Source organism: Actinomadura harenae, from assembly GCF_003696215.1.
GTDB classification, from domain to species: domain Bacteria; phylum Actinomycetota; class Actinomycetes; order Streptosporangiales; family Streptosporangiaceae; genus Spirillospora; species Spirillospora harenae.
This window is the reverse complement of record NZ_RFFG01000018.1, coordinates 1-113,100: the sequence shown is the minus strand read 5'-3', so window position 1 is coordinate 113,100 and position 113,100 is coordinate 1. Positions and strand designations below refer to the sequence as shown.

The 113,100-nt window shown below is 72.1% G+C and carries 107 protein-coding genes; 45 read left to right on the top strand and 62 right to left on the bottom strand.

Annotated features, from left to right (window positions below; all coding sequences use genetic code 11):
- Positions 1–477 precede the first annotated feature (477 nt).
- The 4 genes from EBO15_RS13025 to EBO15_RS13010 form a co-directional block, all read right to left on the bottom strand.
- On the bottom strand, positions 478–705 hold the full coding sequence (locus tag EBO15_RS13025) for a DUF4287 domain-containing protein (protein ID WP_122194611.1): 228 nt from the start codon (positions 703–705) through the stop codon (positions 478–480).
- A gap of 219 nt (positions 706–924) precedes the next feature.
- Positions 925–2,145, bottom strand: a complete 1,221-nt coding sequence (locus EBO15_RS13020; RefSeq protein WP_122194610.1) for an acetyl-CoA C-acetyltransferase — start codon at positions 2,143–2,145, stop codon at positions 925–927.
- Between the two features lie 307 nt (positions 2,146–2,452).
- Entirely contained in the window at positions 2,453–3,754 is a 1,302-nt protein-coding gene (locus EBO15_RS13015) for an outer membrane protein assembly factor BamB family protein (protein ID WP_233616154.1), read from the bottom strand.
- A gap of 155 nt (positions 3,755–3,909) precedes the next feature.
- Positions 3,910–4,920: an SGNH/GDSL hydrolase family protein gene (locus tag EBO15_RS13010; RefSeq protein ID WP_122194608.1), complete on the bottom strand. Its 1,011-nt coding sequence runs from the start codon at positions 4,918–4,920 to the stop codon at positions 3,910–3,912.
- 185 nt (positions 4,921–5,105) lie between these two features.
- Between EBO15_RS13010 and EBO15_RS13005 the strand changes: the two genes are divergently transcribed.
- The gene (locus EBO15_RS13005; protein WP_122194607.1) at positions 5,106–6,488 is read left to right on the top strand and encodes a cystathionine beta-synthase; all 1,383 of its coding nucleotides are present in this window, start codon (positions 5,106–5,108) and stop codon (positions 6,486–6,488) included.
- A 354-nt stretch (positions 6,489–6,842) separates the two neighbouring features.
- Here the strand turns inward: EBO15_RS13005 and EBO15_RS13000 are convergent, their stop codons facing one another.
- Positions 6,843–9,011, bottom strand: coding sequence for an MMPL family transporter (locus EBO15_RS13000; protein WP_122194606.1), 2,169 nt, complete (start codon positions 9,009–9,011; stop codon positions 6,843–6,845).
- A 161-nt stretch (positions 9,012–9,172) separates the two neighbouring features.
- On the opposite strand from EBO15_RS13000, the gene EBO15_RS12995 reads away from it, so the two are divergent.
- Positions 9,173–10,339: a cystathionine gamma-synthase gene (locus EBO15_RS12995; RefSeq protein WP_122194605.1), complete on the top strand. Its 1,167-nt coding sequence runs from the start codon at positions 9,173–9,175 to the stop codon at positions 10,337–10,339.
- A gap of 134 nt (positions 10,340–10,473) precedes the next feature.
- Complete coding sequence (locus tag EBO15_RS12990; RefSeq protein WP_233616153.1) at positions 10,474–11,592, top strand: alpha/beta hydrolase; 1,119 nt, start codon at positions 10,474–10,476, stop codon at positions 11,590–11,592.
- Positions 11,593–11,704: 112 nt separating this feature from the next.
- Here the strand turns inward: EBO15_RS12990 and EBO15_RS12985 are convergent, their stop codons facing one another.
- From EBO15_RS12985 to EBO15_RS12970, 4 genes are all read right to left on the bottom strand, one after another.
- A complete protein-coding gene (locus tag EBO15_RS12985; RefSeq protein ID WP_122194604.1) occupies positions 11,705–12,253 on the bottom strand; it encodes a hypothetical protein in 549 nt (182 codons plus the stop codon).
- A gap of 118 nt (positions 12,254–12,371) precedes the next feature.
- Positions 12,372–12,704 (bottom strand): hypothetical protein, encoded by a 333-nt coding sequence (locus EBO15_RS44170; RefSeq protein WP_158628211.1) that lies wholly within the window; start codon positions 12,702–12,704, stop codon positions 12,372–12,374.
- 307 nt (positions 12,705–13,011) lie between these two features.
- Entirely contained in the window at positions 13,012–14,991 is a 1,980-nt protein-coding gene (locus EBO15_RS12975) for a vWA domain-containing protein (RefSeq protein ID WP_122194603.1), read from the bottom strand.
- 29 nt (positions 14,992–15,020) lie between these two features.
- Positions 15,021–16,409, bottom strand: a complete 1,389-nt coding sequence (locus EBO15_RS12970; protein WP_122194602.1) for a sigma 54-interacting transcriptional regulator — start codon at positions 16,407–16,409, stop codon at positions 15,021–15,023.
- 245 nt (positions 16,410–16,654) lie between these two features.
- Between EBO15_RS12970 and EBO15_RS12965 the strand changes: the two genes are divergently transcribed.
- The 3 genes from EBO15_RS12965 (at position 16,655) to ilvA (ending at position 20,244) form a co-directional block, all read left to right on the top strand.
- Positions 16,655–17,821, top strand: coding sequence for an FIST signal transduction protein (locus tag EBO15_RS12965; protein ID WP_122194601.1), 1,167 nt, complete (start codon positions 16,655–16,657; stop codon positions 17,819–17,821).
- The gene (locus EBO15_RS12960; RefSeq protein WP_325051903.1) at positions 17,818–18,882 is read left to right on the top strand and encodes an ROK family protein; all 1,065 of its coding nucleotides are present in this window, start codon (positions 17,818–17,820) and stop codon (positions 18,880–18,882) included. The genes EBO15_RS12965 and EBO15_RS12960 overlap by 4 nt, the downstream gene beginning before the upstream one ends.
- Positions 18,883–19,029: 147 nt before the next feature.
- Positions 19,030–20,244, top strand: coding sequence for a threonine ammonia-lyase (gene ilvA, locus EBO15_RS12955; RefSeq protein WP_199744505.1), 1,215 nt, complete (start codon positions 19,030–19,032; stop codon positions 20,242–20,244).
- 21 nt (positions 20,245–20,265) lie between these two features.
- Here ilvA and EBO15_RS12950 read toward each other — a convergent pair whose 3' ends face one another.
- From EBO15_RS12950 to hppD, 9 genes are all read right to left on the bottom strand, one after another.
- Entirely contained in the window at positions 20,266–21,042 is a 777-nt protein-coding gene (locus EBO15_RS12950; protein ID WP_199744504.1) for an ABC transporter permease, read from the bottom strand.
- Positions 21,039–22,028, bottom strand: coding sequence for an ATP-binding cassette domain-containing protein (locus EBO15_RS12945; protein ID WP_233616152.1), 990 nt, complete (start codon positions 22,026–22,028; stop codon positions 21,039–21,041). Before EBO15_RS12945 ends, EBO15_RS12950 begins: the two co-directional genes overlap by 4 nt.
- A gap of 115 nt (positions 22,029–22,143) precedes the next feature.
- Positions 22,144–23,577, bottom strand: a complete 1,434-nt coding sequence (locus EBO15_RS12940) for a M1 family metallopeptidase (RefSeq protein WP_122194599.1) — start codon at positions 23,575–23,577, stop codon at positions 22,144–22,146.
- Positions 23,578–23,654: 77 nt separating this feature from the next.
- A complete protein-coding gene (locus EBO15_RS12935) occupies positions 23,655–25,187 on the bottom strand; it encodes a M1 family metallopeptidase (protein ID WP_233616151.1) in 1,533 nt (510 codons plus the stop codon).
- Positions 25,184–26,638, bottom strand: coding sequence for a M1 family metallopeptidase (locus EBO15_RS12930; RefSeq protein WP_233616150.1), 1,455 nt, complete (start codon positions 26,636–26,638; stop codon positions 25,184–25,186). The genes EBO15_RS12935 and EBO15_RS12930 overlap by 4 nt, the downstream gene beginning before the upstream one ends.
- A 159-nt stretch (positions 26,639–26,797) precedes the next feature.
- Positions 26,798–28,375, bottom strand: a complete 1,578-nt coding sequence (locus tag EBO15_RS12925) for a M1 family metallopeptidase (protein WP_233616149.1) — start codon at positions 28,373–28,375, stop codon at positions 26,798–26,800.
- Positions 28,376–28,582: 207 nt separating this feature from the next.
- Positions 28,583–29,413, bottom strand: a complete 831-nt coding sequence (locus EBO15_RS12920; RefSeq protein WP_122194596.1) for an RDD family protein — start codon at positions 29,411–29,413, stop codon at positions 28,583–28,585.
- A 93-nt stretch (positions 29,414–29,506) separates the two neighbouring features.
- A complete protein-coding gene (locus tag EBO15_RS45975) occupies positions 29,507–30,064 on the bottom strand; it encodes a DUF4190 domain-containing protein (RefSeq protein ID WP_122194595.1) in 558 nt (185 codons plus the stop codon).
- A 266-nt stretch (positions 30,065–30,330) separates the two neighbouring features.
- Positions 30,331–31,422, bottom strand: a complete 1,092-nt coding sequence (gene hppD / locus EBO15_RS12910) for a 4-hydroxyphenylpyruvate dioxygenase (RefSeq protein ID WP_199744503.1) — start codon at positions 31,420–31,422, stop codon at positions 30,331–30,333.
- A 116-nt stretch (positions 31,423–31,538) separates the two neighbouring features.
- Between hppD and EBO15_RS12905 the strand changes: the two genes are divergently transcribed.
- Positions 31,539–32,006 (top strand): Lrp/AsnC family transcriptional regulator, encoded by a 468-nt coding sequence (locus EBO15_RS12905; RefSeq protein WP_233616148.1) that lies wholly within the window; start codon positions 31,539–31,541, stop codon positions 32,004–32,006.
- 3 nt (positions 32,007–32,009) lie between these two features.
- Here the strand turns inward: EBO15_RS12905 and EBO15_RS12900 are convergent, their stop codons facing one another.
- From EBO15_RS12900 to EBO15_RS12890, 3 genes are all read right to left on the bottom strand, one after another.
- Complete coding sequence (locus EBO15_RS12900) at positions 32,010–32,657, bottom strand: response regulator transcription factor (protein WP_122194592.1); 648 nt, start codon at positions 32,655–32,657, stop codon at positions 32,010–32,012.
- Positions 32,645–33,883, bottom strand: coding sequence for a sensor histidine kinase (locus EBO15_RS12895; RefSeq protein WP_122194591.1), 1,239 nt, complete (start codon positions 33,881–33,883; stop codon positions 32,645–32,647). Before EBO15_RS12895 ends, EBO15_RS12900 begins: the two co-directional genes overlap by 13 nt.
- Positions 33,884–34,077: 194 nt before the next feature.
- Positions 34,078–34,473 (bottom strand): ATP-binding protein, encoded by a 396-nt coding sequence (locus EBO15_RS12890; RefSeq protein WP_158628210.1) that lies wholly within the window; start codon positions 34,471–34,473, stop codon positions 34,078–34,080.
- A gap of 127 nt (positions 34,474–34,600) precedes the next feature.
- Here EBO15_RS12890 and EBO15_RS12885 point away from each other — a divergent pair, with 127 nt between their 5' ends.
- Entirely contained in the window at positions 34,601–35,959 is a 1,359-nt protein-coding gene (locus tag EBO15_RS12885) for a helix-turn-helix domain-containing protein (RefSeq protein ID WP_122194589.1), read from the top strand.
- A gap of 98 nt (positions 35,960–36,057) precedes the next feature.
- On the opposite strand, the gene greA is transcribed toward EBO15_RS12885, so the two are convergent.
- On the bottom strand, positions 36,058–36,558 hold the full coding sequence (gene greA, locus EBO15_RS12880) for a transcription elongation factor GreA (protein ID WP_122194588.1): 501 nt from the start codon (positions 36,556–36,558) through the stop codon (positions 36,058–36,060).
- Between the two features lie 224 nt (positions 36,559–36,782).
- Positions 36,783–37,316 carry a DUF4307 domain-containing protein gene (locus EBO15_RS12875; RefSeq protein WP_122194587.1) on the bottom strand — a complete coding sequence of 178 codons (534 nt, stop codon included), beginning with the start codon at positions 37,314–37,316 and terminating at the stop codon, positions 36,783–36,785.
- A gap of 186 nt (positions 37,317–37,502) precedes the next feature.
- On the opposite strand from EBO15_RS12875, the gene mca reads away from it, so the two are divergent.
- Genes mca through EBO15_RS12860 form a run of 3 tightly spaced genes read left to right on the top strand, consistent with a single transcriptional unit; the run spans position 37,503 to position 39,950 of the window.
- On the top strand, positions 37,503–38,360 hold the full coding sequence (mca, locus tag EBO15_RS12870) for a mycothiol conjugate amidase Mca (RefSeq protein WP_122194625.1): 858 nt from the start codon (positions 37,503–37,505) through the stop codon (positions 38,358–38,360).
- The gene (locus EBO15_RS45230; RefSeq protein ID WP_199744502.1) at positions 38,360–38,680 is read left to right on the top strand and encodes a hypothetical protein; all 321 of its coding nucleotides are present in this window, start codon (positions 38,360–38,362) and stop codon (positions 38,678–38,680) included. The genes mca and EBO15_RS45230 overlap by 1 nt, the downstream gene beginning before the upstream one ends.
- A gap of 58 nt (positions 38,681–38,738) precedes the next feature.
- Positions 38,739–39,950, top strand: a complete 1,212-nt coding sequence (locus EBO15_RS12860; RefSeq protein ID WP_233616147.1) for a low temperature requirement protein A — start codon at positions 38,739–38,741, stop codon at positions 39,948–39,950.
- A gap of 50 nt (positions 39,951–40,000) precedes the next feature.
- Here the strand turns inward: EBO15_RS12860 and EBO15_RS12855 are convergent, their stop codons facing one another.
- Positions 40,001–40,474, bottom strand: a complete 474-nt coding sequence (locus EBO15_RS12855) for a pyridoxamine 5'-phosphate oxidase family protein (RefSeq protein WP_233616146.1) — start codon at positions 40,472–40,474, stop codon at positions 40,001–40,003.
- Positions 40,475–40,569: 95 nt separating this feature from the next.
- Here EBO15_RS12855 and EBO15_RS12850 point away from each other — a divergent pair, with 95 nt between their 5' ends.
- From EBO15_RS12850 to EBO15_RS12840, 3 genes are all read left to right on the top strand, one after another.
- A complete protein-coding gene (locus EBO15_RS12850; RefSeq protein WP_122194585.1) occupies positions 40,570–41,505 on the top strand; it encodes a ribonuclease Z in 936 nt (311 codons plus the stop codon).
- A 121-nt stretch (positions 41,506–41,626) separates the two neighbouring features.
- Entirely contained in the window at positions 41,627–42,454 is an 828-nt protein-coding gene (locus EBO15_RS12845; protein WP_122194584.1) for a glycoside hydrolase family 16 protein, read from the top strand.
- A gap of 28 nt (positions 42,455–42,482) precedes the next feature.
- Positions 42,483–43,841 carry a dihydrolipoyl dehydrogenase family protein gene (locus EBO15_RS12840; RefSeq protein WP_122194583.1) on the top strand — a complete coding sequence of 453 codons (1,359 nt, stop codon included), beginning with the start codon at positions 42,483–42,485 and terminating at the stop codon, positions 43,839–43,841.
- 5 nt (positions 43,842–43,846) lie between these two features.
- Here the strand turns inward: EBO15_RS12840 and EBO15_RS12835 are convergent, their stop codons facing one another.
- The 6 genes from EBO15_RS12835 to EBO15_RS12815 form a co-directional block, all read right to left on the bottom strand.
- The gene (locus EBO15_RS12835) at positions 43,847–44,563 is read right to left on the bottom strand and encodes a type I-E CRISPR-associated protein Cas6/Cse3/CasE (RefSeq protein ID WP_233616145.1); all 717 of its coding nucleotides are present in this window, start codon (positions 44,561–44,563) and stop codon (positions 43,847–43,849) included.
- Positions 44,564–44,586: 23 nt separating this feature from the next.
- On the bottom strand, positions 44,587–45,456 hold the full coding sequence (cas5e, locus tag EBO15_RS45970) for a type I-E CRISPR-associated protein Cas5/CasD (protein WP_233616144.1): 870 nt from the start codon (positions 45,454–45,456) through the stop codon (positions 44,587–44,589).
- Positions 45,453–46,784, bottom strand: a complete 1,332-nt coding sequence (locus EBO15_RS45965) for a type I-E CRISPR-associated protein Cas7/Cse4/CasC (RefSeq protein ID WP_233616143.1) — start codon at positions 46,782–46,784, stop codon at positions 45,453–45,455. The genes cas5e and EBO15_RS45965 overlap by 4 nt, the downstream gene beginning before the upstream one ends.
- Positions 46,781–47,332: a type I-E CRISPR-associated protein Cse2/CasB gene (casB, locus tag EBO15_RS12825; protein WP_122194581.1), complete on the bottom strand. Its 552-nt coding sequence runs from the start codon at positions 47,330–47,332 to the stop codon at positions 46,781–46,783. Before casB ends, EBO15_RS45965 begins: the two co-directional genes overlap by 4 nt.
- A complete protein-coding gene (locus EBO15_RS12820; RefSeq protein WP_122194580.1) occupies positions 47,329–48,930 on the bottom strand; it encodes a type I-E CRISPR-associated protein Cse1/CasA in 1,602 nt (533 codons plus the stop codon). Before EBO15_RS12820 ends, casB begins: the two co-directional genes overlap by 4 nt.
- Positions 48,931–49,126: 196 nt before the next feature.
- Positions 49,127–49,381, bottom strand: a complete 255-nt coding sequence (locus EBO15_RS12815) for a hypothetical protein (RefSeq protein WP_122194579.1) — start codon at positions 49,379–49,381, stop codon at positions 49,127–49,129.
- Between the two features lie 543 nt (positions 49,382–49,924).
- On the opposite strand from EBO15_RS12815, the gene EBO15_RS12810 reads away from it, so the two are divergent.
- Positions 49,925–53,023, top strand: coding sequence for a P-loop NTPase family protein (locus tag EBO15_RS12810; RefSeq protein WP_147481481.1), 3,099 nt, complete (start codon positions 49,925–49,927; stop codon positions 53,021–53,023).
- On the opposite strand, the gene EBO15_RS12805 is transcribed toward EBO15_RS12810, so the two are convergent.
- The gene (locus EBO15_RS12805; RefSeq protein WP_122194577.1) at positions 53,016–54,269 is read right to left on the bottom strand and encodes a COG4705 family protein; all 1,254 of its coding nucleotides are present in this window, start codon (positions 54,267–54,269) and stop codon (positions 53,016–53,018) included. The two genes, EBO15_RS12810 and EBO15_RS12805, sit on opposite strands and share 8 nt — an antisense overlap.
- Positions 54,270–54,351: 82 nt before the next feature.
- On the opposite strand from EBO15_RS12805, the gene EBO15_RS12800 reads away from it, so the two are divergent.
- The 4 genes from EBO15_RS12800 to EBO15_RS12785 all read left to right on the top strand — a co-directional run bounded on the left by EBO15_RS12800 (position 54,352) and on the right by EBO15_RS12785 (position 59,785).
- Positions 54,352–55,020 carry a response regulator transcription factor gene (locus tag EBO15_RS12800; RefSeq protein WP_122194576.1) on the top strand — a complete coding sequence of 223 codons (669 nt, stop codon included), beginning with the start codon at positions 54,352–54,354 and terminating at the stop codon, positions 55,018–55,020.
- A gap of 5 nt (positions 55,021–55,025) precedes the next feature.
- The gene (locus EBO15_RS12795; protein WP_122194575.1) at positions 55,026–56,360 is read left to right on the top strand and encodes a sensor histidine kinase; all 1,335 of its coding nucleotides are present in this window, start codon (positions 55,026–55,028) and stop codon (positions 56,358–56,360) included.
- 66 nt (positions 56,361–56,426) lie between these two features.
- A complete protein-coding gene (locus EBO15_RS12790) occupies positions 56,427–58,412 on the top strand; it encodes a thioredoxin domain-containing protein (RefSeq protein ID WP_122194574.1) in 1,986 nt (661 codons plus the stop codon).
- A gap of 197 nt (positions 58,413–58,609) precedes the next feature.
- Positions 58,610–59,785 carry a C40 family peptidase gene (locus EBO15_RS12785; RefSeq protein ID WP_122194573.1) on the top strand — a complete coding sequence of 392 codons (1,176 nt, stop codon included), beginning with the start codon at positions 58,610–58,612 and terminating at the stop codon, positions 59,783–59,785.
- Between the two features lie 56 nt (positions 59,786–59,841).
- Here EBO15_RS12785 and EBO15_RS12780 read toward each other — a convergent pair whose 3' ends face one another.
- Together EBO15_RS12780 and EBO15_RS12775 are read right to left on the bottom strand one after the other, a co-directional pair.
- Positions 59,842–60,480, bottom strand: coding sequence for an acyl-CoA-like ligand-binding transcription factor (locus tag EBO15_RS12780; RefSeq protein WP_158628209.1), 639 nt, complete (start codon positions 60,478–60,480; stop codon positions 59,842–59,844).
- A complete protein-coding gene (locus EBO15_RS12775; protein WP_233616142.1) occupies positions 60,461–61,972 on the bottom strand; it encodes an MFS transporter in 1,512 nt (503 codons plus the stop codon). Before EBO15_RS12775 ends, EBO15_RS12780 begins: the two co-directional genes overlap by 20 nt.
- Before the next feature lie 116 nt (positions 61,973–62,088).
- On the opposite strand from EBO15_RS12775, the gene EBO15_RS12770 reads away from it, so the two are divergent.
- The 7 genes from EBO15_RS12770 (at position 62,089) to EBO15_RS12740 (ending at position 69,208) form a co-directional block, all read left to right on the top strand.
- Complete coding sequence (locus EBO15_RS12770; protein WP_122194571.1) at positions 62,089–62,610, top strand: hypothetical protein; 522 nt, start codon at positions 62,089–62,091, stop codon at positions 62,608–62,610.
- A 118-nt stretch (positions 62,611–62,728) separates the two neighbouring features.
- On the top strand, positions 62,729–63,286 hold the full coding sequence (locus EBO15_RS12765) for a hypothetical protein (RefSeq protein ID WP_122194570.1): 558 nt from the start codon (positions 62,729–62,731) through the stop codon (positions 63,284–63,286).
- A gap of 156 nt (positions 63,287–63,442) precedes the next feature.
- Positions 63,443–64,204: an isoprenyl transferase gene (locus tag EBO15_RS12760; RefSeq protein ID WP_122194621.1), complete on the top strand. Its 762-nt coding sequence runs from the start codon at positions 63,443–63,445 to the stop codon at positions 64,202–64,204.
- A 135-nt stretch (positions 64,205–64,339) separates the two neighbouring features.
- Positions 64,340–65,854, top strand: coding sequence for a PhoH family protein (locus EBO15_RS12755; RefSeq protein ID WP_267898402.1), 1,515 nt, complete (start codon positions 64,340–64,342; stop codon positions 65,852–65,854).
- 470 nt (positions 65,855–66,324) lie between these two features.
- Complete coding sequence (locus tag EBO15_RS45960) at positions 66,325–67,494, top strand: aggregation-promoting factor C-terminal-like domain-containing protein (RefSeq protein WP_233616141.1); 1,170 nt, start codon at positions 66,325–66,327, stop codon at positions 67,492–67,494.
- Between the two features lie 418 nt (positions 67,495–67,912).
- On the top strand, positions 67,913–68,368 hold the full coding sequence (locus EBO15_RS47045) for an aggregation-promoting factor C-terminal-like domain-containing protein (protein ID WP_325051902.1): 456 nt from the start codon (positions 67,913–67,915) through the stop codon (positions 68,366–68,368).
- Positions 68,369–68,722: 354 nt separating this feature from the next.
- Complete coding sequence (locus tag EBO15_RS12740; protein WP_122194568.1) at positions 68,723–69,208, top strand: aggregation-promoting factor C-terminal-like domain-containing protein; 486 nt, start codon at positions 68,723–68,725, stop codon at positions 69,206–69,208.
- A gap of 15 nt (positions 69,209–69,223) precedes the next feature.
- Here EBO15_RS12740 and EBO15_RS12735 read toward each other — a convergent pair whose 3' ends face one another.
- Together EBO15_RS12735 and EBO15_RS12730 are read right to left on the bottom strand one after the other, a co-directional pair.
- A complete protein-coding gene (locus tag EBO15_RS12735) occupies positions 69,224–69,868 on the bottom strand; it encodes a response regulator (RefSeq protein WP_122194567.1) in 645 nt (214 codons plus the stop codon).
- On the bottom strand, positions 69,856–71,055 hold the full coding sequence (locus EBO15_RS12730) for a sensor histidine kinase (protein WP_122194566.1): 1,200 nt from the start codon (positions 71,053–71,055) through the stop codon (positions 69,856–69,858). Before EBO15_RS12730 ends, EBO15_RS12735 begins: the two co-directional genes overlap by 13 nt.
- A 124-nt stretch (positions 71,056–71,179) precedes the next feature.
- Here EBO15_RS12730 and EBO15_RS12725 point away from each other — a divergent pair, with 124 nt between their 5' ends.
- The 5 genes from EBO15_RS12725 (at position 71,180) to EBO15_RS12705 (ending at position 76,193) form a co-directional block, all read left to right on the top strand.
- On the top strand, positions 71,180–72,433 hold the full coding sequence (locus EBO15_RS12725; protein ID WP_199744500.1) for a serine hydrolase domain-containing protein: 1,254 nt from the start codon (positions 71,180–71,182) through the stop codon (positions 72,431–72,433).
- Positions 72,434–72,666: 233 nt separating this feature from the next.
- Positions 72,667–73,794, top strand: a complete 1,128-nt coding sequence (locus EBO15_RS12720; protein ID WP_122194565.1) for a methyltransferase domain-containing protein — start codon at positions 72,667–72,669, stop codon at positions 73,792–73,794.
- Between the two features lie 191 nt (positions 73,795–73,985).
- Positions 73,986–75,146 (top strand): helix-turn-helix domain-containing protein, encoded by a 1,161-nt coding sequence (locus tag EBO15_RS12715; protein ID WP_122194564.1) that lies wholly within the window; start codon positions 73,986–73,988, stop codon positions 75,144–75,146.
- Positions 75,147–75,231: 85 nt separating this feature from the next.
- On the top strand, positions 75,232–75,570 hold the full coding sequence (locus EBO15_RS12710) for a hypothetical protein (RefSeq protein ID WP_122194563.1): 339 nt from the start codon (positions 75,232–75,234) through the stop codon (positions 75,568–75,570).
- 113 nt (positions 75,571–75,683) lie between these two features.
- On the top strand, positions 75,684–76,193 hold the full coding sequence (locus EBO15_RS12705; RefSeq protein ID WP_122194562.1) for an ATP-binding protein: 510 nt from the start codon (positions 75,684–75,686) through the stop codon (positions 76,191–76,193).
- Here the strand turns inward: EBO15_RS12705 and EBO15_RS12700 are convergent.
- The 7 genes from EBO15_RS12700 to EBO15_RS12670 form a co-directional block, all read right to left on the bottom strand.
- Positions 76,131–76,502, bottom strand: a complete 372-nt coding sequence (locus EBO15_RS12700; protein ID WP_122194561.1) for a DUF4357 domain-containing protein — start codon at positions 76,500–76,502, stop codon at positions 76,131–76,133. The two genes, EBO15_RS12705 and EBO15_RS12700, sit on opposite strands and share 63 nt — an antisense overlap.
- A 72-nt stretch (positions 76,503–76,574) precedes the next feature.
- Positions 76,575–76,874, bottom strand: coding sequence for a hypothetical protein (locus EBO15_RS12695; RefSeq protein ID WP_147481480.1), 300 nt, complete (start codon positions 76,872–76,874; stop codon positions 76,575–76,577).
- Positions 76,875–76,964: 90 nt separating this feature from the next.
- On the bottom strand, positions 76,965–78,146 hold the full coding sequence (locus tag EBO15_RS12690) for a helix-turn-helix domain-containing protein (protein ID WP_122194559.1): 1,182 nt from the start codon (positions 78,144–78,146) through the stop codon (positions 76,965–76,967).
- A 185-nt stretch (positions 78,147–78,331) separates the two neighbouring features.
- Positions 78,332–79,723, bottom strand: coding sequence for a class II fumarate hydratase (locus EBO15_RS12685; protein ID WP_122194558.1), 1,392 nt, complete (start codon positions 79,721–79,723; stop codon positions 78,332–78,334).
- A 141-nt stretch (positions 79,724–79,864) separates the two neighbouring features.
- Complete coding sequence (locus EBO15_RS12680) at positions 79,865–81,163, bottom strand: serine/threonine-protein kinase (RefSeq protein ID WP_122194557.1); 1,299 nt, start codon at positions 81,161–81,163, stop codon at positions 79,865–79,867.
- Positions 81,164–81,582: 419 nt separating this feature from the next.
- Positions 81,583–83,226 (bottom strand): fumarate hydratase, encoded by a 1,644-nt coding sequence (locus EBO15_RS12675; protein ID WP_122194556.1) that lies wholly within the window; start codon positions 83,224–83,226, stop codon positions 81,583–81,585.
- Positions 83,227–83,261: 35 nt separating this feature from the next.
- Entirely contained in the window at positions 83,262–84,239 is a 978-nt protein-coding gene (locus tag EBO15_RS12670) for a DMT family transporter (RefSeq protein WP_122194555.1), read from the bottom strand.
- A 71-nt stretch (positions 84,240–84,310) separates the two neighbouring features.
- Between EBO15_RS12670 and pdxR the strand changes: the two genes are divergently transcribed.
- Positions 84,311–85,840 carry a MocR-like pyridoxine biosynthesis transcription factor PdxR gene (gene pdxR, locus EBO15_RS12665; protein ID WP_122194554.1) on the top strand — a complete coding sequence of 510 codons (1,530 nt, stop codon included), beginning with the start codon at positions 84,311–84,313 and terminating at the stop codon, positions 85,838–85,840.
- Between the two features lie 86 nt (positions 85,841–85,926).
- Positions 85,927–86,157, top strand: coding sequence for a hypothetical protein (locus tag EBO15_RS12660; RefSeq protein WP_122194553.1), 231 nt, complete (start codon positions 85,927–85,929; stop codon positions 86,155–86,157).
- A 123-nt stretch (positions 86,158–86,280) separates the two neighbouring features.
- Here EBO15_RS12660 and EBO15_RS12655 read toward each other — a convergent pair whose 3' ends face one another.
- On the bottom strand, positions 86,281–87,531 hold the full coding sequence (locus EBO15_RS12655; RefSeq protein WP_122194552.1) for an MFS transporter: 1,251 nt from the start codon (positions 87,529–87,531) through the stop codon (positions 86,281–86,283).
- A gap of 200 nt (positions 87,532–87,731) precedes the next feature.
- Between EBO15_RS12655 and EBO15_RS12650 the strand changes: the two genes are divergently transcribed.
- Positions 87,732–88,328, top strand: a complete 597-nt coding sequence (locus EBO15_RS12650; RefSeq protein WP_233616140.1) for a DUF1707 SHOCT-like domain-containing protein — start codon at positions 87,732–87,734, stop codon at positions 88,326–88,328.
- 2 nt (positions 88,329–88,330) lie between these two features.
- On the opposite strand, the gene EBO15_RS12645 is transcribed toward EBO15_RS12650, so the two are convergent.
- From EBO15_RS12645 to EBO15_RS12615, 7 genes are all read right to left on the bottom strand, one after another.
- The gene (locus EBO15_RS12645; RefSeq protein WP_199744499.1) at positions 88,331–89,740 is read right to left on the bottom strand and encodes an SMI1/KNR4 family protein; all 1,410 of its coding nucleotides are present in this window, start codon (positions 89,738–89,740) and stop codon (positions 88,331–88,333) included.
- Positions 89,741–89,759: 19 nt separating this feature from the next.
- Positions 89,760–90,380 carry a TetR family transcriptional regulator gene (locus EBO15_RS12640; protein ID WP_158628208.1) on the bottom strand — a complete coding sequence of 207 codons (621 nt, stop codon included), beginning with the start codon at positions 90,378–90,380 and terminating at the stop codon, positions 89,760–89,762.
- A 61-nt stretch (positions 90,381–90,441) separates the two neighbouring features.
- Positions 90,442–90,972 carry a hypothetical protein gene (locus tag EBO15_RS12635; RefSeq protein ID WP_199744498.1) on the bottom strand — a complete coding sequence of 177 codons (531 nt, stop codon included), beginning with the start codon at positions 90,970–90,972 and terminating at the stop codon, positions 90,442–90,444.
- Between the two features lie 158 nt (positions 90,973–91,130).
- On the bottom strand, positions 91,131–91,640 hold the full coding sequence (locus EBO15_RS12630) for a TetR/AcrR family transcriptional regulator (RefSeq protein ID WP_122194549.1): 510 nt from the start codon (positions 91,638–91,640) through the stop codon (positions 91,131–91,133).
- Positions 91,633–92,040, bottom strand: a complete 408-nt coding sequence (locus EBO15_RS12625; protein WP_122194548.1) for a DUF4260 family protein — start codon at positions 92,038–92,040, stop codon at positions 91,633–91,635. The genes EBO15_RS12630 and EBO15_RS12625 overlap by 8 nt, the downstream gene beginning before the upstream one ends.
- 49 nt (positions 92,041–92,089) lie before the next feature.
- Positions 92,090–92,515, bottom strand: a complete 426-nt coding sequence (locus EBO15_RS12620) for a hypothetical protein (protein WP_122194547.1) — start codon at positions 92,513–92,515, stop codon at positions 92,090–92,092.
- The gene (locus EBO15_RS12615; protein WP_122194546.1) at positions 92,515–92,796 is read right to left on the bottom strand and encodes a hypothetical protein; all 282 of its coding nucleotides are present in this window, start codon (positions 92,794–92,796) and stop codon (positions 92,515–92,517) included. Before EBO15_RS12615 ends, EBO15_RS12620 begins: the two co-directional genes overlap by 1 nt.
- A gap of 187 nt (positions 92,797–92,983) precedes the next feature.
- Here EBO15_RS12615 and EBO15_RS12610 point away from each other — a divergent pair, with 187 nt between their 5' ends.
- Positions 92,984–93,799, top strand: a complete 816-nt coding sequence (locus EBO15_RS12610; protein WP_122194545.1) for a helix-turn-helix domain-containing protein — start codon at positions 92,984–92,986, stop codon at positions 93,797–93,799.
- Positions 93,796–93,987 (top strand): DUF397 domain-containing protein, encoded by a 192-nt coding sequence (locus EBO15_RS12605; RefSeq protein WP_122194544.1) that lies wholly within the window; start codon positions 93,796–93,798, stop codon positions 93,985–93,987. The genes EBO15_RS12610 and EBO15_RS12605 overlap by 4 nt, the downstream gene beginning before the upstream one ends.
- Before the next feature lie 57 nt (positions 93,988–94,044).
- On the opposite strand, the gene EBO15_RS12600 is transcribed toward EBO15_RS12605, so the two are convergent.
- The 4 genes from EBO15_RS12600 to EBO15_RS12585 form a co-directional block, all read right to left on the bottom strand.
- Complete coding sequence (locus tag EBO15_RS12600; protein WP_122194543.1) at positions 94,045–95,703, bottom strand: carboxylesterase/lipase family protein; 1,659 nt, start codon at positions 95,701–95,703, stop codon at positions 94,045–94,047.
- Positions 95,704–95,792: 89 nt separating this feature from the next.
- Positions 95,793–96,236 (bottom strand): (R)-mandelonitrile lyase, encoded by a 444-nt coding sequence (locus tag EBO15_RS12595; RefSeq protein ID WP_199744497.1) that lies wholly within the window; start codon positions 96,234–96,236, stop codon positions 95,793–95,795.
- 166 nt (positions 96,237–96,402) lie between these two features.
- Positions 96,403–96,723, bottom strand: coding sequence for a hypothetical protein (locus EBO15_RS12590; protein ID WP_122194542.1), 321 nt, complete (start codon positions 96,721–96,723; stop codon positions 96,403–96,405).
- Between the two features lie 117 nt (positions 96,724–96,840).
- Complete coding sequence (locus EBO15_RS12585) at positions 96,841–98,148, bottom strand: aspartyl protease family protein (protein WP_199744496.1); 1,308 nt, start codon at positions 98,146–98,148, stop codon at positions 96,841–96,843.
- A gap of 188 nt (positions 98,149–98,336) precedes the next feature.
- Between EBO15_RS12585 and EBO15_RS12580 the strand changes: the two genes are divergently transcribed.
- The 3 genes from EBO15_RS12580 (at position 98,337) to EBO15_RS12570 (ending at position 100,497) form a co-directional block, all read left to right on the top strand.
- The gene (locus tag EBO15_RS12580; RefSeq protein ID WP_122194540.1) at positions 98,337–98,642 is read left to right on the top strand and encodes a hypothetical protein; all 306 of its coding nucleotides are present in this window, start codon (positions 98,337–98,339) and stop codon (positions 98,640–98,642) included.
- Positions 98,643–98,789: 147 nt separating this feature from the next.
- Positions 98,790–99,077, top strand: a complete 288-nt coding sequence (locus EBO15_RS12575) for a hypothetical protein (RefSeq protein ID WP_122194539.1) — start codon at positions 98,790–98,792, stop codon at positions 99,075–99,077.
- A 151-nt stretch (positions 99,078–99,228) separates the two neighbouring features.
- Complete coding sequence (locus tag EBO15_RS12570; RefSeq protein ID WP_122194538.1) at positions 99,229–100,497, top strand: DUF6348 family protein; 1,269 nt, start codon at positions 99,229–99,231, stop codon at positions 100,495–100,497.
- A 66-nt stretch (positions 100,498–100,563) separates the two neighbouring features.
- Here EBO15_RS12570 and glpX read toward each other — a convergent pair whose 3' ends face one another.
- Positions 100,564–101,598 carry a class II fructose-bisphosphatase gene (glpX, locus tag EBO15_RS12565; protein ID WP_122194537.1) on the bottom strand — a complete coding sequence of 345 codons (1,035 nt, stop codon included), beginning with the start codon at positions 101,596–101,598 and terminating at the stop codon, positions 100,564–100,566.
- Between the two features lie 140 nt (positions 101,599–101,738).
- Here glpX and EBO15_RS12560 point away from each other — a divergent pair, with 140 nt between their 5' ends.
- On the top strand, positions 101,739–102,365 hold the full coding sequence (locus EBO15_RS12560; RefSeq protein WP_122194536.1) for a TetR/AcrR family transcriptional regulator: 627 nt from the start codon (positions 101,739–101,741) through the stop codon (positions 102,363–102,365).
- 14 nt (positions 102,366–102,379) lie between these two features.
- Complete coding sequence (locus EBO15_RS12555; RefSeq protein ID WP_122194535.1) at positions 102,380–103,132, top strand: DUF4245 domain-containing protein; 753 nt, start codon at positions 102,380–102,382, stop codon at positions 103,130–103,132.
- Positions 103,133–103,147: 15 nt separating this feature from the next.
- Here EBO15_RS12555 and EBO15_RS12550 read toward each other — a convergent pair whose 3' ends face one another.
- The 3 genes from EBO15_RS12550 to xseA all read right to left on the bottom strand — a co-directional run bounded on the left by EBO15_RS12550 (position 103,148) and on the right by xseA (position 105,198).
- Complete coding sequence (locus tag EBO15_RS12550) at positions 103,148–103,390, bottom strand: exodeoxyribonuclease VII small subunit (RefSeq protein ID WP_122194534.1); 243 nt, start codon at positions 103,388–103,390, stop codon at positions 103,148–103,150.
- Between the two features lie 72 nt (positions 103,391–103,462).
- Positions 103,463–103,831, bottom strand: a complete 369-nt coding sequence (locus EBO15_RS12545; RefSeq protein ID WP_122194533.1) for a hypothetical protein — start codon at positions 103,829–103,831, stop codon at positions 103,463–103,465.
- Positions 103,832–103,983: 152 nt separating this feature from the next.
- Positions 103,984–105,198, bottom strand: coding sequence for an exodeoxyribonuclease VII large subunit (xseA, locus tag EBO15_RS12540; RefSeq protein ID WP_122194532.1), 1,215 nt, complete (start codon positions 105,196–105,198; stop codon positions 103,984–103,986).
- Between the two features lie 176 nt (positions 105,199–105,374).
- Here xseA and EBO15_RS12535 point away from each other — a divergent pair, with 176 nt between their 5' ends.
- Both EBO15_RS12535 and EBO15_RS12530 read left to right on the top strand, forming a co-directional pair.
- Positions 105,375–105,815, top strand: coding sequence for a MarR family winged helix-turn-helix transcriptional regulator (locus tag EBO15_RS12535; protein WP_122194531.1), 441 nt, complete (start codon positions 105,375–105,377; stop codon positions 105,813–105,815).
- 48 nt (positions 105,816–105,863) lie between these two features.
- Positions 105,864–107,087 carry an MFS transporter gene (locus EBO15_RS12530; protein WP_147481479.1) on the top strand — a complete coding sequence of 408 codons (1,224 nt, stop codon included), beginning with the start codon at positions 105,864–105,866 and terminating at the stop codon, positions 107,085–107,087.
- 240 nt (positions 107,088–107,327) lie between these two features.
- On the opposite strand, the gene EBO15_RS12525 is transcribed toward EBO15_RS12530, so the two are convergent.
- Positions 107,328–108,575: an MFS transporter gene (locus tag EBO15_RS12525; protein ID WP_122194529.1), complete on the bottom strand. Its 1,248-nt coding sequence runs from the start codon at positions 108,573–108,575 to the stop codon at positions 107,328–107,330.
- 56 nt (positions 108,576–108,631) lie between these two features.
- Between EBO15_RS12525 and EBO15_RS12520 the strand changes: the two genes are divergently transcribed.
- A complete protein-coding gene (locus EBO15_RS12520; RefSeq protein ID WP_122194528.1) occupies positions 108,632–109,594 on the top strand; it encodes an ArsR/SmtB family transcription factor in 963 nt (320 codons plus the stop codon).
- A 40-nt stretch (positions 109,595–109,634) separates the two neighbouring features.
- Here the strand turns inward: EBO15_RS12520 and EBO15_RS12515 are convergent, their stop codons facing one another.
- Entirely contained in the window at positions 109,635–110,897 is a 1,263-nt protein-coding gene (locus tag EBO15_RS12515) for an MFS transporter (protein WP_158628207.1), read from the bottom strand.
- 57 nt (positions 110,898–110,954) lie between these two features.
- Here EBO15_RS12515 and EBO15_RS12510 point away from each other — a divergent pair, with 57 nt between their 5' ends.
- Entirely contained in the window at positions 110,955–111,941 is a 987-nt protein-coding gene (locus EBO15_RS12510; RefSeq protein WP_122194526.1) for an ArsR/SmtB family transcription factor, read from the top strand.
- On the opposite strand, the gene EBO15_RS12505 is transcribed toward EBO15_RS12510, so the two are convergent.
- Positions 111,926–112,462, bottom strand: a complete 537-nt coding sequence (locus EBO15_RS12505; protein ID WP_147481478.1) for a DUF1345 domain-containing protein — start codon at positions 112,460–112,462, stop codon at positions 111,926–111,928. The two genes, EBO15_RS12510 and EBO15_RS12505, sit on opposite strands and share 16 nt — an antisense overlap.
- Before the next feature lie 144 nt (positions 112,463–112,606).
- On the bottom strand, positions 112,607–113,100 hold a 494-nt coding region (locus EBO15_RS44165; RefSeq protein WP_158628206.1), incomplete at its 5' end, for a hypothetical protein.

Below are 113,100 nucleotides of genomic sequence, written 5' to 3'. Positions count from 1 at the left end.
CTTCGGGGTGCGCGCGCGACACCGTCCGGCGTGGCCGGACGAACGCGTGGCCTCACCCATTCCCGGCTTTCCGTCGAAAAGACAGTTCAGCCCAGGAAACGAACGAACAGCCCCTCGCCGGAAGCGGAGACCGGTGAGGGGCTGCTCGTCTGCGGGAACTCGGCGCCACTGTCGCGCTCGCGTAGCGGCGCGATCGCGGGGGCTGTCCGGTGACGGGTTCCCGCGAAGTCGTTCCGTCGTGTGACCGTCACGTCGTCCGTGTCGCTGTCACGTTGTCCGGTGTCGCACGTTCCGGCGCCGTCCAGCACGGCGTCGCGCGTCCTGGCGTCGCCCGATCCGGCGTCGTAGGCCCTGACGTCGCGCGTCCTGACGTCGTGTTGCTCTGGTGCCGCGTGCTCTGGTCCGAAGTGTCCGGTGTGCGGGTATGTCGGGTGTGCGGGTGTCGGGTGTGCGGGTGTGTCGGGTGTGGCGTTCTGGTCAGTAGTGCCGCTCGCGCCGGATCCGCTCGTGCTCGCGGACGAGGGCGGCGGCGTAGCCGTGAGAGAGTCCGTGTTCCGCGGCGAGCCACGTCGAGCGTTCGTCGCAGCGCAGGAACGAGGGACCGTTCTCGATGGTGGTGAACCACTCGGGGATGTCACGTCCTGTGACCTGCGGGATGCGTGCGATGAGCTTGGTGTGCGTCTCCGGCGAGTGGTTCAGTGACATAGGCACCTCCATGTCGCGGGGCTCTTCAGCCGACTGTGCAACACCTGCCCGGATGTGACAACCCCCTAACGCGGACCTATCCATCACGTGACGTAGATCATTCGTAAAGTGCCGGACGCGGGTGAACACGCAGGTGGCCCGGGTTCTCAGAGAAAACCCGGGCCACGCTGGTTCGACGCTGAGTGGTCAAGCGGCCGGACGGGGCGTCCGGCCCGCGGGTCAGGACAGCCGCTCGATGACCATCGCCATGCCCTGGCCGCCGCCCACGCACATCGTCTCCAGGCCGAACTGCTTGTCGTGGAACTTCAGGCTGTTCAGCAGGGTGGAGGTGATGCGCGCGCCGGTCATGCCGAACGGGTGGCCGACCGCGATCGCGCCACCGTTGACGTTCAGCTTGTCGATGTCGATGCCGAGCTGCTCGGCGGACGGCAGCACCTGCGCCGCGAACGCCTCGTTGATCTCGACCAGGTCGATGTCGCCGATGCTCATCCCGGCCCTGGCCAGGGCCCGGGTGGACGCCTCGACCGGGCCGAGGCCCATGATCTCCGGCGACAGTCCGGACACGCCGGTCGACACGATCCGGGCGAGCGGGGTGATGCCGAGCTCGGCGGCCTTGGTGTCGCTCATCACGATCACGGCGGCGGCGCCGTCGTTCAGCGGGCAGCAGTTGCCCGCGGTGACCGTGCCGTCCGGGCGGAACACCGGCTTGAGCTGGGACACCTTCTCGTAGGTGGTCCCGGCGCGCGGGCCGTCGTCGGTGCTGACGACCGTGCCGTCCGGCAGCTCGACGGGGGTGATGTCCTGCGCCCAGAAGCCGTTGCCGGCGGCCTTCTCGGCGAGGTTCTGCGAGCGGACGCCGAACTCGTCCTGGGCCTCGCGCGTCACGCCGTACGCCTGCGCGACGTTCTCGGCGGTCTGGCCCATCGCGATGTAGACGTCCGGGAGGGCGCCGTTCTCGCGCGGGTCGGTCCACACCTCGGCGCCGCCCTCGGCGCGCTTGGCGGTGCGCGCCTCGGCGTCGGTGAACAGCGGGTTCTGCGTGTCGGGCAGGCCGTCCGAGCTGCCCTTGGCGAACCGCGACACCATCTCGACGCCCGCCGAGACGATCACGTCGGCCTCGCCGGCCTTGATCGCGTGCAGCGCCATCCGGGTGGTCTGGAGCGAGGACGAGCAGTACCGGGTGATCGTCGCGCCCGGCACGTTGTCCCAGCCGAGCAGCACCGACACGACGCGGCCCATGTTGTAGCCCTGCTCGCCGCCGGGCAGGCCGCAGCCGAGCAGCAGGTCGTCGATCTGGTCCGGGCCGAGCTGCGGGACCTTGGCCATGGCCGCCTGGACCATGCGCGCGGTGAGGTCGTCGGGGCGCAGGTCCTTCAGCGACCCCTTGAAGGCCCGTCCGATGGGGGAACGCGCGGTGGCGACGATGACTGCCTCGGGCATGCCGTGACTCCCTTTCTGCGGGACCTTCCGGTCCGGTCTCGTACCGGCCGGCGGTACCTGGGTTACTCGCCGGTCACCTCCGCAATCTAGCCTCTGCGTCCGGTGGCCGTACACGCCGGGTCCGCCGCCCGTCGGTACGCGGGTCGCCGTCCTCGGTACGCGGGTCCGCCGCCCGTCGGTACGCGGGTCGCCGTCCTCGGTACGCGGGTCGCCGTCCTCGGTACGCGGGTCCGCCGCCCGGCGGTACGCGCCGGGGCGGCCGCTGGTCGCGTCGGGAGCCGTGCGCGCCGCGTCCGCCGATTCGGCGTCAGGAGCCGTACATGCCGGGGGCGGTGCCCTGGGTGTCGCGCAGGGCGTGCAGGGTGCCGGACTCGTCGCGCCAGACGCGCCACCCGTCGTTCACGCCGGTGTACCAGCTCGGCGGCGGGCCGGGGTCGGTGAGCTTCTGGCCGCTGCCCAGGTCGTAGCCGCAGAGCGGGGCGATCGGGTAGAAGCCGGGCAGTCCCGTGATCTTCAGCGTGGACGGCCGGACCGCGCAGAACGACCAGGTGCGCAGCCCGCGCGCCTGGACCGGGGTGGCGTCGTTCAGCGCGACCGCGCGCCCCGGACGGTCCGGGGTGAGGAACCCGAGCCGGCTCAGGTCCGCCGGAAGCGACAGCGACCAGGGCGAACGCGGCGCGCGATCCGCCGGGACGCTCGCGGACGTCCGGCCGGTGGACGGATCGAGCCGCTCGAACCCGGCGTCCCCGCCGTCCGCCGCGACCGAACGCGTGATCAGCGCGACCGCCGGGCTGGCGCTCGGGTAGACGCGCAGCAGCCGCGGACGCCTCCAGACCGGGACGCCGTCGGCCGTCCGCACCGAGAAGAACCCGAACGAGGTGGGGGACTGGCCGCGTCCGCCCTGGTAGGGGCCGATGTAGCCGACGAGCGTGCCGCCGGCCGACCCGAACGCCCAGCCGCCGGAGAGGTTCACGTCGCCCCCGACGGCCTGCTCGACCGGGTACCGCCACAGCGTCCTGCCGGTGCGCAGGTCGTGGGCCTCCAGCGACGGATGCCTCGCCATGCGGAAGACGACCACGCGCGACGCGTCCGCCCACTCGACCTCGGCGAGCCCGTCCATGCGCCACAGCTCCCTGCCGTTCGCGGACGGGTCGAGCGCGACGAATCGGGCGTCCCTCCCGGACGTCCGCTCGGTGAGGCACAGCATCGGGCCGCACGCCTGCGGGCCGAACGTCGAGTGGACGTCCCGCGTCCAGAGCAGGACGCCGGTCCGGGCGTCCCGCGTGACGAGGACCGCGCCCCGGCCCTCCGGTTCGACGGCCGCGACGAAGCGTCCGGACACCGCCGGAGGCTGGACGCCCTGCTCCGGCGTCCGGCCGATCATCGTCGCGGGCCTGGCCCACAGCCGCTTGCCCCTGGCCAGGTCGAACGTGTCGGTCTCCAGCGCCCCGTCGGGACGGAGCGCCGTCACCGCCGCGATGCCGTCCCGGACCTCGGCCTTGCTGACCACGTCGAGTCCCGGCGCCGACCAGCCCCGCGAGGCCGCCGCGCCGGGCGTGCCGCCCCCGGAGCACCCGGCGAGCGCGGCGCACACCGCCGTGGCCCCCACCCAACGCGCCTTCCGCATCCCGCACGAGCCCATGGCGGCTCCTCACTCCCACACCGGATCGACCGACCAGTGCGGAAAGTAGCAGTGCGAACACGTACCGGAGGCGATTTCCCGAAATCCCCACGAACCCACGCCCACCACGGCGCGAGAAGAGGTCAGGCTGGATGGGGTTCGTGGTGCGCGGCAGGAGCGGACGGCGTGCGGCGGACGCGCCGCAGGAGGGTGGCCCAGCGCCCCCGGGGCCCCCGGTCGTGCCCGCCGACGCGGGCGCCGCTGACCTCGGTGCCCGGTGTCTCGGCGGCCTCGGCGGCGGCCAGGTAGACGGGCAGGACGCCTTCGCCGCGCCGCGCGTCCGGCAGCGACTCGTCGTCCGGTTCGAGGGCCAGGGCGGCGGCCATCGACGGCAGCATGGCCATCGCCGCGGCCGCGTAGCCGCGCGCGGACGGGTGGTACCGGTCCTCGCTGAACATCCCGGCCGGGTCGGCGGCGAACTCGCGTCCGAGCAGGTCACCGAGGGAGACCGACCGTCCGCCCCGCTCCACGACGGCGATCGTCTGGGCGGCGGCGAGCTGGCGGCTGGCGCGCCGCGCGAACCACTTCAGCGGCTGCATCAGCGGCTTGACCGAGCCGAGGTCCGGGCAGGTGCCGACCACGACCTCGCTGCCCCCCGCACGCAGCCGGTCGACCGCCTGCGCCAGGTACCGGACGGCGTCGGCGGACCGCACCCGCGAGGTCACGTCGTTCGCGCCGACCATGATCACGGCGATCTGCGGGGCGGCGGCCAGTGCCCGTTCGACCTGGTCCTCCAGGGCCTCCGAGCGCGCGCCGGACCGGGCGACGTTGACCATCAGGACGGGCGTCCCGGAGATCGAGGACAGGCCGTCCGCCAGCAGCGCGGCCGGGGTCTCGCCGGGGGAGTGGACGCCGAGCCCGGCGGCCGTCGAGTCGCCCAGCATCGCGAACGACAGGGGCTCGCCCGGCAGCCCGCCCCCGAACACGCCGTCCGCGCGGGGAGGGTCGCCGCTCGGCGTCGCGCCGATCATCCGGCGCGCGAGCCGGGCCTCGGCCGCCACCAGGCCGACCGTGATCCCGCCCAGCACGGTGATCCCGCCACCGCCGTAGGCCGCCGCAGCGGCGACGCGGCGGGCGGTGAACGCTCTCGGCATCGTCGTCACCCTCCGTCAGAGCAGGGCACTCGCCCCCGTAAGGTGGAGATGCCCGGCCACGTCGTTCTGAGCTACGGTCGGGAACCGGAATCTCTCCGAAACCGTATTCCCTCCTCTCCGGTAAACACTGCCGTGCTGGGATGTCATCCAGGTTTCGCTTCGTTGATCACGACAAGGATGTCGCGATGCAGGTGCATGACTCGCTCGTCGAGCTGATGGGCAACACGCCGCTCGTCCGGCTGCGCAACGTGACCCGTGGCGTCACCGCGCCGGACGGGCCGCAGGTGCTCGCCAAGGTCGAGTACTTCAACCCCGGCGGCTCGGTGAAGGACCGCATCGCGGTCCGGATGATCGACGCCGCGGAGGAGTCGGGACAGCTGAGGCCCGGCGGGACGATCGTGGAGCCGACCTCCGGGAACACCGGCGTCGGCCTCGCCATCGTCGCGCAGGAGCGCGGCTACCGCTGCGTCTTCGTGTGCCCGGACAAGGTCGCCAAGGACAAGATCGACGTCCTGCGCGCCTACGGCGCCGAGGTCGTGGTCTGCCCGACGGCCGTCTCGCCCGAGCACCCGGACTCCTACTACTCGGTGTCGGACCGCCTCGCCGCCGAGATCGAGGGGGCCTGGAAGCCGAACCAGTACACCAACCCGAACAACCCGCGGTCGCACTACGAGACGACCGGCCCGGAGATCTGGGCGCAGACCGAGGGGCGGATCACGCACTTCGTCGCGGGCATCGGCACCGGCGGGACGATCAGCGGCACCGGCCGCTACCTCAAGGAGATCTCCGGCGGGCGCGTCCAGATCGTCGGCGCCGACCCGGAGGGCTCGGTCTACTCCGGCGGGACGGGTCGTCCGTACCTCACCGAGGGCGTCGGCGAGGACATCTGGCCGGAGACCTACGACCGCGAGGTCTGCGACCGGGTCATCGCCGTGTCCGACAAGGACTCCTTCACCATGACCCGCCGCCTCGCCCGCGAGGACGCGCTGCTGGTCGGCGGCTCCTGCGGGATGGCGGTCGTCGCCGCCCTGCGCGTCGCCGAGGAGGCCCCGGACGACGCGGTCATCGTCGTCCTGCTCCCGGACGGCGGCCGCGGCTACCTCTCCAAGATCTTCAACGACGACTGGATGAGCAACTACGGCTTCCTGGCGACCCCGACCGAGGAGGCCACGGTCGGCGAGGTCCTGACCCGCAAGGGCGGCGCCCTCCCCGAGTTCGTGCACACCCACCCGCACGAGTCCGTCCAGACCGCCGTCGCGATCATGCGCGAGTACGAGGTGTCGCAGCTCCCCGTCATGAAGGAGGAGCCGCCGGTCATGGCCGCCGAGGTCATCGGCTCGGTCAGCGAGTCCGACCTGCTCGACCTGCTGATCCGCGACCGCGGTCGCCTCTCCGAGCCGGTCGAGTCGCACATGGCCGCGCCGCTGCCGACGATCGGCTCGGGCGAGCCGGTCACCAAGGCCGTCCCGATCCTGGAGAAGTCCGGCGCCGCCGTCGTCCTCGTGGACGGCAAGCCCAAGGGCCTCATCACCCGCCAGGACCTCATCGCCTTCCTGGCCGCCCACTGATCCGAGCCCCGGCCGCGCAGCCCTCCGCTGACGCTCCGGGCCGCACAGCGTGAAGACGGCCCTCCCCGCAAGGGGAGGGCCGTCCGCGTTTTCCCCGCACCCACCTCGCGAGGGGGCCGTCCGGCCTCCCGCACCCAGATCACGCAGACGCCGTAGCGGGAGGCGCGTGCGCTCTGCCCCCGGATAGCGGAGGCAGCGGCCCCGGACACGACAAGGCCCGGACACGACAAGGCCCCGGACACGACAAGGCCCCGGAAACCGTGGGGGGTTTCCGGGGCCTTGGTCTTCCCCGAGGTCGGGGCGCGCGCCGGGGGTGTGGGCGGCTTGGATGGTCCCGGCGCGCGTCCCGACGTTCTAGTAGCGGCTTCCCGTCGGGGCGTACGGGGCGTCCGCGTACGGGTCCTGCGGCGGCGGCGGGACGGCGCGCTTGGCGTCGGTGCGGCCGGGCCACCAGGCCTTGTGGCCGAGCAGGGCCGTGAGGGCCGGGACGAAGAACGCCGACATCACGAACGCCGAGAGCAGGATGCCGATCGCGACGCCGAACCCGATCTGGGCGGTCATCGACTGGGGCGACAGGACCAGGACACCGAAGGTGCCGGCCAGGATGACGCCCGCCGCCGCGACGGTCGGGCCCGCGTGCTGGATGCCGAGGGCCGCGCCGCGCCGCGGGTCGTGGCCCTCGCGGGCCTCCTCACGGAGCCGGGCGATCATCAGGATGTTGTAGTCGGTGCCGATCGCCAGCACGAACAGGTACAGGATGATCGGCAGCTGGAACATCAGGCCGGGCTTGTTCTCGATGTTCTGGAACAGCAGCACGCTCGCGCCCAGCGTCGCCGCGTAGCCGAGCAGCACCGCCCCGACCAGGTAGATCGGCGCGACCAGCGAGCGCAGCAGCAGCATCAGGATGATCCCGATGAGCGCGACCGCGACCGGCAGGATGACCGACAGGTCCCGGTTGTTGATCTTGTTGATGTCGGCGAAGACCGCGGTGGTGCCGCCGACCAGGACCTTGGTGCCGGACGGGGCCGCCTCGTGCGCGGCGTTCCGGAACGGGCCCTTGACGAGGCTGATGGCCTCGTTCGAGCTCGGGTTCTTGGTGAGCAGGACGTCGTATTTGGCGACGGTCTGGTCGCCGTTGAGCTGCGGCGGGCGCACCTCGCCGACGCCCGGCATGGTCTTCAGCTTGGCCTGGTAGGCCGTGAGGGCGGGCTTGTCCAGCGGCGAGGAGCTCTGGACGTAGACCTCGGTCGGGTTCAGGATGCCCGCGGGCAGGCCGGACCGCAGGTCCTTCATGGCCTTGGCGGACTCGGTGTTCTGCGGGGAGCTGCCCTCGAAGTCGTAGTCGGCCTTGAAGCCGAGCGCGGAGACGGCGAGCGCGATCAGGACGATGCCGGACGCGACCAGCGCGACCACCGGGCGGCGGCCGACGCCGTTGCCCAGCTTGGCCCACAGACCCGTGCGGGCCTGCTTCTTCCAGGACTTGGACGGCCAGAACACGGCCGTGCCGATCAGCGAGATGACCGCCGGGACGAGGGTCATGGACGTGACGAACATGACCGCGACCGCGATGGCCAGCTGCGGGCCGAGGCCGCCGAACGCCTTGAAGGAGGCCAGGAGCAGCACGAGGAAGGCGACGATGACGGCGCCCGCGGCGGACGCGATGGCCTCGCCGACCCGCTCGACCGCCGTGATCATGGCGGTCTTCTTGTCCTCGCCGAGCCGCAGCCGCTCGCGGTAGCGGAACAGCAGGAACAGGATGTAGTCGGTTCCGATGCCGTACAGGACGACGACGATGATCTCGTTGAAGCCCTTGTCGAAGTTCAGGTTGAACGCGTTGCCGACGATCGCGGTGACCGCGTTCGACACCGCCGACACCAGGCCGATCATGATGATCGGGAGCAGCGCCGCCAGCGGGGCGCGGAAGATGATGCCGAGCAGGATGACGATCAGCGCGATGGTGGCGATGCCGATCATCGCCATGGTGCTGCTGTCGGACTTCTCGTTGTCGACCTGGGACGCCAGGTCACCGGCCACGCCGTAGGACAGCGGGGAGCCGCGCAGCTGGGCGGTGGTCTCGGTGCGGATCTGCTTGACCGCCTCCATGCCCTGCTTGCGGATCTTCTGGTCGAAGTCGTTGCGCAGGGGGACGGCGATGACCTGGATCTTGCCGTTGGCCGAGGCGGGCATCGCCTGCGCCGCGGTCACACCCGGGATGTGCTTGGCCTGCACGTCCTGCGCGACCTGCTTGATCTTCGCGGTGTCCGCCGGCTGGAGCTTCCCGCCATCGGACCGCTTGAAGACGATCATGGCCGGCGTGGTCTTCTGGTCGTCCTTGTTGGCGAACGCCTTCTCGGCCAGCTTGGCAGCCTGGATCGACTCGTACTTGGTGGGCAGGAAGTCCTGTTGGTCGGACTTCGTCTTCAGGCTCGGGGCCAGGGCGATGAGCGCGCCGGCCACCACCAGCCAGGCGAGGATCGTCCACACGGGGTGTTTGACCACCACGCGCCCAAGACGTGCGAACATGCAGAATCCTTCGTAGAGGGGTTAGTGACCGGGGATCTACTCCATAACGGTAGGGATCTCGCGGGCCGGTTTGGTCACCCGGGGAGCCGAAATGAGGGCCCATACCTGGGGGGGATGGCCTCATCCTCTGGGAGGGGGGCGGGGTGGATAACCTCGTGCCTATGGACAACGAGGTTCCCCAGGGCAACGTCCCTGAGCAGGGGTTCGAGACGCTGGCGATCCACGCCGGCCAGGAGCCCGACCCGACCACGGGCGCGGTCGTTCCGCCGATCTACCAGGTCTCCACCTACAAGCAGGACGGCATCGGCGGGCTGCGCGGGGGGTACGAGTACTCCCGCTCCGCCAACCCCACCCGCACCGCGCTCGAGGAGTGCGTCGCGGCGATCGAGGCCGGGACGCGCGGCATGGCGTTCGCGTCGGGCCTGGCCGCCGAGGACACCATCCTGCGGACGCTGCTGCGCCCCGGTGACCACGTGGTCATCCCGAACGACGCCTACGGCGGCACCTACCGGCTGTTCGCCAAGGTCGCCGCGCCGTGGGGGATCTCCTACGACCCCGTCCCGCTCGGGGACGTCTCGGCGGTGCGGGCCGCGATCCGCCCGGAGACCAAGCTGGTGTGGGTCGAGACCCCGACCAACCCGCTGCTCGGCATCTCCGACATCGCCGCGCTCGCGGCCGTCGCGCACGACGCGGGCGCGCTGCTCGTGGTGGACAACACCTTCGCCTCGCCCTACCTCCAGCAGCCGCTGACGCTCGGCGCGGACATCGTCGTCCACTCGACGACCAAGTACGTCGGCGGGCACTCGGACGTCGTCGGCGGCGCGATCGCCGTCCGCGACGCCGAGCTCGGCGAGCGCCTCGCGTTCAACCAGAACTCGATGGGCGCCGTCGCCGGGCCGTTCGACTCCTGGCTGACGCTGCGCGGCATCAAGACCCTCGGCGTCCGGATGGACCGGCACTGCGACAACGCCGAGAAGGTCGTCGAGATGCTGACCTCGCACCGGGCCGTCAAGCAGGTGCTGTACCCGGGCCTCCCGGACCACCCCGGCCACGACGTCGCGGTCAAGCAGATGAAGCGGTTCGGCGGCATGGTCTCCTTCCGCGCCTGGTCGGAGGAGGAGGCCGTCCGGATCTGCGAGTCGACGAAGCTGTTCACCCTGGGCGAGTCCCTCGGCGGCGTCGAGTCGCTGATCGAGCACCCGGGCCGGATGACGCACGCGTCCGCCGCCGGGTCGCCGCTGGAGGTCCCGTCCGACCTCGTCCGGCTGTCGGTCGGCATCGAGGACGTCACCGACCTGCTCGCCGACCTGGAGCGCGCGCTCGGCTGACCCTTCTTCACCGCGAAGGCGCAGGTGGATCCCCGGCCCGCCCGGAAGGCGGGCCGGGGACCGGCCGCGCGGATGATCAACGTCGTATGATGTGCCCGGGTTCGCCCGGAAGCGGGTGCCCGGAAGGGGTTGGAGTGCGCAGAGTTCTGGTCGGCGGCGCGGCCTTCGCCGCGGCGTGCGTGTCCGCCGCGTCGATGCCCGGCATCGCGGACGCGACCCCGCTCCCCACCCCCGGAACGACCGTCGGGCCCGCGTCCCCGCCCACGTCCGGGCCACCGTCCGGGCCCACCGGGACGGACGACACGACCCCCTCGCAGTCGCCCGCGGACACGCCGTCCGACGCCCCGACGACCGGGACGACCTCGCCGACGACGACGCCGTCCGGCGCTTCCGGTGCGTCCGGCGCCGACCCGAGCGCCACGGTGACCGGCAAGGCCGTGATGGTCACGCCGAAGCTGCCCAAGTTCAAGACCTACGCCTACGGCAAGAACGCCGGCCAGCGCGTGGACGTCTACTGGCAGCCCGCGAACCCCAAGGACAAGAAGGCCAAGGCCCGTCCCGGCGTCTTCCTCCTGCACGGCGGCTACTGGCTGGAGGGCGACAAGGGCTCCTGGAAGTACATCGCCCGCCGCCTCACCGCGCAGGGCTTCACCGTTTTCGCCGCGAACTACCGGCTCGCGGGCGCCGCCCAGTGGCCCGCGCAGCGCGACGACGCGGTCGACGCCCTCGGCTTCGTCCGCAAGCACGCCAAGTACTTCAACCTCGACCCGAAGCGCGTCGCCGTGCTCGGGTCGTCCGCCGGGGGCCTGCTCGCCACCCAGCTCGGAACCCTGGACGACGGGGCCAAGCGGGTCCGCGGCGTCGCCGCGCTGTCCCCGGTGAACATGCCCTACCTGGCCTACCAGGACGGCGGCACCCCGGACGCGACCGCCTCCCAGCGCAAGCTGCGCGGCGCGGTCGACAAGCTCGTCGGCTGCGAGCCGGGCGCCGGCGCCACGTCCTGCTGGAACAGGCTGGACGACGCGAACTCCGCCACGCACGTCTCGCGCGGGGACGCGCCGATGCTGCTCTTCCACAGCGCCCGCGACTTCGTCCCGGCCACGCAGAGCACCGCCCTCGCGGGCGCGCTGCGGACGGCGGGCGTCCCGGTCACGGTCAGGACCGTCCCGGGGCGCATGCACGGCGGCGCGCTGCTCATCGACCCGACCGTCTACCCGACGCTGCTGGCCTGGCTGAAGGCCCGCACCGCCTGACGGATCCGCACCGCCTGACGGACCCGCACCGCCTGACGGACCCGCACACGCCGAAGGGGGCCGCGCTCGACGCGCGGCCCCCTTCGGCGTACAACGGGCGGGTGCGGACGGGTCAGTGCCACACCATCATGATCAGGATGACGATCCAGAGGAGCGCGATCACCCCGGAGAACGCGGCGATGCGCCCGCGCTCGACGGCGGCGACGTCCCCCTGGGCGCCGGACGCGCCGTCCTCACCCTTGTCCTTCTTCTTGGTCTTCTCCCCGGCCTCGTCCTTCGCCTGGGACGCGGCGTCGGGCGCGGCCGCGGAAGCGGCCTCGGCTCCGGCGGGCGTCCCGGCGGCGGCCTCCAGCAGGCGCAGGGCCTTGCGCTGGTCGCGTTCGACGATGAACAGCAGCAGGAGCGCCACGATGAACAGCGTCATGGACGCCGAGAGCCAGAACTTGGCGAACTTGCCCTCGGCGAGGAACAGCCCGAACAGGAACACGCCCAGCGACCCGAACGCGTAGATCGCCGTCGTCCGGTTCAGGTACCGGACGATCGTGATGTCCCGCTTGCGGATGTAGCGCGGCGTGGACATCGTCGCGGCCGTCAGCGGCCCGAGGGTGAAGATCGCGAAACCGATGTGCAGGATCAGCAGCAGGCGATCGGAACTCGACATGCCCCGACCCTAACCTGCGGGGATCCCGGAAACAGTGGAGGCCGCCCGGTGCGGGAGCACCGGGCGGCCGCCCGGCCGGGACGTCATCAGACGGAACCGGCCGAATGGGGCATCCCCGTTAGCGCGTGGACGGCAGCTCGTGCTCGTGCTCGTCGCCGCGCTTGTGCTCGTGGCCGTGCTCGTGCTCGAACTTGTGCTCGTGGTGCCTGCAGTGGCCCCCGTCCTTGATCGGCCCGCGCGGGCAGCCCCAGTGACCCCAGCCCTCGTGCTCGTGGCCCTCGTGGTGGCGGCCCTCGTGATGGCGGCCCTCGTGGTGGTGGTGGCCCATCATGTGGTGATGGTGGGTGGGCATCTCGTCGGCGAGCGCCGGCCCTGAGGCGAGCCCGAGAACGGCGGCTGCGCCGAATCCGGCGGCGATGACGCCGAAGAGCGGTCGTCGGTACGTCGTCACTATTTCCCTCCGATGGCACTCACAGTGCCGTAATGTTCACTCCGCGTTATGACTCCCCGGTGTGCTCGGCCCGTAACCCTGTTGCTCGGCAAAAGCGCATTAACCTCGGCGGACACTTCCCTCACCCGCGTCCCAGGCGCCGTTCGTGTCCCCCTATGTGACCGCTTTCCCCCCCAGGCCGCAGCCGTCACTCGTCACACGGAGTGATCGGAATGCGAGGGACGGGACGGCCTCCGGACGGCCGGGGACGGGCGGGGACGGGCGGGGACGGGCGGGGACGGTGCGGAAGGCGCGGAGAGGGCCGGGTCTAGCGGTTCCTGCCGCGGCGGACGCGCAGGTAGTCGCTGACGACGTACTCGCCCAGCCGCTCGGCGTCGGGCGCGAAGACCCGGCCGCCGTTGCGGCGGGCCACCTCGTCCACGAACGCGACCAGGCGGCGGTCGTCGGCGAGCATGAAGAAGTTCAGCGCGGCGCCGCGCCGGGTCATCTTGTCCACCTCGGCCGTGGTGAGGACGAGGGTGTCGGCGGACGGCGGGTAGTCGAACCAGGACCGGCCGTCCGAACGCAGATGGGCGGTCGGCTCACCGTCCGTCACCACCAGGACGATCGGCTCGAAGTCCGGATGCCGGTCCAGATGGCGTCCGGCGATCATCAGGGCGTGGTGCAGGTTGGTGCCCTGGACCATGTCCCAGTCCAGGCCCGCCATCTCGGTCGGGTGCAGCACGCGGGCGTAGTTGGAGAAGCCGATGATCTGGATGGCGTCCTGCGGGAACGAGCTGGTCACCAGGGTGTGCAGGGCCAGCGTGGTCTGCTTGGCGGCGGCCCAGGTGCCGCGCAGCACCATCGAGTAGGACAGGTCGACCAGCAGGCAGACGGCCGCGGCGCTGCGCCGCTCGGTCTCCTTGACCTCGAAGTCGTCCACGCTGAGCCGCACCCCGCGGCCCTCCCCGGACCCGGCCGGGCGCATCGCGGACCGCCGGACGGCGTTGGAGACCGTCCGGACGACGTCGATCGGCTGCTCGTCCCCGAACCGCCACTCGCGCGTCGAGCCGGTCAGCTCGCCCGCCTGGCCCGCGTCGCGCTGGTCGTGGTCGCCGGCCCGGCCCGCCGTGAGCCGCGAGAACACCCGGCGCAGCGCCGTCTCGCCGAGCCGCCGGACGGCCTTCGGCGTCAGTTCGAGCTCGCCCCGGCGGCGCTGCAGGTAGCCCTGCCGTTCGAGTTCGGCCTCCAGGCGGCGCAGCGCGGCGAGGTCGTCGACGGCGGACCGGCCGAGCGCGCGCCGGACGGCCTCCTCGTCGATGTCGTCCAGCCGCGCGCCGGGATAGTCCTGCCCGAGCGTCGCCTCCAACTCGGCCAGGTCGGCGAGCTCGGCGAGCGCGCCGGTCGCGTCGCCCATGCCGAGCGGCTCGTCCCCGGTCATCTGCTCGGGCGTGCCCCAGGCCAGGTCGGGACGGCGCACGCGCAGCGACTCCGTCAGCCGCGTCATCTCCAGCGACAGCCCCGCGTCCCGCATGACCTGGTCCATCAGCCCGGACAACTCGGCGCGCTGCTCGGGCGTCAGGGACGCCATGAGCCGGTCCATCGCGGCGGCGCGCCGGGCCAGCGAGTCGACCAGTTCGTCCAGGTCGGCCGGGTTCTCCGGGAAGAACTCGCCGTACTCCTCCATGAACCGGTCGAAGTCCTCCTGGGTGTGCTCGCCGCGCGCGTCCTTGTCGAGCATGCCGTTGAGCGCGGCCATCATGTCCCGGACGCGTTCCATGGCGGCCGGGTCCTGGTTCGCGAGGGCCTGCCGCATGCCCTCGAACCGGGAGTCCAGGATCTCGCTGCGCAGCAGGTCCTTCAGCTGCTGGAACGTCCGGCGGGCCGCGTCCGAGCGCCACTGGTAGTCCGACAGCCGCCGGACGGCCTGGGCCGTGTCGGACGGCAGCGCGTCCAGCTCCGCCTCGCGCAGGCGCGCGTCGTCGGACGGATCCGGGAACAGCTCCGCCCGCTCCTGCCCGATCGCCGTGTCGAGCAGCGCGCGGACCTGCTCCAGCGTGCCGTCCACGCGGCCGCGCCCCCGCAGCTCACGGCGCCGCTCGCGGACCTCGCGGAGCAGATCGTCCAGCCCGCGCCGGTTCCGGGCGTCGTTCGGCAGGCCGCGGCGGAGCAGCTCGCGGAGGGCGTCGCCCGGCCGGGTGCCCTCCAGCACCGAGTCGCCGAGCGCGTCCAGCGCCTCCCGGACGTCGTAGGGCGGGGCGAGCGGGTCCGGGCCCTCGTGGTACGCCCCGTACCGGTAACGACTCATGCCAACCTCAAAGGGTCACAGGCGGTGTCTCACAGCGAATAGGTGCCGGTGTCGTCCTTCGACAGGCGCCGGGTCAGGAACAGCCCCTCCAACGCGAACTCCAGCGCGGCCGCGGCCTGGCCGGGGGACTCCCCGGACATGCCGAGCCGCTCGACGATCTTCGCCAGGCCGGGCACCGGGCCGGTGCGGCGCAGCAGCTCCCCGGCCGCCACCAGCTCGCCCGACTCGACGGTCTCGCCCGAGTCGAACTTGTCGAGCAGGCCGGACAGGTCGGCCCCGCCGAGCGTCCGCCGGAACGTCTCGGCGGTCGCGCGGCGCAGCAGGTGCTCCAGCACCTCCTGCTCGCGGCCCTCCTCGCTGACCTCGAACTCGACCTTGCCCATCAGCGTCGGGACGACGGCGGGCAGGTCGCAGACGCGGGCGACCGCGCGCTCCTCCCCGGTGAGGGCGCCGCGCCGGACCGCCCCGGCGGCGACCGTCTCGGCCCCGGCCAGCGCGAACCGCGCCGACACGCCGGACCGCGCGTCCACCGCCGTCGACTCCCGGACGAGCCGGGTGAACCGGGCGACGATCTCCAGCAGGTGCTCCGGGACCTCGACGCCCGCGCCGAGCTCCGCCTCCTGGCGCACCAGGTCCAGCTCGTCGGACAGCTCGATCGGGTAGTGGGTGCGGATCTCCGCGCCGAACCGGTCCTTCAGCGGCGTGATGATGCGGCCGCGGTTGGTGTAGTCCTCGGGGTTGGCGGACGCGACGAGCAGCACGTCCAGGGGCAGCCGCAGCGCGTAGCCGCGGATCTGGACGTCCCGCTCCTCCAGGACGTTCAGCAGCGACACCTGGATGCGCTCGGCCAGGTCGGGCAGCTCGTTCACGGCGAACACGCCCCGGTTGGTGCGCGGGACGAGGCCGAAGTGGACGGTCTCGGGGTCGCCCAGCGTCCGGCCCTCGGCGACCTTCACCGGGTCGACGTCGCCGATCAGGTCGCCGACGGACGTGTCGGGGGTGGCGAGCTTCTCGCCGTACCGCTCGTCCCGGTGCAGCCAGGCGACCGGGAGCGCGTCGTCCAGCTCGCTGGCCAGGCGGCGGCACCGCACGCACACGGGCGCGTACGGATGATCGTTGATCTCGCAGCCGGCGACGACGGGGGTCCACTCGTCCAGCAGCCCGGCGATCGTGCGGATCAGCCGGGTCTTGCCCTGGCCCCGCTCGCCCAGCAGCACCAGGTCGTGCCCCGCCAGCAGGGCGCGTTCCAGATGCGGCAGGACGGTGTCGTCGAAGCCGACGATCCCCGGGAACCTCGGCCGCCCGGATCTCAGCCGGTCGAGCAGGTTCCGGTGGATCTCTTCCTTCACGGTCTCGTACTGGTGGCCGCTGGTGCGCAGCTCGCCCAGGGTGCTCTCGCGAGGTGTGGATGCACGCACGCGACCGACCCTACGTCGCCGTGGCCCGTCCGGAACCCCTTGTCGCCAGACCGCCCGGATCCCGGATGCCGCCCCCGCCCGAAACCCGCCCGCCGGGACGGCCCGGACCTGCCCGCCGGACGATCCGGACCCTGCCCGCCGGACGGTCCGGACCCTGAGTGGTTATCCACAGGCGGGCCGGAGTTCGCGTCACACCGGGTGGAGCGGGGAGACTGGAAGGTGACCATAGGAATGAGGGGGGACCGATGGCCCGATTCGGTGACGGGCTGGCGTTCGGCCCGGACCTGACCGAGGCGGCCGAGACCGCCGTCCGGCAGGCCCGCGCGGAGCTGTCCGCCGCACCCGACCTGGTCTGCGTCTTCGTCTCCGGCGGAGAACCGGACGAGATCGAGTCCGCCGCCCGCCGCGCGTACGAGACCGCGGGCGCGCGGGTCTTCCTCGGCTGCTCGGCGGCCGGGGTGATCGGCGCGGGCCGGGGCGTCGAGGGGCGGGGCGCGGTCAGCGCCTGGGCCGGGGTGCTGCCGGAGGCGCGGCTGACGCCGTTCCGCCTGGAGACGCTGAAGGCCGAGGACCGGCTGATCGTCGTCGGCATGCCCGAGAGCGGCGAGGACGACGTGGTGGGCGTCCTGCTCGCCGACCCCTTCACCTTCCCCGTCGACGCGTTCGTCGAGCGGTCCGGCGAGGCCATGCCGGGCCTGCCGCTGGTCGGGGGTCTCGCGGACGGCCCGGAGCGCGGCGCCACCCGGGTGTTCGTCAACGGCGAGGCGTTCGCCGAGGGCGCGGTCGGGGTCGTCCTCGGCGGGCCGGTGAACGCGGCGACCGTGGTCAGCCAGGGCGCGCGCCCGATCGGGCCGGACATGGTCGTCACGAAGGCCGACGAGAACGTCCTCTACGAGCTGGCGGGCGCGCCCGCGCTGTCGAAGCTGGAGGAGGTCGTGCTCGGGCTCTCGCCGGACGAGCAGGAGCTCGCCGGCCGCGGCCTGCTCATCGGCGTCGCCATGGACGAGTACGCCGACGAGCACGAGCAGGGCGACTTCCTCGTCCGGGGCGTCGTCGGCGCGGACGAGGACACCGGCGCCCTCGCGATCGGCGACGTGGTCGACATCGGCCGCACCGTCCGGTTCCAGGTCCGCGACGCGGAAGCGGCGGACGCCGACCTCGCCGAACTGCTCCACCGGTTCGACCTCGCGCCCGTCGAGGGCGCGCTGCTGTTCTCCTGCAACGGGCGCGGCCGGGCCATGTTCCCCGACTCCGACCACGACGCGCGGCTGCTGCACCGCGCGTTCGGCGGCACGGCGGGCGTCGGCGGGTTCTTCGCCGCCGGGGAGATCGGGCCGGTCGGCGGACGCAACCACGTGCACGGTTTCACCGCCTCCATCCTGGCCTTCGGACCTTTGGGAGACGCCCAGTGACCAGCACACTCGTCCCGCGTCCGACGGTGGAGACGGCCACGGTGGGCGACGCCTCGGGGGAGGTCCGCACGCCGGTGCCCGGGCCCGTCCCGGCCGCGTCGGCGCGGACGGCGCCGGTGGCGGACGCCGGCGCGCCCGTCCTCGCGATCGACATCGGCGGCACCAAGCTCGCCGCCGCCGTCGTCGAGCCGGGCGGGCGGATCGCCGTGTACGACCGCGTCCCGACGCCGAACAACCCGTCGATGGACGCCGAGGGCCTGTGGCGCACGCTCGCCGCGATGCTGGAGAAGCTGCTCGCCGAGGCGGGCGGGCCCCGCCCGGCCGGTGTCGGCGTCGGCTGCGGCGGCCCGATGACCTGGCCGGACGCGCGCGTCTCCCCGTTGAACATCCCCGCCTGGCGGGACTTCCCGCTCCGCGACCGGCTGCGCGAGACCTTCCCGGGGCTGCCCGTCCGCGTCCACAACGACGCGATCTGCCTGGCGATCGGGGAGCACTGGCGCGGCGCGGGCCGGGGCCGCGACAACATGCTCGGCATGGTCGTGTCGACCGGCGTCGGCGGCGGCCTCATCCTGAACGGGCACCTCATCGACGGTGCCAGCGGCAACGCCGGGCACATCGGCCACATCATCGTCGACCCGGACGGGCCGCCCTGCGGCTGCGGCGGCCGCGGCTGCCTCGAGGCCATCGCCCGCGGCCCCGGACTGGTGAACTGGGCCCGCGAGCAGGGCTGGCCGGGCGCGACGGGCGTCGACCTCGCGAGCGACGCCCGCCGGGGCCATCCCGTCGCCCAGGCCGCGATGCGCCGCGCGGGCCGGGCCCTCGGCCTCGCCATCGCGTCCGCCACCCACCTCTGCGATCTCGAGGTCGTGTCGATCGGCGGCGGCATCTCCCAGGCGGGCGCCCTCCTCTTCGAGCCCCTCGAGGAGACCCTCCGCACCTACGCGCGCATGGACTACGCCCGCAAGGTCAGCGTCGTCCCCGCCGCCCTGGGCCAGACCGCCGGCCTCGTCGGCGCCGCCGCCCTGGTCTTCGAAGCCGAACGCTACTGGTCCGCCGACTGATCCCACCGCCCCACGCCACCGCCCCACGCCACAGCCTCACGCGACAGCCCCACGAACCACCCGCCCCGCCCCGGTCGCGGGGGCGGGGCGAGAAGAATGATCACTCGGGGGTGCTGCGGCGGGTGGGACGCGTGGCAGGATGCGAGGGTGGTCTCCGTCCCGCTCGAAGCCGTCCAGGACGCGCGTGAGCTGCTCACCGCCGTCGCCGTGCCGACGCCGCTGATCCCGTCCCGCGCTCTGTCGGAGGCGATCGGCGGTCCGGTGCTCCTCAAGTGCGAGAACCTCCAGCGCACCGGGTCGTTCAAGATCCGCGGCGCGTACGTCCGCATCGCCCGGTTGTCCGAGGAGGAGCGGGCGCGCGGCGTCGTCGCGGCCAGCGCGGGCAACCACGCGCAGGGCGTCGCGCTCGCCGCGTCCATGCTCGGCGCGAAGGCCACGGTCTTCATGCCGGTGGGCGCTCCGCTGCCGAAGGTCGCCGCGACCCGCGGGTACGGCGCCGAGGTGGTGTTCCCCGGCCCGACCGTGGACGACTGCCTGGAGGCCGCGGCCGAGTACGCCGAAGAACGCGGCGCGGTCTTCATCCATCCGTTCGACCACGAGGACGTGGTCGCCGGGCAGGGCACGATCGGCCTGGAGATCCTGGAGCAGTGCCCGGACGTCCGGACGGTCGTCGGCGCGGTCGGCGGCGGCGGGCTGATGTCCGGCGTCGCGACGGCGATCAAGCAGGCGGCCGGCCATCCGGTCAAGATCGTCGGGGCGCAGGCCAAGCGCGCCGCCGCGTTCCCCGCGTCGCTGGCCGCCGGCCACCCGGTGCGGATCGACCTCCAGCCGACGATGGCCGACGGGATCTCCGTCGGACGCCCCGGAGACCTGACGTACGAGCTGGTCAGCGAGCTGCTCGACGCCGTCGTCACGGTGACCGAGGAGTCCATCTCGCAGGCCCTGCTGCTCTGCCTGGAGCGTGCCAAGCAGGTCGTCGAACCGGCGGGCGCGGCGGGCGTCGCGGCGCTGCTGGAGCACTCCTACGCCGTCCGGACGCCGGTCGTGGCGATCCTCTCGGGCGGCAACATCGACCCGCTGCTCATGGCGAAGGTGCTGCGGCACGGCCTCGCCGGGGCGGGTCGCTACCTCGTCGTCCGCTGCCGCCTGAAGGACCGTCCGGGCGCGCTCATGACGCTGCTCGGCGAGCTCGCCGGGTTCGGCGTCAACGTGCTGGACGTCGTCCACGAGCGCATCGCCGCCCGCCTCCCCGTCGAGGAGGCCGAGGTGCTGCTCCAGCTGGAGACGCGCGGCACCGAGCACAGCGAAGAGGTCACCCGCCGCCTCCGCGAACGCGGCTACACCCTCACGATCGGCACCTGACCCCCTCCACCGACGCGCGCGTCAGCGGGAGTTGGCGCGCTGGTACTGGCGGACGGCCAGGGCGCCGAAGACGACGACCATCCCGGCGCACCAGGCCAGCGCCTCCCAGACGGCCGGGAACGGATGGAACACGGGTGGGCCGATGAACAGGCCGCGCGTCGCGTTGACGATCTTGGTGACGGGGTTGACCTCGGCCCACGCGCGCAGCCAGCTCGGCATCGTCTCCAGCGGGACGAACGCGTTGCTGGTGAAGGTCAGCGGGAACAGCCAGACCATCCCGGCGATGTTCGCGGCCTCGGTGTTGCGGACGGAGAGCCCGATCCACGCGCCGATCGACCCGAACGCCAGGACGGTCGCCGCGAACATCCCGAACCCGCCGAGCGCGCCCCAGAACCCGCCGGTGAACCGGAACCCGACCAGCAGCCCGATCAGCACCATGACGACCGCGACGAACATGTTGCGGACCAGGTCCGAGCCCATCCGGCCGACCAGCACCGCCGAGCGGGCCATCGGCAGCGAGCGGAACCGGTCGATCAGGCCCTTCTGCATGTCGTCGGCGAGCCCGGTGGAGATCCCGGCGGTCGCGAACGTCATGGACTGGGCGAAGATTCCGACCATGAGGTACTGGACGGCGTCCACGCCGGGCGGCATCCGGAGCGCGCCGCCGAACACGTACCGGAACAGCAGGACGAACATCACCGGCTGGACCAGCGAGAAGAACATCAGCTCCGGGATGCGCGGGACCTGCCGCAGGTGCCGCTTGGTCATCTCCCAGCTGTCGGAGACCACGTAGCTCACGCCTCCACCACCGCCTCCGCCTCTGTCCCGGCCTCGGTCTCCGCCTCGGCCTTGTGCCCGGTGAGCGCGAGGAACACCTCGTCCAGCGTGGGACGGCGCAGCCCGACGTCGTGCGCCTCGATGCCGAGCCCGTCGAGCGCGTTCACGACGGCGACCAGGCTGCGCGTGCCCTCCCGGACGGGCGCGGACACCGTGCTCGTCTCCGTGTCGACCTCGGGCGTCTCGCCGGTGACCGCGAGGACGGCCTCGGTCGCCCTCGGCAGCAGCGCCGCGCTCGGCACGGTGAACTGCACCCGCTCGCCGCCGACCTGCGCCTTGAGCTGGTCGGACGTCCCGCGCGCGATCACCCGGCCGTGGTCGATGATGACGATGTCGTCGGCGAGCTCGTCGGCCTCCTCGAGGTACTGCGTGGTGAGCAGCAGCGTCGCGCCGTCCCGGACGAGGTCGCGGATGATCTCCCACATGCCCATCCGGCCGCGCGGGTCGAGGCCGGTGGTCGGCTCGTCCAGGAAGATGATCCTCGGCCGGACGACCAGCGCCGCGGCCAGGTCGAGGCGGCGGCGCATCCCGCCGGAGTAGGTCTTGGCGGGCCGGTCGGCCGCCTCGGTGAGGCGGAACCGCTCGAGCAGCTCGTCCGCGCGGGCGGCCGCCTCGCGTTTCGGCAGGTGGTAGAGGCGGCCGAACATGTCGAGGTTCTCGCGCCCGGTGAGGTACTCGTCCACGGCCGCGTACTGCCCGGACAGCCCCATGATGGTGCGCACGGCGTCCGGCTCGGCCACCACGTCGTGCCCGCCGACCAGCGCCCGCCCGCCGTCCGGCCGCAGCAGCGTGGTCAGCATCCGCACGGTGGTGGTCTTGCCCGCGCCGTTCGGCCCGAGCATGCCGAGCACCGTCCCCGCCGGGACGGCGAGGTCCACCCCGCTCACCGCGTGGACCTTCCCGAACCGCTTGACCAGCCCCTCGGCGACGATCACGTTCTCGGTCACGTTGCCCCCTAGGGGCAACATCATAGAGTGACTGCCAATAAGCGCAGCGTATTCAAAGTGGTGGCCGCGCCCCCGCGCGAACGCGCTACCGACCGCGCGGGGGCGATGCCGGGGCTTACTTCAACACAGGCTTGCCTTCGCTGTAGATCCAGTCGTGGGCCCACTTGGAGATGTTCTTGTGGGAGACCTGTCCGGCGAGCCGGACGAACGCGGCGGTGGAGCCGTTGCCCCCGCCGTAGGTGCTCTGCCAGGTGCGCAGGAGGCGGAAGAACGCCTTGTCGCCGATCTGTCCGCGCAGGACGTGGATGGCGGCGCCGGCGCGGTCGTAGACGAGGCCGTCGAAGATGTGGTCGCGTCCGGGGTTGGACACGACGCCCTTCCACAGGTCGTCGGTGGCCGGGGTCGAGTAGACGGCCTGGAAGCTCTTCTCGATCGGGGTCTTGTTGAACTTCTCCTGCCAGAGCCACTCGGAGTAGGTGGCGAAGCCCTCGTTCAGCCAGATGTCGGACCAGCGGTACGGGGCGACGCTGTCGCCGAACCACTGGTGGCCGAGCTCGTGGGCGAGCAGGTCGCCGGACGGGATGGAGCCGGGGTGCTTGTACAGGTCGTAGACCGGGCGGCCCTGGGTCTCCAGCGCGTAGCCGACCTTCCCGGCGACGGTGATGCCGCCGGTGGACGACCAGGGGTAGCGGCCGTAGATCGACGACTCCCAGTCGGTGATCTGGGCGGTCTGGGTGTTGAACTGGCGGGCCTTGTCCGCCGGGATCTTCATGTTGACGTCGGTGTAGGTCAGGTTCGGCCGTCCGGCCGCGGTCCTGCCCTTGACCTCGTTGTACTTGCCGATGGCGATCATCGCGAGCTCGCTCGCCATGGGCCGGTTCATGACCCAGCGGGTCGTGGTCCAGCCGCCGCGCGAGCGCTTGCCGACCAGGTCGCCGTTGGCGATGGTGGTCAGCCCGGACGGCGCGGTGAGGTTGAAGCCGTAGGTGGCCTTCTCGGTCGGGTGGTCGTCCACGGGGTAGACCGTGGCGGCGCCGATCGGCTGGTTCAGCATGAGTCCGCCGTCGGCGGTCGGGACCCATCCGGACACGCCGAGCGCCGGGTCGTCGATGGTCTGCGGGACGCCCGAGTAGGCGACGGTGACCGTGAACCGCTTGCCCTTGCGCAGGCCCTTCGGCGGCGTGATCACCAGTTCCTGGGTGCCTTGACGGGTGTAGGACGCCTTGCGGCCGTCCACCGTGAGGCGCTTGATGGTGAGGCCCTGGAAGTCCAGGTCGAACCGGGAGAGGTTCTGGGTCGCGCGCGCCTGGACGGACGTGACGGCGTCGATGCCCTTGGTCGCGGGGTCGTACTTCAGGCCGATCTCGTAGTGGGTCGGCTTGTAGCCGCCGTTGCCCATCTCGGGGAAGTAGGGGTCGCCCGCGCCGGCGGCGCCGGGGGTGAACCGGGGCGGCGCGGCGTCCGAGGGCAGCGCGGCCGCCAGGGTGGCGGCCAGCGCGAGGCCCGCGGTGACGGCGGTGGTCGTGAGCGCTCTGGGGACTCTGCTCATGCGCCTCATCCTTGCAAGGGGTATCGTCCGCCCCAGAATTTCCCCGCCGTCACCCCTGGATCAAGCGCGATTTGATCTCAAATTCTCGGTTTACCCGCCGTATAGAGCCAGGAGTGGAAGAGCGGGCCGAGCTTCCGGTGCCCGATCCGTTCGGCGAGCGCGGTGAACTGCGGCGTGCTGCCCGTCCGGTTCGCGCGTTCGCGCGGCCACGTCTTCAGGATCTTGAAGAAGGCGCGGTCGCCGACCGTCCGGCGGAGCATGTGGAGCGTCATCGCGCCGCGCGTGTAGACGGGGAAGTACGCGAACAGGCGGTCGCGTCCGGGGTCGCCGGTCTCGGTCTGCCAGGCGGGGTCGGACGCGGGGCGCCTGTACGCCGCGTCGAAGGACTGTGCCGCGGTCGGGCCGCCGTGCTGTTCCTGCCAGAGCCATTCGGCGTAGGTGGCGAAGCCCTCGTTGAGCCAGATGTCCTTCCAGCGGGCGAGGCTGATGCTGTCGCCGAACCACTGGTGCGCGAGTTCGTGGACGATCAGCAGCGGGGCGGCGTCGCCGTGGTAGACGGGCCGGTCCTGGGTCTCCAGCGAGTACCCGATCTGGACGTCGGACTCGACGCCGCCCGTCGAGTCGAACGGGAACCGGCCGAAGACCGAGCTCTCCCAGTCGGTGATGCGGGCGGTGTTGGCCTGGAGGCGGTCGGCCATGGCCGCGGTCCCGTCCTTCGCCTGGGGTTTCGTCTGGGGCTTCGCCCTGCCCTTGGCGCGGTCCGCGGCCTTGATCGTGGTCCTGACCCCGGGCGTGGGCGTGAGGGACGTTGCGACGGCGCTGATCGAGCGCACGCCCGCCGGCGTCCGGCCGTCGCGGACGAGGAACCGGCCGATCGCGACCATCGCCAGGTAGCTCGCCATCGGACGCGACGACGACCAGGTGAACGTGCTGCTCGCGCCCTTGTGGATCGTTCCATGGGGTTCGCCGTTCGCGACCACGCCGAGCCCCTTCGGGACCGTCACGTGGAACGCGTAGGTGGCCTTGTCGGACGGATGGGAGCTCAGCGGGAACCACGTCTCCGACCCGGTCGGCTGCGACAGCGTGATGACGCCGTCCCTGGTCGGGAGCCATCCGGTCTTGCCGAGGATCGGGTCCGTGAGGATGCGCGGCCTGCCCGAGTACCGGACGGCGACGGTGAACCGCGTCCCCTTGACGATCCCGGCGGGCGGTGTGATCACGAGCTCCTGGCCCTGCCGGGTGTAGGGCGCGGGACGGCCGTCCACCCGCAGGTCCGAGATGGTGTTGCCGACGAAGTCGAGGTCGAACCGGGACAGGTTCTGCGTCGCGGTCGCGGTGACGGTGGTCGTCGCGGCGATGCGCCGTCCCTTGGGCTTGTAGGCGAGGTCGATGTCGTAGTGGGAGGCGTTGAAACCGCCGTTCCCGGCCTCCGGGAAGTAGGGGTCCCCGGCGCCGGGCGCGCCGGGCGTGAACACGGGGCCGGGGATGGCGGCGGTCCGCGTGGGCGTCTCCACGCCCACGCCGATACCGGAGCCCGCGCCCGCCCCGGCCACCGGGGTGCACGCCATGATCGGGGACATCAGCAGCGCCGTGGCCGCCCGTTTGGTCACCACTTCTTCGGTTTGCCCTTCTGGTAGAGCCAGGCGTTGAACAACCCGTCCAGCTTCCGGCCGGAGATCCTCTCGGCCAGTGCGACGAAGTCGGCGGTGGTCACCGGCGCGGTGCGCCCGCGCTCCGCCCAGGTCTTCAGCAACCGGTCGAACCTCCCGTCGCCGATGCGCTCGCGCAGCGCCTCCACGCACATCGCGCCCCGGATGTACACCGAGAAGCCGAACAGGTCGCGGCGGGAGGGGGAGCCGGGCGGCGGCGCGAACACCGGGGACCCGCCGGGCTGCGTGTAGTACCGCTTGAAGGTCTTCTTCGTGGACTCCCCGCCGCCGCGCGCGGTCCACATCCACTCGGCGTAGGTCGCGAGGCCCTCGTTGAGCCAGATGTCCTTCCAGTCGCGCAGGCCGACACTGTCGCCGAACCACTGGTGCGCCATCTCGTGCACGACGAACACGTCGTCCGGCGCGAATCCGCCGTAGACCGGGCGCTCCTGGGTCTCCAGCGCGTAGTCGAGGCGCGGGCCGCCGATGACGCCGCCCGCCGTCGCGAACGGGTAGGGGCCGAACTTCTGGACGCCCCACCGGAGCGCCGCGACGGTCGTCCGTTCGAGCTTCTTCGCGGACGCGGCGAACTTCGGGGCGACGGCCGTGATGACCGGGACGTTCCCGGCCGTCGTCGTCCGGACGGCGAACCTCCCGATCGCGATCATCGCGAGGTAGCTCGCCATGGGGGAGGTCTCGGTCCAGTCGTAGGTCGTCGTCGCGCCCCTCCTCACGACCGCGCCCGGCGTCCCGTTCGCCACGACCCGCAGGCCGGACGGGACGGTGACGTGGAACGCGTACGTGGCCTTGTCGCGCGGATGGTCGTTGACGGGGAGCCAGGTGGGGGTGCCGTCCGGTTCGCCGAGCGCGACGGCGCCGTCCTTGGACGGGATCCAGCCGTAGGTGCCGAGCGCGCCGTCCTTGAGGGGGTGGGGGCGTCCCGCGTACCGGACGACCGCGGTGAACACGGCGTCCTTGGCGAGAGGCGTGGACGGCGTCACCACAAGCTCCTGGCCGCTCCGGGTGAACGTCGCGGCGCTTCCGTCCACGAGGACCGCGCTGACCTTCGGGCCGCGGAAGTCCAGGTCGAAGCGGGTGAGCGGCCGCGTCGCGGTCGCCGTGACGGTGACGGTCGCGTCCACCCGCCCGGACGCGTGGCCCGCGTACGCCAGCGCCGCGTCGTAGTGCGAGACGTCGTAGCCGCCGTTGCCCGCCTCAGGGAAGTAGGCGTCACCGAGGCCGGACGAACCGGGCGTGCCGCTCGTCCCGTCGCCCGCGTCCGGGGGGCCGGGCGCGCCCGCGAACAAGGCCGCCGCCGACGCCGCGGCCGTGGCCACCGAAACCCTGGCCACCGAGACCCTGGCCGGGGCGACCGGCCGCCACCGGGCCGTGCGTGCTCGTCGAGCGTTCACCCGCCCAGCCTGGACGGCGCGGCCCTTCCCGGCCCGCCGCTAGGCCGGGTCTTTGACCAGCCCTTGCCGCCCGTTCACCGCCGCCGGACGCTGCCCGGCGCGCCCGTCCGGCCCGGTCAAGGGCCTGCGGGCGCGTCAGTGGCCGCGTCAGCGGGCGGGTCAGCGGGCGGGGCGGCGCGGCCGGTAGAGCCAGGCGTCGAAGAACGGGCCGAGCTTGGCGCCCGAGACGCGCTCGGCGGTCGCGACGAACTCGGGGGTCGTGCCGTTCGAGCCGCGCTTCTCGGACGTCCAGGCCCGCAGGATCCTGAAGAACGCCGCGTCGCCGACCTTCGCGCGCAGCGCGTGCAGGGTCATCCCGCCCCGGTCGTACACTGCGCGTCCGAACAGGTCGGTGCGGCCCGGGTCGCCGATGCGGACGCCCCACAGATCGGAGCCGCCCTGCTGGTACAGCTGGTCGAAGTGCTGCTGGACGCTCGGACCGCCGCGACGCTGCCCCCACATCCACTCGGCGTACGTCGCGAAGCCCTCGTCGAGCCAGATGTCCTTCCAGCGCTCCACGCTGACGCTGTCGCCGAACCACTGGTGCGCGAGCTCGTGCGCCATGATCGTCTCGTCCGGGCCGAACGAGCCGTACACGGGCCGGGTCTGGGTCTCCAGCGCGAAGTCCACGTCCGCGTCGTCGATGATCGCGCCCGTGGACGAGAACGGGTACGGCCCGAACAGCTTCGCCCACGCGTCGGTGATCTGCGCGGTCTTGGCGGCGACGGCGTCCACGCCCGGACCGGGGACGGTCGGGTCGACGGCCGTGAGGTACGGGATGCCGCCGGGCGTCTTCCCGCGCCGCACGTCGAAGCGGCCGACGTCCACGGTGGCGAGGTAGGTCGCCATCGGTTGCGCCACGTGCCACGTCGTCGTGGTCATCGCCCGCTGCTTGTAGGCGATCGTCGAGACCGTCGGCTGAGGCGAGGACGGCGGCTGTCCCGGGCCCGGCTCGTTCCCCGGGCCGCCGCCGGGCGGCGGGCTGTCCGGGAGCGTCGGCGCGTCCGGTCCGCCCGGTTCGCCGCCACCGGAACCACCGGAACCACCGCCCTCGGAGCCGGGGACGGCGCCGGTCGGCTCGCCGTTCGCGATCGCGGTCAGCCCCTGCGGGACGGTGACCTGGATGTCGAACGTGGCCTTGTCGCTCGGATGGTCGTTGCTCGGGAACCAGGTGTGCGCGCCGCTCGGCTGGCACGCCACGAACACGCCGTCGCGCGTCCGGATCCAGCCGTACTTGCCGAGCACCTTGTCGCGGACGGGCTGCGGCGTCCCCGAGTACCGGACGCTCGTGACGAACCTCGCGCCCTTCTCCAGCGCCCTGGACGGCCGGACGACCAGCTCCGAGCCGTCCCGGCGGTACTGGGCGGGCGCGCCGTCCACCGTGATCCCGGCGACCGTGAGACCGGTCAGGTCGAGGTCGAACTCGGTGAGGCGCTGCGTCGCGAGGGCGGTGATCTCCGCCGTGCCGTCCAGCTGCCGGGCCTCGTTCTCCGGGACGATCGTCAGCTTCAGCCCGTAGTGCTGGACGTCGTAACCGGCGTTGCCGTCGCCGGGCGTGTACGGGTCGCCGATCGACGCGAGGCCGCTCGGAGCGCCCGAGGACGCCGGCCCCGGGCTGCCGCCGCCGCCCGTCCGGATCGAGACCGAGCAGCCCGCGACCAGCGCGAACGCCGCGAGGCCCGCGGCGCCGCGCAGCACCGGCGCGGGTCGTCCGGGCCTGACGGCGCGAGAGAACCGGACGAATCGGGGAGAGCGGGCGTCTTCTGGCACGAGGCCCAGCCTGCCCGTCCGGTGGCGGACGGGGCAACTCGCGCCTCTGCCCCGTCCCCACCCGGCCACCCTGTCCGCCCCGCCTGTCCACATCCGCACGTCCACTCCCGCGCGCCCGCGCGGGAGCGGCGGCGGTCAGCGGAAGCGGTACGGGTTGGACGCCTCCCGGTCGACCCGGACGACGACGGTCTTGGCGGCCTTGTCGTGCAGGGTCTGGCGGCGTTTGTCGCCGAGCAGCCAGACACTGTCGACGATCCCGCCGATGCAGCAGATGGCCCACGCCACGTACATGACGACGGCGCGCAGCAGCGCGGCGCCGTAGGTGATCGCGCCGCCGTCCTCCGCGCGGACGACCCGGGTTCCGACGGCCATCTTCCCGACCGTCTGCCCGTACTTGCCGTGCAGGAACGTGAAGTAGCCGAGGACGATCACCATGACCAGCAGGTTCGCGAGGAACCCGCCCACGTGCCAGGTGACCCTCTGGTTGCCGTTCGGGCCGGTGACCTCGGCGACCGTGCCGAACGGCAGCGTGATGAGCCAGCCGACGATCGCGAGGATGAGGTAGTCGATGAGGATGCCGCCGAGCCGCCGTCCGGGGCTCGCGAGCCCGGCCGCCGGGTCGGAGTAGCCGTCGAGCGGGCCGCCGTAGCTGGGCCGCGATCCGTACGGGTCCTGTCCCGGGCCGCCGTGGGGCTGCTGCCCCGGGCCGCCTCCGCCGTAGTGCTGCTGCCCGTAGGGCCGGCCTGAAGGCTGACCGCCGTACGGCTGCCCGCCGGCTCCGCCGCCGTAGGGCCCCGGGCCGGGGCCCTGTTCCTGGCCTCCGCCTCCGGGTTCCTGGCCTCCGCCTCCGGCCGGACCGCCGGGCGGTGGCTGCTGAGGCTGCGGCGGCTGCTGCGGCGGTTGTTGCGGGGGCTGCCAGGGCCGGTCGTCGTCGCCCGGCGGCGGATTGGTCGGCGGATGCGTCATGCCGTCAAGGTGTGCCGGACGGGACCGGGGCAAACGCCACCCCGCCGCCTCATGGAGCGAACTTTGCCCGCGCTTGCAGGAGTCGGTAAGCGGTCAGTAGGTCGTTCCGGATCCGGAGTGCTTGGCGGCGACCACGATGACGACGATCAGGTAGAGGATCCACCCGATCAGGCCGATGTATCCGAGGATGAGCCCGGCGATGCTCATGCCGCGTCCGCTCTCCCCGGACTGCTTGATGCGGCCGAGCGAGATGTGCCCGAACACGACCGCGAGGATCGCGGAGATGCCGCAGAACAGCCCGATGATTCCGGTGACGAGCGAGGCGATCGCCATGCCGTTGGTGCCCCCGGGCCCGGCGCCGCCGGGCGGCACGCCGTAGGGCCCGTACGGCTGCTGCTGCTGCCCGTACCCGGGTTGCGGCGGCTGCTGCTGTTGCTGCTGGTTCTGCCAGGAGTACGGATCGCCGTAGGCCTCGCCGTAGTGCTGCCCAGGCTGTCCCTGCCCCTGCTGCCCCTGACCGGGTTGCCCCTGGCCCTGGCCCTGGTGCTCGCCCCATCCCGGCTGGGACGGCCAGGGGCCGCCGTAGGGGCCCGGCCCCGGTGGCCTGTTCTCCGGTGGTTCGCCCGGCGGTTGTTGCGGCGGTTGCGTCATGACCTCAATCTCGGCTCGCGGACGCCTCCTCAAACCTGTCCCGCACGGCGCCGTCCCGGACGGGTGCGCGGGGACGGCCCGGCGGCCCGCCGGGGGGACGAGGAGTCGGCGGGGCGCCGGGCCGTGGGGTAGCGGTGGGCCGTCCGCGTGAACGGGACGGGTCGGGTGGACGCCGGTCCCACGCCGACGGCCCACCGCGTGCGCGGCGCGACGGGAGGGGACGCGCCGCGCCGGCCTGGGGCTGCGGATCTCCGCAACCCGCGCGGTCAGAGGTTGCCGCGGCGGGCCTGTTCGCGCTCGATGGCCTCGAACAGGGCCTTGAAGTTGCCCTTGCCGAAGCCGAGCGACCCGTGCCGTTCGATGAGCTCGAAGAACACCGTCGGACGGTCCTGGACGGGCTTGGTGAAGATCTGCAGCAGGTAGCCGTCCTCGTCGCGGTCGACGAGGATCTTCCGCTTCTGCAGCTCCTCGACCGGGACGCGGACGCTGCCGATGCGCGCGCGCAGCTCCGGGTCCTCGTAGTAGGAGTCCGGCGTCTCGAGGAACTCCAGGCCCGCGGCCGCCATCCGGTCGACCGAGGCGAGGATGTCGTTCGTGGCGAGCGCGATGTGCTGGACGCCCGGACCGCCGTAGAACTCCAGGTACTCCTCGATCTGGGACTTGCGGCGGCTCTCGGCGGGCTCGTTCAGCGGGAACTTGACCTTGCGCGACCCGTCCGCGACGACCTTGGACATCAGCGCCGAGTACTCGGTGGCGATGTCGTCGCCGACGAACTCGGCCATGTCGGTGAAGCCCATGACGCGGTGGTAGAAGTCGGCCCACTCGTCCATGCGCTCGACATTGCCGACGCAGTGGTCGATCGCCTGGAAGCACCGCTTCTCCGGCGGCGTGACGACCGGCTCGGCGGCCTCGAACCCGGGCAGGTAGGGGCCGTGGTAGTTGGACCGGTCGACCAGCGAGTGCCGCGTCTCGCCGTACGTCGCGATCGCCGCGACCGTCACCTTGCCGTGCTCGTCCGAAAGGACGTGCGGCTCCTCGAGTCCGCGCGCGCCCTTCGCGATCGCGTGCCGGTAGGCGGCCTCGGCGTCCGGGACCTCGATCGCGAGGTCGACCACGCCGTCGCCGTGCTCGGCGATGTGCCGTCCGATCCCGGTGCCGGCGCGCACCGGCCCGCGGAAGACGAACCGGGCCGAACCCGACTCGAGCACGTGGACGGCCTCGTCCGGATACCCCGTCTCCGGTCCCCGATAGGCGACCCGGCGCATTCCGAACGCGGTGGAGTAGTAGTGCGCGGCCTGCTTCGCGTTGCCGACGGCGAAGACGACCGCGTCCATGCCCTTGACCGGAAACTCGTCCATAGCGCCAATCTCGGTAGCCATCGCAGAATGCGCAAGGGTTGTCCGGAACACTGGGCAACCTGCATAGTGGAAGCGGGTGACCACCGCACAAACCGAGCAACCTGACGAGGCCAGACGTGATCGACGATCTAGACGGCCGCATCATCGAGCTGTTCACGGCCGAGCCCCGGGTGGGCGTCCTGGAGGCGTCCCGCCGCCTCGGCGTCGCGCGGGGCACCGTCCAGGCCCGCCTGGACCGGATGGCCCGCGACGGGGTGATCCGCGGCTTCGGCCCGGAGGTCGATCCGGCGGCCCTCGGCTACTCGGTGACGGCGTTCGTGACGCTCCAGCTCCGCCAGGTGGGCGGGCACGATCCGGTCGCGCGGGGCCTGGCCCGGATCCCCGAGGTCATCGAGGCGCACACGATCACCAGCCCCGGCGACATGCTCTGCCGCGTCGTGGCCCGTTCGAACGCCGACCTCCAGCGCGTCATCGACCTGATCGTCGCGACGCCGGGCGTCGAGCGCGCCGCGTCGGTCATCTCCCTCGCCAACCAGATCCCGGCGCGCACGCTCCCGCTGGTCAGGGCCATCACCCGCGACTGATCCTCAGGACCGGTCCAGGTACGCCAGGACGGCGAGGACGCGCCGGTTGCCGTTCTCGTCGTCGGTGATGCCGAGCTTGCCGAACATCGAGGTCGTGTACTTGCCGATCGCGCTGTCGCTGAGGAACAGGCGGCGGGCGATCGCCTGGTTCGACAGGCCCTCGGCCATCAGCGCGAGGACCTCGTGCTCGCGTTCGGTGAGCCGGTCCAGCCGCCGGTGGGACGGCCCGGAGGACAGCAGCTTGGCGATGACGGCCGGGTCCATCGCCGTGCCGCCCGCGGCGACGCGCTCCAGCGCCTCGACGAACTGGTCGGCGTCGAACATGCTCTCCTTGAGGAAGTAGCCGATGCCGCCCGCACCGTCGGCGAGGAGCTCGCGCGCGTAGAGCCGGTCGACGTGCTGGGACAGGATCAGGATCGGCAGGCCGGGGACCTCGCGGCGGGCGGCCAGGGCGGCCCGCAGGCCCTCGTCGGACTGGTCGGGCGGCATCCGGACGTCCACGACCGACACGTCCGGGCGGTGCTCCAGCAGGGCATCGAGGGTCTCGGGGCCGGTGGACGCGGTCGCGACGACCTCGTGCCCGTAGGCCTCGATGAGACGGATCATCCCGTCCCGCAGGAGGTAGAGGTCTTCGGCGATCAGGACTCGCATGGCACCGTCATTCTCGCGTGGGTCGGGCCGCCCTCGGGGCTGATGATCTCCAGGGTGCCGTCGAAGACGGCGAGGCGGCGGCGCAGCCCGTCCAGGCCGCCGCCCCGGGGCGCCCCGGCGCCGCCGCGTCCGTCGTCCTCGACGCCGACGACCAGGTGCGGGGCGTCCCAGACGATCGAGATCCGCGCCCGGTCCGCCCGCGCGTGCTTCACCGTGTTGGTGAGCAGCTCGGCGATCCCGAAGTACACGGCGGACTCGATCGGGGCGTCCAGCCGGGGCACGGCGCGGGCGCTCACGGTCACGTCGAGCGGCGTGTCCAGGGCCAGGGCGCGGACGGCGTCGACGAGGCCGCGCTCACTCAGCAGCGGCGGGCTGATCCCGTGGACCAGGTCGCGGATCTCGCTCAGGGACGTGGCGGCCCCGGCCCGCGCCTCCCGCATCAGCTCCCGGGCCTTCGCCGGATCGGTCTCCATGAGCTTCTCGGCGGTCGCGAGCGAGAGGCCGAGGGAGACGAGCCGCGCCTGCGCGCCGTCGTGCAGGTCCCGTTCGATGCGGCGGATCTCGGCGGCCTGCGCGACGGTCGTGTCCGCGCGCTGGGCCGTCAGCTCGTCCACCCGCCCCGCGAGCAGCATCGCGTGGGACGGCCCCAGGAACCGGACGGCGACCGGGGGCATGGCCCGCCACGCGTACGGCGCGGTCGCGACCGCCACGACCAGCCCGCCCAGTCCGAGCGGCACCGACGACCGGGCGAACCCGGCGACGGCCAGGCCGGCCCCGGCGAGCGGGACGGCGGCGACGAGCCCGGCGACCGCCGCGGCCCCGACGAACCGCAGGTCACGCCGCGTGGCCGGGTCCGCCCAGAGCATCCGCAGCCGCTGGTCCTCGGCGGCCTCCTTCCGGGACTTGGCGTAGGAGTGGCCGTTCCACCAGTAGCCGGTCGACATCCGCAGCACCGGCGCGGCCTCCCGGTACCCGCCGGGGATGACGGCGCCCGTCCAGCGCGCGACGAGCGTCCGGAAGAACCCGCACAGCGGGCGGGAGACCAGGAACGTTCCCACGGCCGAGAGGACGATCGGCGCCGTCCACGCCCAGGGGTTGCCGAACTCCCACATCCCGGCCGCGATCGCGATCCACACGGCGGGCACCGGCAGCCCGGCGGCCGCCACGACGGCCGCGCGGACGAACCCGGCGCGGGCGCCGCGGACCCACGACCCCAGTTGACCCATGACGCTTCCCTCGCTCCCCGTCCGCGAAACGGACTTTACGGTCTGGAGCACCCACTCTGCACCTGGCCGGACGCGGATCCCACCGTTCCGGACCTGGAGTGGGGCCAGGCCCACCCGTCCGTGCGCACAGCCCCACCCGGCCCTCCGGGCGCCGCCCCGGCCACGTCCCGGCGACGTCCCGGGCGACGTCCCGCCTACGTCCGCAGGACGGCGAAGACGGTCTTGCCGTCCGCCTCCCGCCGGACGCCGTACCGGGCGGCGAGGGCCGCGACGATCACCAGGCCCCGGCCGCCCGGATCGTCCGGGCCCGGTGACCTGCGATCGGGGACGGCGGGCGAGGAGTCCCGGACCTCCAGGGTGACCGAGCCCGGCGCGTCCACGGCGACGGTCAGCCGGAGGGTCGTCCCGCCCGCCGCCCTCACCGCGTTGGTCACCAGCTCGCACACGACGAGGCCCGCGTCCTCGACGAGGGGCGGGGGGAAGCCGCGGGCGCCGAGCACGTGTTCGGTGGACTTGCGGGCTATGCCGACCGCCGACGGGACGGCCGGGTAGTTCATCGACAGGAGGACCTGCCTCGCGTTCGTCGTCATGATCGCCATCGCCTGGTCCCGGGCGCGATGCGGGTGTGACGCTGTCAGAAAACCGTGACCGCCCGTGACGGGCAATGCGGCGAGGGTAGCCTCGAGTAGCCCCCGCGGTCCCGAAGGGACGTGCCCCATGCCCCGTCTCGACCTGGTCGCCCACCCCCTGGCCTACGTCCGCGAGCAGCGCGGCTGGACGCAGGCGCACGTCGCCTCGATCGTCGCCCGCGGCCGGAACATGGCCACCTGGAAACAGAAGGTCTACCGGTGGGAACGGCGCGGTGTCCGCCCGGAACCCGCCGCCCAGCACGCCCTGGCCGAGGCCCTCGGCGTCCCCGGCGGGCTCGTCGACGCCCACCCCTGGCCGGAGTGGCTGCTCTACTCGGAGGGCATGCCCGCCGCCCCGGACGGCACGCCCGTCTCGGCCGCCTGGTCCGCCGACCAGGCGCGGTCGACCCTGGCCGGGACGGTGTCCGCGCTCACCGACCGGCGCGGCTTCCTCATCCTCAGCGGGGCCGCGATCGGCGCGCTCGCCGCGGGCTGGACCGAACCGTGGCGGTTCGTCCCGCAGGAGAAGGTCGTCCGGACGCTGGGCGGCGGGCGCACCGACCACGAGCTGGTGTCGGCGATCGAGAAGCGGCTCGCCGACCTGTGGATCCTGGACGACCTGGTCGGCGGCGAGACCACCGCCCGGCTCGCGGTGAACGACCTGGAGCTGGTCACCGGCCTGCTGAACAACAGCTCCTACTCGCAGGCCGTGGAGCGGCGGCTGTTCCGGGTCGCCGGGGGCCTGTGCCGCCAGGCCGGCTGGGGCGCCTTCGACGGCGGACGGCCCGCGGCCGCCGAACGCTACTGGCACGCCGGGCTCCGCGCCGCCAAGGAGGCGCGGGACATCGACGGCGGCGTCTACATCCTGTCCAACATGGCGATGCAGCGGTTCTACGCGGGCGACGGCGCGGCGTCCCTCGCGCTGCTGGAGGCGTCCCGGGCGTCCCGCGGACGCCTCGGCCGGACGGTCCTGGCGATGCTCGACACCTGGCAGGTCCGCGCGCACGCGAAGCTGGGGCGGCGCGCCGAGGCGGCGCGGGCGCTCGCCCGGGCCGAGGCGCACTGGGAACGCCGCCGTCCCGAGGACGACCCCGCCTGGATCTACTGGATGCAGCGCCCGTCGTCCATGATCGAGACGAACCGCGCCCTGCTGGAGCTCGGACGGCCCGCCGAGGTGCCCCGGAACCTGTCGTCCTGGGTCGACCTCGACCGGGACGCCTACCCGCGCGACCACGCCCTCGCCCTGACCGTCGTCGCGGCGGCGCAGATCGGGATGGGCGAGGCGGACGCCGCGGTCGCCACCGGCCGCCGGGCGCTGCGCCTGCTGAGGTCCGTCGACTCCGGACGCGTCGGAGGCGAGCTGCGCCTCCTCCTCGACCGCCTCCCCGACGACCGCGCCACCCGCGACTTCCGCGACCAGATCACCGAAGAGGCCCGCCCCACCTGAACCGTCGCCCGCGCCCGCCCCACCCGAACCCCTCAGGACATGCGAACGCCCCGTCCTGGTGGGGACGGGGCGTTCGGGGTCTGTCCGGCCGGTGAGGCTCAGGCGGCGCCGTACGGGGTGGCGTCGAGGATCTCGACGCTCATGGACCGCCCGTTCGGCAGCGAGTAGGTGGCCTTCTCGCCGACCTTCTTGCCGTTGATCGCCGAGCCCAGGGGGCTGTTGGGGGAGTACACGTCGATCGGCACGCCGCTCTCCTCGCGGGACGCGAGCAGGAAGGTGACCTCCTCGTCGTCGCCCTCGAAGGAGATGGTGACGGTCATGCCGGGGCCGACCACGCCCTCCGAGCGCGGGGCCTCGCCGACCTGGGCGTTCTCGAGGATGTGCTTCAGCTGGAGGATGCGGCCCTCGATCTTGCCCTGCTCCTCCTTGGCCGCGTGGTAGCCGCCGTTCTCGCGCAGGTCACCCTCCTCCCGCGCCGCCTCGATCTTCTGAGCGATCTCGATGCGGCCCGGGCCCGACAGGTGGTCCAGCTCAGCCTTGAGCCGGTCGTACGCCTCCTGGGTGAGCCAGGTGACGTTGTCAGCGCGGGTCTCGGTCACGGGTACTCCTCATCCACATGTAGCGATCTCGCTCGCCCGGCGGGAGAGCGACACATCGACATGAAGTGCGGCCGGGTTAAACCTCTAGCCTATCCGGTGTGTGCGGTAAAGGTTCCCTGAAGCCGGGCCCCGCAATCTGCTACGCGGGTTTCGGCTTCGCCGGGTCCTGTTTAATCCGAGTATGTCCGACCTGCTCGGCGTTTCGCCCGGTCAGGCCGGTCGGATCAGGTCGTGTGGCAGTCGCGGATGCGCCCGCCGGTCGCCTTTCGCGGAGTCTCCAGGGTCTCCTGTGCGGTGACCTTGGCCGCCCCCTTGGGAACGGTGATCTCACGCTGGGCGAGCACGTTCAACTTGTCGTCATAGGCGTCCACCACGCACCGCACCTGTTCGTCCTTCGGCTTGCCGACGGCGTAGGTCACGACGGCGGCGTTGTCCCGGAGGTCGACGGCCCGGGTCTCCACGGCGAGTCCCGGAGTCTGCCCCACGTGCGCCATGATGATCGCCCAGCCCACTCCCATGACGGCCGTCGGGACGCCGATCACCACCCAGCCGAGCCAGCCCAGTCCGGGCCGGTCGCGGCGCCGCCGGAACGGCGAGGAGGACTCCTCCTCCTCCACCACGGCGGGGATCTGTTCCGTGGCCTCCGGGGAAGGCTCCGCCGCCGAGACGGCGCCCGTGCCGGGACCTGCGGCCGCTTCGGCCGAGGCCTCGGCGCCGGACGGCTCCGGCGCGGAGTCTGCTGGGACGCTGGCGCTCATGGCGGGGAATCTCCGTGCGGGGTGGCGGTGTTGTCAGGAACAATTCTCTTCGGTCCCGGGTGATGCTCCGCACCGGGTCCCGTCGAACCGCGCTGCGAGGGAGATCCCCAGGTGTCCGACCAGGTGTCCGAGCTCACCACCGGCCCGTCCGAGAAGGAAGGCCCCGCCGGGCCCCGGCTGAGGCTGATGGCCGTGCACGCCCACCCGGACGACGAGTCGAGCAAGGGCGCGGCCACGATGGCGCGCTACGTCGCCGACGGCGTCGAGGTGCTCGTCGTCACCTGCACCGGTGGCGAGCGCGGCTCCATCCTGAACCCGGCGATGGACCGCCCGGAGGTCAAGGAGAACATCGGCAAGGTCCGCAACGAGGAGATGGCGCGCGCCCGCGAGATCCTTGGCGTCGAGCAGCGCTGGCTCGGCTTCGTCGACTCCGGCTTCCCCGAGGGCGACCCGCTGCCGCCGCTGCCGGAGGGCTGCTTCGCCCTGGAGCCCCTGGAGACGGCCGCCGAGCCGCTGGTCAGGGCCGTCCGCGAGTTCCGCCCGCACGTGATCCTCACCTACGACGAGAACGGCGGCTACCCGCACCCGGACCACGTCAAGACCCACGAGGTGTCGGTGGAGGCGTTCGAGGCGGCGGGCGACCCGGACCGCTACCCGGGCGTCGGCGGCCAGCCGTGGCAGCCGCTCAAGCTCTACTACCACATGACCTTCAACACGGGCCGGATCCAGGCGCTGGACGAGGCCATGACCGCCGCCGGCCTCGAGTCCCCCTACGCCGACTGGCGCAAGCGGGCCGAGGAGCGCCCGGAGCAGTGGGAGGTCACGACCCGGATTTCGTGCGGCGAGCACTTCGAGACCCGGGACAAGGCGCTGCTCGCGCACGCCACCCAGATCGACCCCGACGGCTTCTGGTTCGCCGTCCCGCTGGACGTCCAGCGCGAGGCTTGGCCGACCGAGGACTACCATCTGGCTAGGTCCCTGGTCGACACGGAGTTGCCGGAGGACGATCTGTTCGCCGGTATCCGGGAGAAGGTGTCCGTCTGATGCTCGCCCTCGCCACCACCACCGCAGCCACGGTTCTCGCCGACAAGAACATGCCGTTGAACAACGACACGGTCACCCCCGGTTTCCTGGGATTCGGCGTGTTCGTGGCCCTCGGTGTGGTGCTGGTCTTCCTCGTCCGCTCGATGAACAAGCGGATGAAGGGGATCCAGGCCCCCAAGGAGGCCGACCTGAAGCAGCAGGATTGGGAGCGCGCCGAGGCCGCCAAGGCGGAGGCCGAGCTGGAGGCCAAGGCGGAGGCCAAGCTGGAGGTCAAGGCGTCTTCCGCGGAGGCCAAGGCGCCGGCCGACTCCGAGTCCTGATCGTCCCGTTCCGGTGAACGCGCCCTCCCCCCAGGCGCGCCCGGACGGTCCGGAGCCCGTGACGCGCGTGATGCGCGTCCGGGACGGCGGCCAGGGCGGCAGGGTCACCTTCTTCGAGCTGTTCTTCGACCTCGTCTTCGTCTTCGCGGTCACGCAGCTCTCGCACGGCCTGCTCCAGCACCTGACCTGGCGCGGCGGCTTCGAGACGCTGATCCTCCTGATGGCCGTCTGGTGGGCGTGGATGTACACCTGCTGGACGACCAACTGGTTCGATCCGGACCATCCGGCCGTCCGGATCATGCTGGTCGGCGTGATGGTCGCCGGGCTGCTGATGGCGGCGACGCTGCCCGGCGCGTTCGGCTCGCGCGGCATCTGGTTCGCCGTGATGTACGCCACGATCCAGGTCGGCCGGACGATCTTCGTGGCCTGGGCCACCCGGCGGCACTCGCTCGGCAACAACTTCCAGCGCGTCCTGACGTGGCTGTCGGCCGCGTCCCTGCTGTGGATCATCGGCGGCCTGGTGGACGACCCGTGGAAGCGCGCCCTGCTGTGGGTGGCCGCCATCGGGGTCGAGCAGCTCGCGCCGTGGTGCGGGTTCCTCGTGCCCGGCCTCGGCCGCTCGTCCACCACGGACTGGGACATCGACGGCGGGCACCTGGCCGAGCGCTGCCAGCTCTTCGTGATGATCGCGCTGGGCGAGTCGGTGCTGGTCACGGGCGCGACGCTCAGCGGCCTGGAGGTGGACGCGGCGCACGTCGCGGCGTTCGCCTCGGCATTCGTCGGCAGCGTCGCGCTGTGGTGGATCTACTTCGACCACACCGCCGAGGTCGCCTCCGAGCGGATCGCGGAGTCCGACGACCCCGGACGGCTCGGACGCTCGGCGTACACGTTCATGCACTTCCCGATGGTGGCGGGCATCATCGTCGGGGCGGTCGCGGACGAGATGGTCATCGCGCACCCGTCCGGGCACGTCTCCGGCGGCATGGTGGCGGTGGCGCTCGGCGGGCCGCTGCTGTTCGTCGCGGGGCACGCGCTGTTCAAGCGGGCGGTGTTCGGGACCCTCACGGTCGCGCGCGTCACCACGATCGTCCTGCTCGTCGCGCTGGTCCCGGTCGCGGGGCTGCTCACACCGCTCCTGCTGAGCCTCACGTCGACGCTGATCATCTCCGTGCTGGCCCTCTGGGACGTCCGCGCGTACCAGCGCACGCGGCGCGAGCGGGAGGCCGCCGCGCTCGTCCTCGCCGAGCCGGACGCCCCCGCCCGCGCCTGAGCCGCAGCGCCCTCCGCGCCCCCTGCGCCCCCTGCGCCCCCTGCGGGGGGTCAGGCCTTGCCGTGGTCCCAGCTGACGACGCGGTCGGGCTCCATCACGATGAGGACGCGCTTGGACATCGCCTGCTCCAGTCCGGCGGCGAGCCCGGGGTCGACCGGGGCGCCGACCTCCGGGACGGGCAGCCCGGCCATCCGGGACCCGACGACCGCGCCGATCTTCAGCAGGGGTTCGCGGTCCTCGATCACCAGGCCGCGTCCGTAGAGGGCGACGCCGCGCAGCTCGCCGTACTGGACGCCGTCCTCGACCAGGCACGTCATGACCGGGTCGCGGCGCAGGTTCAGCACCTTCTGGGACGCCCTGTAGGTGGTGAACGCGATCCGGCCGTCGAGCAGCGCGTAGAACATCGTGACCAGGTGCGGTTCGCCGCCCTGGCCGACGGTCGCGACCTGCACCTTGTGGCTCTCGCGGAGGAACGCCGCGACCTCGTCGGGGCTCATCCTGATCTTCTCGCGCTTGCTGGCCACGGGCGACCTCCCGGTCCTGGGGGCGGGCATGGGCGGAACGACCCGCCCAGAATAATCAAGCGGTTGTTTCGGACGATCACCGGCATCATGGTCGGGTGTCCGTACGTGAGCTCGTCGTCCTCGGCTCGTCCAGCGCCGTCCCGACCCGGCACCGCAACCACAACGGCTACCTGCTCCGCTGGGACGGGCAGGGCGTGCTGTTCGACCCCGGGGAGGGCACCCAGCGCCAGATGATCATGGCCGGGCTGGCCGCGAACGACATCACCTGGATGTGCCTGACCCACTTCCACGGCGACCACTGCCTGGGCGTGCCGGGCCTGGTCCAGCGGATCGCGCGCGACGGCGTGGCGCACCCCGTCCACGCGGTGTTCCCGGCGAGCGGCGCGCGGTACTGGGAGCGGCTGCGGCACGCGACCCCGCACCGCGAGAGCGACGTGATCGTCGAGACGCCCGTCGCGGGGGAGCGGGCCACGCTCGCGACCGGCGACCCGTTCACGCTGACCGCGCGCCTCCTGTCGCACCCGGTCGAGGCGTACGGGTACCGGCTGGAGGAGCCGGACGGCCTGACGATGCTGCCCGCGAGGCTCGCCGAACTCGGCGTCCGCGGGCCGCTGGTCCGCGGCCTCCAGGAGGACGGCCGCGTCACCACCCCGGACGGACGCGCCGTCACGCTGGAGGAGTGCTCGGTCCGGCGTCCGGGGCAGAAGGTCGCGTTCGTCATGGACACCCGGCTCTGCGACGGCGTCTACGAGCTCGCCGAGGGCGTGGACCTGCTGGTCATCGAGTCCACGTTCCTGGACGAGGAGGCCGCGCTCGCCGCCGACTACGGGCACCTCACGGCGGGTCAGGCGGGCGAGGTCGCCAAGCGCGCCGGGGTCGGGCGGCTCGTCCTGACCCACATCTCCGAGCGGTACCGGCCGTCCGACGAGCCGCGCTTCGTCGAGCAGGCCGCGCGGGTCTTCGACGGCGAGATCACGCTCGTCCACGACCTGGACCGCATCCCACTGCCGCCCCGCCGCGCCCCGCACTGAGCCGTCCGCCGAGCGGCCGACCGGGCAGGGGATTCAACGACGTTCGGCGGGCGAAAGCAAGAGAGCGGCAACAATCGGCATTTCTGCTGACTCGTCGCCCCGGGAACGATCTGATGGGCCCATGGGGATCTCCGTGACCGCCCGGGCCGGGGCGGCGGTTCTGCTCGTGGCGGGGCTCACCGCGGCGTGCTCGGGCTCCGGCTCGAACGATCACGTGCGGCCGCCCACCGCCGGGAGCGCCCCGGTGCCGAGCCCGGTGCCGAGTCCGGCGCCGACGACCGACCCGCCGACGCCGTCCATGTGGGGGAAGCCGGTCGTCCAGGACGGGTTCGACGGCGGCTCGGTCGACACGTCCAAATGGATCGTCTACAACAGCCCGAACGACCGCGTGAACCCGCGCACCCCGGCCGCGACCAAGGTGGACGCCGGGACGCTGCGGCTCACCGGCGGCATCTACGACGGCAGGGACCTCTCCGGCGGCATCGCCTCCCGGCTGACCCTCACGCACGGCCGCTGGGAGGTGCGGATGCGGGCGGAGAAGGGCGCCGGCTACTCGGCGGTCGCGCTGCTCTGGCCGAAGGTGTTCGGCGTCCCCGAGAAGGCCGAGATCGACTTCGCGGAGATGATCGACCCGACGAAGCAGAGCACCGACCAGTACGTCCACTACGGGCCGAACGACACGCAGAAGCACCACGTCCTGCGCGCCGACTTCACGCAGTGGCACGTGTTCGCGCTCGACTGGCTGCCGCACCGCCTCACCTTCTGGCTGGACGGCCGGAAGGTCTGGGACTACCAGGGCGACCTCACGCCCGAACGCTCCCAGATGGGGCTCGCCCTCCAGAACGACCAGGTCTGCGACCGGGGACCGGCGTTCTGCCGCAACGCGTCCACCCCGAAATGGGTGACCATGTACGTGGACTGGATCAAGATCTTCCGGGCCCCCGGTTGACCCGGCCCGGGTAGGGCAGGATGGCCGCATGAGCACATCGGTGGACGTCGTCGTGATCGGAACCGGCCCCGGCGGCGAGGACGCCGCCGGACGCCTCGCGGACGCGGGCCTGTCGGTCGTGGCCGTCGAGTCGCGGCTGGTCGGCGGCGAATGCCCGTTCTTCGCCTGCGTCCCGACGAAGATCATGGCGCGCGGTTCCGACCTGGTCGCCGAGGCCCGCCGCGCGGACGGGCGGGCCGCCGCCACGGCCGTCACGCCCGACTGGGCGCCGGTCGCCGCCCGCGTCGCCGACGAGGCCACCGCCCACTGGACCGACCAGTCTCACGTGGACCGGCTGACGGCGCGCGGCGTCCGCGTCGTCAAGGGACGCGGCCGGATCACCGCGCCCGGCGAGGTCACCGTCGACGGCGAGGTCTTCCGCGCGTCCCGCGGCGTCCTGCTGAACACCGGCACCAGCCCGACCGCGCCGCCGGTCGAGGGCCTCGCCGACCTGCCGTACTGGACGAACCGGGACATCGTGAAGGCGACCACCGCGCCCGCGTCGATGCTCGTGCTCGGCGGCGGCGTGGTCGGCGCCGAACTCGCGCAGATCTTCGCCCGCTTCGGCACCCACGTCACGATCGTGGAGGTCGCGGACCGGCTCCTCGCGCTCGACGAGCCCGAGTCGTCCGCGCTGGTCGAGCGGGTCTTCGCCGCCGACGGCATCACCGTCCGGACGAGCGCGAAGGTGACGTCGGCGTCCTACGACGGCACGGCGTTCACCCTGTCCCTGCCGGACGGCGACCTCACCGCGGAACGCCTGCTCGTCGCGGCGGGCCGCCGTCCCAACCTCCGCGACCTCGGCCTCGAGCACTACGGCGTCGACGAGACCGCCCGCGCCGTCCCCGTCGACGACCACCTGCGCGCCGCCGACGGCCTCTGGGCGATCGGCGACATCACCGGCAAAGGCGCCTTCACCCACATGTCGATGTACCAGTCCGCGATCGCCGTCCGCTCGATCCTCGGCGAGGACGGCCCGCCGGCGACGTATCACGCCGTCCCGCGCGTCACGTTCACCGACCCGGAGATCGGCGCGGTCGGCCTCACCGAGGCGCAGGCCCGCGAGCAGGGGCTCCGCGTCCGCGTCGGCACCACGAGGATCGCCGACTCGACCCGCGGCTGGATCCACGGCTCCCCGGGCAACGAGGGCTACATCAAGCTCGTCGAGGACGCCGACCGGGGCGTCCTCGTCGGCGCGACCGCCGCCGGTCCTTACGGCGGCGAGGTCCTCGGCGCGCTCGTCACCGCCGTCCACGCCCGCGTCCCCACCGACACCCTCCGCACGATGATCTACGCCTACCCGACCTTCCACCGGGCCATCGAGTCCGCCCTCGCCGACCTCGCCTGACCCGGTCAGCGGGTCAGGACGAGCCCGCAGCTGTACGCGCGCGCGTGGCCCACACCGTCGGAGAGCGCGGTCACGAACGCCGCGGGGTCGGTGACGGCCAGGGACCCGCGCAGCTCGGCGCGGGCGACCTTCAGCCCCTTGTGAGCGGCGGAGCTGGACACCGTGGGCAGCATGCGCACGGCGATGCACTCGGGAGCGGCGGCGCCGCCGGTGTCGCCGCCCGCGCCGTCACCGTCGCCGAATCGGCGCGCACACCACTTCCTGACGCCGTCGGGATGGGTGTGCGCCACGCGCCGTCCGCGAAGTCGCCGCCCGTCCGGGCCGGGCCTCGCCTTGCTGTACGTGGGGTTCACGACCGAGCGGAAGGCGACGGTGTCGCCGACACGGAACGTGCGGTCGACGGTGATGAGCTCGGGCTCCTCCCGCAGGACGCCCTTGGGCAGCCGCCCCCAGTCCGCCGCCACCCTGGACTGTACGACGAGGACCACGGCGGCCTCCCTGAGGTTCAGCGTCCAGGCCGACAGGACGCCCATCTGCGCGCGGGCGTCCGAGCTGCCGTCCTCGACCCACCCCTGAAAGCCGCTCATCACGGTGCGGTGCATCTCCTGCGCGTCGACCAGGGATTTCGTGACGAAGGGGTGGCGCGCGTCCAGCGTCAGCACCGAGTGCAGCGCCACGAACCGGGCGCTCGCCGCCGTGCCGGGCCGGGGTGGATCACTCACGGGATCGTGCCGGGGTGGATTGCTCACGGGATGATGCCCTTCCATTCGGCCGCGTCCGGGGCGAGCGTGATCCTGCGGGCGATCTCCCAGCGCGTGGTGTGTTCGGGGCCCATGGCGCCGAAGGCCACCGGCTGGTCGTGCACTGGCCGCGAGCCGTGCTCGGAAGGCGGGACCTGGAACCAGGCCCAGACCCGGTTCTCCGGGGGGTCGGTCTCGTCCGGGCCGGGGAGCAGGCGGTGCCCGCGGAAGACCGTGTCCAGGTCGCCGGGGAACGTGCCCAGGGAGAGGGTCCCGGACGGCGGACAGGACTTGCGTCCCAGCCACAGCAGGTGCCGCGGGTGCTCCAGCGCCCAGCCGACCGACGCCAGGAAGTCCTCGTCCTCGTGCTGGAGACCGACCAGGAAGCACGCGTCGGCGAGGTACCAGCGCTCGGTGATGAGGGCCGCGCGGGACACCTCGCGGGACACGTGCACCCCGGACACGGGGTCGGCGGAGATCCTCTTGGGCGCGCCGTACCAGTCCGCGAGCGTGTGATGCCCGAACCGGTCGCCGGTGGCCGCGTCGAGCCCGTCCTGGACGGCCGCGGCCCGCCGATGGTCCAGGATCAGGTCACGAGGACGCAGGGGAAAGGTCCCCGCCCCCACCGTGTGGAAGTCACGGACGGGCACGCCGGGACGGTCCGCCCGCACCCCGAACACGGCACGCGCCAGCTCTCCCAGCACCGTCGACTCGGTCGCCTCCATGGAACGCGGCAGGCCCAGCGCCGCCGCGCACATGCCGATCACCCCCGACTTGGTGGGGCGGCTGTGCGAGTCCCGGCGGGCGGAGAAGCGGCTGGCCACACCCCACGACTGAAGGGGCCCCGCCAGCCGGATGAGCAGGACGGACGTCACGACGTCAGTCCCTCGACGGTGTCCACGCGCCGCGCGTCCGGCGGGCACAGGTCGTCGAGAAGCGCGTCGACCTGCGGGTCGTAGGTGAGCAGGCGGGACGCGCCGATGCCGGGACGGCGCTTCCCGACGAACGCGTGGTGCCGGAGCAGCCGCCTCACCCCCGCCGCCCCGGCCGGCCCCTCGCCGCCCTTGTCCTCGGGGCCCTCGTCGACGGGCTTCTGGAACGCGGCCGCGTAGTTGTACGGGCGCTCGCCCTCGAAGGCCAGGACGAGCGCGGGCAGCGACCCCGTGGAGGCCGTCGAGTTCTTCTTCGCCTCGGGGAACGCCTCGACGAACGCGGTGACGAACTCCCGCTCCGCCGCGACGGCGACCTCGTCCGCCTCCGCCTCGGACATCCCCGCCGCCCGGAGGTTCGTCCTCAGCCGCCTTCGGTCGAGGACGGCGTGCCGGTAGAAGGTGCCCGAGATCAGCGACTGGTAGCCCGTCATCCCGGCGCCCGCGTCGTCCGCGGCGTCCAGGAAGTCCAGCGCGTTCCTCTTCCGCTGGAGCTTGGCGTCGTCCGCGGCGGCGAAGAAGTCGTCCACGGTCTCGGCCTCCTGGATCGTGAACGCGTGCGCGCTCTGGACCGCGCCGTCCACGTTGGGGGAGTCGGCGATCTCCGCGAGGAACCGGCCGTAGAGCGCGATGTCGATCGCGTCGCGCGGAGCCAGCGCCGTGAGCACCGCGGCCCGCGACTCCTTCGGCAGGGGCGGCAGGTCCTTCCTGCCCTTCTCGCCGTCCTCGGAGGGCTCCTCGGACGCCTTTCGCGCGCCCCGCTTCGGCTTCGCGGTGGCGGCCTGGGCGGCGACGTACGCGTCCCGCCAGGGCCGCAGCTCCCCGGCGCGGGCCGCGATGTGCGCGGCGATCCGCTCGTCGGTGTCGGTGGGGGCGAAGAGCAGCACCTTGGTGAGGTTCGCGACGGTCGGCTTCGACGGATCGCCGAACTTCAGCCCCACCGCCTCCAGGACGGCCCGCGCCGTGACCACCGCCTCGTCCCGCTCCCAGCCGTGCGAGGTCTCCAGGACCCGGGCCGTCAGCAGCGCCCACTCCCGGGTGCGCTGCCCCATCGTGTGCCCGGCCAGCGGCCCGACCCCCGCGTTCGCGCGGTCGCGAGCATGGGTCCGCTCGGCGCGCCGCCGGGCCTGACTGGTGATCATGTGCCGTTCGCATCCGCCGTAGACGATGGTCTTCGGGGCCCCGTTCTCGTCCCGGACCGGGAGGACGGCCGCCAGCGTCTCCAGCAGGTGGAGGGAGAGGAACTGCGCCCGTGGGGCTGAGGTCTCGGTCACGTGCTGCTGCCCTTCTGGCCGCTGGTCGGAGACTGGCTCCGCGGTTCGTGGAAGTCGACCGCCCACCGGTAGGCGACACGGGCCCTCCGGTCGTTCCACCGGTCGAGGTCGACGGCGAGTTCGGTCCAGGACGGCGGCCGCTGCTCACAAGCGCGGAGCCGCGCGACGCCGTGCTGAAGGTGACGCCAGGGGACGCGCCGGCTGGACACGATCCGGTCGACCAGCCGCGTCGCGCCCGGGTCCTCGGGGCCACGCGCCGCCGGACGTCCGATCCTGCGCGCCGCCTCGCCGAAACTGCCGTGGCCGCGCGTGGGGGTGCCCACGCCCCGGTGGTACACGGCGAACAGGAAGGCGACCTGCTCGAACACCTCGCGCTTGTCCTGGTCCGCGGCGAACCACCCGGCCTGATACCTGGTGCTGCTGCTTGCGGTGACGCGCCGGAGCTGCGCGAGATCGCCGTACCGCCGGTCGAACACCAGCGTCATCAGCCAGGCCGTCAGCCGTGCGGCGTCCGACTCCACGGTCTCCTGTCCGTTTGGGCCGGTCATGCGTCTCCGTTCGGGACGACGCCCAGGTCGTCCGGTGCCTTGGGGCCGGTGAGGAACCTCGTGAATCCGCGATGCGCCGCCGCCCGCGCGCGCAGCCCCTGGCCGTTCCTCGGCAGCGAGTCCAGGCACTTGTCCAGGAGCTCGCGCGCCGACTCCACGAGCCACAGCGTGTACCCCGGCATGCAGTCGTCGACCTTCGCTCCGTCGGCCACATCGGCGAGCAGCGTGTGGAAGGGCTGCTCGGTGGCCTTCCACTGCATCCCGCGCGCGTCGAAACGGGCGATCTGCGCCTTCTTGTCGGCCGGTTTGGGGTTCGGGAACATGACCGCCCACGCCTTGAACGCCGCATGGTCCAGGGCCCGGGCGATGTGCTCCGCCACCCTGGACCCCCGCAGCGACGCCGCGTACAGCGCCGGAGCCTGACCCGGCGCGAACGGGAACACACTGGCGACCCAGCCGATGGGGGAGGACTTGTTGGCGACGAGGCCGACCGCGAGCAGATCGAAGGGACGCCGTGCCGTCCCCTCCTCCTTGGGCAGCTGCGCGAGCCGCTCGTAAAGGCCGCCCGACCTGGACTCGACCGCCGCGTACAGGGCATGCGCCTCACGCCACAGGTCACGCGTCGGTGAGGGCCACAGCGGCTTGGACACTCCGTCGCGCGTCTCCGACCTCACCGCGTCCTGGAGGTGCTTCTCGTCGTCCAGGTCGAGCAGCTCACCGGCGCCGATCAGGACCCGGTCGACGACGGCCCGGTCACCGGAGAGCCCGGCCTTCGGCCGCAGCAGCACCGAACGTCCCAGGTAGCTGTGCAGATCCGCGTACCCCTCGACCGGACGGGGCTTCGGTCGCGCCTCGAAACCGCGCCGCCCGATCGGCCCCTCGGTCCACGTCAGGTTGAGGACCCGCGGGTCCTCGGCGGTCGGCGTCAGGTTCAGCCGCAGGGTCTGCCCCAGCGTTCGCCCGAGCGCGAGGACCCGGACGCGTCCGCCGAGCCGTCCGGCCGAGAGATTGGTGATGGCCGGGCCCAGGGTCTCCTTCCCCGACACCCGCGCCCGACCGGGCACCCCGAAAACGTGCTGCGTCAGCACGGCCCGATACGCCTTGGCCGCGGGAAGCGGATCGGGATGCTCCAGATGATGATGATCGGCGAACTGGTTGTAATCCCCGGCCCGCTCGATCACCAACTGAGCCGGCCCCGTCCCATGCCCCTCAAGAAACTCACCGAGCAGCGCATTCTGCGAGAGCGGCCGAGTGGCCGAGAACAAATTCCAGTCTTCATCGAGCTGTTCCTCCAACCAGGAGGCCACCTCGCCCAACGGGCGCTCCTCCCGAACCCACCGCCGCCACTCCTCGTCCGACACGGGGTAGGTGCCCGAGGCATAACACAGGGCCAGCAGGAACTCGATGACGGCGACTTTCTCCCCGGGAGTCTCCCCGTCCACGTCCGCCAACGCATCAGCACCCGAGAACAACTCCGTAAGCCGCCGCTCGACCACCCGTCCGTCCAACACAAAAGCGCGAACGAACAAGTTCCTCCGGGGATCCCAACGCGGTACTACCTCGCCCCCACCGGAGGCCGATTCATCAGTCGGCTGCATGACAGCGAACCTTCCATTGCTCCACGGCCACCTCGCATCGAAGAGAGGGCCAACCCCGCTGTGGGCGGGGACAATGTTGCACGGGCCCGTCAAGGGGTCTTTCTACGGGGACATTCCTGCTCATACAGGAGTCGTGGGGTGATGCGAAGACTTCCACAGTGCAGTCGGGTTCGTCCGGAGATTGATGAAGACTGCTTCAAAAGGTCTTTCTACCTTCCGGCTTGGAAGCGCGCGACGTGGGGTTTCTGCTTTTCGGACGACGAAAATGCTGGTCGCGGTCGGGACCTCGGCGCACCAGGAGCGCCAGGGTCGCCCGTGCGTCGCGGCGGCGGGCCGGGGAGCGGGAGGCGACCGAGACCAATGCGACGCTGAACATCGTCACGGCGTAGGTGAGCCCTGTCGCGGCGGCCAGGATCGTGGCGTTCGTCAGCAGGGCGGGCAGTACGGACATGATGGGGGCTCCTCCCGGACGAGCCGACCGAACGTTCGTGGTCGACGACTGCACCGGTTGTCTCGTGTCCGGCAGGTTTCCGGCGAGGTCGGATCTCTGGTTCGGTCGTGTTGCCGCTGGCCAGGGGCAGGAAAGAAAATTCCGCGGACTGACGTGAGGGCGGGTGAAATGAGCGTGGGGGATGAGCCGGGCTCGCAAAGGGAGGCCCGGGAGAGTTTCGCGGTCGCACTGAGGTCACTTCGCGACCAGGCGACGAACATCCGAGGCCGCCCCCTCACGAGTACGGAGATCTGCAAGAGGGCGGGTGCGAGCAGGACGAGATTCAGCGAGTGGGTAAGCGGGAGGGAGACGCCGACGTCGGACGAGTCGTGGCAGGTGGCCCGGAACGCGATCAAGGTCATGGAGCGACACCTCCGGAAGTCGGTGCGTACGCCACAGCAGTGGGACGACCTCTGGAAGGCAGCTCGGGAGGAGGCTGAGAGGAACAGGGGAGGTAAGCCGCGTAAATCCGGCCATTCGGCTCCTCGCCTGTACCGGCCTCATTTGGCTGAGAAGTGCAGACCTCAGGAGCTGAAAGGGCGACAGGCCGACCTCGACCAGCTGCACGAGCTGGTCGGCAGTGGCTCGGGCTACCTGTCGCTGGTGGCGCCGCCCGGGGCGGGAAAGACCGCGCTGCTCGCCACTTTCGCCGCGGACTTCGCGTTGCCGAACACCGACCTTGTCGCCTACTTCGTCACCCAGTTCAGGAGCGACTCGGCTCGGGACTTCCTCGCGACCATGTGCGCCGAACTGAGTAAATATGTGAGGAAGAAGCCGCCTGCCGCTCGGGATGCCGCCGTCGCTCTTCTCGAGCTGTATAAGGCGGCTGCTGCGAAGAGCGTGGATAATCACAGAAATCTACTGATATTGATCGACGGGCTGGACGGTGATGTCGGGCCCTCCTCAGATGACGTGAGTATTGCCTCGCTGCTCCCGCCAAGGCCGTACGCGGGGCTGGTCGTTCTGGTCAGTCATCGGTGGCATCCGCCCCTGCCGGACGACGTCCTGCCGGACCATCCCTTGCGGAAGGCTGTTCCGATCGCGGGGTTTCGGCCGTCGCTCGAGGCGGCGACCCTGCGCGCTGTGGCTCGACGCGACCTCACCGCGTTGCTTGCTGACGGGGGTTCCTGGAAGCAGGAGATCGTGGGCTTTCTGGCGGTGGCCAACGGCGCTCTCACAAAGAACGACCTGGTCAAGCTGGTCCGGACCGGTGGGCATACCGAAATGACGATCCCTCACGATCTGGATCTTCTGCTGCACAGCGTTGCCAGCCGGGGGCTCTGCCCTGCGGAGTTGGAACCCGACGCGTTCGTCCTGGCGTACAGGGATCTGTACCGAGCGGCCTTGGGCGCGCTGGACGAGGACACGCGCTCGGCGCTCCTCCAGCGCATCCATGGGTGGGCCGATGGGTATCGGGAGGCGGGATGGCCTGCTGATTCGCCTGGGTATCTGCTTCACGGCTATCTGGATCCCCTGCCGTGGACCGGTGGCGGCGAGCGGCGTGTCGCGTTCGCGCTCGACCATCGTCGGCTGCTGAGGCTTGCGGACCGAGGGCGGGCCGATCTTGCGCTCGCCTCGTTGGACGAGGTCGCGCAGATGGTGCCGACGCCTGTCGTCCTGGCGTCGGCGGCGGCGTCGAGGTCGCTGCTGGAGGCGCGGAGCCGGCCCGTTCCGCGCGCGGTGTTGCGGGCGTTGTGCCTGGTCGGGGATGTGGAGAGGGCACGATCGCTGGCCTTGAGGACGGATGATCCGGCTTCCAAGGCGGTCCGGCTCGCTGAAGTGGTCCGAGTGCTCTCGTCCCTGGGGACGGAGGGGGAGGCGAAGGAGCTCGCGCGTGAGGCGGCGGTGTGGGCCGAAAGGGCGGAACGGGAGCCCGGTTCGACATCCGGCGCGGCCGAATGGGACACCTGGGCGATCGTCCCGCGGACGGCCGTCGTCCTGGCCGAGGTGGGACTGGCCGACGACGCGATTCGCCTGCTGAGCGGCGTGGACCTCTGCCGTCCGGAGAACGTCGAACCGGCGGCAAGGGCAGCGGGCCTGCTTCGCGGATCCGACCCCGCCTTCGCGGAGCGGGTGTCGAGGGCCCTATTCGACGAGGCGGAGCGTCAGGAGGTGGACGCTCCGGTTTTCGCAGTTCAGATCTGGGCGTCCCTGACCGAGCACGATCCGGGACGACGCGACGAGTGCCTGCGGAGGATGAAGGAGCTCTCCGAAGGGCTGGTGGCGGATTCCTCCGGTCTCGTCGCGGTCGACTGCTGTGCCATGACCGCTTCTGCGCTGGCCAAGGCAACGGGGGACGACATCCAGGGATCGGAGACCTGGCCTCAGGCCCGTGAACTGGAGAAGGTCGCGAGGGACGGGGCGCGGCAGGCCCTGGGCACCGCGCGGGACGACAGGCTCGGTGACTCGCTGGCTCTGTTGGTGCAGGCGCGCCTTGACCTCGGCCTGCTACGTGCTGAGACCCACGACATGCTCGCTGGGTTTCCAGCGGAGGTCACGGCGCGGGCCGCGTCACTGCTCGACGCCGAGGCGGAGGACGTTGGTGAAGCAGAAGAGGCGTCTCTGCTGTGCGAGGTTCAGCATTCGTCCAGTCTTGGTAACGGTCCGCAGCTCAGGCGGCGTCTCGATGAGCACATGAAGGCCGTCGCCGAGGGGGAGGCGCAGGTCGCTTGGCTTCCCTTCCTTGCTGAAGCGCTCGTGCGTGCTGGCGAGGACGCGGACGCCCGGCTTGCCTCATTGACGACCGGACGGACTGACCCGCTGCTGCATGTGCGCGTGCTGGGGGCGGCGACCAGGGCGTATGCCGAGGGGCGGCGTTCTGGCGAGGCAGTGCGGTGTGCGGTGGAGGCGGTGGCGGTCGCTGAGAGGGCGGGGGCGGCGCGGACGCCGGAGATGCGGGCCCTGGTCGCTCAGGCGTTCGCACATGGAGGCGAGGGTGAACGAGCGGCGCAGTGGGCCCGTCCGGCCTCGGGGGCGCGGCCGTTCGGGAAGGCCGGGATTCCCTATCGGCGGGCCGCTCTGGCCGTTCGGGCAGGGCTCGATCCGGCGGGGTTCGTGGCGCGGGTCGTGGCCGACGGCCTGCCGGGGGTCGGGATGACGGCGTCCGGGGGCGAGCTGTTCGAGGCATTCCGGTGTCTTGCCGCCGGGATGCGGGTGGAGGCGCGCGTTGCGTCCCTGCGGACGGCGGCAGGGGCCCGGCTCGCCACCGAGCCCCTGCTGGCCACCGGCCTCGCACTGCTGCAGGCCGCGCGCGGTGAGGAAAAGGACGCTCGCAGCCTTGTCGATGAGGTTCCGGATCCTGCCGCCAGAGGCATCGCGCAGGCGACGGTCGCCGGATATCTGTCAGGTGTCCCCGCGTACCTCGACGTCGCCGCAGGTGAGGACGGTTGGACTCTGTCGGTGCTCCGCGTCCTCGCGCATCACACGCGTCCAGGGGAAGCCACGGGGACGGCCCACGCCGCCGAACTGATCGCCGGGGCCCTGGGCACCGGCGGCTGGTACTGGGCACTTCCGGCGCTGGCGCGAACCGATCCGGACGTGGTGCACGCGGTCGCCGAGGTGCTCGACCGCCACCGGCGGATCGGGGCGCCGTCGCTCACTTGAGTGAGGTGAGGAGGGCGTTGAGGGCGTGGATCTCGGCGGCCTTGTCCGGCTTCGGGGCGCGTAGTGCCTTGAGGACGTGGTCGATCTCGCCGTCGAGGAAGGTCCAGGCCTTCGGGTTCTTGCGCTGGAGCTTGGCCTGGTCGTCGTCCCAGGCGGTCTCGAGGGCGGTGACCCGGGTGGTCGCGGCCGCCTGGTGGCCCGCGTTGAGCTTGGCCAGGGTGTCGGCTGTGATCTTGCGGAACCTGGCGATGTCGGCGGGAGGGAACGAGGACGTGGCCTGCTTCGGGGTGAGAGGGGCGGACGAGGGGGCGGGTCCGTCCTCCTCGGAGGCCACGGCCGCGTGCGGCCGCTGGTGCGCCCAGACCAGGAGCGCCGTGGCGGCGATCGCCACGAGGGCGTAGTAGCCGAGCATGATCCGCTCGCGCGCCGGGTCCGCCGCCCGTGCGGTCTGGTTCGGGCCGCGGGTCTCGATGACGTCGCTGCGGCTGCGGGCGAGGTAGAGGACGGTGGCGAGGATCGCGGCCAGGAAGATCACGCTGGTCATCGCGGTGCCGAGGCCCAGGCCGCCGTCGCCGCCGGGCGAGGCGAGCCAGTCGCCGAGGTTGGCGCCGAGCGGGCGGGTGAGGATGTAGGCCAGCCAGAAGGAGAGCACCACGTTCGCGCCGAGGCGCCACGCGAGCACGATGGCCGCGATGAGTCCGAGCGGGAGGAGCACGGAGACGCCGGGGGCCCAGCCCGTCAGCTCCAGGGTCCAGTCGCCGGTCGCGGTGCCGAGGGCGAAGGTGACCAGGACGGCGAGCCAGTAGAAGAGCTCGCGGGAGCGGGTGACGATGCTGTGGATCGACAGGGTCCGCTCGCGGGCGTACCAGATCCCGAAGACGACGGCGAGGACGCCGGCGAACACGCTGCTGCTCACCGCGAGGGGGACGCCCTGGCTGTCGGTGAGGATGTCGGTGTAGAGGGTGCCGGTCACGCTGAGCACCACGACGGTGAGCCAGTACACGAACGGGACGTAGCGCCTGGTGCCGAGCTGCCAGCCCAGGGCTCCGGCCAGAACGGCGGTGAAGAGCAGCGAGGTGTTGATGAGGCCGACACCGAGGGTCGTGTTGATCCAGTCGGCGAAGCTCTCACCGACCGTGGTGCAGAGGATCTTGATGACCCAGAACCAGATCGTGACCTCGGGGACCTTGTTCAGCATCTGGCGGGCCCCGGGGGTGGCCGCGGCCGGTTGAGTGGTGGTTGCCATGGGCGGGAGGCTCGCACGGCGGACCTGAACACAACCTGAGCAGCGGTTCGGGCACGCGCCCGCCCCGGCGATACTGGCCCGCGTGACTGCTCACCGTGTGCTGGTCGTCGAGGACGACCACGGACTGCGCGACGTGCTCGCCCGGGGCCTGCGCGAAGAGCACTTCGAGGTGCTCACCGCCGCCGACGGGGCGGGCGCGCTGCGTGCCGTCCACGACCGGGTGGACGCCGTGGTCCTGGACGTCGGCCTGCCCGACTCCGACGGGCGGGACGTCTGCCATGCCATGCGCGCGGCGGGCTTCGACGCGCCCGTGCTCTTCCTCACCGCCCACGACGGGCTGTCCGACCGGCTGTCGGGCTTCTCGGCCGGGGGCGACGACTATCTCGCCAAACCCTTCCACCTGGCCGAGCTCGCGGCCCGGGTGCGCGCCGCGCTGCGCCGGGGCGGCCGCGAGCCCGCCGTAGAGGTGGACGGCCTGCGGCTGGACCCGGTCGCGCACGTGCTGGAGTCGGCGAGCGGCGCGGCCGTGGCGCTCACCCCGACCGAGTTCCGGCTGCTGGCCTGCCTGATGTCCGCCCCCGGCGCGGTGGTCCGCAGGCGGACGCTGCTGCGTGCGGGGTGGCCCGAGGGCGCCCTGGTCAGCGACAACACCTTGGACCAGTACCTGGTGCGTCTGCGGCGCAAGCTGCGTGAGGCGGGCAGCGCGCGGGGCATCGCGACGGCGCGCGGTGTGGGCTACCGCCTCGCATGAGGGTCATGCGAGCCCCCGCGACGCTGCGCGGCCGCCTCAGCCTGGTCGCGCTGGCCACCACCGCGATCTGGGTCGCCGTGCTCACCGCCGTCTTCAACGCGGAACTGGGCGCGCACCTGCGCGGGCAGGCGGACGACCTGGTGCGCACCCGCGCGGTGGCGGTGGCGGCGACGATGGAGGCGCGACCGGACGGCCGGATCGTGGAGCGCGAACCGGCGGACGACCGTGCCCTCGACGTCGGGATCTGGATCTACCAGGGCGCCAGGGCCATCCAGCGTCCCAGCGCCTCGTCCGCGCTCCAGGGCCGCGCGGACCGGCTGGCCGGGAGCGGGACGGCCTTCACGGACACGCCCGAACCGCACGCCTTCCGGCTGTACGCGCTACCGGTGATGGCAGGGGACCGGCAGGTGGGCACGGTCGTCGCGTCGGTCGGCCTGGACGCCTACCGCTTCACCGCCCGGTCGGCGCTGGCCGGTTCCATCGGGCTCTGCGTGCTGCTGCTCGCCGGCATCTACCTCGTGACCCGCACGGTGGTCGGCCGGGCCCTGCGCCCGGTGGGCCGGATGAGCGCCCAGGCCGCCGAGTGGAGCGAGCACGGCACCGCCCGCAGGTTCGGGGCGGGCGGGCACCTCGCCGAACTCGCCGGGCTCGCCGGCAACCTCGACCAGCTCCTCGACCGCCAGGCCGCGATGCTGCGCCACGAGCGGCAGCTGACGGCCGAGCTCTCCCACGAACTGCGCACCCCCCTGGCCCGGATCACCGCCGAGACCGACTGGCTCACCGCCCGTCCCCGTGACGCCGACGACCGGCGCACCTCGCACGAGGCCATCGCCGACGCGGCGGCCCAGATGCAGCGGATCTGCGAGACCCTGCTCTCCGAGGCCCGCACCCGCGCCGGCCAGGTCCCCGGCCGCTGCGTCGTGGACGACGTGGCCCGGGCACTGGCCGAGCGCAGCCGCGAGGAGCACCCCGAGGCCCCGCCCGTCACCGTGGTCGGCGACGGCGCGACCGTCGGCGTCCCCGCGGCGCTCGTGGAGCGCATCCTCACCCCGCTGCTCGACAACGCCCGCCGCTACGCCGTGCACCGGATCACCGTGGAGTCGGCGCGGCGGCCCGGCGGGGTGTTGGTGGCGGTGGCCGACGACGGCCGCGGTGTTCCCGGGACGGTGGGCGCGGCCGTCTTCGAGGCGGGTCGTCGCGCCCACCCGGACGACGGCCACGACGGCGCGGGTCTCGGTCTCCCCCTGGCCCGCCGCCTCGCCCGCTCCGCCGGGGGCGACATCACCCTCGCTCCCACGCCCGGCGGCGCGAGGTTCGTGGTGGCGCTGCCCGCAGGGTGATGACGATCTCCGGTCATCCTCGCCCCCGCTGACATTCTCTGGCGGGAGGCGGGGGAGGATCGGAGGATGAACCGTCTCAAGGACGCGACCAGCCCTTATCTGCTGCAGCATGCCGGGAATCCGGTGGACTGGTGGGAATGGGGCGAGGACGCCCTGGCCGAGGCGCGTCGGCGGGATGTTCCGATTCTGCTTTCTGTCGGGTACGCGGCCTGTCACTGGTGTCATGTGATGGCGCACGAGTCGTTCGAGGACGGGCCGACGGCGGGCCTGATGAACGAGTTGTTCGTCAACATCAAGGTGGACCGCGAAGAGCGGCCGGACATCGACGCGGTCTATATGGAGGCCACGCAGGCGATGACCGGGCAGGGCGGGTGGCCCATGACGGTGTTCATGACGCCGGACGGGGCGCCGTTCTACTGCGGGACGTATTTTCCGCGTGAGCATTTCCAGGCGGTTCTGCGGGCCGTCGACAAGGCGTGGCGGGAGCAGCGGGACGACATCGAGCAGCAGGGACGGCACGTCGTCGAGGTGCTGACGTCCAAGGAAGGGAAGGCGGGGCTGGCCGGCGGGCTCGCGCCGGACGGTGACGCCCTGATCGTCGCGGCCCAGGAGCTGGCCGAGGATTACGACGCGGCGCGCGGCGGGTTCGGGGGCGCGCCGAAGTTTCCGCCGTCCATGGTTCTGGAGTTCCTGCTCCGGCATCACGTGCGCACGAGGGACGACCAGGCGCTCGCCATGGCCGGGCACTCGTTGGAGGCCATGGCGCGGGGCGGGATGTACGACCAGTTGGGCGGCGGGTTCGCGCGGTACTCGGTGGACGCGTCGTGGGTCGTCCCGCATTTCGAGAAAATGCTGTACGACAACGCGCTTCTGGCGCGGGTCTACGCGCATTGGTGGCGCATCACCGGAAGTGTGTTCGCGCGCCGGATCGCGTTGGAGACGTGTGACTGGATGGTCCACGATCTGCGGACGGCGGAGGGCGGGTTCGCCTCGGCGCTGGACGCCGACAGCGAGGGCGAAGAGGGCCGGTACTACGTCTGGACGCCCGAGCAGCTGGAGGAGGTCCTCGGCGCGGAGGGCGCGGCGTTGGCCGTGGAGCTCTTCGATGTGACGGGAACGTTCGAGCACGATTCGTCGGTTCTCCAGTTGCATGACGATCCGGACGATCGCGCGCGCTACGAGCGGATCCGCGCGGCGTTGCTGGCCGCGCGGGAGCGGCGGGTTCCGCCCGCGCGGGACGACGAGGTCGTGGCGTCGTGGAACGGGCTCGCGGTGGCCGCGCTCGCGGAGTGCGGGGCGTTGTTCGGGCGTCCGGATCTGGTCAGGGCGGCGGAGGAGACGGCCGGGCTGCTGGTGGACGTCCACCTGCGGGACGGGCGGCTGACCAGGACGTCCCGCGACGGTGTCGCCGGAGCCAATGCGGGCGTGCTCGACGACTACGGAAATGTGGCGGAGGGGCTGCTCGCGCTGCACGGCGTCACGGGTGATCCGAAGCATCTGCGGCTGGCGGGCGAGCTGCTGGAGACGGTCCTCGAGCACTTCTCCGACGGAGCGGACGGCTTCTACGACACCGCCGACGACGCCGAGCGGCTGTTCCAGCGGCCGAAGGACCCGACGGACAACGCGTCGCCGTCGGGACAGTTCGCGGCGGCGGGCGCGCTGCTGTCGTTCGCGGCGCTGACCGCGTCCTCGTGGGCGCGCGAGGCGGCCTGGGGGGCGCTCGCTCCCGCCAAGGTCCTCGTCGAGCGGGGCGCGGCGCGGTTCGCCGGGTGGGGTCTCGCGGTCGCCGAGGCGAACCTCGCGGGTCCGCTGGAGATCGGGATCCTCGGTGAGGCGGACGACCCGCGCACGCACGAGCTGCACCGGACGGCGCTCATGGCGACGTCGCCGGGCGCGGTCGTGAGCATCGGCGTTCCGGGCACGCGGGACGTGCCGCTGCTGGACGGCCGTCCGCTGGTCGACGGGGTGCCGACGGCGTACGTGTGCAAGGGGTTCGAGTGCAGGCTTCCGGTCACGACCACCGCGGCGCTCGGACGCGAACTACAGGAGTAATTGGACTATGCGTCCATTTTTGTCGGGACGTGACCTTGATCTCTCCTGTGGTTGGTGTTACCACTTGGTAGCGGAGACGGGACTGACCCAAAGCGGCCCGAAGGGGCAGGGTGCCGGCGGAGACGCCGGGTATCTGGACTCTGGTCGCGAATCTGCGCCATAGTTCGGTGGTCCATGAACGACGAGGGAGCGATGCCGTGCGCAAGCCGAACCGCCGGGTTCTACCGACGATCATCGGCGTTTCGGTCGTGACCACCCTGGCCGCGAACACGGCCGTCGTGGTGGCCTACGGCGGGCGCGCGCACCATGCGCCGCAGACGATGACCGGACGGTACGTCGCGGCGTCCAGCGACTCCGCGCTCACGCCGCCCGCCGTCGCGCCGCTCGGCAAGCGTCTCGCGCCCCAGGTGCTGGTCGCCGGGTCCTCGACGCTGCCCGCGGACGTCATCGCCAAGGTCAAGGCGATGAAGGGCGTCCAGGGCGTCGAGACCGTGGACGCCGTCCAGGCCATGGTCGGCGGCAAGCGCGTCGGCCTGATGGGCGTCAACGTCTCCACGTTCCGCGAGTACACGCCTGAGCCGACCGCCAAGTCGGACGCGCTGTGGCGCAACATCGCCGCCGGCGACGTCGCGATCTCGTTCACGATGGGCAACGACGGCGGGGTCGCGCTCGGCAGCCGGGTCCCGACGGGCGGCACCGACCACACCTCCGAGCTGCGCGTCGGCGCGTACGCGACGATGGGCATCGGCGACGTGGACGCGGTCGTCTCGCATCAGACCGCGATGGCGCTCGGCCTGCCGTCCGGGAACGCGATGCTGGTCAGCGCCCCGAAGACGGACTCGGTGAAGCTGCTCAAGGCGGTCCGCAAGGCGCTGCCGAAGGGCCTGAAGGCCGTCCAGGTCGACCCGAAGATCGACGTCCCGGCGTCCTCCGGCGGCACGACGGGCGCCGCGAACGGCAAGGTCATGACCGCGTCGCAGGTGCAGACGGTGATCCGCGCCGCCGCGTCCCGGATCGGCTGGCCGTACGTGTGGGGCGGCGAGTCGGAGGCCGAGGGCGGGTACGACTGCTCGGGCCTGCTGCTCTACGCCTTCAACAAGGCCGGGATCCGGATGCCGCGCGTGGCCGCCGACCAGGCGCGTACCGGCTGGGTGATCCCGTTCAGCCAGGCGCAGCCGGGCGACCTGCTCATCTGGGCGAACGACCCGACCGCGCCGGGCTACATCTCGCACATCGCGCTCTACATCGGCGACGGCAAGATGATCGTCGCGCCGCACACCGGGACGGACGTCCAGATCCAGACCGTGTACTTCCGCAACTTCAAGGGCGCCGTCCGGGTCAGCCCGCAGATGGCCGCCCGCGCCGCCGGCTGACCGGCCCGCACAGGCCCTCGCACGGCCCCGCACAGGCCCTCGCACGGGCCGTCCGCCTAGAGGGGGCAGCCCGCCGCGAGGAACGTGAGGTTGTGGTCGACGAGTCCGGCCATGGCCTCGAAGTCGACGACGCCGTCCATCCACGCGTACATCGCCGACATCAGGACGCCGGTGACCGCCCACGCGAGCGCGTCGGCGTCCAGGTCGTCCGGGCGGCGCCCGGTGCGCTCGGCGATGAGCTCCTTGAGCACGCCCTGCGTGCCGGACCGCATCGCCTCGAACATCCGGGCCCGGACGGACGGGACGTCCGCCGTGAGCCGCAGCCGGGTCATGACGAGTTCGCGGTCGCTGACGAACATCTCGGGCAGCAGTTCGCCGAAGACCCGGCGCAGCGCCTCGATCGGCGGTAGTTCGGCGGGCTGCCGCCGGAACAGGTCCACCATGACGGGGTCGTACTCGTCCGAGACGATCACGTCCTCCTTGGTGGGGAAGTACCGGAAGAACGTGCTGGGCGAGATCTCCGCGGCGGCCGCGATCTGCTCGACCGTGGTGTCGTCGTAGCCCTGGCGCTCGAAGAGCCGGAGGGCGTGGTGCTGGATCGCCCTCCGCGTCTTCAGCTTCTTGCGCTCCCGCAGCGGCAGCCGGTCCAGCGGGTCGTCGGACCGGACGGGCTGCTCAGGACTGGACGTGTTCATGTTCCGATTCTGGGGCATCGACGGCCCGCCGCGCCGGACGGGGGAGCAGCCGCCACACCAGGAGGGCCATGAGGAGCGACCCGGCGGCGCAGGCGACGAGGACGGCGCTCATCCCGGACGTGTAGGCGTCCCGCGCGCCGTGCAGCAGCGCCGGGTCACCCGACGTCCGCGCCACGGCCACGGCCTGGCCGACGGATTCGCGGGCGGCGTGCGGGACGTCCGGCCCGAGCCGGTCGCGGTACACGGCGGACGACAGGCTGCCGAGCGCGGCGACGGCGAGCGCGCCGCTGGTCTGCCGGACGGTCTGGACGAGCCCCGAGCCGCGTCCGGCCTGGTCGTCCGGAAGGCCGGCGAGCGCGAGGTCCATCGCCGGGACGAGCGCGAACCCGGTGCCGAGCCCCGTGATCGCGAGCCAGGTCGCGATGAAGGCGGAGGACGACCCGGCCCCGCTGAGCGCGCCGAGCCCGAGCCCGGGGACGAGGACGAGCAGTCCGGTGAGGATGAGCGCCTTGTGCCCGAACCGGGGCGCGAGGCGGTCGACGGCGAGCCCGGCGGCGAGCAGCCCGGCCATCAGCGGGATCATCCGCAGCCCGGTGCCGAACGCGTCGGCGCCGCGCACGGCCTGGAGGTACTGCGGCAGGACGAACAGCGCGCCCGACATCACCACGGTGCCGACGGCGCCCGCGACCGTCCCCCAGAGGAAGTTCGGGGAGCGGAACAGCCGCAGGTCCATCAGCGGAAGGGGGACGCGCGACTCGTAGGCGACGAGCGCGCCGAGCAGCGCGAGCCCGGCGCCGAGGGAGGAGAGGACGACCGGGTCCGTCCAGCCGTTCTCGGGGGCCTGGATGACGCCGAAGACGAGCAGCGCGAGCCCGGACGCCGACAGGGCCGCGCCGACGAGGTCCAGCCGCGGCGCGGACGGGTCGCGGGACTCGGGCAGCAGCAGCGCGACCGCGACCGCGCCGACGACGACCATCGGCACGTTGATCAGGAAGATCGAGCCCCACCAGAAGTGCTGGAGCAGGACGCCGCCGAGGAGCGGCCCGAGCGGCAGGCCGAGCGCCATCGCGCCGGACCAGACGGCGATCGCGCGGGTGCGCTCCTCCGGCGGGAAGATCGCGGGCAGCATCGACATGGACAGCGGTGTCACCATGCCCGCGCCGACGCCCATCACCATCCGGGCGGCGATGAGGCCGTCCGCGCCGGTCACGAGGCTTCCGGCGAGGGACGCGGCGCCGAAGAGGGCGAGCCCGAGCAGGAGCAGCCGCCTGCGTCCGAACCGGTCGCCGAGCAGCCCGGCGGGGAGCAGCGTCGCGGCGAACACCAGGACGTAGGCGTCCACGATCCACTGCAACCGGCTCGTCCCGGCGTGCAGGCGGACGGAGAGCGTCGGCAGCGCGACGTTCAGGATCGTCAGGTCGAACCCCAGCGCGAGCAGCGCGAGCGCGAGCGCGCCGAGCCCCCACCAGCGCCGTGTCTTCGCGGACATCATGACGGTCACCCTTCTTTGGATGTGACTATGAAATGAGAGTAGCTCTCAAAAGATGGTGACTGTCAATGCGGATCGAGCCTGGCGCTCCGTCCGAGTGGGGATGTAATTTTGATTACATGACTACGAATGAAGCGGTCGAGGCCGTGCGCGGATGGTTCGCCGGGCGGCTTCCGGACGGCTGGTTCGAGGGCGCGCCGGAGATCGTGCTGGACCGCGAGGAGATCGGCGTCGTGGGCCGCCTCCCCGAGCCGGACGCCGCCGCCGACGTCTCGCCCACCGAGCGCGCCGAGATGCTCGCCGGGCACGTCCAGCGGTTCCGGGAGGGCAGCCGTGACCAGCGCATCGCCATCGCGCGCGAGGCCGAGCACCGGTTCGGCCGGAAGGTCTCCTGGGGCGCGTCCTGCGGCGACCACCGCGAGATGTTCACCACGCTCTCGGTGCCCGTCATGACCCGCCTGCGCCAGCCCGAGCGGCGCGTCCTGGACACCCTGGTCGAGGCCGGCGTCGCGCGCAGCCGCAGCGACGCGCTCGCCTGGTGCGTCCGCCTCGTCGGCAAGAACACCGACGAGTGGCTGACCGAGCTCCGCAGCGCCCTGGAGCACGTCGAGCGCGCCCGCGCCGCGGGCCCCCGGGCCTGACCCGCGAGCCCCCTTCCCGCACGGCGTCGCCGCTGGTCAACGAGGCCGACCGGGATTTGCCCGATCTTCGCGAGCGGGTGGTGGGAGGTTTGAGAAACCCCTGCCTAGGGTGATCTTTGTGGGAGGACTCCGCTGCCTGGACGGGTCGGCGCTCGCGGTCGTGCCGGTCGCGGCGCGGGACCGGCGCGGTCTCGCCTACGAGGTCACGCTGGAGCTGCGGCGCGACGGCGATCTGTTCGGACGCGTCGGAGAGCGCTGCGGCTACTTCCTCGGCGACCTGGCGGGGCGGCTGGCCGTCGCGCGGGCGGACGACTCCCCGCAGGCCCTGGCCTGGCCCGATCCGGACGACCGGTTCCCCGACCCAGCGGACGAGCGCTGGATCTCCGGTCCGGGCACGGGCTGCGAGCCCGAACTGTTCGCCTTCCGGTACCGGGACCGCGGCGATCTCGTCGGCACGGGCGAGCTGCGGTGCAGTGTGCGCACGTCAGCGGCGTGGGTCGGCCCGCACCGGTCGCCGGACGGCCGGTGGCGGCTCGCCCGCAGGGCGGTCGTGGAGGCGTGGGGCGCGGGTGGACGGGGCGTCCGGGCCGTCCTCACAGCGGGACAACTCGCCGAATTCCTGGCGGATCTCCTCGCCGAGGCCGATCGTCTGGGGCGAACCGTGGGCCATAATTGAGCGTCGTTTCCGTCAAGAAACGGTCGCGCGAGGGGGTGCCCACACATGGCGGACGAGCGGAGGACCGGGACGAACCGGGCCATCCGGCGGCACCGTCCGCGTCGTGCCCCGGCCGAGGACGGCCTGATCGGGGCGATCCGGCACAGCGCCCCCTACGTGGCGTTCCGGGACTTCGTCTACCGGCTGTACGCGCGGCGCGTGGAGCGGTACATCCCGAACGAGGTCGTCCCGCGGCACGTCGGCGTGATCCTGGACGGCAACCGCCGCTGGGCCCGCGCGATGGGGATGGACGACGTGAACCGCGGCCACCAGCGCGGCGCCGACAAGATCTCCGACCTCCTGCACTGGTCCACCGAGGCCGGGGTGGAGGTGGTCACGCTGTGGCTGCTGTCCACCGACAACCTGTCGCGCCCGGCGGGCGAGCTGGAGCCGCTGCTGCGCATCATCGAGAACACCGTCGAGGGCCTGGCCGCCGAGGGATGGCACGTCAAGCCGGTCGGCGCGCTCGACCTCCTGCCCGACAAGACCGCGTTGGTCCTCAAGAAGGCCGGTGAAGAGACATCTGACCGTCCCGGCCTGATTGTGAACGTCGCGGTTGGGTATGGAGGTAGACGTGAGATCGCTGATGCGGTGCGCTCACTGCTCCTCGAGCAGGCGGGTAAGGGCACCAGCATCGAGGAGCTCGCAGAGATCCTCGACGTGGAGCACATCGCCGAGCATCTCTACACGCGCGGCCAACCGGATCCCGACCTGGTCATCCGCACCTCGGGTGAGCAGCGGCTCTCCGGTTTCATGCTGTGGCAGAGCGCGCACTCGGAGTTCTACTTCTGCGAGGTCCACTGGCCGGACTTCCGCAAGGTGGACTACCTGCGGGCCCTGCGCTCCTATGCCGCGCGGCACCGGCGCTACGGTTCCTGACGGTCGCCGCCCCACTCCCGCGATCACCGCCCCGGGCTCGTCCCCGGCCACGCCGTCTCGGTGTGGCCGGATTCGTCATGCCCAGGGGGCGGACCGCCGCGCCACGAGTTCATCCCCCACGATCAGGGAGATCGAGTGGCCACAACCCTCCCGCGCCGTCCCGCGTCCGGCGAGCCCGCCGGGCCGTCCGGCAGCCACGTCAGCGAGGCCCCGGCCCGCCGCGTCCGCGGCCGGTCCGGAGCCGCGGACGGCACCCCGTCCGGAGCCGCGGACGGTGCGACCGGCGGTGCCCCGGACGGCACCCTCGGAGCGGTCCTCGCCGAGAGCCTCGACGGGCCCCTCGGCGGCCCGCCCGGCCGGCGCACCTACGTCCTCGACACCAGCGTCCTGCTCGCCGACCCGGGGGCGATGACCCGGTTCGCCGAGCACGAGGTCGTCCTTCCGATCGTCGTCATCTCCGAGCTCGAGGCCAAACGGCACCATCCCGAGCTCGGCTACTTCGCCCGCCAGGCCCTGCGCACCCTGGACGACCTGAGGCTCACCCACGGACGGCTGGACGAGGCGCTGCCCATCGGCGACCTCGGCGGCACGCTGCGGGTCGAGCTGAACCACTCCGACCCGTCGGTGCTGCCGGACGGGTTCCGGCTCGGCGACAACGACACCCGGATCCTGTCGGTCGCGAGCTGGCTGGCGCACGAGGGCCGCGAGGTGGTGCTGGTCTCCAAGGACCTGCCGATGCGGGTGAAGGCGTCGGCGGTCGGCCTGGCGGCCGAGGAGTACCGCGCCGAGCTCGCCGTCGTGGAGTCCGGCTGGACCGGGATGCGCGAGATCGAGGTCCCGGCCGCGATCGTGGAGGAGCTGTACGAGGGCGGGCACAGCGACCTGGAGGACGCCCGCGACCTGCCCTGCCACACGGGCCTGCGGCTGCTGTCGGAGCGCGGCTCGGCGCTGGCGCGCACCGCACAGGACAAGTCGGTGCGGCTCGTCCGGGGCGACCGGGAGGTGTTCGGGCTGCGCGGCCGGTCCGCCGAGCAGCGCATCGCGCTGGACCTGCTCATGGACGAGTCGGTCGGCATCGTCTCGCTGGGCGGACGGGCGGGGACGGGCAAGTCGGCGCTCGCGCTGTGCGCGGGGCTGGAGGCCGTCCTGGAGCGGCGGGCGCACCGCAAGGTCGTGGTGTTCCGCCCGCTGTACGCGGTCGGCGGGCAGGAGCTCGGCTACCTGCCGGGCACCGAGAACGACAAGATGTCGCCGTGGGCGCAGGCCGTCTACGACACCCTCTCGGCGGTCACGACGCCCGAGGTCATCGAGGAGGTGCTCGACCGGGGGATGCTGGAGGTCCTGCCGCTCACGCACATCCGCGGCCGGTCGCTGCACGACGCGTTCGTCATCGTGGACGAGGCGCAGTCGCTGGAGCGGGGCGTGCTGCTGACCGTCCTGTCGCGGATCGGGTCGGGCTCGCGGGTCGTCCTCACGCACGACGTCGCGCAGCGGGACAACCTCAGGGTCGGACGCCATGACGGCGTCGCGGCCGTTGTGGAACGGTTGAAAGGCCATCCGCTGTTCGCGCACGTGACGCTGACGCGGTCCGAGCGGTCGCCGATCGCGGCGCTGGTGACGGACCTGCTCGGCGACGTGGGGGGAGCCTGAGGCCTCCGGTGACCCGGGCGCCCCGGGGCACTGACCCGGGCGGAGGGTGACCGGGAGGCGACGTTCCGTGGACGCCCCGGCGGTTTCGACGCCGCCGGGGCGTCTGCATATGTTCTACATATAGTGATCAGCAAACGGCGTTCCGTATAACTGTGACGAACATCACAGAACCTAAGGTGATCGTAAGGAATCCCAGGTCTGGCGGCGCATCGGGTCATTCTGGTGACGAGTTGACAACCGTCCCAGAAAGACCATCAATCTCGATTTGGTTGCGAACTACCCGATCAGGTCGGGCATTGTGTGTCCCCGTAAGCACTCCCGAATGGTGTGCGGACCGCGGGCGATCCCCTGAAGCGCCCCGTCCACCGCCGTTCCGGGCCCGGGCGGCCGCCGGTGGCGGCCCCGCGGCGGCCCAGGGGTGACAGCCTCGTCCGCGCGTCCATGCGCGGGCGACCGTCGGAAGGACCGCCTTGTCCGGAGACCGTCACGGCTCCTCTTGGCGAGACGATCGACACAGCTCCGGCCTCCCCGGGCAGGACGGCTTCGCGTCGCCCGGCGGCGCCCCCGAGTCCGGGCCGGTCGGCTCCGAGCCCTTCGCGGCGCCCGCGGCCTTCGGCATGACGCCGGAGGCGGCCCACGGCATGGCGCCGGAGGGTGCCCACGGCATGGCGCCGGGGGCGGCTTTCGGCATGGCGCCGGAGACCGCCGAGAACCCTGAGGACGACGTCCGGGTCGCGGGCTCGGCCGCGCGTCCCGGCGGCGCGGGGGACACCGGCCGGCTTCCGCCGGTCGAGTCCTCCTTCGCCGGAGCCGCGTTCCCCGGAGCCACCGAGGTCATCTCGAGCGACGAGCCCGCCCCCCAGGGTGCGCGCCGTCCTCGGCAGGGCCGCAGGGCCGCAGGTCGTCGTCCCGCCTCCATGTCTGGTTCCTCCCGTTCCTCCTCGTCCCGCTCCGGCTCGTCCGGACGCACCGGCCTGAAGGTCGCCATCGCGGCGGCGGGCGCGGTCGTGGTGCTCGGCGGCGGTGCCGCCGCCTTCGCGCTCGGCGGGTCCGACTCCGGATCGTCCAAGAGCAAGGGCGCGAGCTCGGACAACCCGTCCGTCGCGTCCGGCGGGACGAACGCCGCGATGCCGGCGGCCGACCCCGCGAAGGTCGAGGCGCAGCGCAAGAAGCTCGCGGTCGACCGCGCGTCCCGCGCCGCCCGCGACGACGGCGACCCCGCCAAGCTCATGCCGAAGGGCAAGCCCGTCCCGACGCCGACCAAGACCGCCGACCCCTCGGGGAACGACAAGGGCGGCAGCGGCGGCGGTGGCGGACCGAGCGGCGACCCGGTGCCCGCCGGCGCGGCGCAGCAGATCGCCAAGGGGATGATGGGGGGCTACGGGTTCTCCGGCTCGGGGCAGTTCGGCTGCCTGGTCAAGCTCTGGAACCGGGAGAGCGGCTGGAACACCCACGCCGCCAACCCCTCCGGTGCCTACGGCATCCCGCAGGCCCTGCCCGGCTCCAAGATGGCGAGCGCCGGTCCCGACTGGCAGAACAACGCCGGCACCCAGATCAAGTGGGGGCTCGGCTACATCAAGAACCGCTACGGCACGCCCTGCGGCGCCTGGGCGCACAGCCAGTCCACCGGCTGGTACTGACATCCGGACGGACGGCCGGCCCGCAGCGCGCGCCGGCCGTCCGCTCCGAGGGCCGGCCTCTCTGACCGGCATTCCCGGCCCGTGTTCCGGCCGGTTCTAACTCCACAGATTTCGGACGGCCCCCCTTCGGCTCGGCCGTCCGCGTGAGGACGCCCTCCCCGTTACGGAGGGGAGGCGTCCCCGGGCGCGCAAGCTCCGCGCCCTCAGGCCGGTCCCCCTTTCCGAGGATCGGTCTCTCACCTCGGCAGCACGTGCGGCCCGTCCCCTCCCAGGGGACGGTTCCGTCCGCATGGCCATCGCGTCCCCCCGACGCCCCCTGGTGCCCGGTCGTTCCGTCCTTCCCGGACGGTTCCGCGCCCGTCCGAGGTGGCCCTTCGCCGGACCGACCGGTTCGTTCGGCATGACAGGAAGGTCTGCATTGTCCGTCAAGCCCCTCCGACGCTCCGCCACGATCGTCCTCGCCGCGTCCCTGACCTTCGGGGTCGTCGCCGAGGCCGTCCCGGCCCAGGCTTCCGCCCCGACCCGCGCCGCGTCCGCTGTGACCGCGAAGGTGACGGCGCAGCGGCTCACCCGGGCCCAGCGCAACCGCGCGATCGCCAAGCGCATGGTGGCCAAGCGCGGCTGGTCCGCCCGGCAGTACACGTGCCTGGTGCGGCTCTGGAATCGGGAAAGCCACTGGAATCAGAAGGCCGGGCGCCCGTCCGGCGCGTACGGCATCCCGCAGGCGCTCCCCGGAAGCAAGATGCGCAGCGCCGGCAAGGACTGGCGGACCAACCCGGAGACCCAGATCAGGTGGGGTCTGCGGTACATCAAGGGCCGTTACGGCACCCCGTGCCGCGCCCTCGGGCACTCCGGCTCGCGCGGTTGGTACTGACCGCTTCGCCCGGATCGGACGTTGTGCTCGGCGATGGTCGTTTGTGACGTCCGATCTGTAGGGATCTGCGCTGGACGAGACTGATGTCCGCGCGCGGACGTGAGGGGACGGACTCCGGTCCGTCCCTTTTGTCCGTCCGGACGGGAAGCGCGCGCCCATGGGTCGGCAAAAGCCCGGTGCGCGGCTCCGGAATCTCCCCGCGCGCCGCCGCGCGACCGGAGCACGCTACGACCCGTGTCCACTCACCGAACCACCGAACCCGCTCGCGATCGGACGTGTCCTGCGGGAGGCGGAGTCCATGACCGGACGCGTCGTGCCGGAGGGCGTGTCCGTGCCGCCGTCCGGCTGGCCGCCGTGGGTGTCGCGACGGCCCTGGTCGCCACGCCTCTGCTGGCCGCCCCGGTGCGGACGACCCTCGCCGCCGCCGAACGCGTCACCGGCGCCGCCGGTTCGCACCGCCGCGCCTCGGCGTCGCCGCCGGGCCCGGTCCGGCTCGCGGTGGAGCGCCGTGACCGCCGCGACCGCCGGACGCGTCGCGTGAACCGCAACAAGTCCATGGCGCGCGGGCTGATGAACCGCTTCGGCTGGCGCTCGGCCCGCCAGTTCCGCTGCCTGGAGCAACTCTGGGCGCACGAGAGCCGCTGGAACGAACGCGCCCACAGCGCGTCCGGCGCGCACGGCATCCCCCAGGCGCTCCCCGGCGTGAAGATGGCCGCCGCGGGCCCGCACTGGGAGTCCAACGCCCGGACCCAGATCCGCTGGGGCCTCCGGTACGTCCGGGGCCGCTACAGCGCCCCCTGCACCGCCTGGGGCCACTGGCAGGCCACCGGCTGGTACTAGCCCGCCCTCAGGCGGTCAGTGGCGGCTGAGGTAGGTGAGGACGGCGAGGACGCGGCGGTGCCCGCTGTCGTCCGGGGAGAGGCCGAGCTTGGCGAAGATGTTGCCGATGTGCTTGTGGACGGCGTTCTCGGTGATGACGAGGCGGGCCGCGATGGTGGCGTTGTCCCTGCCCTCGGCCATCAGGCCCAGCACCTGGCGTTCGCGCCGGGTGAGGTCGCCGATCGGGTCGAGGGGGTGCCGGGTGAGGAGCTGCGCGATCACCTCCGGGTCCATGACGGTGCCCCCGGCCGCGACGTGGCGCAGGGCGTCGACGAACTCGCTCACGCGGCTGACCCGGTCCTTGAGCAGGTAGCCGACGGCGCCGCGCTTGTCGGAGATCAGCTCGCGCGCGTACTGCTGCTCCACGTACTGGGAGAGGACGAGGACGGGCAGGCCCGGCCGCTCGCGGCGGGCCTGGAGGGCGGCGTGGATCCCCTCGTCGCGGAAGTCCGGCGGGAGCCGCACGTCCACGATGGTGATGTCCGGCCGGTGCTCGGCGACCGCGGCGAGGAAGCCCGGGGCGTCCTGCGCGATCGCGGCGACCTCGAAGCCCTTGGACGTCAGCAGGAGTTCCAGCCCGCTGGACAGCAGGACGTTGTCCTCGGCGATCACGACCCGCATGGCAGCACCACCGTGATCGTCGTCGGGCCGCCCGCGGGGCTGTGGACGTGGACGGTTCCGTCGAGCGCCAGGACGCGGTGCCGGATCCCGGTGATGCCGGTGCCCAGCGTCTCGTCCGCGCCGCCGATCCCGTCGTCGGTGACCTCGATCGTCAGCCGGTCGCCCGCGCGCGTGAGGCGGACGGCGCACCGGGCGGCCCGGCTGTGCTTGGCGGCGTTGGTGAGCGCCTCGGCGATGGTGAAGTACGCGACGGCCTCGACCGCGGCGGGGACCGTGCCGAGCGCGCCGATGCCAGGGGCGCCGATGTCAGGGTCGCCGCTACCGGGGGCGCCGAGGTCGAGCGTCGTGGGGATCGGCGACTGGGTCGCCAGGGCGGCCAGCGCCCCGGAGAGCCCGCGGTCGGAGAGGATCGGCGGGTAGATCGTCCGGATCACCTCGCGCAGCTCCGTCATGGCCTCCTCCGTGGTCTCGTGCGCCTCCCGCAGGAGCCGGGCGACGGTCTGAGGGTCCTCGTCCAGCGACTCGCGCGCCGTGCCCAGCCGCATCGCGATGGCGACCAGGCGCGCCTGCGTGCCGTCGTGCAGGTCGCGTTCGATCCGGCGGAGCTCCGCGCCGTGCGCGTTCAGGGCGCCGACGCGCGTCTCGGTCAGGGTCTCCACGCGCTGCGCCAGCTCCTCCGTGGCGGACGGGGACAGCAGCGCGGCACTGATCCGGGCGTGCAGGCGGGCCAGGGGAGGGACGAGCCCGAAGGTCAGCGCGGCGAAGACGGCGAACTGCCCGACTCCCAAGGTCAGCGCGGTGCCCCACCCGGTCAGGGGGACGCCCGCACCGAAGCCGCCCGCGCGCGTCCCGTCGGGCAGCGCCCACCACAGGGGCACCGTGACGGCCGTCGCCACCGCGTTGCCCGCGCACACCACCGCGACGATCCCGAACGCCAGGCTCGTCACGATCCACGCGAACAGCCATCCCAGCAGCCGTCCCGCACCGACGCGCGGCGGGGACGCCTGGGGCTCGGACGGCGCGGAGGCCAGGAGCCGATCGGCGCGGCGGCGATGCCAGGACGCCCAGGAGCGGGTCGCCCCCGGGACGACGAGGACGGGCAGCGCGAGCAGTGAGGCCGCGGCGGTGACCAGGCTCCCCAGCAGGTAGCCCAGACCACGCCGCATCGCCGGGAATCGACCGGTCATGAGGTGTTTCACCTGCACAAGTGTGGGCCATGCCGACCATGCCCGGCACTACAGCCCACTACCCCTTCGTCCGGCCGGTGAGCTGTATCGATCCGCGGCGTCCGCCCGGCCAGGCTTCTGTGCCATGACGAACTCACCTCAGCGGCGTGGCCGCTCCGCCCGCCGCAACGCGGCCGCCCTGGCCGTCCTCGTGTCCGGGGCGCTCACCGCCGGCTGCATGTCGGACACGAACGCCACGCGCGCCTCGGACACGAAGGCCGCCCACGTGTCGGGTGCGAGCGCCACGCGGGACGAGCAGGCCCGGCTCCGGCGTGACGCGGACGCGATCACCGCGCTCGGCGTGACGGGGGTCCAGGCCCGCCTGGTCACCCCCGACGGACGGAACGTGATCGCCACCAGCGGCGTCGCCGACGTGAAGACCCGGGGCCCGGTCTCCCCGGACGGCTACCTCCGGATCGCGAGCCAGACCAAGACCTTCGTCGCCACCGTCGTCCTGCAGCTCGTCGGCGAGGGGAAGCTCTCCCTGGACGACAAGGTCGAGCGGTGGCTGCCCGGCGTGGTGTCGGGGAAGGGCAACAACGGCCGGAAGATCAGCGTCCGCCAGCTCCTCCAGCACACCGGCGGCCTCCACGACGACTACGTCGACTACACGTCGGAGGACGACTTCTCCGAGCACCGCAACGACGTCTACACCCCCGAGCAGACCGTCGCCCGGGCGATGAAGCACCACCCGGACTTCAGGCCCGGCAAGAACTGGGGCTACTCGAACACCGGATACGTCCTGCTCGGCATGATCGTCCAGCGGGTCACGGGACACGCGTGGCACGAGGAGGTGCGGGACCGGATCGTCCGGCCGCTCGGCCTCGAGCACACCTTCTGGCCGGGGACCTCGCCCAAGCTGCCCGAGCCCCACGCCAAGACCTACCAGCGCTTCAAGCCCGGCGAACCCCTCGTGGACGCCACCGAGCAGGTCGGCCAGGGCATCAACGGCGAGGCCGGACTCGTCTCCACCACCGCCGACCTCAACCGGTTCTTCGGCGCCCTCCTCGCCGGACGGCTCCTGCCCCCGGCGCAGCTCGCGCAGATGAAGCGGACCGTCGGCATCAGCAAGGCGTTCGAGCCGCTCATGCCGGGCGCCAAGGACGGACTGGGCCTCTTCTCCCACCCCCTGCCCTGCGGCGGCGTCTACTGGGGCCACGAGGGCGGCGACTCCGGCTGGATCACCAACACCGGCGTCACCGCCGACGGCCGCCGCAGCGTCACCGTCTCCATGACCGGCGCGATCGCCGAGTCCCCTGACCACGTCCTCCGCATCGTCGCCGCCGAGAGCAAACTCCTCGAGAACGCCCTGTGCCCCACCCCCACCAACTCCAACTGACCCCCTCGAAAAGGTCCTCGCTCCGCTCGGGCAGCCCCCTTGGGGCTCCCGCCCCAAACCCCAAGCCGGGGGCTCCGCCCCCAGACCCCCAGAACCACACCGGGCTACGTCGAACCCCGCGCAGCGTGGCGTTGAGTCACGCTGCGCGAGGAATTGCAGCACGATGAGGCATAGGAAGCAGCCGATCCCACCGCAGACCGATGACGATGCGGAGCGAGCGAGGTGACCGACGAATGGACGGCGTCACACAGCGCGTCGAAGCGCTGGTCGAGCGGCTGACCACCGCCGGATGGTCGACACAGGACCCCGTCAGGGTGGCACTCCGCGAGGTCCCACGACACATGTTCGCGCCCTCGTCGGCTTGGACGGGCGAAGGCGACCCGGTGAGCGAGCAGGCCGATCCCGAAGCCTGGCTCGATCTGGCCTACGGCGACGACGCGATCATCACGCAGCTTGATGACGGCGTGACCGACATCGCCGCAGGTGAGGGCATGTTCACTTCGTCGTTGTCCGCGCCGAGCACCGTTGTGTCACTCCTGGAGCTGCTGGACGTGGAGCCCGGACACCGCGTCCTGGACGTAGGGACCGGCACTGGATGGACGGCCGCGCTTCTGTCGCACATGGTCGGCTCGGAGAACATCACGTCCGTGGAGGTCGACCCTCAGGTATCGACTTCGGCCGCCGCCAACCTCAAACAGACGGGTTGGTCGCCACACCTGGTCGTCGGGGACGGCGCCCAGGGCTGGACGGAGGGGGCGCTGTACGACCGGGTGCACGCCACCTGCGCGGTCGCGCGCGTCCCCTACGCGTGGGTCGAGCAGACTCGTCCTGGCGGGGTGATCGTGACGCCCTACGATCCGGGCTTCGGCTCGACGCACGAGGTGCGCCTTGTGGTGATGCCGGACGGGACGGCGGTGGGCCGCTTCACCGGCTACGCCTCGTACATGATGATGCGGGCGCAGCGTCACCCGGTTTGGGACGCGTCCGCCCGTCCGGGCAGGCGTTCGACGACCGACATCGACCCACGGACGATCGGCTACGCCCCGGCGGGCGCGGACCTGGCGATGGGCGCGGCCCTTCCCGGTGTCCGCGCCAGAGGCGAGCGCGACGGGGACGGCTACATCCTGCGCCTGTGGAGTCCGGACGCATGGGCCACCGCACACTACGGACCCGGCCGCGACTCCTACGAGGTCGAGCAGTCAGGCGACCGTGCACTCTGGGACCTCGCGACGTCCGCCTACTTCGACTGGGTAGCCCACCACAGCCCAGGCCGAGACCGCTTCGGCCTGACCGTGACACCAACCGGCGACCACGTCTGGCTGGACCGTCCCGACGACATGTGTCCTGGCCGCCCCGTGTGAGCCGGGACTTGCGCCACCGAATTTGCGCCAGTTTCGTGTTCTCTTCAACGGGTCCAGCGTGATGGACGCGGTCAGGAAGGGCGCATTTGCGGCAGAGCTCATCGGAATCATGAGCCCGCTGGCGAGCGCGAGAGTCAAGGTTTCCGCTGTTGGGTCTCAGAAGCCGGGTTCTTCATACCTACGATGGGCGTATGAGCGCGCCGAACCTCGCGGAACGCCTCCAGGCCGTGCGCAAACGGCGGGGGTTCACTCAGAAGGATCTTGCTGCGCATTCCGGTGTCTCACTTTCCTTGATCCGGAAGCTCGAGCAGGGAGAGCGTGAGGACACGCGGCTTGAGACGCTGCGCAGGCTGGCGAAGGCTCTCGGTGTCTCGACCTCGGATCTGATCGTCCGGCCCGACGCGGCGGAGGGCACGGCTCATGACTGGACGCCCGTCCGCGACGCTCTCCTACAGAGAAGCATTGTTCAATCCGATGAGACGCCGACGGCGCACGGTCTGCTTGGTGTTGTTGAGACGGCCGAACCCCTTTTCACCGACAACAGGTACCGGGAGCTCGGGACGCTGTTGCCCACGCTGCTGAGGGACGCCGACGCATTGGGGAGCGCCGGACGCCGCGTCCGCTCGCGCATCCTTCACCTCGCCGCGCTGCTGATGATCTCGACGCGTCAGTTCGACGCTGCGGAGATCGCTCTGAGGCGTGCGCAGGACGAAGCGCCGGGGCGGCTTGAACGGGCTGCGATCGTCAACAGTCGCTGCTGGTTGCTGATGAGATGCGGCGACCTGGCGGGGACGCTCAGCTTGGCCGTCGGCGAGGCCGACGAGATCGAGCCGCGCCTTTCTCGTGCGACTCCTGAAGAGCTGGCCGCTTGGGGCGGCCTGATGCTCCGTGTCTCCACGGCCGCTTCCCGGAACAACGAGCCCGGCGAGGCGGAGGACGCGCTGAGGCTCGCTCAGGCCGCCGCCGTCGCCTTGCGGAGTGAATGGGCTCCGCCATCTGATCCGCTCCGGACGTTCGGCCCCGTCGCCGTGGCGACCAGGCGCGTCGAGAACTACATGGTCGAGGACAGGCCGGACAAGGTGCTCGTGCTCTCCGGGCGCATCCCGAAAGCGGGCTTCCGCGCCCGCGCGTCGAGCCGGAACCGTCATCGCCTGGACGTGGCCAAGGCGAGCACGCAGTTGAAGCGCTATACCGATGCCTTCGAGATTCTCCAGGAGATCAGGGCTGTCAGTCCCGAGTGGATCGTCAATCAGAGGATGGCACGAGACGTACTCGGAAAGATCGTGACGAAGCGCAGAACTCTGACATCCGAGATGCGTGATATGGCTGATTTCATTCGTCTGGAGTGCTGATCTAATAGCGGCTGGTGGCACTTCCCGTGGTTGTGGGAAGGGAGTGCCAATGACAGCTGGTCGGCTCCCATCTAATTTGCTTGTCATGGGTTTTGACAGGCCGCAGGGCGAGCGAATTACGGCTCGGCGCCTGCCGTCCAACCAGCGTCGGACCTTTCTGGAAGTCCTCGATCAGGTGATCGGTGAACGGCACCAGGGGTTGAGGTCGGGGCTGGTGACTCGCCAGGGCTGTCCGGTGCTGTTCGTGGTCAACGTCGGCCATGTCGCACGTCGGGCTGAGATCGGCTGTGACTTCGACGTCACTCTGGGCTGGTCGTTCACCTGGGCCGTTGAGGGGAAGCGGATCGGTCCGGTCCATGAAGTCGACGGAGTGGCGCAGACGATCGCGCGGGCTCTGCGTGCCTCGGCCGGCCCGAGGACGTGATCACCGCTTCCCGCGAAAGCGATCGAAGAGGTCAAATCCTGCACCCAGGGCTGTGGCGACTTCGGGAGTCATCGCCCAGATGGCGGCACCTGGCAGATCAAGGAGCACTTCACATGAACGCCTCCGGCTTCACACGGCTGCCGATCGGCGGACGCGACGAACCATCCGCCGATCAGAGTCCCGGCCTGGCCCGCAGGTGGCTTTCCAAGCAGATCGGCAGTTTCCACCCCGTGCTCGATGACGCGGGCCAGGCGCTCGGCGAGGCGGTGACGAACGTCGTCCAGCACACGACCAGCGACGCGGTCCGCGTGAGTTTCACCCTGACCGGCCCGTTCGCCATCTATATCGAGGTCTATGACCAGGGAGGCAAGGGCGGAAGGCCGAGGCTCGGCATCCCCGACTTCGAAGCGGAGGAGGGGCGCGGCCTGCGTATCATCGACGCCCTCTCGGACGGCGACTGGGGCTTCCGCCGGATTCCCGGCAGCGCGGGACACGCCGTCTGGTTCACGATCGACGTCACTCCCGATCGGCACACCCTCCAGAAATGCGAGGAAGAAGCCTCAGTCTCCGATGACCTCCTTGTAGGTCCGTCCGTCGGAGGTCTTCCAGTGGGCGGGTCCTGAACCCCCACCGCCGAACATGACCGTGAGGGCGGCGGTGGGGGACCCGAACAGGAGATCGCGGGTGGCGATCAGTGAGTCGGGGTCGCCGTCCTCGGCCAGATGCTTCTTGCTGATGAGGCCCGCCCGCAGGCCGTAGTAAGGCTTGCCTTTGCCGAAACCCTCTGCGTTGTGGGCGACAGCCCGAGAGCCTTTGAGAACCAGCATCGCCCTGCCGGGAAGCGCGATCGCCCGCGCGGTCGCGCCCTTGCTCGTCACGGAGAAAATCGGAAGAAGTGCGTACTCGCGTCCACTGACTTCAGCCTTGTCCATAGCGGGCGATGCTAGCGATATCTGTCGGCTTGCCAGTCCTTGGCCGCCGTGCGTGGAACCTCTGGGCGAGGGCTATTCGTCCGGTGGTCCGCTGAGATCCGGATCGTGGTTGAGGATGTGTGCTTGCGCTTCAGTGGGGACATCGCTCGACTCGTGGTCCAGGGCCGCGAGATTCTCTTCGGCATAGCCAGTGATCACCGAGATCGTGGACGGCAACAGGCCATGCCTGCGCATCGCGTCCGCGTAGGCGGATTTCGTGATCTCGGCCGCCAGGCGCAGCATCAGCGCTTCCAGGCGGACTGTCGATGCGCTCTGTGCGGAATCGACGCCCCGTCGTGCGGGGTGTGCGTGGCGTGGCCTGTCGAAGCTCATGATGGGAAACGTAGAACCGGTCCAGGTGCCTGTCACTGGCAGTCTGGAGGGCCCGGTCTCAGAAGTGACAATGGACGCTGTCGTCCCAGCTCAGTAGGGAAGTCCGAGGAAGTCGGCGAGATCCCGCATCTCAGGTGTGAGCGTGCGCCGCCGGTCGACGATCTTTCCCATCACCTCTCGCGCGTACCTCTGGTGCGGCAGCCACTCGGGGTTGTCGCGCCTGATGCCTCGAAGGATGTCGAATGCCTCCGGATACTGCCTCAGCCGGACATGGGCGTTGGCGACGTCGAGCCGATGCCGGTTTCTGTTGCTGGCCGTCACCTGCCGTCCGCTCTTCGGCTCCCGGTCCGCCATCGCGATCACGCGGTCGGGGCGGTCGACGACCATCAGATTCTCGGCGCGTTTGAAATGCCAGGTGGTCGGGCCGAACGTCCGGAGATAGTCCGCGTGAGGCGCGTACTCGTATCCCATCGCGACTGCGGCGGTGCGGGCATAGCGCATCGTGTCCTCGGCCTCGCCCGGCCGGTTGTCGCGGACGGCCGAGGTGGAGATCCGGATGAGCAGCATGCCCCACGCCGCCAGATCGTCCAAGGTCGCCTTGGACATCTTGGGCTCGATGTCGTCGGCCCACCGGGTGGCGAGATCCCGCGTCTCAGCGAGCCTGCCCTGACGGATCAGCATCCAGGCCATCGTGTTCACCACCGCCGCGTTCTCAAGCCGTCCTGTCGCGCTGTCCTGGGCGCGCTGGAGGGCGAGCTCGGCGGCCTGGAACTGCCTGGTCTGTGTGAGGACGGTGCCCACCATGTAGAGCAGGCGGAAGCGCAGCGATCGCGTCTGCGGCCCTTCGTCGGCCAGCAGGTCGATGTCCCTCAGGAGGGTGGGAAAGATCAGCGCGAGGTCGGCCCAGCGCGTCTTCCGGTAGAGCGGAACCGCCTCCCGGGACAGCACCTCGTCGACGCCCTTCACGGTGGGGAGCTCGGAGGGCTGGCCGCTCGGCCTTCTCTCCAGCGCGCGCCTGACCCGTGTCCACTGCTCGACGGTGCTCGGGTCCGCGCCATCGGCGTCCGGGCGGACGATCAGCTCGCTCGTCCGCACCCGCAAGGCCACGGCCAGCTTGCGAGCGGTCTCCAGGCGCGTGTCGTCCCGAACCCCTTGCTCCAACTGCCGGATCAGGGACACGGAGATACCGGACGCTTGGGCCAACTCCCGCTGGGTGAGCCCTCGGCGCTTCCTGACGGACTGGAGACGTTCACCGACAGAGGGTGCGCTCATGCGCCCATCGTAGGTACCGGGCAGCTGAACTTTCAGAGCACCGAAGGAAGAAGGAACGGCGTTCCGGTCGGCGCTTCTTCGCCCTCTGGGGGTCCGGGGGCGGAGCCCCCGGGGTCGGGGGTTGGGGCGGAGCCCCAAGGGGGGCTGTCCGAGCGGAGCGAGGTCCTTTTGTTGGGGGGACGGGGTCAGGCCTTGGGGGGACGGGTCATGGAGAGGACGTCTAGGGCGGCGTCGAGTTGGGCCTCGGTGAGGTCGCCGTTGTCGAGGTGGCCGCGTTCGATGACGACCTGGCGGATGGTCTTGCGTTCGGCGAGGGCCTGCTTGGCGACCTTGGCGGCCTCCTCGTAGCCGATGTAGCGGTTCAGCGGCGTCACGATGGACGGCGACGACTCGGCGTACTCGCGGGCGCGGTCGGCGTTCGCCTCGATGCCGTCGACCGTCCGGTCGGCGAGGAGGCGGGAGACGTTCGCCAGCAGGCCGATCGACTCCAGGACGTTCCGGGCCAGCATCGGCAGCATGACGTTCAGCTCGAAGGTGCCGGACGCGCCGCCGAACGCGATCGCCGCGTCGTTGCCGATGACCTGGGCGGCGACCTGGGTGACGGCCTCCGGGATCACCGGGTTGACCTTGCCCGGCATGATGGACGACCCGGGTTGCAGGTCCGGCAGGCGGATCTCGGCGAGGCCGGCGCGCGGGCCGGAGCCCATCCAGCGCAGGTCGTTGGCGATCTTGGTGAGGGAGACCGCGATCGTCTTCAGCGCGCCGGACGCCTCGACCAGGCCGTCCCGGGCGCCCTGCGCCTCGAAGTGGTCGCGGGCCTCGGTGAGCGGCAGGCCGGTCGCGCGGGAGACCTCCGCGATCACGCGGGCGGCGAAGCCGTGCGGGGTGTTGATGCCGGTGCCGACGGCCGTTCCGCCGAGGGGCAGTTCGGCGAGCCGCGGGAGGACGGCCTCCAGCCGCTCCACGCCGTACCGGACCTGCGCCGCGTACCCGCCGAACTCCTGGCCGAGGGTCACGGGCGTCGCGTCCATGAGGTGGGTGCGTCCCGACTTCACGACCTCGGCGAACTCCTCCTGCTTGCGCGCGAGGGACGCCTCCAGGTGGCGCAGCGCCGGGACCAGGTCGTTCAGCACCGCGCCCGTCGCCGCGACGTGGATGGACGAAGGGAAGACGTCGTTCGACGACTGCGACGCGTTGACGTGGTCGTTCGGATGGACGTCCCGTCCGAGGCGTTCGGCGGCGAGCGTCGCGACGACCTCGTTGGTGTTCATGTTGGACGAGGTGCCCGAGCCCGTCTGGAACACGTCGATCGGGAACTGGTCGTCCCACTTCCCGGCGGCGACCTCGAGCGCCGCGTCGCGGATCGCCTCGGCCATGTCCTTCTCCAGGACGCCCAGTTCGGCGTTCACCGTGGCCGCGGCGGCCTTGATCTGGCCGAGGGCCGCGATGTGCGCGGGTTCGAGGCCGCGTCCGGAGATCGGGAAGTTCTCGACGGCCCGCTGCGTCTGCGCCCGCCACTTCGCCCCGGCCGGAACCCGGACCTCGCCCATGGAGTCGTGCTCGATCCGGTAGTCCATGGCCACCCACCTCCGCTGGGACACGTCTCCTGCGACCTGTCCGACGTTAACTCTCGTCGGTGGCAGCCTCCGGAGCGCCCCGTCCATTCCCGGACGTGATCGACCAGACATCCGTCCCCGCCCCCAGGGACGGGGACGGGTTCAGCCGCCGCTGTTGTCGTCGGGAGCGGAGCGGTCCACGGTGTAGGTGCGGCGTTCGCCGGGACGGCCGTCCGGTTTTTGCACGCCGTTGACCCAGACGTCGCAGGCGGCCGCGTTGCTGACGACGACCGTCAGTTTCGGCTGGTTGTACTTGCGGGCGTCGCCCTGGGACAGGGTCTCGTCCGCGAGGACGGTCAGCTTGGAACCGGGCACCGAGACGAAGATCTTGCAGCCGTCCTCGCGTGCGCGCACGAGCAGGGTCGCGGACTCCGCTCCCGGCGGCGGGGCGTCCGCCGGCTGGCCGGCGCTCCCGGTCTTCCGCGTCGGCGAGGTCGGGGACGGTCCGGGCTTCGCCTTCGTCATCCCGAAGATCAGGGCGGCCGCCCCGATGCCGCAGGACGCGACGGTCGCGCTGACGAGCGCGATCACGATCATGAGCCGGAGGCGGGGCGTCGCGGGCGCGGCGCGCCGGGCCGAGCGCGGACCGTTGAGGGCGCGCTCCAACCGGTCGGTGGCGCGGGCGTGCGTGAGCCTGCGCGTGGGGTTCTTCACGAGCAGCCCGTCGATCACCGGGGCCAGCGGACCGGCGCGCAGCGGCGGAGGCGGAGGCTCGTTCGCCAGGGCGCTGAGCGTCGCCATGACGTTCTCGCGCTCGAACGGCGGCTTGCCCTCGACCGCCGCGTACAGGGTCGCGCCGAGGGACCACAGGTCGGAGCGCGGCGTCGCCTTCTCACCGGCGGCGACCTCGGGCGCGACGTAGGCGGGCGACCCCATGAAGTGGCCGGTCTTGGTGAGCTTCACCGAACCCGACGAGAACGCCAGGCCGAAGTCGGTCAGCACCACCCGGTCGCCGTCCAGCAGCACGTTGGACGGCTTGAGGTCGCGGTGCACGATGCCGGACCGGTGCGCCTCGTCCAGGGCGGTGAGCAGCTGGCGTCCGATGTGGGCCACGCGCTCGGGCGGCAGCGGCCCGTCGCGCTCGATCAGGTCCTCCAGGCTGGGGGACTCGATCAGCTCCATCACGATCCACGGACGGCCCTGCTCGATGACCACGTCGTAGACCTCGACGATCGAGGTCGAGCGCAACTGTGCCGGGGCGCGCGCCTCGCGCAGCGTCCGGCGGTAGAACACCACCCGGTCGTCCTCGGAGAGGTCCTCGGGCAGCCGCAGCTCCTTGATCGCCACCGCGCGATCGAGGAGGTCGTCGTGGCCTCTCCAGACGGTTCCGTTGGCACCGTGACCGATTTCCGAGACCAGCCGATAGCGCGTCGCCAGCACGAGGCGCTCTGACTGAGACATGGCGGAAAAGATACCGGAGTGACCGTGTTCCGAGCGGCTACACCCAGGCACCAACTTGGATTTTCCGCCGAATGTATCCGCTCTGTCACCTTAGGTCCGGCCAGTGCCCTCGCGTCCCCAGATCACCCCTGTGCAAACCGGCCCGATCGGCCTCGGAACTCGCATCCCGCCCCACGGATGAGGCACCCCGCCGCACGACGCGCGCCGCTCCGGCGACACGACGCGCGCCGCTCCCGGCGACCAGAGCGCGCCGCCCGCGGACGCCACAGAACGCCCAAGATCGACTCGGAACATGAGGAGGCGGGACGCGGGGGCCCGCAAGCCGCGACGCCCCCAGGGTGCACCTGAGGGCGTCGCGGGACGTCCGTGGAGGTCCGGCGTCGGGCCGTTCGCGGAACGGGCCGTCGCCGGAGGCTCGGCTACGCGCGACGTCCGATGGTGAGGACGGGGCCGGTGGTGTCGGCGAAGAAGTCGTCGCCCTTGTCGTCCACGACGATGAAGGCAGGGAAGTCCTCGACCTCGATCTTCCAGACGGCCTCCATGCCCAGCTCGGGGTACTCCAGGACCTCGACCTTCTTGATGCAGTCCTGGGCGAGGCGGGCGGCGGGGCCGCCGATGGAGCCGAGGTAGAAGCCGCCGTGCGCGCCGCACGCGTCGGTGACCTGCTGGGAGCGGTTGCCCTTGGCGAGCATGACCAGGGAGCCGCCCGCGGCCTGGAACTGCTCGACGTAGGAGTCCATGCGTCCGGCGGTGGTGGGGCCGAACGAGCCGGACGCGTAGCCCTCGGGGGTCTTGGCCGGGCCCGCGTAGTAGACGGCGTGGTCGCGGAGGTACCGCGGCATGGGCTCGCCCGCGTCCAGCCGCTCCTTGATCTTGGCGTGCGCGATGTCGCGGGCGACGACGAGCGGGCCGGTGAGCGAGAGCCGGGTCTTGACCGGGTACCTGGTCAGCTCGGCGCGGATCTCGTCCATCGGACGGTTCAGGTCGATGCGGACGACGTCGTCCGAGAGGTGCTCGTCGGTGGTGTCCGGGAGGTACCGGGACGGGTCGGTCTCCAGCTTCTCCAGGAACACGCCCTCAGCGGTGATCTTGCCGAGGACCTGCCGGTCGGCGCTGCACGAGACGGCGATCGCGACCGGGCAGGACGCGCCGTGCCGCGGCAGCCGGATCACCCGGACGTCGTGGCAGAAGTACTTGCCGCCGAACTGCGCGCCGATGCCGAGCTTCTGGGTCAGCTCGAACACCTGCTGCTCCAGCTCCACGTCCCGGAAGCCGTTGCCGAGCGGCGAGCCCTCGGTCGGCATGGTGTCCAGGTAGTGCGCGGACGCGTACTTCGCGGTCTTCAGCGCGTACTCGGCGGACGTCCCGCCGACGACGATCGCCAGGTGGTACGGCGGGCACGCGGCGGTGCCGAGCGAGCGGATCTTCTCCTCCAGGAAGGACATCATCCGCTTCGGGTTCAGGACGGCCTTGGTCTCCTGGAACAGGAACGACTTGTTGGCGCTGCCGCCGCCCTTCGCCATGAACAGGAACTTGTAGGCGTCGCCGTCCGTCGCGTACAGCTCGACCTGCGCGGGCAGGTTGTTCCCGGTGTTCTTCTCGTCCCACATGGTGACGGGGGCCATCTGCGAGTAGCGCAGGTTCAGCTTCGTGTACGCGTCGTACACGCCGCGCGAGATGGCCTCCTCGTCCCGTCCGGACGTCAGGACGTTCTGGCCGCGCTTGCCCATGACGATCGCGGTGCCGGTGTCCTGGCACATCGGCAGGACGCCGCCGGACGCGATGCCCGCGTTCTTCAGCAGGTCCAGGGCCACGAACCGGTCGTTGGGGGACGCCTCCGGGTCGTCGAGGATCTTTCGCAGCTGCGCCAGGTGCGCGGGCCGCAGCAGGTGCGCGATGTCCCGCATGGCCGTCTCGGTGAGCAGCCGCAGCGCCTCCGGGTCGACCTGGAGGAACGTCCGCCCGCCGGCCTCGAGCGTCGAGACGCCGTCCGTGGTCAGCAGCCGGTACTCGGTCTCGTCCGGACCGGTCGGCAGCAGGTCGGTGTAGGAGAACTCAGGCATCGAAGATCCTCAGGAGGTATCCGGGTGGGGCCGCCCTACAGGGTACGACCTGTTCCGCGAAGCTCCCGGCCGGGCTCAGGGGAGCCGCCGCCCCGCCGCCCCGGGGCAGGTTCCAGGGGGTGCGTTCGCGCCGGTGGCGGCCGCAGGCCGAGGACGACGCCGACCGCCACCAGCGCCGCCCCGGCGATCTCCGCCGGACGGGGCGTCGCGATGCCGAGGATCATGGTCGTCGCCACGGCGCTCACCGGGATCATGCCCGCGAACAGGCCCGCGCGGTCGGCGCCCATCCGGCCGAGGGCGTCGTACCAGAGCAGGAACGCGGCGCAGGTCACGATCACCGTGAGGTAGAGGAGCCCGGCGAGCTCGGCGCCGGTCGGGAGGCGCAGGACGTGCCGTCCGTCCGTGATCAGGCCCGTGACCAGCAGCATCGGGGACGCGAGCGCCGCCGACCAGGCCGACGTCCGGATCGGCCCCAGCCGCGGCAGGACGGGCACGGCGAGCAGCGAGAAGCAGATCTCCCCGCCCAGCGCCCCCAGCGACAGCAGCAGGCCCCGGACCGTCCCGCCGCCCAGCCCGTTCGCCAGCCCGGCCCCCGCCGTCACCACGCACGCCGCGAGGACGGTCATCACGGCGGGCCGCCGTCCGGTCAGCAGCGGCCCGGCCAGCGCCAGGACGATCGGGACGGTCGCGACGACCGTCCCGATCGTCGCCGGGCTCGTGTCGCGCGTCGCGACGACGATGCACACGTTGAACGCCGCGAGGCCCGTCGCCGCCAGAGCCACCAGGAACACCAGGTCACGTCCCGCGGGGCGGCCCCGGTACCGTCCGAGCGTCCGGCGGTCGTCCAGGCGGGCGATGGCGAAGAGGATCGCGGCGGCGCCCGCGTACCGGACGGCCTGGCCACCGAGAACGGGATAGTCGGCGATCATCGCGGAGACGGCGGTGAGCGATCCGACGAGGGACATCGCGAGGGCGGCCTGCGCGACATCGCGGGTGTTGGCCGGAGAGGTCATGACATGGAACGCTATGAGCGCCTTGGTCCTGGAAACAGGGCCAATCTCCTTACCTTTCAGGGGACCATGCCGTGACCGACCTGCATCTCGCCCTCGACCACGCGGCCGGGCGGCTCGCGGCCCAGCTCGCGGCGGGCTGCCGGGACGCGATCCGGACGGGACGGCTCGCCGCGGGCACGCGCCTGCCGTCCAGCCGCGATCTCGCCCGTGACCTGGGGGTCTCCCGGGGCGTGGTGGTCACCGCGTACGAGCAGCTGATCGCGGAGGGCTTCCTCGTGGCGCGGCGCGGCGACGGCACCCGGGTCGCCCCGAACGCCCGTCCCGTCCCGGAGTCCAGCGCGGAAGGGCGGCAGCCGGAAGGCCGTCCCGCCCCCCGGCGACACGGGCAACTCACCGACCCGCCACCCCGCCTCGCGCCGTCCGCGCCTGAGGAGGGGGACGCGGCGGGCGTGCGGTTCGACCTGACGCCCGGGCGGCCCGATCTGGCGGCCTTCCCGCGTTCTCGCTGGTTGGCGGCCTACCGGACGGCGTTGCAGAGTGTTCCGCACCGGGCGCTGACGTATCCCGATCCCGGCGGCGTCCCGGAGCTGCGGGCCGGGCTGGCGGCGTATCTGGGACGGGTCCGGGCCGCGCACGCGGACGCCGCGCAGGTCGTGATCATGAACGGGGTGGCGCTCGGGCTGTCCTCGGCCGTCCGGGCGCTGGTCGCGGCCGGGCGGACGACGCTCGCCCTGGAGGACCCGGCGAGCGAGCGGCAGCTGCCCATGCTGGAGGCGACGGGCGCGCGGATCGTCCGGGTGCCCGTGGACGCCGGCGGCCTGGACGTCGCGGCGCTCGCCCGCACCGGCGCGGACGCCGTCCTGGTGACCCCCGCGCACCAGTACCCGACGGGCGTCGTCCTGGCCCCCGAGCGCCGCGCGGCCCTGGTGGACTGGGCGCGCGCCGCGGACGCGGTGATCGTCGAGGACGACTACGACGCCGAGTTCCGCTACGACGGCGACCCGGTGGGCTGCCTCCAGGGCGTGGCGCCGGAGCGGACCGTCCTGCTCGGGTCGGTCAGCAAGGCCCTCGCCCCCGGGATGCGGCTCGGCTGGGCGGTCGCGCCTCCATGGATGGCCTCTGACCTGCGTGAACACCGCGAGCTGAGCGATCTCGGCGGGCCCGTCCTGGACCAGCACGCCTTCGCCCGCTTCCTCGCGGACGGCGCGTACGACCGTCATCTGCGGGCCATGCGGCGGCGCTACCGGTCCCGCCGGGACGCCCTGGTCGCGGCGCTCCACGAGCACATCCCGGACGCCGTGGTCCGGGGCATCTCCGCGGGCGTCCACCTGTACCTGGAGTTGCCCGCGGGGACGTCCGAGACCGCCGTGGTCGATGTGGCGGCCGAGTCGGGCGTCCGCGTCTCGGGGGCGAGTGAGATGTGGAGCGCGGAGCAGCGGCGGCCGGCGCTCGTCCTCGGGTACGCGGCCCTGGCCGAGCCCCGCCTGCACGAGGCCGCCCGCGTCCTCGGCGCCGCCGTCACTCGAACCCGCCGTCACCCGAACCGGCCGTCATCCGAACCCGCCGTCACCCGAACCCGCCGTCACCCGAACCCGGCCTGACGCGCGTCGCGCCTGACGCCGCTGGCAGCGCGGTTACCGGGGGTGGCCACGGGTAGATACGGGGTTCCCGTCACAAGGAGGTACGCATGACTCTGGACGAGGCCGCACGGCAGCTGAAGATGGCCGTCCACGACGCGCAGGTGTCGTTCGACCTGATCGGCCTCGGCGACCTCGACCGCGCGCAGGAGAACGCGGTCACCGCCCGCGCGGCGATCGACGCGACCATCACGGCGCTCGACCGCGCGACCGAGGACATGACGCTCGACGAGGCCCGTGACGCGGGCGAGCGGGCGATCATGGCCGCCGGCAAGGACTGACCCCCGCCCGAGACCCCGCCAACCCCCCACAGACCACGTCCGCCGCGCACGGAGCGGGGATCGTGCGCGGCGGACGCCGGGCGGACGCGGGACCGGCGACCGGGCTCAGGCCGATCAGGCCGATCAGGCCACCGGACGCTCGGCGGCGACGGGCGCGGGAGCGCCCTCGGACCCGGCGGGTTCGAACCCCTTGGCCAGCGCGATGATCACGAGCGTCAGGACGGCCGGGACGAGGTAGCTGGTCTGGTAGCTGGACATCGGCTGGACGATCAGCACGATCACCGCGCCGACCACGAACCCGACGTAGTTGAAGATGTTGACGCGCGCGACCGCGATGCCGAGTCCGCTGGCGTCCACCTTGCCCGCCGCCGAGAACGAGATCGGGGCGACCACGCACAGGCCGAGGCCGGTGATGGCGAAGCCCGCGATGGCCATCGGGGCGTTCTGCGCGGCGAACACCAGGATCAGGCCGGCGGCGCCGACGGCCGTCCCGGCGCGGACGACCTTGGCGGCGCCGAAGCGGCGGACGCCGAAGTCGGCGACCGAGCGGCTGGCGACCATCATGACCTGGTAGGCGGCGAGGCCGAGCGGTGCGACGGATTTGCTGTGCAGGTCCTTGTCGAAGAACAGGGTGCCGAAGTTCGACAGCATCGAGTCGGCGATGTAGAAGCACGCCATCGCGATGCCGATGATCAGGACGGGGCGCCACGGGACGAGCTTGGCGGCCGACTTCATCGCGTCCGCGGCGACGTTCGCGGCCTCCTCGGCGCGGCGGTAGAGGCGCGTCCCGGTGGACGCGGACACGGCGATGCCGAGGACGGCGGGGATCGCGAACCCGACGGCGAGCGACCTGGTCGGCGAGTGCGGGAAGACGTACTCGTTGGACGCCCAGGCCCAGACCGCGCCGAGTCCGGCGGCCGCGCTCCACAGGGCGTGGAAGCCGGTGAGGATGCTGATCCCGTAGGCCCGTTCCGCGCGGACGGCCTGCGCGTTCATCGACGCGTCCACGGCGCCGACGACCAGGCCGAACAGGCCGATGAGGGCGTAGAGCGGGAGGTTCGCGTCGCCGGTGAGGCCGACGCCGAGGACCGACAGGCAGACCAGGGGCTGCGAGATCCGGAGGACGGGGCCGCTGCCGAACCGTCCCATCAGCGGGGCGGCGACGGCGCTGCCGACCCCGGCGATGATCGGGACGCAGAGCACCAGGATGTTGATCTGGTCGTCGGTCATGTGGTGCGCGTCGCGGAGCTGGTTGACGCGTCCGACGAGGGTGGCGAAGCACAGGCCCTGGACGGCGAACGCGGCGTACGCGGCGAGCCGGGCCTGGCGGTCCCGGCCGGTGACGGCCCCTGTCGTGGCGGCTTCCGTTGGCATCTCCGCCCCTCCCCAACCGGGAATCCGGCCGACCGAAACATGAAAGAGTTTCAGATGAGGGTAGAGAGCCGGACGCTCGGCGGTCAACGCCCGTGAACATAGCGAAAAGGTTGCTCTTCGGCCACGCTGCCTCACATCGGACGAACCGTGCACCCCGCGCGACGGCGGCCTCCCACGGCCGTGCGGCTACGCTGGCGGACGTGGACAGTAGTCGCCCGCCGCGCGTGCGTGACCTGCGCGCGTCCGACGCCGACCGGGAACGTGTGGTCGCGGTCCTCGGCGAGGCGCTCGCCGACGGCCGGATCACCATGGAGGAGCACGCCGAGCGCTCCTCCCGCGCCTACGCCGCCCGTACCCTCGGCGAGCTGACCGGCCTCACGACCGACCTGAGCCCGGAGGAGTCCCAGCCGATCCAGGTGGACGACCGTCCCGTGTCGGTGCTCTTCGGGCGGACGCGCCGCGAGGGCCGCTGGGTCGTCCCGGTGAGGCTGCCGCTGGTCGCGCTGTTCGGCACGGTCGAACTCGACCTGCGGGACGCCGTCCTCCAGCGCCGTCACGTCGTCCTCGACGCCCTGCTGGTGGCCGGTCGCGTCCGGCTGCTCGTCCCGGACGGGGTGCGCGTGACGGTCACCGGCCGCACCGCCCTCACCACCCGTGACCTGCGCACCCGTCCCGAAGAGGACGGCCCGACCGTGGAGGTCGGCGGCACCCTGATCTTCGGCTCGATCACGGCCCGCGCCCCCAGACGCTCCCTCCGCCAACGTGCCCGCGCCCGCCTCCCGCGCCGCCGCTCCTGAGCTCAGCGACGCCTCTCAAGGACGCCTTCGAGGACGGTTTCGGTGATCAGCGGGCGCTCGAACAGCGCGAGGAGTTCGTTGGCCAGGGACGCGAGGACCAGCGGGTCGTCCTCGTAGCTCTCGAAACCGGCCGCGAGCAGGGTGCGCGGGACGGCGTCCGCGTCGAGCAGGACGCGCCAGTCCGCCGCCGGGAGCGCGAGGTATTCGAGGTGCTCCAGCCGCGTGATCTCCAGCGGATCGGCGAGCGTGCCCGGGTAGGCGGTGAGCGTGCGCAGGCGCGGGCAGCCGAAGACGGGCGCGAGGCCGAGCGGCTCGTCCTCCCAGACGCCGAGGTGGAGGACCTCCAGGTCCGGATGCGCGGCGGCCTCGACGCTCGGCAGACTCACGCGGTTCACGTGCGCCACCGCCCGGGGCCGCTCGCGGGACGGCACCCAGGCGCTCCTCCGGTCGTGGACGACCATGTCGGTGAGCGAGTCGGCGATGTGCTCGGCGCCGATGTACTCCTCGTGGCTGAGCAGGATGACCTGGCCCAGGCGTCCCTTCGGGCCGGGCGTCAGGTCGATGGCGTAGCGGTCGCCGCCGCCGTTGTCGGCGAACGCGATCCAGCCGGGTGAGCCGACCACGCCCTGGACGGCGTCGTCCGGCCGCGTGACGACCGCCGCGCCGGCCGCGAACCGCCACGGCGCGGGACGCGACTCCGGGTCCGCGATGTAGAGCTCGTCCAGGGGGAGGAGTTCGGAGCGGACGGCGATGGCGTACGCGGTCATCGCCTCGTAGTCGCCGTTCAGGTCGTCGAACCGGCCACGGGTGACGCGGTAGAGCGCCCTGAGCTCCTCGGGGAGCGGAACGCCGAGCCGGGCCTCGGCGGCGGCGATCTCCTCGCCGGTCGCGCCGATCGCGTCGGGGAGCCGCTCGCGGAGCGTCCGCTCCAGCAGCGCCGCGTCCGCCGTGGGGGCGGGCGACGCGTCCGGGGCCGGCTCGGGCAGCCGGCGCCACGGCTCCGGGACGGCCCCCTTGATCAGGACGAGCGCGCCGGGGCCGGCGTTCCCGATGGCCTTCTCGGCGGCGGGACGGGGGTCGATCAGGCGCAGGACGGTCCGGCCGTCCTCCTCGAAGTCGACGACGAACGAGACCTCCTCGGCGTCGCCGAGCGCGTCCCGCACGAGCTCGACCGCGTCCCATTCCTCCTGCATGTCGCTGACCAGGGACGCTCGCCCGGGGACGGGCGCCGGACGCGGTACCGGAACGCTCCAGGAGCCCTGGCCGACGAACCCGGACGCCCGTCCCGACGGGCCGTCGAGCCCGTCCCGGACGAGCCGGAGCAGGGGTTCCCAGGTCGCGAAGTCTTCGAGGGCGGGCATCGGACGGCCTCCGGGGTCGGTGATCGCGTGGCGGGCCGATTGTGCCCGCACGCCCCGACATTCCGGGCGGTCATCCCCGGACGGACAGCTCCAGGCTGCCGGAGATCGCCGCGAAGGCCCGTCCGACGCGGTCGAGCAGGTCGCCGAACGGGGCGCCCGAGAAGACCCAGCCGCGCGCGGCGACGCTCCACGCGGCCGTGGTGAGCTGCGCGAGGACCTGCGGACGGAGGTCGTCGTCCGGCAGCCCGAGCCGTTCGCGGAGCAGGCCGGTCAGCTCCTGCTCGACGCCGTGCCGGTGGCTCGCCGCGTACGCGAGCAGGGACGGCGCGGTCACGACGAGCCGCCGCGTCGCGGCGTACCGCTCGCCCCATTCCGGCCCGAGACCGGCCACGACCTCGGTCAGGACGTCCCGGAGCGCGTCGATCGCGCGTCCTTCCGGGAGGCGGCCGAAGGCGTCGAGGCAGGCCGTCCAGAGTTCCTCCTCGGCCTCGATCGCGGCCGCCTCCTTGGCGGGGAAGGTCCGGAAGAAGGTGCTCTTGGAGACCTCGACGGCGTCCACGAGCTCTTCGAGCGTGACGGCGTCGAAGCCCCGCTCGGTGAACATCCGCAGGGCCGCCTCGGCGAGCGCCCGCCGCGTCCGCAGCTTCTTCCGCTCGCGCAGCGGCAGCGCCCGCATCGCGTCCTCGCTCATGGGGGTCACGCTATACCGGCCTGCGACACCGAGTGTCATTAGAGTCCCGGCATCCCCCTGGTCAGTGGCCCGCGAGGAGCTTGACGGCGACGACGGCGAAGCCGATCAGGGCGTCGAGGAGGGCCGCGACCAGCGCGACGCCTGGGCTGCCGCCCATGCGCCGCCCGCCCACGTACCCCCAGACGAACAGCGACAGGACGTCCAGGACGGCGGCCGTCAGCAGGGCCGTCCTCAGCTCCATCAGGCCCAGCGCGGAGACGCCGATGAGGAGCAGCGGGCCGACCGCCGACAGGAGCAGGGGGCTGCTGACGTACAACGAGCGCTTCACCCCGTTCCGCAGGGGAAGCCGCCGGTGGACGGTCTTGTACGCCTGGCCGTCGGCGACCAGGGTGGCCAGCCAGAGCCCGGCGGCCGTGCCGATCACCGACAGGGACGCGCCGGACGGGCCGACGTGCCCGCCGAGGGCGAGGCCGACCGTGACCGCGACCATGGTGATCGTGGCGTAGATCCGCTCCTTGAGCCGTTCGGTCGCGACCTCGACCCGCTGGCCCTCCTGGTCCTCGCCGTCCGGATCCTCGTGCCGCTCGTCCACGCGCCGATCGTGGCACGTTCCACCCGCTGACCGGCCACGACACGACGGGACGGGGTGTTCGTCCGGGTTCACCCGTTCGCCGCGAACGCGCGGGTCGGCAGGCCGATGCTCCCCGGCCGCGAACGGCCTGTTCGGCGTCGTGTGGGTTGGCCGTCTGATCAGCCGGAGAAGGCGGCGAGGCCGACCCGCCAGGCGGTGTCGACGTCGGCGTCGGGCGGGAAGCGTCCGTCCAGTTCCAGGATGACCATGCCGTGCGCGAACGCCCAGACGGCGCGGGCGCGATGCTCGTCCGGGACGGCCTTGACCAGCGGAAGCGCGGTGCGCGCCTCCAGGCCGTCCGGGAGGAGATGGCGGGGGAGCGGGCCCTCGGTCATCAGCCGGTACAGGTGCGGATGGGCGAGCGCGTACGCGCGGTAGGACGCGCCGAGCGCGACGAGCGGCCGCTCGGGCGCCTCGGCGAGGGCGGCCTCCTGGGCGTCGGCGATCTCCGCCAGGCCCTGCGCGATCAGCTCGGCCTCGACGGCCTGCTTGTCGGGGAAGTGCTTGTACAACGACGGTGCGCGGATGCCCAGTTTGTCGGCGATGCGGCGCATGGTCAGCGCGTCCGCGCCCTCGGTTTCCAGCAGTTCCCGGGCGGCGTCGACGATCTGCCGCGGACGGTCAGCCACGGCGCGACCCGTCCGCGGCGCGGAGCCCGTAGCCGAACGTCCGGTCCATCGCGATGTGCCCGAGCCAGCCCAGCAGGCCGGCGAACGGGGCCGCGGAGTCCAGCGGCGAGAAGCTGTAGGCGACGGCCAGCGCGAGCGGGATCACCGACCGGTGCGCGGCGTTGTAGAAGGGGACGGCCCGGGGGCCGAGCCTCCCCTGCCCGCCGTTCTTCGCATCGATGATCATCGCGAGATCCGGCGCGACAAAGAAGCCAACGGCCATGACCAGCGCCAACACCCCATGGTTCCAGACCTCCACCCCGGCGAACGCGGCGTAGAAGGCCCAGAGCGCGGCCCACCCCACACGAGCCGTCCACCAGAGCGACGACCGTCCCCCATCCATCGCGGCGACCTGAACCATCCGAACCTCCTCGGCTAACAGCGTTAGCTCGACTCTAAGGCTAACGCTGTTAGCCGTCAAGTGCGCAGGCGAGGCGACGGGCGGCCTCCCCGAGCTCCCCGATCGACGCGATCGCCTCGCCCCACGACCACAGGAAGACGCGGACGCCGTCCCGGTACCCGACCGAGACGTCCTCACAGAACCGCCCGCCGACCTGCGGATTGTTGACGTGCAGCCGAACGTCCCCGTCCGGCGCCCGCTTGATCAGCACGTCCAGCCCGCCCGCGACGTCGCCCAGGGCACGCCCCAGTGCGTCAAGGTCCCGCTCGTCCTCGGAGGCGGCGTCCAGCTCCGCGAGGCTCTGCTCCGCGTACATGCTGACGACCCGGATCGTGGACGAGAGGAACCCGTGCCGCCGCATGGCCTCCTCGTAGGCGGCCCGCACGATCTCCGCCGCCCGAAGCAGATGGGTGCGGTCCATCTCGGGGACGGTCATCAGAAGGCCACCGCCCGCCCGTCCTGGACGCGCAGCATCCGCGCGACGCGGTCGGCCGCCCCCACGGCGTCCACCACGGCCGCGAGCGCGACCCCGCTCGCGGCCCAGGTGAACCGCCACCCGACTCCCCGATCGAAGTCACACCCGATATCCGCACAATGTGCGACGTGAATCGAGTTGAACACGAACAGAACCGGACACCCCGACCGCAGCACAACGGTCGACCGAAGCCCCGGATGCCTTTCCTTGATCACCTCATGCAACACCCCCAGAAACGCCACCCGCTGATTGGACGGCAGTGGGTGATCATTTACCTCCGGCGCGTCATGTGACCAATCCGCATTCATGATCCCTCGTGCCTCCCTCTGTTGCTTCGCGGCTCGCCTGTGTCCGCCTGGGAAAAGGCTCCACGAGTCGATGTCCCTACGCTAGGTTCGACGCATAATCTGAAACCTCGGAGAGTGATCAATGGTAGCCGCAGAGTCACTCGACCGCTTCGAATCGCTGTGGTTCTACATGGCCTTCTACCTGCGATTCGAGCGCCAGAAGCACCAGCTGTCACAGTCCCAGATGGGCCAGATCATGGGCATCAACAAATATGGGGTTTCGAATTTTGAAGCTGGGAGGAACCGGCTCACTCAGGAGCAAGCCAGGCGGATTGACCAAAAATGGGAGACCGGCGGCTTCTGGGAGGGGATGCGCGGCTTCGCGTTGAAGTACGGGCGCAACGAGGAGTGGGCCAAGCAGCTCCGCGACTTCGAGACCGGCGCGATGGTGGTCAAGATGTACCACGGCCGGGTGATCCCCGTTCCCCTCCAGACCGAGGACTACGCCAGGGCGCTGATCACCGCTGGCCGCATGGTGGTCGACGTTGAGGAGGCGGTCCGGGCCCGGATGGCGCGGCAGGCACTGCTGTTGGAGCAGTTGCCCCGGATGCGGTTGTGGATCTTGCTGGATCAGCGCGCCCTCGAGGAGGCGCCCAATGGTGATCCGGCGCTCATGCGGGCACAGCTTGCCCATATTCGGGAGCTCTCGGAGAGGGTGAGCGTCCGCGTGGTTCCGCGATCGGTCCACGCGCACATCGGAGTGGATGGAGACTTCGAGCTGATCACCACCGCATCGGGCAAGGATGTGGCCTACGTGTGGGCGCAGCTCGGCGGGCGGCTGGTCGGCGATTCGACCGAAGTTCGTGTTTTGTCGCAGAGGTACGACACCATTGGGGCGCAGGCCAAGTCCGAAGACGACTCGCGCGAGTCGATCAGGAAGTCGGAGGGTGCTCCATGAGCAGCGTGTGGCGCAAGTCCAGTCACAGCAGCGGGGCGGGTGACGCTGAGTGCGTCGAGATCGCGGACCTCGGCGGAGAAATCGCCTTCCGCGATAGCAGGGCCCCCGAACTTGGGCATTTCGCCATCTCTGTGAAGGGGTTCGCTGAGATGGTCTCTCTTGTGAAGCGCGACGCGGCGTCCATCTGAGTGGAAGCGCACGAGCCTCGGCGGTCCGCCGGGGCTCGTGGTCGGTGTTCGGGTGGGTCAGCGGGTGGGGGCCCAGACCGCGCACTTGTGGAAAGTGGCGTCGGTGGTTTCGGGGGTGGTGCTCGCGGGGGTGAGGGTTTGGACGCGGGGGGTGGACGCGTCGTAGCGGGGCCAGGTGGGGGTGCCGGTGTGGGCGAAGGTGGTCCAGAAGGTGATCATCTGGGTGGAGAGGTGCTGCTGGGCCGGGGTGAGGGTGGTGGGGGCCGACATCGCCGGACGGATCGTCGCGAACAGGTACGGGAGGTCGGTCAGGTGGGCGGCGCCGCCCGGGAAGGACGCCGGGACGGGGATCCAGGACGGGGCGGTGCGGTCGGCGAACTCGTAGACGTACGTCGGGACGCGGCGGGACAGGGTGGTCGCGTCGTCGAGGATCGGGCAGGCCGAGGCGCGGTCGGTCTCGATCGCGGCCCAGGCCAGGGCGCCTGCGATGGCCGGGCGGTCGGCGGCGGGGGTGCCGGGGAGCAGGTCCTTCGCGTAGGTGGACGGCCGGTAGGTGTTCCGGATCCGGGCGGCGTCGGGGCCGTAGGCGGCGTCCGTGAGCCTGGTGTAGGTCTCCGGGGTGAAGGTGACCCCGCCGATCGCCGGGTTGACGATCGACGCCGTGACGAACCGCCCCTCGTCGCGGGTGTGGCCCGCCATCACCGGGACGTGCGTGAAGCGGCCCCGCCTAAGGGCCTGTTCGGGATTGCTCGGCAGGGTCGGGGTGCCGTAGGCGGGGGACTGGAACTGCGGGAACGTGGGGTCGGCCATCGTGTTCGGTCCGGCGAGGGCGTCCACGGATGCCTTGCGTAGGCAGGACACAGCGTCCGCGCCGGCGCAGCCGAGTTTGGACGCGAGGGCGGTGCCACGCGTGGTCACGGTTTCCAGCGGCGCCCACGGCGACACGTTCTGCGAGGTGGGGGCGGGTGCGCCCGGGTAGAGGCGCGGCTGGAGGGTGCCGCAGCTCGCGCTCTGGAGGACGACCTTGCTGAACGTGCCGCGGGCGGACGGCGAGGTGAGCTGCGCGCAGGTGGCCGCGGACCCGGCGGACTGGCCGAACAGCGTCACGTTCGTCCTGTCGCCGCCGAACGCGGAGGCGTTGCGCTGCACCCAGCGCAGTGCGGCCTGCTGGTCCTGCAAACCGAAGTCACCCGAACCCGGCAGCCCGGGGTAGCCGAAGAACCCGAACACGCCGAGCCGGTAGTTGAGGGTGACCACTACGACGTCCCCGCGCGCCGCCATCTCGCTCGGGTCGAACGCGCTGCCCGTGCCGGACACGAAGTCGCCCCCGTGCACGAACACCATCACGGGCCGGGGACGCTTCGGAGCGGACGCCGGGGTCGTGACGTTCACGGTCAGGCAGTCCTCGCTGACGCTCGTCCCCGCGGGCAGGTTGTAGGACGGGCCGACGCACGCCGGGCCGGACGCCGTCGCGCTCCGCACGCCCTTCCACGGACGCGCCGGTCGCGGCGACTTCCACCGGTCCGCGCCCACCGGCGGCGCCGCGTACGGAACACCGAGGAACTGGTGCGCCTCTCCGTGGACGATGCCGCGCACCGTCCCCGCGTCCGTGGTGGCGACGGGGGAGCCGGACGACGCGGCGGCGGTTCCGTATCCGGTCGCGAGGGTCAGGGCGGCGACGGCGGGGGCGAGGGCGATCGCCAGGTGCTTGTTCATCGTGGGCTCCGAATCGTGGTCCGTCGTTCGATGACGGAAGATTCGCGGGCCCGGCGCACCGACCGCGCACCGTCCGCTGACCGCTCGGGTCAGGCGTGGCCGGTGCGGCGTGGGGCGGCGTACTCGTCGTTGGTGACCTTCGCGCCCCAGATGGTCTCCGGGACGTCCGGGTCGCCCGTGCCCTCCCACAGTGCCAGGTGCGACATGAACGCGTCCGGCGCGGCGCCGTGCCAGTGCTCCTCGCCGGGCGGCGTGTGGACGGTGTCGCCCGCGCGCGCCTCGACGATCTCCCCGCCCCGCGCCTGGACGAGCGCGACGCCCGACACGACGTGCAGGGTCTGCCCGAGCGCGTGCGTGTGCCAGTCGCTGCGCGCGCCCGGCGCGAACCGGACCAGGTTCAGCCGGGCCCGGGACGGCCCCTGCCCGGCGTGGAGCACGTCCCACCAGACGTCGCCGGTGAACCGGTCGGCCGAACCCTTGCTCGTGGACTTCCGCTTGAAGATCTCCATGGACGGCTCCCCGTGGTCGCGCATGCCGGGCCTTCCCGGCATTGGTCTCTTCGGAAGGGTGAATCCGCAGGTCATGGGTGGCGGCCGCCTGAGGTGCCCGGCGGCGGCCCCGGACGGGCACGAGAGGCGCCCCCGGACCGTCGCCGGGGGCGCTCACGCGTCAGGACGGCGCCTCAGAGGCGGGCGCGCGTCACCACCAGGGCTCGTGCTCGCAGCGGCTGGCGAAGACCCGGTTCGGGAACCCCTCGAGGTCGATGTAGTGACAGTGGATCTTCTCGCCGGTGACGGACTTCACGGTCACCCCGTGGTCGATGATGCCCGTCGTGGGAGCCTCGGGTGTGGCGACGCACCTTTCGCCGATGGCGTTCGACGGGAAGTCGCGCGTCGTGTAGAGGGACTGGCAGTCGTAGGTCGGGTGGTGGAACCACGGACCTGCGGCGGCCTGGGCGGGGGCCGCGATCAGCGGAACCGCGGCGACGCCCGCGGCGAGGGCGAGGTAGGTCAGCTTCATGGATCTCCTCCCACGGTGCCCACGTTGGGCACGCTCTTGGCTGCTCTCTGTAGCCAAATGGGGATTTCCCGCTCGCTCGCCAGAAAAAACTCCCGCCCCCTTAACGAGATCATCCGGTCAGCGCGGACGGGTGAGGCGCAGCCGCATGGACGTGTAGTCGAACGTCACCGCGTACGGCTTGAAGAAGTCGTGCGTGAAGTTCGCGATCAGGTCGAACCCGGTCAGCGCCGACAGGCCGGGACCGGGCAGGCCCGGGAACACCCGCTCCGCCGCGAACCCGAGGACGTGCCGTCCGGTCGCGCGCCCGAGGCTCATGCGGTCCGGACGGCACGGGTACACGTCGATCCCGTTCCGGGACGAGACCGGGTGGTCGCGGTCGACGGCGATGCCCAGGCGTTCGGCGATCTCCACCGTCGTGTCGAGGCCGTGGCCGATCCCGCCCGTGTCGAGCGTGACCATCCGGGGGCGGCCGCCGTTCAGGCCGCCGACCGAGCACGGGAAGTGGTCCCCGGCGAGCCACAGCGGCAGGCCGCCGGACCGGGGCGCGTCCTCGCGCCGCCGCAGGACGAGCCCGCGCCGCGCGTAGTCCATCGTGGTCAGGAAGTGGTACATGAGCGTCGTGCCGAACACGCCGTCCGGCAGTGTGCCGTCCGGCAGCGTCGGCCGTGGCGGACCCTCCGTCCACTGGACGGGGAGGTTCCGGACCTCGATGTCGCCGATCCGGAGCGAGTCCAGAACCCCCAGGTGGATGGTGGTGGGAGCGCCGCCGGCAACCCCCGGCACGGACGCGTACGCGGTCAGCCCCAGCTCCTTCGCGGCGTCCGGCGACAGGTCGAGCGTCGCGTAGGTGTCGACGAGGAACCGCTTCGGCGCCGACCCGTTCACCGACGCCTCGACCACCGGCAGCGGGTCGGTGAACGTGAACGGCACGCGCGTCCCGGACGGCCCGGAGATCCGGTACGGCGCCCCGTCCAGATGGCGGTACTGCGTCGCGGACGCCTTGGCGAGCGGCGTCCCGACCCCTTCGAGGATCGGGATCGCCTGCGCGTGCCGGTCCTGCCGGACGAGACACTCCGCGAGCCGCCGCTTGGAGTCGGCGTCCTTCGGGTTCAGCTCGATCGCGCCGGACAGCCACCGCTCGGCCGTGCCGAACCGGTTCGACAGCAGTGCGATGTAACCGAGCCGCGCGGCGGCATGGGCGTCCTTCGGATCGGCCCGCAGCGCGCGCCGGTACGCGTGCTCGGCTTCGGCGAACCGGCCGTCGCGGAACAAGCGGTCGGGGTCGTCGCCGGAGGTGCCCGCAGTGTTCCGCGTCGGGCTCGTGGCGGCCGGGCTCGTCCTGCCGCCAATCAGGGGAAAGGCGGCCGCGGCGAGGCCCGTGCGCTGCAGGAACCGGCGCCGGCCGTGGTCGTCTGGAGGGGACATCTGATGCTCCTTGGGGCGCGCGAGGCGTCGCGATCGACCTACTGGGACGCCCATGCAAGCGAGGACCCCGTCACTTCGGCGTAACCAAAACGCGGCCGTAATCCTTGTCGATAGCACGTGGTAGCCGAACGGGTACGTGGGGTAGCTATAGGGGCGTTGTCGAGTCGCCTGAGTGAAGGAGTTCGTAGATGAACGTCCGTGTCGTGGTCACCGTTACCGCCTCCGCGTTGGCGCTGGGCACCGCCGCGCTCCCGGCCCAGGCCGCCTCCGTTCGCGGGGAGGGCGCTCGTGCGGTGCCCGCCCACGCCGCCGCGTCGTGCAACTTCAGTCGGCGCGGCCTCACCATCGAGCAGGCGGTCGCGCAGCTCGGCCGGGACACTCAGCAGAGGTTCAAGACCCACCCGCTCTACGGCTCGTTCAAGCACAAGAAGCTGAGCAGCCTTCCGGCGGGCGTCCGGAAGGACTTCGAGGAGGCGTGCAAGAAGGGGCGGTGAGCGGGTCGCCTCGGTAGAGGGTGCGGGTGGAGGGCGGGCACTGACGGTGCCCGCCCTCTCCTCATGAATGACTACTTGGGGTAGTTGATCTGTCTCTGTGGGTAGTTTTGTGGACGTTGTCTGTTCTTCCGAGTTGAGGAGTCGGAGATGAACGTCCGTGCCGTGGTCTTCGCGTCGTCCTGCGCGTTCGCGCTGGGTGTCGCCGTGGTGCCCGCCCATGCCGCGCCGGTCCGCGCGGAACCCGCTCGCGCCGCCGCGACGTGCGACTACAACGCGATCAAAGAGCTCACCGTCGAGCAGGTCACGGAGATGATGCCGCCCGGCCTGCGGGACGAGACCCGCCACGACATCATGTACCAGCTACTGCGGGTCGAGCAGGTCCAGGACCTCCCGCTCTACTACCGGGACAAGGTCCTGGAGGCGTGCCGGCAGTAGAAGCGGCGGACGGCCCCGCCGCCCAGTCGCGCCGGGGCCCCCGCGCCTTTCAGGGGTGTCGTGCGGTGGGAGGCGGGCCGGTGGGCGTGCCACGCCGCACCACCGCATAATCCAGCGGAATGTCCCGAACGTCCCCGTTAAGCTCCGCCGCATGTCATGGATACGACGTCGTCAGAGCGGTGCCGAGCCCTCCGGGGAGCGCCTGCCCGACCTGGAGTTCCTCGCCCTGGTGCGCGAGCGCCTCGAAGCGTACGCGCCGGGCGCCACGCGCGGCGCCGAGCTCAAGGGCGACTCGCTGCTCAGCCCACGGGGATGGGCGATCGCCGTCGCGCCGCCCGAACACGCCGGCGGCCACCACTACGACGTCGTCGCCTTCCCGGACGTGAGCGTCCAGCCGGACGTCCCGTGCTTCCGGGACTGCGCCGTCGCCGTGGCCGGCGACCCCCGGCAGGCCGCGGACGCCTGGACGCAGACCGCCGGCGCCTGCCTGCTCGAACTCGTCTCCGCGGGGGACGGCGACTTCGCGGGACGCGTCGGGCCGTCCGGCGAGCAGGGCGTCCCCGGGTGGAGCTCGATCATCTCCGGCGTCCTCGGCTACGGCATGGACGAGGGCGAGAACGAGCGCCTCCAGGCCGCGCTGATCGAGGCGAACGTGCTCCACCGCATCGCGGACGCCCTCGGCCCGGCCCTGGAGTCACCGTTCTTCAACGGCGTCCGGATCTTCTACGGCGGCGCCCCCGGATCCATGACGTGCGAGGTCCGGGTCAACGGCGAGTACGACGAGGCCGCGTCGGCGGCGATGGCCGCGCTGGGCCTGCCCGAACCGACGGCCTTCACCGTCGTCCGCCTCTTCGCCCTGCTGCTCCCGGCGTCCGCCGACGACACGGACGACACGGACGACCACCACGGCCATTCCTGCGGGTGCTCCTGCGGCGGCCACCTGGACCCGGAGCATCCCGGCTTCGAGATCTCCGAACCCCACCTGCTGGCCGAGCTCTCCCCCGAGGAGCGGGCGCGCCGGATCCGCACCGACACCGACGTCCTCAAGATCGCCAAGGACGTCGGCAACTTCCTCAAGGTGCGCCTGCCGATCCGGCTCGACGACGGACGCACCGTCGTCTACCTGCTCTGGGTCTACCTCCGGGCCGAGGTGGCCGACGAACTGGTCAGAAGGGTGAACGACAGCGACATCGAGGGCTTCCGCTTCGAGGGCCTGCTGTGCAACACCGTCGAGCCGTGGGGCGAGGACGTCCTGCGCGCCCCGGTCGTCCTGGGCGGCCAGCGCGTCAACCCGGACGGCTCGCTGCGCTACAGCGAGATCCTCGAATCCAGCGACCCGCTGCTGAGCAGGATCCTCACCGAGACCTGGCCCGCCGAGGACGTCCTCGGCGACCGCGACCCGCGCCTCCGCACGCCCTGACCTCGCTTCCCCAAACAGAAGAACGGGCCCGGCGCGACGCGCCGGGCCCGTTCGGGGACTCGCCGATCAGACCGCCGAGTCGAAGTTGATCGCGCTGTAGGCGCGGAGCTTGCTGAGCTGGTGCTCGCTGTGGATCGTCCGGATCGTCCCGCTACGGGAGCGCATGACGAGCGAGTGCGTGCGGGCGCGGCCCTTGCCGTACCGGACGCCGTCGACCAGCTCGCCGTCGGTGATGCCGGTGGCGGCGAAGAAGACGTCGTCGGACGAGACCAGGTCGTCGGTGGTCAGGACGCGGCTCAGGTCGTGGCCCGCGTCGATCGCCTTCTGCCGCTCGGCCTCGTCCTTCGGCCACAACCGGCCCTGGATCACGCCGCCGAGCGCCTTGATCGCGCAGGCGGCGATGATGCCCTCGGGCGTGCCGCCGACGCCGAGCAGCAGGTCCACGCCGGTGCCGTCGCGGGCCGCCATGATCGCTCCCGCGACGTCGCCGTCCAGGATGAACTTGATCCGAGCGCCCGTCTCCCGGATCTCCTTGACGATGCCCTCGTGGCGCGGACGGTCCAGGATGCAGACCGTCACGTCGTCCACGGCGGAGCCCTTGGCACGGGCCACGGCGCGGATGTTGTCGGCGATCGGACGCTCGATGTCCACCGCGTCCGCCGCCTCGGGGCCGGTGACCAGCTTCTCCATGTAGAACACCGCGGACGGGTCGTACATCGAGCCGCGCGGCGCCACGGCGAGGACGGCGACGGCGTTGCTCATCCCGAGCGCGGTCAGGCGGGTGCCGTCCACCGGGTCCACGGCCACGTCGCACTCGGCGCCCGAGCCGTCCCCGACCGACTCGCCGTTGTAGAGCATGGGCGCGTTGTCCTTCTCGCCCTCGCCGATCACGACGACGCCGCTCATGGACACGGTGTTGATCAGCTGGCGCATGGCGTTCACGGCCGCGCCGTCGGCGCCGTTCTTGTCGCCCCTGCCGACCCAGCGCGCGGCGGCCATCGCGGCCGCCTCGGTCACCCGTACCAGCTCCAGCGCCAGGTTCCGGTCCGGAGCGGCGGGCTCGGTGACGAGGGGAGACGAGACGGTGGTGTCGTCGGACATGGCGAGACGCCCTTTCGGTCGATGGCTCACCCGGATTCTCCGCGCGTCGCGTGCCGCTGTCCAAATTGGACCAGACCAGAGAACGCGGACGCCTTGGTTGGGATCGTCTCCCGCGATCGTCCGGCGTAATCTCTAGGGTCATGAGCAGCGACATCGACACGACCACGCCGCGGACCTCGGACCGGGGCGCGGCGACCCGCGGGGCCCTGCTGGCGGCGGCGCGGGACGTGTTCTGCGAGGCGGGCTTCGCCCAGGCCGCGGTCACCGACATCGTCGCCAAGGCCGGGGCCAGCGTCGGCAGCCTCTACCACCACTTCAACGGCAAGGCCGACCTGTACCTCACGCTGTTCGAGGAGTTCCAGGCGCGGCAGCAGGAACGCACCCGCAAGGCGATCAACGCCGTGCGGGAGGCGGGCGAGGCCGACCCGATGCGGCAGTTCATCGCGGGCGCGGGCGCCTACCTGGACGGCTGCATCGAGGAGCGCGACGTCTCCCGGCTGTTCATCTCCGGCGACGGCCCGCCCGGGTTCGACCGGGTGATGCGGCAGCGCCTGAACAAGTGGGCCCGCCGCAACGCCGCGCTGTTCCACACGTCCGACGGCGGCGTGGACGAGGCGCTGGTCGTCGTCCTGACCGGCGCGATGGCGGGCGCGGTGTCCGAGGTCTCGCTGAGCGACGACGCCGAGGGGTCCCGGCGGCTCGCCGACGACATCATGGCCATTGTGGGCACTATCAGGAACCCCCGTACCGAGCAGCGGCGACCGTAGGGGATCCTGGTGGGGTGAGCGACGACAGCCCCGCCCCGACGACGACGTCCGAGCAGCCGAGCCCGTCCGGGGCGAGTCCCGAAGGCGCCCCGGACGCGGCGTCCGCGCGCCCCGAGGGCGCCGGGAACGGCGCGGGCGGCGCGGGCGAGGGACCGGCCCAGCCGGAGTCGGTGCAGGTCAGTCCCGGGGTGTACAAGCGGCTGACCACCGGCCTCGCCGGGTTCGCCACGGCGATCGTGGCGTGCCTGCTGCTGGTCGGGGTGATCTACCTCATCACGCCGCGGGCCAACAAGGAGCTGCTCCCGACGATCGACTACGGCTCCCAGGAGTGGGCGCTCGCGCACAACGGCCCGTACCAGGCGTGGGGCCCGCAGGGGCTCCCGGCCGGGTGGCGGGCCACCAGCGCGCGGCTGACCGGGCTCGGTGAGAAGGGCGGGCCGGTCCAGTGGCACCTGGGGTTCATCGCGCCGTCCGGGCAGTACGCGGCCCTCGAGGAGAGCAACGAGAAGGCCGCCGAGTACGTCCCCCGGATGACCAACAGCAAGGCCGCGACCGGAACCCGCGCCGTGTCCGGGATCACGTGGGACACCTACTTCCGCCGCGACAAGAAGGCCAACTCGCTGGCCCGCACCCTGCCGGACGGCGTGAGCGTCGTCGTGACGGGCACCGCGGGCTACGACGAGCTGGCCGTCCTCGCCGCCGCGCTCAAGCCGCTGGACAAGACCGGCACGAGCGTCGTGACGCCCGCGCCCACGCAGCGCTCCTGACGCCGCGTCCCCGGTCTAGAACGGGGCCGCCGGGCCGGACGCGTCGTCCGGCCCGGCGGTCTCGGCGTTCATGGCGGCGGTGAGGCGGGCGCGCGCGCCCTCCAGCCACTCCTCGCAGAGGGCCGCCAGTTTCTCCCCGCGTTCCCACAGGGTCAGCGACTCCTCCAGCGTGAGGCCGCCCGCCTCCAGCTTCCGGACGACCTCGGTCAGCTCGTCCCGTGCCTGCTCATAGCTCAGTTCCGTCTTCTCTTCCGCCACGCCGACCAGCCTAGGGCCAGCGCCACCCCGTCCGGCCTCGCCGCCCGGGGCCGGAGTGGGGTCGGTGCGGGGTCAGTTGCGGGGCCCCCAGCCCCAGTCGTCGGAGATCAGGTCGTGGACGTAGACGGCCTCGCTGTGGCCGGGGCCGTCGTAGATGCCGGGTTCGGGGGTCTCCGCCGGGCCGTTGGTGGGGTAGTCGGCGCCGGACGAGAAGTCGTGGACGCCGAACACGCACACGCCGTTCCAGTCGACGCTGGGGTTGGCGCGCATGTAGTCGTGGCCGCCGTGCAGCTCGGTGAACTCCCACGCCGCGCAGCGTCCCGTCGGTCCCACCAGGGTGGGGGAGACGCTCGCGTGGGCAGGCGCCACCAGGGCGAAGGTGGCCACGGCGCAGGTTCCGGCCGCGAGGGTCACGCGGCGCGTCCAGCTCAGTGCGGACATGGGTCGTCCTCCTGTAGAGCGGGGGGTCTGGGTTCCGTGATCCACGCTCGTCCAGTTGCGCAAACGTTCCAAGTGTCCGGGCGCGGCCGGAAGCGGCTACGGCCGGGCCGCAAGCGGACAGCGGCGGCCGAACCGGGCCGGGAGCCGTGGCGTCAGGGGAGCCGACGCTCGGTGACGGTCACGCCCAGCTGCCCTTCGGCGAGCCGGACGACTAGGGCCTCGCCGTCCTCGACGGACGCGGCCTCCCGGACGACGCCCTCGTCCTCCCGCTGGACGATCGCGTAGCCGCGGGCCAGCGTCGCGGCGGGGGAGAGGGCCAGCAGTCGCGCGCGCGTGTGGGACAGGTGGTCGGACGAGCGGTCCAGCGCGGCCGCGAGGCTGCGGCGGGCCCGGTCGCGCAGCGCCTCCACGCGCTCGGCCTGCCGCTCGATCTCGCGGACGGGGTCGGCGAGCGCGGGCCGGGAGCGCATCCCGGACAGCCAGTGCAGCTCGCGTTCGACCCCGCCGACCAGGACGCGCCGTCCGCGGTCGCGCAGCTGCCGGACGAGCTGGAGCTGCTCCCGGACGTCCGGGACGACCCGCTTGGCGGCGTCGGTCGGGGTGGACGCGCGCAGGTCGGCGACCAGGTCGAGGAGGGGGCTGTCCTGCTCGTGGCCGATCGCGCTGACGACCGGGGTGCGGGCGGCGGCGACGGCCCGGACGAGCGCCTCGTCGGAGAAGGGGAGCAGGTCCTCCATGGAGCCGCCGCCGCGCGTGATGACGATCACGTCGATCGCCGGGTCGGCGTCGAGCTCGCGCAGCGCGTCCATGACCTGCGGGACGGCGTTGCCCCCCTGGACGGCGGTGTTCCGGACGGTGAACTCGACGGCGGGCCAGCGGCGCCGGGCGTTCTGCAGGACGTCGTGCTCGGCGTCCGAGTCGCGGCCGCAGATCAGTCCGACGCGTCCGGGCAGGAAGGGGAGCGGCCGCTTGCGCTCGGGCCGGAACAGCCCCTCGGACGCCAGCAGCTGCTTGAGCCGTTCGAGGCGGGCCAGGAGCTCGCCGACGCCGACCGGGCGGACCTCGATCGCGCTCAGGGAGAACCGGCCGCGGTTGACCCAGAAGTCCGGCTTGCAGTGGATCACCACGCGGGCCCCGTCGGTGACGGCGGGCCCGGCGGCGGCGAAGGTCTCGCGGCGTCCGACGACCGGCACCGACATGTTCGCCACCGGATCGCGCAGCGTGACGTAAACGGTGCCGCCTCGTGCGTTGAGCTCGGTGATCTGCCCTTCGACCCAGATCCGGCCGAGCCGTCCGATCCAGCCGCCGACCGCCTGCAACACCGTCCGGACGGGAACGGGGGACTCCGCCGAGGTCTCCATCGCCATGGGGGCAGCCTAGGCCGTCGGCACGACCACGGCCTAAGCCGTCGACATGACCGGAGCCTAAGCGATCGTCATGTCGGGGCCAGGGCGGCGCCGGACCGGGCACGATGCAGGTCACCGCCACATTTGAATTATTAGGCAAACTAACTTAGTATGGCTAAGTAATTGAGGAGAGACCGATGCGTTCCGACCGCGAGCTCGCCGAGGAGCTGAACACCCGGCTCCGCGAGATGGTGCTGATGATGCGCCGTGTCAGCGCCGACCAGGCCGTCACCAGCCAGCAGGCGTCGGTGCTCGGCTCGCTCGAGGGCGGGCCGCGCCGCATGACCGAGCTCGCCGACGAGCACGGCGTGAAGCTGCCGACCATGACCGCGCTGGTCAACCGGCTCGAACGGGACGGCCTGGTCGCCCGCGGCCGGGACACCTCCGACGCGCGCGTGGTCACCGCCCAGATCACCCGGGACGGCAGCGTCCAGCTGCACCGCGCCCGCGAGCGCCGCATCGGGCTCCTCGTCCAGCGGTTCGCCGAGCTGTCCGAGCAGGAGCGGAGCACCCTGAGCGCCGCCCTGCCCCTGCTCGGCCGGCTGTTCGCCGACCCCGACCGGCCGCCCGCCGCCTGACCCGGCGCGCGAGGGCGGGGAGGGGCCGTCCCCCGAAAGGTAGGTTCCATGCACGCAGAGCCAGCGGAGGCCGCGGCCCGGCCCGGCCTCCTCCGGCAGCCCATGTCGGTGTGGGCCACGGCCTTCGCCGCCGTGGTCGCCTTCATGGGCATCGGCCTCGTCGACCCGATCCTCCCCGCCATCGCCACGAACCTGCGCGCGACGCCCAGCCAGGTGTCGCTGCTGTTCACCAGCTACTTCCTCATCACCGCCGTCGCGATGCTCGTCACCGGCTGGGTGTCCAGCCGGATCGGCGGCAAGCGGACGCTGATGATCGGGCTCGTCCTGGTCGTCCTGTTCGCCGCGCTCGCCGGGACGTCCGACACCGTCGGGCAGCTCGTCGGGTTCCGCGCGGGCTGGGGCCTCGGCAACGCGCTGTTCGTCGCGACCGCCCTCGCCGTCATCGTCGGCGCCGCGTCCGGCGGGGCCGAGTCGGCGATCATCCTCTACGAGGCCGCGCTCGGCATCGGCATCTCGCTCGGCCCGCTCGTCGGCGCGCTGCTCGGCGACATGAACTGGCGGTTCCCGTTCTTCGGGACGGCCGTCCTGATGGCGGTCGGGTTCCTGCTGATCGCGACCCTGCTGAAGCCGACGCCGAAGCCCGCCGTCCCCACCCCGCTGTCCGCGCCGATCCGCGCGCTCGGCCACGGCGGCCTGTCGACCACGGCCTTCACCGCGCTGTTCTACAACTACGCGTTCTTCACCGTCCTGGCGTGGACGCCGTTCGTCCTGCACATGGACGCGCACGGCATCGGCCTGGTGTTCTTCGGGTGGGGCGTGATGGTCGCGCTGTCCTCGGTGTTCGCCGCGCCCGCCCTGCAACGCCGGATCGGGACCGTCCGCGTCATGCACCTGGCGCTGGCCCTGCTCATCGTCTTCCAGCTCGGCCTCGCCACGCTCGGGCACGACGGGATCATCATCTGCACGATCCTGTCCGGCGTCCCGATCGGGCTGAACAACACCGCGTTCACCGAGGCGGCCATGGAGGTCTCCGACAACCCCCGTCCGGTCGCGTCCGCGGGCTACAACTTCGTCCGGTGGCTCGGCGGCGCCCTCGCGCCCTACTTCGGAAGCAAGCTCGCCGAGCGGTTCAGCGACTCGACGCCCTACTACATCGGAGCCCTGTGCTGCGCGATCGCGATCGTCGTCCTGGTCGTCCGGCGGCGGCACCTGGAGTCGCTGGAGCGCGTCGACACCGACCACGCCTTCCAGGACGCCCCGCTCCCCGCCTGAGCGGCCACCGGGCCTGAGCGGCCACCGGGCCTGAGCGGCCACCGGGCCTGAGCGGCCACCGGGCCTGAGCGGCCACCGGGCCTGAACGGACACCCGGCCCGAGCGAACACCCGGCCCGAGCGAACACCCGGCCCGAGCGAACACCCAAGCCTGACCGGCCGGCAGGGACCGGCCCCCCTCCGGCCCCTGCCACACCGGAGGCGGCCCCGGACCCGGTCCGGGGCCGCCTCCGGTTCCCGCTCAGGCGGGGGCCTTCTCCCACGCCGGACGGTTCGCCGCCGCCCCGCGCGTCGCCGGGACGAACGCGACGGCCGTCACCAGGAAGAGCGCGCCGAACACCAGCCATCCGGCCATGCCGTGCCGCAGCGCGGTCTGCGTGACGACCAGCGGGCCGAGCAGCACCCCCGCCGCGAAGCCGCTGTTGAAGACGCCCTGGTAGACGCCGTGCGCGCGCTCGTCCGCCAGCTCGTAGCTGAGCGCCCACGTGCCCGCCGCGCACAGCACCTCGCCGACCGTCTGGAGCGCCAGCGCGCCCAGGATCAGCGCGGACGCCGTCCACGGGTCCGGGCCCTTGGCCAGGCCGAACAGCAGGCAGCCGACCGCCATCAGCGTCCCCGCGCGCAGGCAGGCGCGGGCCGCGACACGCGGGTCCTCCGCGCCGCGGCTCATCCGCACCTGGAGCGCGATGACCAGCGCCGTGTTCAGCACCAGGCAGGCCGAGACGAGCAGCCGCGGCGCGTGCGTCTCGCGCGTCACCCACAGCGGCACGCCGACCTCGAGGATCCCCTGCTGCAACACCAGCACCCCGGCCAGAACCGTGATGACCAGGTACGGGACGTCGGTCAGCGCCCCGAAACCGCCGCCGCCGGACGCCGCGTCCCCCGCCGGGCGCCCCGCCGGGACCCGCGTCAGCAGGACCGCCGCCAGCACGAACGTCACGGCGTCCAGGACCACGATCGTCCGGTAGGCGGACGGGGTGTCCACGACCAGCGCGAGGGACGCCAGCGCCGCACCGACACCGACGCCCGCGTTCGTCATCATCCGCAGGAACGCCCGGCCGGGCATCCGCAGCTCGGCGGGCAGCGCGTGCGCGACCAGCGCGTTGCGGACGGCGGACGCGCCCCGGTCCAGGAACGTGACGCCGCAGATCAGCGGCACCGCCGTCCAGAACGAGTGCACCTGCGTGTAGCCGAGGATCAGCACCCCCTCCGCGCCGAGCAGCGCCACCACCGTCGGACGCGCCCCGAACCGGTCGGCGACGCGTCCCATCGGCACCCCGGACGCGATGCCGAACACCCCGCCCAGGGCCAGCGCGAAGCCGACCTGGGACGGCGTCATGCCGACCGCGCGCGTGAACAGCAGGGCGCTGGTGGTCATGAACAGGCCGTTGCCGAGCGTGTTGACCAGCATCGCCGCGGACAGCACCCGGATCACCGGATGCCGCGCCAGGGTCGCCATGCCCGGAGCCCGGGGGGAGGTCGTCGTCATGCGCCCATCCCAGTGGCGCGGCCCAGCGGCGCGAAATGAATTTAGGATATTCCTCAATGTATGAGTTCAGGCTGGGCGTCCAGGACCTCGCGGAGACGTCGTTCGGGATGTCGCCGCTGTTCGAGCTCGTGTTCAGCCTGCGTTCGCGCCTCCAGCCCGCGCGGAACCCCGAGCACCTGTCGTGGGTGCGGGAGACGGCCGCCGCCTACGCCCGGCTCGACACCGGACTGCTGGACGTCCTGATCGCCCCGCACGGCTGGATCCCGGACTTCCTCACGCCCCGCCCCGACGGCATCGTCACCGAGATCGCGGACGACCTGGCCGTGCTGCGCGCGACGCCGCCGGAGCTCGTCCGGAACGACATCGTCGTGGCGTACCGGCACGTGCCCGTCCCATCGGTCCTGACCGGCGATCCCGCCGTCCTCCTCGACCGGATCCACGCCGCGTTCGAGGCGTACTGGGACGCCTGCGTCGAGCCCTACTGGACGCGGATGCGCGCCGTCCTGGAGGCCGACCTCGTCCACCGCGCGCGGCGGCTGGCCTTCGGCGGCGCCGCCGCGCTGTTCGCCGAGCTGGACGACCGCGTCAGCTGGGACCCGGGACTCGTCCGGCTCGTCATCCCGTCCGGGCTCGCGCCCGAACGCGCCGTGGACGTCGCCGGACGCGGGCTCGTCCTCGTCCCCTGCCTGTTCCTGCGCGGCGCGATCACGATGATCGACGACCAGGGGCCGCCGCTGATCTCCTACCCCGCGCGCGGACGCGGCGCGATCTGGGACCATCCCGCGCCCGAGGGTCCCGCCGCGCTCGTCGCGCTCGTCGGCGCCCGCCGCGCGAAACTGCTGGTCATGCTGGCCGCGCCCGCGTCCACGACCGACCTTGCCCAGCGTCTCGGCGTCACGCCCGGGGCGATCAGCCAGCACCTGACCGCCCTGCACGCGAGCGGCCTCCTGAACCGCACGCGCGCGGGACGCTCCGTCCTCTACATGCGCAGCCCTCTCGGCGACCAGCTCGTCCGCTGAGCCCACGCCCGAGCCTTCGCCCGAGCCCCCGCCGGGCCCGTCAGGCCGCCGTCACGGGCTCCTCCGCCGCCGCGGGCTCGGCCACCGGACGCGTCGCGACGGCCCACCGGGTCGCCGGGACGAACGCGACGGCCGTCACCAGGAAGATCCCGGCGAGGACCAGCCAGCCCGTCATGCCGGACCGCAGGGCCGTCTGCGTCACGGCGAGCGGGCCCAGCACCAGGCCGGCGGCGAAGCCGGTGTTGAAGACGCCCTGGTAGACGCCCTGCGACCGCTCGTCCGCCAGGTCGAAGCCGAGCGCCCAGCTTCCGGCCGACCCCAGGATCTCGCCGACCGTCATCACCGCCACCGCCACCAGGATCAGGACCGTCGCGGTCCACGCGTCCGGGCCCTTGGAGAAGCCGAGCAGCACGCAGCCGACCGCGATCAGCACCCCGGCGCGCATCGCGAGCCGGGCCGCCCGCGCCGGACTCTCGGCGCCCTTGCTCAGCCTGACCTGCAACAGGACGACCATGACCGTGTTCAGCAGCATCGCGGCCGCGATCAGCGTCCGGGGCGCGTGCGTCTGGCCCGTCACCCACAGCGGGACGCCGATCTCCAGGACGCCCTGCAACATGACCAGCGCCCCCGCCAGCACGGTGATCACCACGTAGGGGACGTCGGTCAGCGCGCCGAAGCCCCGGCCCGGCGTCCGCTCACCGCCCGCGTTCTCCAGCGCGGGCACCCTGAACACCAGGAGCGCCGCGAGCAGGAAGGTCGCCGCGTCGGCCACCACGATCGTCCGGTAGGCGGCGGGCGTGTCGGCGACGAGCGCGAGGGAGGCCAGCACCGCGCCCAGCGAGATGCCGACGTTCGTCACCGCCCGCAGGAACGCCCGCCCCGGCACCCGCCGGTCCGGCGGCAGGGCCTGGGCGATCAGCGCGGCCCGCACCGCGCTCTCCCCCCGGTCCACGAACGTGACGGCGCAGATCAGCGGCAGGGCCGTCCAGAACGAATGGACCTGCGTGTAACCGAGGACCAGCACCGCCTGGACGACCAGGAGCGCCACCACGGTCGGACGCGCCCCGAACCGGTCGGCGACCCGGCCCAGCGGGATGCTCGACGCGATGCCGCACACCCCGCCCAGCGTGAGCGCCAGGCCGACCTGGGACGCCGTCATGCCGACGACCCGGGTGAACAGCAGGGCGCCGGTCGTCATGAGCAGGCCGTTGCCGGCCGTGTTGACCAGCGTCATGGCCGACAGGGAGCGGATCACCGGGTGCCCGGCGGCGTCCGCCAGGCTCCGGGGGAGGGAGAGCGTCATGCGGGCCATCCCAGCCCGCGTGCACGGGGCAAGGGAAAGGATTTACCCTCTGGGGCAATGTATGAGTTCAGGCTGGGCGTCCAGGATCTCGCCGAGATGTCGTTCGGGATGTCACCCCTGTTCGAGCTGGTGTTCAGCCTGCGGCCGCGCGTGTTCCCCGCGCAGACGCCCGAGCACCAGTCCTGGGTCCGGGAGACGGCCGCCGCCTACGCCCGGCTCGACACCGAGGCGCTGAACGCCGTGTTCGCCCCGCACGGCTGGCTGCCCGACTTCATGACCCCGCGCCCCGACGGCATCGTCACCGACCTCGCGGCCGACCTCGCCCTGCTGCGGGCGACCCCGCCGGACGTGGTCCGCCGTGACATCGCCGCCGCCTACCGGCACGACGTGGACGCCGCCTACCGGGAGGTCCCCATCCCGCGCGTCCTGACCGGTGATCCCGCGTCCGTCCTCGACCGGATCTGCACCGCCATCGAGGCGTACTGGGACGCCTGCCTCGAGCCCTACTGGGCGCGGATGCGCGCCGTCCTGGAGGCCGACCTCGCGCACCGTGCCCGGCGGCTCGCGCTCGGCGGCGCGGCGGCCCTGTTCGCCGAACTCGACGACCGCGTCACCTGGGAGGACGGCAGCGTCCGGGTGGTGATCCCGTCCGACGTCGTGCGGAAGGTCGCCGTGGACGTCGCCGGACGCGGGTTCGTCCTCGCCCCGTGCCTGTTCCTGCGCGGCGCCATCACCATGACCGACAAGGACGGCCCGCCGCTGATCGCCTACCCCGCGCGCGGACGCGGCGCGGTCTGGGACCAGGCCGCCCCCGAGGGCACCGCCGCGCTCGCCGAACTCCTCGGCGCGCCCCGCACACGGCTCCTGATCATGCTGGCGTCCCCGGCGTCCACGACGGACCTGGCCCGGAGGCTCGGCGTCACGCCGGGCGGGATCAGCCGCCACCTCACGGCCCTCCACGCCTGCGGCCTCCTCAACCGCACGCGCGCGGGACGCTCCGTCCTCTACATGCGCAGCCCGCTGGGGGATCAGCTCGTCCGCTGAACCCGCCGGAACGCCACCCCGGCGACCCCGAACACCACGCCCCCGACCGCGAACATCACGTCCGTGACCGCACCGGCGACCCGCGCCCAGACCGACGGATGCGCGGAGCCGTAGACCTGCTCCGTCGTCATCCCGGTCAGCCCATGCGGGAGGACGCCGGTGGCGCGTGCGATCGCGTCGGCGACGCCGCTGAACCCGCGCGCGCCGAGCAGAACGCACCCGAACCAGACCCCGGCGGCCAGCATCCACGCGGGCACCCGCCGTCCCCACGCCTGGACGAGCGCCAGCGGAAGCGCGACCCCCACCGCGACCATGAGCAGCACGATCACGCTGAACGCCTCCGCGACGACCCGCGCGGCGCCGTGCCGCTCGGACGCCTCGGGCCAGGCGAGCCCGGTGAGCGCCCAGACGACATGCCAGGCCAGGAACACCATCACCCAGGCGAACGCCGTGTAGGCGGCCACCCGGTTCACCCGCACGGCCTCGGGACCGGAGGACGACGCGGTGCGAAGGATCCTCATCCCGCCCACGATCACAGCGGACCGGGCCGTCCGCCTCCCCAGCGCGAGTGATCACCCTCCCCCGTGAGGGGGAGACCGGTCCCGGACACGCGCCGAGGCCCGTCCGGAACCAGATTCCGGACGGGCCTCGGCGCGTTCCTCAGGTCAGTGCGAGCCGTTGAGCTTGGCGATCCGGTTCTCGTACATGCGGACGATCTCCGGACGCGCCTCGTGCGCGCGCTCGTACTCGCGCAGCAGCCTGACCTGGTCGGCCGTCAGGCCGCGCAGGCGGGCGCGAAGCTGCGGAAGCGTCGCCGAGTCATAGTCCGGCACCGGCAGCTCTCCGGCCTCAGGCGCCTCGGCCTTCGGCTCCGGCTTCGCCTCGGCCTTGGGCTCAGGCTTCGGCGCGGCCTTCGGCGCGGGCTTGGCCTCGACAGGCTCGGCGGACGCGGCGGGCTCGGGCTTGGCCGCGGGCTTGGCCTCCGACGTGGTCTCGGGCTTCGGCGCGGGACGGGGAGCCGGGGCGGCGGGCTTTCCCACCGAGATCTCCTTGTCCTTGGCCTTGTCCGGAGCCGCCGGACGCTCCTCCGGCCGCGCCGCCGGGCGCTCGGCCGGACGCCGCGCGGGGCGCTCCGCCGGGCGGGGAACCGGGCGGGTGC

Bases quoted from the DNA above. Each gene is read 5' to 3' on its own strand.
- EBO15_RS12815 (WP_122194579.1), bottom strand. From the start codon at position 49,381: ATGTCCGTACTGCCCGCCCTGCTGACGAACGCCACGATCCTGGCCGCC.
- EBO15_RS12705 (WP_122194562.1), top strand. From the start codon at position 75,684: ATGAACGCCTCCGGCTTCACACGGCTGCCGATCGGCGGACGCGACGAA.
- EBO15_RS12770 (WP_122194571.1), top strand. From the start codon at position 62,089: ATGACTACGAATGAAGCGGTCGAGGCCGTGCGCGGATGGTTCGCCGGG.
- EBO15_RS13025 (WP_122194611.1), bottom strand. From the start codon at position 705: ATGTCACTGAACCACTCGCCGGAGACGCACACCAAGCTCATCGCACGC.
- EBO15_RS12525 (WP_122194529.1), bottom strand. From the start codon at position 108,575: ATGACGACGACCTCCCCCCGGGCTCCGGGCATGGCGACCCTGGCGCGG.
- EBO15_RS13005 (WP_122194607.1), top strand. From the start codon at position 5,106: ATGCAGGTGCATGACTCGCTCGTCGAGCTGATGGGCAACACGCCGCTC.
- EBO15_RS12775 (WP_233616142.1), bottom strand. From the start codon at position 61,972: ATGATGTCCGCGAAGACACGGCGCTGGTGGGGGCTCGGCGCGCTCGCG.
- EBO15_RS12920 (WP_122194596.1), bottom strand. From the start codon at position 29,413: ATGACGCATCCGCCGACCAATCCGCCGCCGGGCGACGACGACCGGCCC.
- EBO15_RS12660 (WP_122194553.1), top strand. From the start codon at position 85,927: ATGACTCTGGACGAGGCCGCACGGCAGCTGAAGATGGCCGTCCACGAC.
- EBO15_RS12685 (WP_122194558.1), bottom strand. From the start codon at position 79,723: ATGGACTACCGGATCGAGCACGACTCCATGGGCGAGGTCCGGGTTCCG.
- EBO15_RS12505 (WP_147481478.1), bottom strand. From the start codon at position 112,462: ATGAGGATCCTTCGCACCGCGTCGTCCTCCGGTCCCGAGGCCGTGCGG.
- EBO15_RS12725 (WP_199744500.1), top strand. From the start codon at position 71,180: ATGACGAACTCACCTCAGCGGCGTGGCCGCTCCGCCCGCCGCAACGCG.
- EBO15_RS13000 (WP_122194606.1), bottom strand. From the start codon at position 9,011: ATGTTCGCACGTCTTGGGCGCGTGGTGGTCAAACACCCCGTGTGGACG.
- EBO15_RS12895 (WP_122194591.1), bottom strand. From the start codon at position 33,883: ATGGGTCAACTGGGGTCGTGGGTCCGCGGCGCCCGCGCCGGGTTCGTC.
- EBO15_RS12670 (WP_122194555.1), bottom strand. From the start codon at position 84,239: ATGACCTCTCCGGCCAACACCCGCGATGTCGCGCAGGCCGCCCTCGCG.
- mca (WP_122194625.1), top strand. From the start codon at position 37,503: ATGGCCGTGCACGCCCACCCGGACGACGAGTCGAGCAAGGGCGCGGCC.
- EBO15_RS12890 (WP_158628210.1), bottom strand. From the start codon at position 34,473: ATGACGACGAACGCGAGGCAGGTCCTCCTGTCGATGAACTACCCGGCC.
- EBO15_RS12520 (WP_122194528.1), top strand. From the start codon at position 108,632: ATGTATGAGTTCAGGCTGGGCGTCCAGGACCTCGCGGAGACGTCGTTC.
- EBO15_RS12530 (WP_147481479.1), top strand. From the start codon at position 105,864: ATGCACGCAGAGCCAGCGGAGGCCGCGGCCCGGCCCGGCCTCCTCCGG.
- EBO15_RS12515 (WP_158628207.1), bottom strand. From the start codon at position 110,897: ATGACGCTCTCCCTCCCCCGGAGCCTGGCGGACGCCGCCGGGCACCCG.
- EBO15_RS12965 (WP_122194601.1), top strand. From the start codon at position 16,655: ATGGCCCGATTCGGTGACGGGCTGGCGTTCGGCCCGGACCTGACCGAG.
- EBO15_RS12675 (WP_122194556.1), bottom strand. From the start codon at position 83,226: ATGCCTGAGTTCTCCTACACCGACCTGCTGCCGACCGGTCCGGACGAG.
- EBO15_RS12995 (WP_122194605.1), top strand. From the start codon at position 9,173: ATGGACAACGAGGTTCCCCAGGGCAACGTCCCTGAGCAGGGGTTCGAG.
- EBO15_RS12975 (WP_122194603.1), bottom strand. From the start codon at position 14,991: ATGAGTCGTTACCGGTACGGGGCGTACCACGAGGGCCCGGACCCGCTC.
- EBO15_RS12875 (WP_122194587.1), bottom strand. From the start codon at position 37,316: ATGAGCGCCAGCGTCCCAGCAGACTCCGCGCCGGAGCCGTCCGGCGCC.
- EBO15_RS12715 (WP_122194564.1), top strand. From the start codon at position 73,986: ATGAGCGCGCCGAACCTCGCGGAACGCCTCCAGGCCGTGCGCAAACGG.
- EBO15_RS12545 (WP_122194533.1), bottom strand. From the start codon at position 103,831: ATGTCCGCACTGAGCTGGACGCGCCGCGTGACCCTCGCGGCCGGAACC.
- EBO15_RS12560 (WP_122194536.1), top strand. From the start codon at position 101,739: ATGAGCAGCGACATCGACACGACCACGCCGCGGACCTCGGACCGGGGC.
- EBO15_RS12595 (WP_199744497.1), bottom strand. From the start codon at position 96,236: ATGCGCGACCACGGGGAGCCGTCCATGGAGATCTTCAAGCGGAAGTCC.
- casB (WP_122194581.1), bottom strand. From the start codon at position 47,332: ATGACCGGCCCAAACGGACAGGAGACCGTGGAGTCGGACGCCGCACGG.
- EBO15_RS13010 (WP_122194608.1), bottom strand. From the start codon at position 4,920: ATGCCGAGAGCGTTCACCGCCCGCCGCGTCGCCGCTGCGGCGGCCTAC.
- EBO15_RS12735 (WP_122194567.1), bottom strand. From the start codon at position 69,868: ATGCGGGTCGTGATCGCCGAGGACAACGTCCTGCTGTCCAGCGGGCTG.
- EBO15_RS12580 (WP_122194540.1), top strand. From the start codon at position 98,337: ATGAACGTCCGTGTCGTGGTCACCGTTACCGCCTCCGCGTTGGCGCTG.
- EBO15_RS12885 (WP_122194589.1), top strand. From the start codon at position 34,601: ATGCCCCGTCTCGACCTGGTCGCCCACCCCCTGGCCTACGTCCGCGAG.
- EBO15_RS45975 (WP_122194595.1), bottom strand. From the start codon at position 30,064: ATGACGCAACCGCCGCAACAACCGCCGGGCGAACCACCGGAGAACAGG.
- EBO15_RS12695 (WP_147481480.1), bottom strand. From the start codon at position 76,874: ATGAGCTTCGACAGGCCACGCCACGCACACCCCGCACGACGGGGCGTC.
- EBO15_RS12940 (WP_122194599.1), bottom strand. From the start codon at position 23,577: ATGAGCAGAGTCCCCAGAGCGCTCACGACCACCGCCGTCACCGCGGGC.
- EBO15_RS12805 (WP_122194577.1), bottom strand. From the start codon at position 54,269: ATGGCAACCACCACTCAACCGGCCGCGGCCACCCCCGGGGCCCGCCAG.
- EBO15_RS12730 (WP_122194566.1), bottom strand. From the start codon at position 71,055: ATGACCGGTCGATTCCCGGCGATGCGGCGTGGTCTGGGCTACCTGCTG.
- EBO15_RS12790 (WP_122194574.1), top strand. From the start codon at position 56,427: ATGAACCGTCTCAAGGACGCGACCAGCCCTTATCTGCTGCAGCATGCC.
- EBO15_RS12710 (WP_122194563.1), top strand. From the start codon at position 75,232: ATGGGTTTTGACAGGCCGCAGGGCGAGCGAATTACGGCTCGGCGCCTG.
- EBO15_RS12700 (WP_122194561.1), bottom strand. From the start codon at position 76,502: ATGGACAAGGCTGAAGTCAGTGGACGCGAGTACGCACTTCTTCCGATT.
- EBO15_RS12600 (WP_122194543.1), bottom strand. From the start codon at position 95,703: ATGAACAAGCACCTGGCGATCGCCCTCGCCCCCGCCGTCGCCGCCCTG.
- EBO15_RS12900 (WP_122194592.1), bottom strand. From the start codon at position 32,657: ATGCGAGTCCTGATCGCCGAAGACCTCTACCTCCTGCGGGACGGGATG.
- EBO15_RS12640 (WP_158628208.1), bottom strand. From the start codon at position 90,380: ATGAGCGAGGACGCGATGCGGGCGCTGCCGCTGCGCGAGCGGAAGAAG.
- EBO15_RS12720 (WP_122194565.1), top strand. From the start codon at position 72,667: ATGGACGGCGTCACACAGCGCGTCGAAGCGCTGGTCGAGCGGCTGACC.
- glpX (WP_122194537.1), bottom strand. From the start codon at position 101,598: ATGTCCGACGACACCACCGTCTCGTCTCCCCTCGTCACCGAGCCCGCC.
- EBO15_RS12575 (WP_122194539.1), top strand. From the start codon at position 98,790: ATGAACGTCCGTGCCGTGGTCTTCGCGTCGTCCTGCGCGTTCGCGCTG.
- xseA (WP_122194532.1), bottom strand. From the start codon at position 105,198: ATGGCGATGGAGACCTCGGCGGAGTCCCCCGTTCCCGTCCGGACGGTG.
- EBO15_RS12610 (WP_122194545.1), top strand. From the start codon at position 92,984: ATGGTAGCCGCAGAGTCACTCGACCGCTTCGAATCGCTGTGGTTCTAC.
- EBO15_RS12845 (WP_122194584.1), top strand. From the start codon at position 41,627: ATGGGGATCTCCGTGACCGCCCGGGCCGGGGCGGCGGTTCTGCTCGTG.
- EBO15_RS12625 (WP_122194548.1), bottom strand. From the start codon at position 92,040: ATGGTTCAGGTCGCCGCGATGGATGGGGGACGGTCGTCGCTCTGGTGG.
- EBO15_RS12795 (WP_122194575.1), top strand. From the start codon at position 55,026: ATGCGAGCCCCCGCGACGCTGCGCGGCCGCCTCAGCCTGGTCGCGCTG.
- EBO15_RS12585 (WP_199744496.1), bottom strand. From the start codon at position 98,148: ATGTCCCCTCCAGACGACCACGGCCGGCGCCGGTTCCTGCAGCGCACG.
- EBO15_RS12655 (WP_122194552.1), bottom strand. From the start codon at position 87,531: ATGCCAACGGAAGCCGCCACGACAGGGGCCGTCACCGGCCGGGACCGC.
- EBO15_RS12840 (WP_122194583.1), top strand. From the start codon at position 42,483: ATGAGCACATCGGTGGACGTCGTCGTGATCGGAACCGGCCCCGGCGGC.
- EBO15_RS12985 (WP_122194604.1), bottom strand. From the start codon at position 12,253: ATGTCGAGTTCCGATCGCCTGCTGCTGATCCTGCACATCGGTTTCGCG.
- EBO15_RS12590 (WP_122194542.1), bottom strand. From the start codon at position 96,723: ATGAAGCTGACCTACCTCGCCCTCGCCGCGGGCGTCGCCGCGGTTCCG.
- EBO15_RS12570 (WP_122194538.1), top strand. From the start codon at position 99,229: ATGTCATGGATACGACGTCGTCAGAGCGGTGCCGAGCCCTCCGGGGAG.
- EBO15_RS12510 (WP_122194526.1), top strand. From the start codon at position 110,955: ATGTATGAGTTCAGGCTGGGCGTCCAGGATCTCGCCGAGATGTCGTTC.
- EBO15_RS12535 (WP_122194531.1), top strand. From the start codon at position 105,375: ATGCGTTCCGACCGCGAGCTCGCCGAGGAGCTGAACACCCGGCTCCGC.
- EBO15_RS12680 (WP_122194557.1), bottom strand. From the start codon at position 81,163: ATGTCTCAGTCAGAGCGCCTCGTGCTGGCGACGCGCTATCGGCTGGTC.
- EBO15_RS12605 (WP_122194544.1), top strand. From the start codon at position 93,796: ATGAGCAGCGTGTGGCGCAAGTCCAGTCACAGCAGCGGGGCGGGTGAC.
- EBO15_RS45230 (WP_199744502.1), top strand. From the start codon at position 38,360: ATGCTCGCCCTCGCCACCACCACCGCAGCCACGGTTCTCGCCGACAAG.
- EBO15_RS12690 (WP_122194559.1), bottom strand. From the start codon at position 78,146: ATGAGCGCACCCTCTGTCGGTGAACGTCTCCAGTCCGTCAGGAAGCGC.
- EBO15_RS13020 (WP_122194610.1), bottom strand. From the start codon at position 2,145: ATGCCCGAGGCAGTCATCGTCGCCACCGCGCGTTCCCCCATCGGACGG.
- hppD (WP_199744503.1), bottom strand. From the start codon at position 31,422: ATGGACGAGTTTCCGGTCAAGGGCATGGACGCGGTCGTCTTCGCCGTC.
- EBO15_RS12780 (WP_158628209.1), bottom strand. From the start codon at position 60,480: ATGAACACGTCCAGTCCTGAGCAGCCCGTCCGGTCCGACGACCCGCTG.
- EBO15_RS12620 (WP_122194547.1), bottom strand. From the start codon at position 92,515: ATGACCGTCCCCGAGATGGACCGCACCCATCTGCTTCGGGCGGCGGAG.
- EBO15_RS12820 (WP_122194580.1), bottom strand. From the start codon at position 48,930: ATGCAGCCGACTGATGAATCGGCCTCCGGTGGGGGCGAGGTAGTACCG.